This window comes from Streptomyces sp. P3, assembly GCF_003032475.1.
Taxonomy (GTDB): Bacteria; Actinomycetota; Actinomycetes; order Streptomycetales; family Streptomycetaceae; genus Streptomyces.
In genome coordinates this window covers 8,479,565-8,594,907 of sequence record NZ_CP028369.1, presented here as the reverse complement: position 1 = coordinate 8,594,907, position 115,343 = coordinate 8,479,565, and the positions used below count along the sequence as shown (strand labels likewise).

The following is a 115,343-nucleotide window of genomic DNA, read 5'->3' as shown; positions in this document are numbered from 1 at the left end:
GCCAGGCCGGCGTCGCGGTGCGCGGCGGCGCGCGACCCCGGTTCGAGCGCTGCCGGGTGCACCACACCGCGGGGGCGGGTCTGAGCGCGACCGGCGACCACACCGCCCTCGAGGCGGTGGGCTGCGAGGTGTACGAGGTCAGGGGCAGCGGCGTCCAGGTCAGCGCCCGGGCCACCGCCCACCTCACCGACTGCGATGTGCACCGCACCACCGCCGACGGCGTCACCCTCGACACCGACGCCGTGCTCACCCTGGCCGACTGCCGTATCCACGACATCCCGGAGAACGCGGTCGATCTGCGCTCCCGTTCCGTCCTGACGCTGACCCGCACGACGGTGCGTCAGTTCGGGCGCAACGGGCTGTCGGTGTGGGACCCGGGCACGCGTGTGGACGCCAACCAGTGCGAGATCTTCGACAGCACCGGCGACTACCCGGCCGTCTGGGTCAGCGACGGCGCGACGGCGGTGCTGGACTCCTGCCGGGTGCACGACGTGCCGGACGCCCTGTTCGTCCTGGACCGCGGCTCCCGTGCGGACGTCGTCGACAGCGACCTCTCCCAGGTGCGCAACACCGCGGTGTCGGTGAGCGACGGTGCGACGGCCCAGCTCGACGACTGCCGGATCCGGGACGCGGCGACCGGCGCCTGGTTCCGCGACCACGGCAGCGGCGGCACGCTCGACAACTGCACCATCGACGGCACGCAGACCGGCGTGATCGTCACCAAGGGCGCCGACCCGACCGTCGAGCGCTGCACGGTCGACTCCCCCGCCGAGGCCGGGTTCTACGTGTCGGCGGGCGGTCGCGGCAGCTTCCTGAACTGCCGGGTGACCAACAGCGGGGGCTACGGCTTCCACGTGATAGACGGCAGCCGTACGACGCTGCGCAGGTGCCGGACCGAACGCTGTGCGCGCGGCGGCTACGAGTTCGCCGACGCGGGGGCGGAGTCCGCGTCCGGCTCCGCGCCCGTGGTCGAGGACTGCAGCAGCGACGAGAGTGCCGGCGTGCGCATGCCGGGGGCCCCGGCGGTGCTGGAGACGGTCGTGCAGACGACGGTGCAGTCCCCCGGTGTGCTCGGCGTGCTGCCCGGACAGCGCGTCGCCGCGCCGGAACCGCAGCCGGCGGCTGCGGAGCCGCGGTCGTCGGCGCGGACCTCGCAGGACGTGCTCGGTGAGTTGGACACCCTGGTCGGTCTGGACAGCGTCAAGCGCGAGGTGCGGGCCCTCATCGACATGATCGAGGTGGGCCGGCGCCGGCAGCAGGCGGGGCTCAAGGCGGCGTCCGTCAAGCGCCACCTGGTCTTCACCGGCTCCCCGGGCACCGGCAAGACGACGGTCGCGCGCCTGTACGGCGAGATCCTCGCCGCGCTCGACGTGCTGGAGAAGGGCCATCTCGTCGAGGTGTCCCGGGTGGACCTGGTCGGCGAGCACATCGGTTCGACGGCGATCCGCACCCAGGAGGCGTTCCAGCGGGCGCACGGCGGGGTGCTGTTCATCGACGAGGCGTACGCGCTGTCGCCGGAGGACGCCGGCCGCGACTTCGGCAAGGAGGCCATCGACACCCTGGTGAAGCTGATGGAGGACCACCGCGACTCCGTCGTCGTGATCGTCGCGGGCTACACGGCGGAGATGGAGCGGTTCCTGTCGGTCAACCCCGGTGTGGCGTCCCGTTTCTCACGGACCATCACGTTCGGCGACTACGGCCCCGACGAGTTGCTGCGGATCGTCCGGCAGCAGGCCGAGGAGCACGAGTACCGGCTCGGCCCGGGCGCCGCGGAGGCGCTGCTGAAGTACTTCACGGAACTCCCGAAGGGCCCCGCCTTCGGCAACGGCCGCACCGCCCGCCAGACCTTCGAGGCGATGGTGGAGCGGCACGCGAGCCGCGTCGCGCAGGTGGCGGAGCCCAGCACGGACGACCTCACCCTGCTGTACGCGGAGGACCTGCCGGACCTGCCCTGACGGTTCACGACCGCTGCACCGGCACCTCCCCGGCGGGCGTCTGGGGTCGCAGCCGCCCGAGCAGCAGTTCGCGCTCCTCGGCGAACGCCGGGTCGGCCTGGTAGTCGGAGTGCCCGAGGACGGGCGTGGGCAGCGGGTGGTCCTCGCTGCGGCCGTACGCCAGGGGATCGGCGAGCGGCTCACGGTCCACCCGGGGTCCGCAGCCGTCGCCGGACAGCCGTACGGGGCCGCCGATGGGATCGGTCGGCCGGTACAGGTTGCGCCAGCAGTCGATGTCCTCGTGCAGGGCGGCCAGTGCGGCCGGTCCGAAGTGGGCGGGGAACCAGCGGCCGTAGAGGCGCTCGATCGGGGAGCCGTAGGTGAGCAGGGCGACGCGGGCGCGGTCGGAGGGTTTCAGCTGCCAGGCCGCCGCGGCCGCGAGGACGCTGCCCTGGGAGTGGCCGGAGATGACCAGGCGTCCGCCCGTGGCACGCGTCCAGGTGGCCATGCGCCAGGTCAGGTCGGGGACCGCGCGCTCCGCGTAGCAGGGCGGGGCGAAGGGGTGCGCGGCACGCGGCCAGAACGTGCCGACGTCCCAGAGAATGCCGATCGTGCGCCGCGCGGAGACGTCCTTGTAGGCCCGCCGGCCCCAGGTCACGAACAGGATGAAGCCGAGCCCGATCAGCCAGGAGCCCAGCGCCTGGGCGGTCTGGGCGAGGCCCTGCACGAAGGGCTGAGCGGTCTGCGCGGCCCGGGCCGGGGTCCGCCCGGTGCCGAAGGCGCCGACGAGCGCACCCGCGCCGAGAAGCAGGGTCGCGGTGGCGACGACGGCGACGAGGAGCGGGGCGCGGTCGGTGAGCGCGGCCAGCGCGCGGGCCCGGGCGATGAGCCGGGTGCGCGCCGCGTCGCCGGAGCGCACCCCGTACGTACGGACGACCTCTCTCTCCTCGGCCCGGATCAGCAGCAGGGTGCGCCGGGCGATCAGCGCGCACAGGGCCAGCACCACCACGAGCAGCACCGGGATGACGGCCGCCTGCCAGGTCAGCAGCACCGGCGGGCCGTCGAGGGAGGCCCCGGTGCCGTCGAGCCAGTCCGATACCCACTGCGACACTCCGCCGGACATGACGCCGCCCAGTGCGCAGGCCAGCATCGCGACGGCGGGACCGCCGAGGCCGTGCAGCGCGCAACGCTCCGGCGGCGCGCCGGGGCCGCGCTTGCGCGGGCAGTGGTGCAGGGTGCGGGCGACGACCGCCAGGGCGATCACCAGGGCGCCCTGGGCGAGGGCCAGGGCGCCGAAGGTCGTGTCGCCCGGGAGCCGGCCCTCGGAACTCCAGCCCGGGCGGTTCCATCCTGCGTACACGAGGGTGAGCGCGAGCAGCACGAGGGCGGCGAGCGGCAGCCCGCGTACGAGATGGGCGTCGAGGTGTCGGTCGAGGCGGCGCTCGCTGCGGCCCCGGCGGCACACCACCCAGACCGTGGCCAGCGCGCCCGCGGCCAGGGACGCCTGCAGGGCGTGGCCCAGCAGGTCGAGGAGGGCGGGGCCACCGGGCCTGTGGTCCTCGCGCACGGCCGCAGTGCCCACCGCCGCGGCGACCGTGAGCAGGCCGGCCGCGGTGTGCGCGGCCCGGAGCCGGGCGACGAGGCGGCGTCCGTACCAGAAGCCGGGCCGGCCGAGCGCGGTGTGCGCGGGGCCGGTCTCGGGCTCGGGCGCGCGGTCCAGGGGTTCCTGTGACTCGTACGCCCGCCAGGTGCGGTGGGACAGGTACCACAGGAGCGCGGTGAGCGCGGTCGGCAGCAGGGCGGCGAGGGCGAGGCGGCGGCCCGGCAGGCTCCACCAGCCGCCGTCCGAGACGGTCGGCGACAGGAAGCCCAGCCAGGTGTGGCGTTCGGCGCAGGCGGCCGTGCCCGCGCACTGCCAGGCCGTCAGGTCGAGGGCGACCTCGCAGGCCGCGGCCACCAGCAGCACCGTCAGGCTCAGCGCCGCGAGCCGCACCAGCAGGCCGTACACCCGCACCGCGCGGGTGCTCTCCGTTGCGGCGGGGCGCATCCAGTGGGCGAGGTTGACGACCATGAACGGCAACAACAGCAGCCACAGGGCACGGGTGCCGTTGCCGGACGTGAGGTTGGACCACACGTAGGCCTCGGGGACCGGCACGCCGCGGCTGCGGTCGTCGCCGGGGCCGGTGTCGGCGGCGACGTCGTCGGCGCGCCGGTAGACGGCCGCCGTCCCGTCGCCGGTGATCCGCACGGTGCGCGGATCGTTCAGCATCTTCTCGGGCGTGGCGCCGCCGACGCCGTGGACCAGTAGTTCCAGGGCGGCTCCGCCCGCAGAGGCAGGTTTCACGATGCGCACTTCCCCCATGACACGCCTTCGAATGTGTCCGTGCGGGCATAAGGATCGCCACTTCGGACGCGTGATACACCTCCGGTCACGGAATCTCCCCGTGGTGTGCGACGGACGCGCACCACCGGCGTGGCATGTGCGCGTCGGGGCGGTGGCACAGCTGTGCCCCGGCCGTGCGAGGATGGGACGCCCGCACACCGGCGTCGGGGGTGAACGTCGTCGTCGGACCAGGTGAGCGGGCCCGTCGGACGGCTGAGGGAAAGGAACCGGAGCGTACGTGAGTGAGAATCAGAACCTCCTCGCGGAGCAGCGCCGCTCCCTGATCCTGGACGAGGTGCGACGCCGTGGCGGCGTCCGTGTCAACGAGCTGACCCGCAAACTCGGCGTTTCGGACATGACGGTGCGGCGTGATCTGGACGCGCTGGCCCGGCAGGGCGTGCTGGAGAAGGTGCACGGCGGCGCGGTGCCGGTCGTGGAGGCGAGCACCCACGAGCCGGGCTTCGAGGCGAAGTCGGGTCTGGAGCTGACCGCCAAGGAGGACATCGCCAAGGCTGCGGCGGAACTGGTCGCCCCGGGCAGCGCGATCGCGTTGTCGGGCGGTACGACCACCTATGCGCTGGCCCATCACCTGGTGGACGTGCCCGACCTGACGGTGGTGACGAACTCGGTGCGCGTCGCGGACGTCTTCCATGTGGCGCAGCGCACCGCGGGCCCCCGGCAGGGCGCGGCCACCGTCGTGCTGACCGGTGGGGTGCGCACACCGTCGGACTCACTGGTGGGACCGGTCGCCGACCAGGCCATCGCGGCACTCCACTTCGACGTGCTGTTCCTCGGCGTGCACGGCATATCGGCCGAGGCCGGGCTGTCGACGCCGAATCTCGCGGAGGCCGAGACCAACCGGCGGCTGGTGCAGTCGGCGCGCCGGGTCGTGGTGGTCGCCGACCACACCAAGTGGGGTGTGGTGGGCCTGAGTTCGTTCGCCGCGCTGGAGCAGGTCGACACGCTGGTGACGGATGCCGGGCTGCCGAAGGCGGCGCGCGCGGAGATCTCCGAGCACCTGCGCCGGCTGACGGTCGCGGGCGAGCCCGACGAGGGTGCAGACATCTGAGCGGGCGGCGGCTAGGGTGGCGCACCCGTTTCCCCGCCATGCGGAGGTCGCGCGTATGCCTCGCCGGTTGCGTCCCGAAGGACTCGACTTCGTCCGGTCCGCTCCCGTGCGGCTGGTCTTCGCGGGGGAGCTGTCCGCTCCCCCCGAGCGGGTGTTCGGTGCGCTCGCCGAGGACGTGCCCGGGTGGGCGCGGTGGTTTCCGGGCGTGACGTCCGCGCAGCCGCTGGACGGCGGTGCGGCGCGCGAGGTGCGCCTGCGGGGCGGCACGCGTTTTCGTGAGACGGTCCTCGCGGCGAAGGCGGCGGAGGTGTACGCCTACCGCGTCGACGTCACCAACGCTCCGGGCGTCGGGGCGCTGGTCGAGGAGTGGCGGCTGGCGCCGGCCGGGGCGGGGACGCGCGTGCGGTGGACGTTCGCCGCCGACGGGAGCGGGGTGTTCCGGGCGGTGCTGCGGCTGGCCCGGCCGGGGCTCGGGCAGTCCTTCCGCAAGGCCGTGGCGGGGCTGGACCGCAGCCTGGCCGGCTGAGCGCTGCGAGGTCGACGGCCCGCGGGTCAGGCCTGCCACACGCCGGTGGCCAGCAGCGAGTCGATCGCCGCGGTGTAGGGCGCGATGTCCAGGCCCTGCTCGGCGAGCCAGTCGTCGGAGTAGTACTTGTCCAGGTAACGGTCGCCCGGGTCGCACAGCAGAGTGACCACACTGCCCCGGCGGCCGTCGGCCACCATCTCGGCGACGATCTTGAGCGCGCTCCACAGCCCGGTGCCCGTCGAGCCGCCCGCCTTTCGGCCGATGGCCCGCTCCAGGGCGCGCACCCCGGCGACGCTGGCGGCGTCGGGGACCTTCATCATGCGGTCGACGGCGCCGGGGACGAAGCTGGGCTCCATGCGCGGCCGGCCGATGCCCTCGATGCGTGAACCGCAGTCGCAGGTGACGCCCGGATCGCCGCTCGTCCATCCCTCGAAGAAGCACGAGTTCTCCGGGTCGGCGACGCAGATGCGGGTGTCGCGCTGGGTGTAGTGGACGAAGCGCGCGAGGGTCGCGGAGGTGCCGCCGGTGCCGGCCGTGGCGACGATCCAGGCGGGCTCCGGGAACCGCTCCAGCTCCAGCTGCCGGAAGATGGATTCGGCGATGTTGTTGTTCCCGCGCCAGTCCGTGGCCCGCTCCGCGTAGGTGAACTGGTCCATGTAGTGGCCTTCGAGCTCCCTCGCGAGGCGTGCCGACTCCTCGTACATCGTGCGCGAGTCGTCGACGAAGTGGCACCGGCCGCCGTGGAACTCGATCAGTCGGATCTTCTCGGCGCTCGTCGTACGCGGCATGACGGCGATGAAGGGCACGCCGATCAGCTTGGCGAAGTACGCCTCGGACACGGCCGTCGAGCCGCTGGACGCCTCGATCACCGGGCGGTCCGGCCTGATCCAGCCGTTGCACAGTCCGTAGAGGAAGAGCGAGCGGGCGAGCCGGTGTTTGAGACTGCCGGTGGGGTGGGTCGACTCGTCCTTGAGATACAGGTCGATGCCCCACTTCTCGGGGAGCGGGAAGCGCAGCAGGTGGGTGTCGGCCGAGCGGTTGGCGTCCGCCTGGACCTTGCGGACCGCTTCTTTCAGCCAGTCGCGGTATGCGGCGTCGCTGTGGTCGACGTCGAGGGTGGCGCCGGTCCTGGTGGGCGGGGAAGTGGTCACGGCGGGGCTCCTTCGGGCGTCGCGCCGACGGTGGTCCGCGCGGCCGGCACTCCGATCATAGACACCTTCAACACGCTTCTCACCTGCATAAACACACCTTTGGGGCCCCCAAAGCCGGCCCTGGGGGCGGACGCGGACGCCAGGGGGCGCATTCACACGAATGCTCCGGACGGCCCGTCGTGGACCTGCGGAGGCACTGGTGCTCGACGGCGGGCGCGGGCAGACTGCACCGGGTCGGGGCCGAGCCCCGGGCGGGGGCGCACACCGGATGACGGGACGAGTTCGAACGCGAGGGGGCGGGAAGGCATGGCGGAGCCGGAGTTCACGGCTACGGGCGTGCGTATCGGGAAGCGGCTGCGCTCGCTCACCCGAGCCGGGCAGGTCCGGATCAGCGACGGCAGGCTGGAGTTGCTGACCAGTTACGGCAGCGAGATCGACAGCGCGCCCGTGCAGGCGGTCCGCGCCTCGAAACCCTGGTTCGTCCCGGAGGACCGGGCGCTGGCCGACCTCAACGGCAACCGGTACCTGCTGACGCTCGGTGAGCACGACCCGGCGCCGGGCGAGCCCGGACCGCCCGCGGCGCGCCGCTTCATCGAAGCCGTGCGCAAGGCGGCGGGGCGCGGCGGCTGAGCCGCAGGGGCGCGAGACCGGCCCGGGTGGCCGAATCACCGCGAGTTGCGCTACCGCATCCGCTGCGTCACTCTGGTCTCACGTCACTCTGGGTTTACCGGCGATAACGCTGCGAACCAGCCCGCCGGCCAAGACAGCAGGCCGCCGCCTCGCGCAGACGCCCTGCTCGATCCGAACTCCGTGTTCTTCCGGACCTCAGTCGGGGAGTCGCAGCCGTGATCAGCAACCCAAGCAGGCACTGCATGGTGGAGCTTCAGGCCCTGCCGTCGCGGATCGGTCAGGTCCGCAGAATCGTATCGGCGCAGTTGCGCTACTGGCACATGGACCCGTTGATAGACCGGGCCGCGCTGGGTGTGACGGAGCTGTTGACCAACGTCCACCTGCATGCCCAGCCCGACAAGACCTGTGTCGTGGAGATGGAACTGCTGCTCGACCGGCTGACCGTGTCGGTGCGCGACCACGACCCGCGGCTGCCGGTCGCCAAGGCCGCCGAGACCCTCGCCACCTGCGGACGCGGGCTGGCCATGGTGGCCGCGGTCAGCGAGAGCTGGGGCGCCCGGCCGGACGGCGATTCCGGCAAGGTCGTGTGGTTCACGCTGCCGGCGCCGGTCGCCGCGCGGGAACTCGCGGCGCGGCCGCCCCGCCGCACGCCACGGGAACAGGCCGCAGCCCGGTTCCCGGAGGTCGTCTCCGTCGATGATCTGCGGCCCGCGCATGCTCCCGCCCGGTCGGCCGTCGTCGGTTGACCGGGCGGTGACGTCCGCCGCGGCGAGGCGCCCGCGCGCCCGGTGTGCCGGCCAGGGTCTGCTCCTACGAGTGCACGTTCCGCGTGCCGTGCGGGGAGGCCGTCGGGGACGTCTGCCCGAACTGCGGTGGCGAGCCGGTCCCCCGGTCACGCCGAGCCGCCGCCGGCTTACGGCTCGGCCGCGGCCGACGGCTCACGGGGACGCCTGGCCGCTGTCCTTCGGCGCGCCGCGGCCGCGCCGGCGTCGACCCCGATCCGGGCGCTCACGCGGTGCGGACCCGGTCGGGGTACCGGCCGACGGTGCGCCGACGGATGTCGTACATCGCGAAGTCGACGCCCGCCCCGTCCGCGACTACCGCCGTTCTCAGGTGGTGCCGTCGAAGCTGGCGAAGTAGGCGGCGGCCATGTCCTCGTCGCCGTGGCCCTGCGCGGCGGCCCGCTCCAGCCGCTCGGCGCTCGCGGCCGCCACGTCCAGGCGGACACCGTTCCCGCGCCCGGCCTCGACGATCAGCCGGGCGTCCTTCGCGGCCGTCGTGACCGCGAACTGGGCCGGCGTGAGCCGTTCGTCGAGGATCAGGGCCGCCTTCGCCTTCAGGTACCCCATGTCGAGCGGGCCGCCCTCGATCAGTTCGAAGAACGTGTTCGGGTCGACTCCAAGGGCCTGGGCCAGGGCCAGGACCTCACCGGTCGCGGCGGTGGCCGCGATCACCCAGCTGTTGGCCACGAGCTTGAGCCGGGTCGCGGTGCCCGCGCCGCCGTCCTCGCCGGTCCACACGATCCGTGCGCCCACGGCGTCCAGGACGGGAGTCACCGCGGCCCGGCCTGCGGGCGGCCCCGCCGCCAGGACGGTCAGCTGCCCGGTCTCGGCCGGCCGGCGGGTGCCCAGCACGGGGGCGTCGAAGAACGCGAGACCGTGTGCGTGGGCGAAGGCCGCCAGGTCGGCCACGGCCTCGATCCCGGCGGTCGTCGACTGCACCCAGGCCATCCCGGCGCGCAGGGCCGGAGCGGCCTCGCGCATCACCTCCAGGGTGGCGGGGCCGTCGTAGAGCATGGTCAGGACGACGTCCGCGCCCTCGACGGCCTCCGCGGGGGTGGCGGCGACGTGCACGCGGTCCGCGGCGAGCGGCTCGGCCTTGGCACGGGTGCGGTTCCAGGCGCGGACGGTGTGGCCGGTTCGGGCGATGCTGCGGGCCATCGCGGCCCCCATGATGCCGGTGCCCAGGACGCTGACGGTCAGGTGGTCTGTCATGGCGTCAACCTACGTCGGCGCGTCGGCGACCGGCGTCTTTCCCGGGGCACGGCGGGCAGCCGTGTGCGGCGTTCCGTCGGCCGACGGGCTGATGGGCCGTCATGGGCGTGTCGGCGCGGCCGCGTCGCACACCGGCGGCACCCGGCCGCCTGCGCAGGGGGCCGAGGAGTCCCGGTCGCTGCTGCGTCTCGCGGCTCCCAGGAGCGCGCCGCGCCTCATGCTGCGGTGAGCGCCCCCAGTGGGTCGTCCAGGACCGGCTGCCAGGCCAACTCGGCCGCGCCGACCAGGCTGTTGTGGTCGAGGGAGCAGGCGAGCACCGGCACTCCGCCGTGGTGACCCCAAAGGCTCCGGTCGGTGACGACCGCGCGGAGCCGGTCGGGGTCGGCGGCGAGAAGGGTGCGGTGCAGTCCGCCGAGAATGATGCGGTCGGGGTTGAGGATGTTCACCAGACCCGCCAGCCCCAGCCCCAGCCGGTCGATCAGGCCCTCGACGGCCATGCGGACGACCGGGTCGCCGTACTCGTCGCGGATCAGTCGGTCGGCCTGCTGCAGCAGGGACCCCTCGGGACCGGGGTGCCGGCCGGCGGTGTTCAGCAGGGCGAGCGGATCGGCCTCCACGTCGAGACAGCCGCGGCTGCCGCAGTAGCAGGCACGTCCCTCGGGGTTGACCGTGAGGTGCCCGACCTCCAGGGCCAGTCCCGAACTACCCGTGTGCAGACGGCCGTCCAGCACGAGCGCGCCGCCGACGCCCCGGTGGCCGGTGGCCACGCACAGCAGGTCACGGGCGCCGCGCCCGGCCCCGTGCCGGTGTTCGGCCAGGGCGGCGAGGTTGACGTCGTTGGCCGCGAACGCGGGTCCGGTGACACCGGCGGCGCGGATCCGCTCGGCGAAGATCTCCCGCACGGGCGCGCCCGCGGGCCAGGCCAGATGGAGGGGGTTGAGCGCCAGCCCGGCGGGTTCGGTGATCGCGGAGGGCACGGCGAGCCCGGCGCCCACACAGCGCCGGCCGGTCCGCCTCAGCAGTTCCGCGCCCGCGTCCACAGCCGCCCCGAGCACCTTCGCGGGGTCGGCTTCGACGGCCTCACAGCTGGGTGTGGTGGCGACGATCCGGCCGCCGAGACCGACCAGCGCGGCCCGGAAACCGTCGGCGTGGACCTGTGCGGCCAGAACGACCGGGCCGTCCTGCGCGACTTCGAGCCGGTGGGAGGGGCGGCCCTGCGAACCGGCGGCGGCGCCGGGCCGCGCGTCCACCCGGATCAGGCCCAGTGCGACGAGTTCGGCGGCGACCGCACCGGCCGTCGCGCGGGTGACGCCGAGTTCGGCCGTGAGCACCGCGCGGGTGGGCGCCCGACCGGTGTGCACGAGCTCCAGCGCGGGTCCGAGCACACCGCGCCCCCGGTCCAGCCGCGCCCTCGAGGTGGTCCCTTCCCCCGCCGGCCGGGGGTCCGCCTTGCCGCTCATGAGGGCGAGTCTCCCATGATCCGTTGCCCGGACGGCGTCGGGGAAGCCGCTCACCCGCCTGATGTTCAGCCGGCTCGCGTCGGCGGGCCGCGTCCGGCCGGTCGGCCAGGCACACCGCCCCCGGCACGACCTCCGCACGCCCACGGTGGGAACAGCTCCGGTCCATGAGCCCGTCCTCCCGCATCGCCGTGGTGCCGCGTCCGGCGGCGTCACCGCGCCTGAGCTGCGGCTCGGCTAGCCTGGCCCCGATGAACGACCGTATGACGACGCCGTGGGGCGAGGTCGAGCTGGCCCGCCACCCCGAGGACCCCCGAGATCAGCTGCGCGCCTGGGACGCCTCCGACGCCTACCTGCTCAGACACCTCGCGGCGCAGGCCGTCCCGCTGACCGGCACGGTGGTGGTGCTGGGCGACCGCTGGGGCGCGCTGGCCACGGCGTTGGCGGCGCACCGGCCGACGCAGATCACCGACTCCTGGCTGGGGCAGGAGGCGACCCGGGCCAATCTGGCACGGGCCGGCGTCGAGACCGGTTCGGTACGGCTGCTCACCACCCAGGACCCGGTGCCGGAGCGGATCGACGTGCTGCTGGTGCGCATCCCCAAGAGCCTGGCGCTGCTGGAGGACCAGTTGCTGCGGCTGGCGCCCGCCGTGCATCCGGGCACGGTGGTCGTCGGCACGGGCATGGTGAAGGAGATCCACACCTCGACGCTGAGGCTGTTCGAGCGGATCCTCGGGCCGACCCGGACCTCCCTCGCCGAGCAGAAGGCCCGGCTGGTCTTCTGCACCCCCGACCCTTCGCTGAAGCCGCCGGTCACCCCGTGGCCCTACGTGTACGACCTGCCGGGCGACCTCGGCTCCCCGCTCTCCGGCCGGCCGGTCGTCAATCACGCCGGGGTGTTCTGCGCCGACCGGCTCGACGTCGGCACCCGGTTCTTCCTCCGGCATCTGCCGAGCGCCGGGGGCGACCGCCGGGTCGTCGACCTGGGCTGCGGCAACGGGGTCGTCGGCACGGCGGTGGCGCTGGCCGACCCGCGGGCGGAGGTGCTGTTCACCGACGAGTCGTTCCAGGCGGTGGCGTCGGCGGAGGCGACCTACCGGGCGAACGGGGTGCCGGGGCACGCCGAGTTCCGGGTCGGGGACGGGCTGGCGGGCGTCGCGGACGGCAGTGTGGACGTCGTGCTCAACAACCCGCCGTTCCACTCCCACCAGGCCACCACCGACGCGACGGCGTGGCGCATGTTCACCGGGGCCCGGCGCGCGCTGCGGCCGGGAGGCGAGCTGTGGGTGGTGGGCAACCGGCATCTGGGCTACCACGTGAAGCTCAAGCGGCTGTTCGGCAACAGTGAACTGGTCGCCGGGGACCGGAAGTTCGTGGTGCTGAAGGCGGTCAGGCAGGGGTGACTCCCGCCCCGGCGTCCTTCGGCCCGACGGCGCGCGCCACGGCTTCGCGGCCGGCCCTCGGGCCGCGGCGCGCGTCGGCGGCCTCGGGGTGCGCGGTGAGGTGTTCCCGGATCGCTCCGGTCGGGGCGTGGTGGAGCGCGGTGCCGGCGTCGGCCTGCGCGATGCCGCCCGCGACGGCGGCCGACAGCTCGCACTCCGGCACTCCGGCACTCCGGCACTCCGGAGGAACCGTGCCGCACGAGCGGACGCCGAGAGCCACGCTGAGCCGCTCCCGTCGAGGTGAGATCTGTACGGCGGCCCGGGGCGGCCGACGTGGGGACGGCGGGGCGGTTCGCGGGGCCGGGGATCCGGGGGGGGGCCTGGCGTGAGCTGCCCGTCTCTCGTCGGCCGGGCTGTCCACGGGCCGGGATCCCCGGGAACGCCGCGCCTCGGAGAGGTCCGCGCCTCTCCGTGGAGATGCGGCGAACTAACCTTCCGTGTGGGCGAGTTCGATGTCGTGGTCGCCCACGTCGGCGCCGTCGAGGCTGAGGTGTCCGGCCCGGGGCGGGTAGCCGGCCGCGACGACCGTGTACGAGCCGTGGTCCAGGTCGGTGAAGGCGTACGCCCCGTCGCCGCCGGTCGTGGCGGTCGCCACGACGTTGCCCGCGGCGTCCATGAGGGTCACCCGGGCATTGGGCAGCGGAGCGCCCGCGCCGCGCACCGTGCCCCGTACCATTGCGCCGGGCCGCACCTCGAGGTCGACGCGGGTGAGACCGGTGACGCCGATCTCGACGGGCAGTGCCAGCGGCCGGTGCTTGGCAGAGCTGACCGCGAGGACGACCGCCCCCGGCACCAGGTCGGCGACGGTGAACCCGCCCTCGCCGTCGGTCCGCGCGGTGGCCAGCACATCGCCGCGGACGTCCGTGACGACGACCACCGCGCCCGCCACCGGCGCCCCGTCGTCCGTGGAGCGCACCGCGCCGATCAGGCCGCCGGCGACACCGAGCAGCACGTCGTGGTGGACGGTTCTCGCGTCGACCACGACGGTCGCGGCCTGCGGCTGATGGCCGTCGGCCGAGGCGATGAGCACGTAGGTGCCCTCCCCCGGCGTCTCGAGCTCGTAGGAGCCGTCGAGGCCGGTGACCGCACGGCCCAACTGCCGCCCGCCCAGCGAGATCAACGTGACAGCGGCGCCGCCGACCGGTACGCCCTCGGCGCCCCGCACCAGCCCGCGCACCGCTCGGCCGCCGCCGGCCGGACCGCCGTCGGTCAGTCCGGGAACGGTCGCGACGAGCTCCGCGACGGCACGGGCCAACGGCACGGCCACGGCCGCGCCCACCGCCCGGTCCCCGGGCACGCCGCCACCCGGCTGCTGCGCGTTCGGCACCGTCGACGCCGGTTCGATCGAGCCGTGCTCGCCGGAGGACGGCGGGGCCTGCGCCCCGACGACCGCACTCCGCCGCCCCGGCAGGAACGCGGCGAAGGCCAGGACGAGGACCGCCGCTCCGGCGCCCGCCGAGGTGACCACCTCGAAGCCGTTCCCCGAGGGCAGTGCGACGCCGCCGAAGTCGGTGGTCATGTGCGCCAGAATCATGCCGGCCACGGTGACGAAGGCCAGCATCGCCGCCACGCCGACGCCGGCCCGGGGCGCCGCGGCCCCCTCCTCGATCCGCACGGACCGGGTCTGCGCAGGGGACATGGGTCGGGCCTCCGTGGGGGGTGCGGTGCTGCACGACTGGGCAGCATCCTAGGCCTGCTTGATTGACTCAAGCAACTAGCATGTTCGGTGTGCGGCGTGTGAAGGTTCCGGGCAGGGAAACCCTGCCCGGAACCCCTTTCCCGCCCGTTACAGCGCGCGCTCCAGGCTGTCCGCCACCAGCTTCACGAACCGGCCGGGCTCCTTCGGACGCCCGCCCTCGGCGAGCACCGCCAGTCCGTGCAGCAGCTCCGCGGTCTCGGCGAGGCCGGAGCGGTCCTCGCGCTCCTGGTAGGCCTTGTTCAGACCCTTGACCAGCCGGTGCCCGGGGTTGAGCTCGAGGATCCGCCGGGCCCGCGGCACCTCCTGCCCCATCGCGCGGTACATGTTCTCCAGCGCCGGGGTGAGGTCGTTCGCGTCGGAGACGATGCAGGCCGGCGAGACCGTGAGCCGGGAGGACAGCCGCACCTCCTTGACCTCCTCGTCCAGGTGCTCGTTCATCCAGGCGAGCAGCCCGGCGTACTCCTCGCTCTGCTTCTCGCGCTCACCTTCGGCCTGCTCGCCGCCCTCCCCGTCGAGGTCGACCTCGCCCTTGGCGACCGACCGCAGCGGCTTGCCGTCGAACTCGCCCACCACGTCGGCCCACACCTCGTCGACCGGGTCGGTGAGCAGCAGGACCTCCACGCCCTTCGCGCGGAACGCCTCCATGTGCGGGGAGTTCTCGATGCTCTGCCGGGACTCGCCGGTCAGGTAGTAGACGGCTTCCTGGCCCTCCTTCATCCGCTCGACGTAGCCCCGCAGGGTGGTCGGCTCGTCCTCGCTGTGCGTGGTCGCGAAGGAGGAGACCGCGAGGAGCGCGTCGCGGTTGTCGGCGTCGGAGAGCAGGCCTTCCTTCAGGACGGCGCCGAACTCCCGCCAGAACGTGGCGTAGCGGTCGGGCGCCGCGGTCATCATGTCCTTGACCGTGGACACGACCTTCTTGGTCAGCCGGCGCTGCATCATCCGGATGTGCCGGTCCTGCTGGAGGATCTCGCGGGACACGTTCAGCGAGAGGTCTGCGGCGTCGACCACGCCCTTGACGAAGCGCAGGTACGGCGGCAGCAGCGCCTCGCAGTCGTCCATGATGAAGACGCGCTTCACATACAGCTGCACACCGCGCTTGTAGCCCTGGTTGTACAGGTCGTGCGGGGCGTGCGAGGGCACGAACAGCAGCGCCTGGTACTCGAAGGTGCCCTCGGCCTGCAGCCGGACGGTCTCCAGCGGTTCGCGCCAGTCGTGGCTGATGTGCTTGTACAGCTCGTGGTACTCGTCGTCGGACACCTCGTCGCGCGAGCGCGCCCACAGGGCCTTCATCGAGTTCAGCGTCTCGGCGGCGGGCGCGGCGTCGTCGCCCTCGCCCTTCTTCGGGGTCATCCTGATCGGCCAGGTGATGAAGTCCGAGTAGCGCTTGACGATCTCCCGGATCGTCCACTCCGAGGTGTAGTCGTGCAGCTTGTCCTCGTCGTCCGCCGGCTTGAGGTGCAGGGTGACGGAGGTGCCCTGGGGCGCGTCGTCGACGGCCTCCAGGGTGTACGTCCCCTCGCCGCGCGATGACCAGCGGGTGCCCTGCGCCTCCCCTGCGCGCCGGGTCACCAGGGTCATCTCGTCAGCCACCATGAAACCGGAGTAGAAGCCGACGCCGAACTGGCCGATCAATCCCTCGGCGCTGTCGCTGTCCTGCGCCTCGCGCAGTTCCCTGACGAACTGGGCCGTGCCCGAGTTGGCGATCGTGCCGATCAGCCGTCCGACCTCATCGTACGACATCCCGATCCCGTTGTCCCGAACGGTGAGGGTACGGGTCTCGGGGTCGGCCTTAATCTCGATGTGCAGGTCGGAGACGTCGGCGTCGGGCGCGTCGTCGCGCAGCGCGGCGAGGCGCAGCTTGTCCAGCGCGTCGGAGGCGTTGGAGACGAGCTCGCGCAGAAAGACGTCCTTGTTCGAGTAGACCGAGTGGATCATCAGTTGAAGCAACTGACGGGCCTCTACCTGGAACTCAAACGTTTCGGTCGACATGGTTGGCGTGTTCCTCACAGGTTCCGAGAGAGTCTCCTGAACTGGCGGAAGCCACTTTAGGACACGCACCAGGGCTGCGCGGGCCGCCGGTGCGGATGCCTACCGGGAAACCCGGTCACGGGTCGGCAGCGCGGCAGCGCGGTGACAGTGGTGACGGCCGTGACGGCGTGACGACAGACGCGCGCGGAAGCCTGGCGACCGCATCGCCCCGGCATCGGGCCGTGCGTTGATCAGCGCGGACTCTCCTGCGCCCCTCGTCGGTTCGGCACTCCGTCGGGCAGACTCCCCCACATGGAGACTGCCGAGTTCCTCGAGATCCTCGACCGCGAGGGCCGGGCCCTGGCCGACGCCGCGGCGGAGGCGGGCCCCGACGCCAAGGTCGTGACCTGCCCCGGCTGGCAGGTGCGGGACCTGCTGCGGCACACGGGCGCGGTGCACCGCTGGGCCACCTCGTTCGTCGCCGGGGGCCACACCGGGTTCCGCCCCGTCGAGGAGCCGCCGGAGCTCGACGACGAGGCGCTGCTGGACTGGTTCCGCGCAGGACACCGGCGGCTCGTCGACACCCTTTCCACCACGTCGCCGGATGTGCGGTGCTGGCACTTCCTGCCCGCGCCGACGCCGCTGGCGTTCTGGGCCAGGCGGCAGGCGCACGAGACGGCCGTGCACCGCGTGGACGCCGAGTCGGCCCGCGGCCGCGATCTCGAGGAGGTCGCGCGGGAGTTCACCGCCGGCTTCGCCGCGGACGGCGTGGACGAGTTGCTGCGCGGCTTCCACGCGCGCGACAGGAGCGGGGTGCGCAGCGAGGAGCCGCGGACGCTGCGGGTACGGGCGACGGACACGGCCGACGCGGTGTGGTCGGTGCGCGTGTCGTCGGAGCCGCCGGTGACACGGCGCGACGCCGACGGGCCCGCCGACTGCGAGGTGTCCGGACCGGCCGCCCTGCTCTACCTCTCGCTGTGGAACCGGTTGCCGCTGCCCGCCGCGACCGGCGACGCCGCGCTCGCGACACTGTGGCGGGAGAAGTCGGGGGTGGGCTGAGCGGCGGGCCCGGTCCGACGGCGGGCGGTCGTCAGTCCGTCAGCATTCTGGTGAGCACCGCACGCTGCACCGGCCGTACGTCGCCGTGCAGCGCGCGCCCCTTTCCGGTGAGCGCCACCCGGACGCCTCTGCGGTCCTCCGCGCACAGGCCCCGCTCGACGAGACCGTCCTTCTCCAGACGGGCGATGAGCCGCGACAGCGCGCTCTGGCTGAGATGGACCCGTTCGGCGATCTCCTGGACGCGGAAGCCGCACGAGAGTCGTGCGCGGCCGACTCGGCGAGGACGTCGAGCACCTCGAAGTCGCTGGCGCACAGGCCGTGTCGGTGCAGTGCCCGGTCGAGTTCGCACTGTGTCCGGGCGTGCAGGGCCAGCATGTCCCGCCACTGCTCCACGAGCGCCTGCTCGGCCTCGGACCCGCCCTGCTCCACCGCCATGGGGCGCACCGTAGCAGAGCAGGGATTTTATTGCACCCGAATTTAATGTATTTGCATTCAATGCATGTGCATGTACTGTCGTCGGCATGACCTCTCCGCTCACCTCCCCCGCGGTCACCCTTCCCGAGGGCCGCTGGACCTCCCGGCTCTGGGGCACGCTCCTGGTGCTGTGCGCCGCGATGTTCCTGGACGCACTCGACGTGTCCATGGTCGGTGTCGCCCTGCCGTCCATCGGCTCCGACCTCGGGCTCTCCACCTCGACGCTGCAGTGGATCGTCAGCGGCTACATCCTGGGCTACGGCGGGCTGCTCCTCCTCGGCGGCCGCGCGGCCGACCTGCTGGGCCGCCGCCAGGTGTTCCTGATCGCACTCGGCGTCTTCGCGCTGGCCTCGCTCCTCGGCGGACTCGTCGACTCGGGGCCGCTGCTGATCGCCAGCCGGTTCATCAAGGGTCTCAGCGCCGCCTTCACCGCCCCGGCCGGCCTGTCGATCATCACCACGACGTTCCCGGAGGGCCCGTTGCGCAACCGCGCGCTCTCCATCTACACCACCTGCGCCGCGACCGGCTTCTCGATGGGCCTGGTCCTCTCCGGCCTGCTCACCGAGGCCAGTTGGCGCCTGACCATGCTGCTCCCCGCCCCGATCGCCCTGGTCGCCCTGGTCGCCGGACTGAAGCTCCTGCCGCGCAGCGAGCGGGCGAGGAACCACAACGGCTACGACGTCCCGGGCGCCGTCCTCGGCACCGCGTCGATGCTGCTGCTGGTCTTCACCGTGGTCCAGGCTCCCGAGGCCGGCTGGACGTCCGTCCGGACACTGCTGTCCTTCCTGGCCGTGGCCGTCATGCTGACCGTCTTCGTCCAGGTCGAGCGGCGCTCCGCCGGCCCGCTGATCCGGCTCGGCGTGCTGCGCTCGGGCAGTCAGATCCGCGCCCAGCTCGGCGCGATGGCCTTCTTCGGCTCCTACGTCGGCTTCCAGTTCCTGGCCACCCTGTACATGCAGACGCTGCTCGGCTGGTCGGCGCTGCACACGGCGCTCGCCTTCCTGCCGGCCGGCGCGCTGGTGGCGGTGTCCTCGACCAGGGTGGGCTCGATCGTCGACCGGTTCGGCACCCCCCGGCTGATCGCGGCGGGCTTCGCCCTCATGGTCGCCGGGTACGCGCTCTTCCTCCGCATCGATCTCGACCCGGTCTACGCCGCCGTCATACTGCCGTCGATGCTGCTGATCGGCGCGGCCTGCGCGCTCGTCTTCCCCTCGCTCAACATCCAGGCCACAGGCGGCGTGGCGGACCACGAGCAGGGCATGGTGTCGGGTCTGCTCAACACCTCGGTGCAGGTGGGCGGCGCGATCTTCCTCGCCGTCGTGACGGCGGTGGTGACCGCGGGCGCCCCCGCCGACCCCACCCCACAGGCCGTCCTCGACAGCTACCGCCCCGGACTGACGGTGGTGACGCTCGTCGCCGCAGCGGGTCTGCTCATCACCCTGCCCGGCCTGCGCACCCGGCGCGCCCACAACTCGGTCGTCGTCGCCAAGTCCCCATCGGCGGAACCGGAGTTCGAGGCGGACACGGAGCCGGTGGGGGTCCGCGACTGAGCCGACGCCCGGAGCGCCGTCCGCAGCGGGCGGCCCGGCGGGGCCGATTGCCCCGCCGGGTCGCCCGCTGTGACACTGGCCCCATGGACGGTCACGGGGGACAGGGGCGGCGCACACAGGCCGAGCGGGACGCGATCACCGTCGAGATCGGGTACGCGCTCGTCAGCGCCGTGTTCGCGGCGGCCGTGGTCTTCGGCGCGGTCGCGGGCCCGGCGCTGCTGTTCGACCTTCCCGGCCCGGCGGAGACCTGGCTGGTACGGGCGGCCCTCGTGCTCGCTCCGGTGCTGTTCGCGGCCCGGGTGATCTCCGTGCTGGTCCGCTTCCAGCCGGGCGCTCGGCCCGACCGGACCGGCCCCGACTCGTAGGCGGGGAAGACCGGTTGCGCCCGGTACCGGACGCCCGGCTTCACCGTCGTACGGCCGACGTGCGTCGTGGCGGTGAGCGGGCTGACGACCAGCCGGCGGGCGATCTCCTCGTCGGACAGACCGATCTCCACCAGGGCCGCCACCTGTGATACGGGACGAGGAACAGAGCCTGCCTTCGAAAGAAGGCCTAACGCAGGCCGACTTCGCGGGCCAGCCGGGTCACCGCGTACCGGAAGAAGGGCTCGCGTTCCTCCACGACGCGGTGGAACTGCCCGAAGAGCTCGAACCCGACCAGCCCGTACAGCTGGGCCCAGGCCGCGACGAGGGCGGTGACCGCCCCCGGCGGGAGGTCAGGCGCGAGGTCCGCCGCCATCCGCACCGCCTCGGGGGCCAGGTCGTCGGTCAGGAGCGGTACGTCCAGCCGGTCGTCGCGGCGCGCGTCACGCACGATGCCGATGAGGAGGTGACCGACCCGCGCGGCGGAGGGGACCGTCGTCCGAGGGGCGCTGTAGCCGGGCACCGGCGACCCGTAGATCAGCGCGTACTCGTGCGGATGCGCCAGCGCCCAGGCGCGCACCGCCTCGCCGACCACGACCCAGCGTTCCAGGGGCGCGGCCCCGGCGACGGCCGTGTGCGCGGCCTCCGCGCTCTCGCCGAGTGAGTCGTAGGCGTCGATGATGAGCGCGGTGAGCAGATCGTCGCGGCTCGGGAAGTACCGGTAGAGCGCCGAGGAGACCATGCCGAGCTCACGGGCCACCGCGCGCAGCGAGAGCTTGGCGGCACCCTCGGACGCCAGCTGTGTGCGGGCCTCCTCCTTGATGGCCTCGGTGACTTCGGCCCTGGCCCGGGCCCGTGCGCCTCGAACGGTGTTGCTGCTCATGCCGGCAGTGTCCCACGGAACCGGATCGCCGCACACGATTGTGAGCGGCGCACACAAAAGAGAGCACCGCTCTTGCCATGGCGCACCGCCCTCGGGCACACTCGTCTCGACCGAGAGCAGTGCTCACACTTTCCGTCCCAGGAGGCAGCAGCCATGTCGACCCACGTGCAGAAGCCCGGCTGGTTCACCGTCAACGTCTTCAACCGTGCGGTGACCTGGCTGACCCGCCGCGGGCTCAGCGTGTGGGGGTCCAGGGTGCTGGCGGTCCGCGGCCGCAAGAGCGGCGCCTGGCGGACCACTCCGGTGAATCTGCTGACCGTGGATGGACAGCAGTACCTCGTCGCCCCGCGCGGCCACGTCCAGTGGACGCACAACATGCGCGCGGCGGGCGGCGGCGAACTCCACCTCGGCAGAGCCGTGGAGGCGTTCACGGCCACCGAGGTCGCCGACGACGACAAGGCCCCGCTGCTGCGCGCCTACCTCAAGCGCTGGAAGGCCGAGGTCGGCGTCTTCTTCAACGGGGTCGGCCCGGACTCCCCCGAGGCCGAACTGCGCCGTATCGCCCCGGACCACCCGGTGTTCCGGATCACGGTCACCGACCGCCGCTGATCGCGAGCCGTCAGGAACCGCTCTCCTCGGCCGCCTGCGCCGGCTCCGCCGTGGCCGCGATCCGCCGGTCCATCGCGGTCAGCGCCCGCTGGGCCATCGGATGGGACCGGACGAGTTCGCCCAGCGTCGTCCGGCCCCGCGTGATGTCGGTGAACGCCCGCCAGGCGGGCCGGAACCCGGTGAGCGCCGCGTGGAAGAGCCCGGGACGGCGCTCGAACGCGGCGAGCATCCGCTTGCCGACGCTCATCTCCACGCCGAGGCCCGCCTTGACCGCGAAGGCGTAGTTCAGCGCCTGGCGGCGGGCGTCGACCGCGTCGTGCGCCTCGGCGATCCGGACCGCCCACTCGCCCGCGAGCCGGCCTGAGCGCAGGGCGAAGGAGATGCCCTCGCGCGTCCACGGCTCGAGCAGTCCCGCCGCGTCCCCGCAGACCAGCACCCGCCCGCGTGAGAGCGGTGAGTCGTCCGCCCGGCAGCGCGTCAGATGACCGGAGGAGATGCTCGGCTCGAACCCGGCGAGGCCCAGCCGCCCCACGAAGTCCTCCAGATAGCGCTTGGTGGCCGCGCCTTCACCGCGCGCCGAGATCACGCCGACGGTCAGCGTGTCCCCCTTGGGGAACACCCAGCCGTAGCTGCCCGGCATCGGGCCCCAGTCGATGAGGACCCGGCCCTTCCAGTCCTCGGCGACCGTGTCCGGCACCGGGATCTCCGCCTCCAGGCCGAGGTCCACCTGGTCGAGCTTGACGCCGACGTGCGCTCCTATCCGGCTCGCGCTGCCGTCCGCCCCGACCACCGCGCGCGCCAGCAGCGTCTCCCCGCCCTGCAGGACGACGGCGACCGAGCGGCGGTCCGGCACCGCCGAACCGTGCTGCTCGACCCGCTGCACGGTCACGCCGGTGCGCAGCTCGGCGCCCGCCTTCTGGGCGTGCTCGACCAGCTGCTGGTCGAACTCGGGCCGGTTGATCAGCCCGAACAGCATCTGGCGCGAGCGGCGCGTACGGGTGAAGCGCCCGTTGTTCGAGAACGTCACCGCGTGGACGCGGTCGCGGAAGGGCAACTCGAACCCGGGCGGCAGTGCGTCCCGGGAGGGGCCGATGATGCCGCCGCCGCACGTCTTGTAGCGGGGCAGTTCCGCCTTCTCCAGCAACAGCACGCGCCGCCCCGTGACCGCTGCCGCGTAGGCCGCCGAGGCCCCCGCGGGCCCCGCGCCCACCACCACGACGTCCCACACCTGCCGGGCGTCGTCCGCCGAAGAGTTCTCGTCGTCCGCCGAAGAGTTCTGGCTGCTCACGATGGTCTACTGCTCCCGATCAAGCCGCTTGCCGCACCTGTCCCCCGCATCCTACGGCGGAGATCGTCACGGTCCGATGACGGTCCGCTGTGGCAGGATCGGCGGCGTGCGCGCCCCCTACCCGGCAGGCGCGTACGCTCGCACGGTCCCTCGAACGGACCAGTGTCACCCGTTACAACGTCGCACCCACAAGGAGCGTGCCCATGTCGTCGAATCCGGTCGCCGAGACCGTCGCCTCGCTGATGCCCAGGGCGCGGGCGGAGCTCACCGAGCTGGTGGCTTTCGCGTCGGTGGCGGACTTCGACCAGTTCCCGAGGAGCGAGAGCGAGGCCGCCGTCGACTGGATCTCGACGGCCCTGCGGGCCGAGGGCTTCGAGGACGTGGCCGTCCTCGACACTCCCGACGGCACCCAGTCGGTCTACGGCTGTCTGCCCGGCCCGGCCGGCGCCAGGACCGTTCTGCTCTACGCCCACTACGACGTGCAGCCGCCGCTGGACGAGGCCGCCTGGACCAGCCCGCCCTTCGAGCTGACCGAGCGGGACGGCCGCTGGTACGGCCGCGGCAGCGCCGACTGCAAGGGCGGCGTGATCATGCATCTGCTCGCGCTGCGCGCCCTTAAGGCGAACGGCGGCGTGCCGGTCACCGTCAAGGTGATCGTCGAGGGCTCCGAGGAGCAGGGCACCGGCGGACTGGAGCGGTACGCGGAGGAGCACCCCGACCTGCTGACGGCCGACGCCATCGTCATCGGCGACGCGGGCAACTTCCGCGTCGGCCTGCCGACGGTCACCTCCACCCTGCGAGGCATGACCATGCTGCGGGTGCGGATCGACACCCTCGAGGGCAATCTGCACTCCGGCCAGTTCGGCGGCGCGGCCCCCGACGCCCTGGGCGCTCTGATCCGGGTCCTGGACTCGCTGCGCGCCGAGGACGGCTCGACGACGGTCGACGGACTCACCGACGACTCGCGGTGGGAGGGCCTGCAGTACGACGAGGCGCGGTTCCGCCAGGACGCCAAGGTGCTGGACGGCGTCGGCCTGATCGGCTCCGGCACGGTCGCCGACCGCATCTGGGCCCGTCCGGCCGTGACGGTGCTCGGCATCGACTGCCCGCCGGTCGTCGGAGCCACCCCGTCCGTACAGGCGAGCGCCCGCGCGCTGATCAGCCTGCGCGTACCGCCGGGCGTGGACGCCGCCGAGGCCACGAAGCTGCTCCAGGCCCACCTGGAGGCGCACACCCCGTGGGGCGCGCGGGTGAGCACCGAACAGATCGGCCAGGGCCAGGCGTTCAGCGCCGACACCACCAGCCCGGCGTACGCGGCGATGGCCGAGGCGATGGCCGTCGCCTACCCGGGCCAGGAGATGCAGTACGCGGGCCAGGGCGGCTCCATTCCGCTGTGCAACACCCTCGCGGGCCTCTACCCGCGGGCGGAGATCCTGCTCATCGGCCTGAGTGAGCCCGAGGCGCAGATCCACGCGGTCGACGAAAGCGTGTCCCCGCAGGAGCTGGAGCGGCTGTCGGTGGCGGAGGCCCTGTTCCTGCGCCGCTACGCGGCGAGCTGAGCCGCGCCGGGTCCGTGTGCCCACGGGGGCGCGAGAAGCGCGCCCGCCGCCTGCGGACGGGTGCGGGTCGATGCCCGAGGGCTACGGCCCGAGAACCCCGTCGCCGGGACGCCCCACTGGTCAGCCGTCCCAAGGCGGGCCCCCGCGCCGGTCGGGCGAGGCGCTCCGGACGCCTACGGCACGGACGCTGCGAGCGGAGGGCGGCTTCGGCCGACCGGCCCACCTCGGGCAGCAGCCTGGCCGGAAGACCGCTTCGGGCGGAGGACCGCTTCGGGCGGAAGGCCGGAAGGCTGTTCCCGGCGGCGGCCGTGCGCGTCGTCGGCCCGACCGCCGTGCTCACCCCTGCGGAACGCCGGCTTCGAGGTAGAGCGCGGCCCCGCGCTCACGGGCCCGCAGCGCCCAGCGCAGCCGGTCGTAGCGGACCGGCGGCAGCAGGTCGGCGGCCTCTTCCTCCGTCACGAAGCGCCAGCCCCGCAGCTCGGGGCCGGGCAGCAGCAGCCCTTCGACGTCAGCGGCGTCGAGCCGGCCGCCGTCGAAGAGGAGGCGCAGGCCCCCGAAGCGGGGCGGTGCGGGCCGCTCCCAGTCGACGACGAGCAGCGGGGGAACGTCCGCCAGCCGGATCCCGGTCTCCTCCTCGACCTCGCGGATACCGGCGCGCGCGGGGGCCTCGCCGGGTTCCACCACACCGCCGGGGAACTCCCAGCCGGGCTTGTAGGTCGGGTCGACGAGCAGCACCCGGTCCTGTTCGTCGAAGAGGAGCACCCCGGCGGCCAGAGTCTCGGCGGTGGGCTCGGGTGTCTGCACGATGTCGCACGCGGACACGGCGCCGCTGCCGACCGCCTCGGCGATCCGGACGGCGGTCGCGTGCGGGGTGAGGGGGCCGTTGTCCACGAGGTGGGCGTCGGCGGTGAGCCAGGACGCGAGGGCGGCGCGGTAGGGCTCGATGTGGTCGTACGACCACTGGCGCACCCGTATCTCACCGTCGGGGAGGTCCGCAGGAATCTCCCGGCCTGATATCCGCTCGCGCAGGATCGTTTCCGCCGGTGCGAGGAGCACGTGCCGGACAGCGATGCGGCGGGCCGCGAGACCGCCGAAGATCTCGTCGCGGTACTCCTGCCGCAGCAGCGTCATGGGCACGACGAGGGTTCCGCCCAGTTCGGCGAGGAGCGCGGCCACCGTGTCGATCACGAGTCGCCGCCAGATCGGCAGGTCCTGATAGTCGCCGACCTCGGCGAGGCGCTTCGGCGGCAGCAGGTGCGGGAGCGCCGCGCCGACGACCTCGGGGTCGAAGAGCGTGCTGTTCGGGATCAGGTCGATCAGTTCCCGTGCGGTGGTCGTCTTTCCCGCACCGAACGCGCCGTTGATCCAGACGACGGTCACGGTTCCCCCTCTTCTGTTGGCCCCCTGTGGCTTGCCCGCTCCACCCTGCCACGGAAACCGGTTCGCGTTGAGAGCGCGCGGACGCGCCGACGCCGGCGACCCTCTCGGTGGGGCGCCGGCGTCGTGGCCTCGGGGGCGGTCCGTCAGTCGGTCCGGTCGAGGGCGTTGTCGTCCACGGCGAAGCTGTCGCTGGAGACGGTGTGGTCGAGCGTGCTGAGCGTGTCTCCGACGTTCAGCCCGTCGAGGTCGTCGGCGGCCACGCCGTGCGAGGGGCTGATCGCCGCGACGACGAAGCCGGTGGCGAGGGAGGCGATGGCGAGCATGCTGCGCTTCTTCATGCACGGATCAACGGCGCGAGCGGGTCCGGAGTCACGCCCGCCCCGGCAATCCGTTCGCGCGGCCCGCCGGCCGGCGGCGAGAATGCCGGGGTCGCCGACGTCACCGAGGAGTTGTGTCATGAGTGGTCCGCCCCACGCCCACGCCAGCCTGGACGGGCTCGTGACGGGAGACGCGTTCGGCGACGCCTGGTTCACCCGCTCCGACGAGCCCGCCGAGGAGCTGTGGGCGGCTCGCGAGCCGCGTCCCGCACCCTGGCTGTGGACGGACGACTCGGCGATGGCCTTCGTGCTGTTCGCGCATCTGACGGCGCACGGAGAGGTCCGGCCGGACGGCCTGGCGAGCGAGTTCGCCGCCGAGTACGGCCGTGACCCGGGCCGTAAGTACGGCCCGTCCATGCACGGCGTGCTACGGCGCGTCGCCGCGGGCGAGGACTGGCGCGCGGTGACCACCGGCCAGTTCGGCGGACAGGGTTCGCACGGCAACGGCGCCGCCATGCGGGTGGCTCCGCTCGGCGCCTGGTTCCGGGACGACCCGGGTACGGCCCGCGAGCAGGCCCGGCTGTCCGCGCTCGCGACCCACGCCCATCCGGAGGCGGTGGAGGGCGCGGTGGCCGTGGCGGTCGCCGCCGCGCTGGCCGCCGGCCTCGATGGCCGGGACGTTCCGCCGCGCGCCGCGTTCCTGCGGGAGGTGGCCGGCCGTCTGACGGACTGCGACGTCCGCTCCGGGCTGCTGGTGGCCGCCGGCCTGCCCGGGCACACCTCGGTGCGCCACGCGGCGTCAGTGCTGGGCTCGGGGCGGCTGATCTCCGCTCAGGACACCGTGCCGTTCGCCCTCTGGTGCGCCGCGGGCCGTCTGGACGACCTGCCCGAGGCCCTGTGGGAGACGGTCGGCGGATGGGGTGACCGCGACACCACCTGCGCCATCGTGGGAGGAGTCGTCGCGGCCCGCGTCGGCACCGCGGGTGTTCCGGCCCACTGGCGTGCGGCGCGCGAGGACATCCCCGCCCGGAGCGGCTGGGACCCGCTCGTCGCGGCAGGGGTTGGCGCGGCCTGAGGTCCACCCGCGTCGCGGCGACCGGCGGCGGGGGTGGGCATGGCCTGCCCGCCCCTGCCGCGGGGACGGGTGACGCCACACCGGAGGAAGGCTGTCCCGGGCCGCGCGAACGGACTTCCGCCTCTCGGCTCTGCCCACCGACCACACGCCACACGCCAGCAACAGCAGAAGTAGCAGCGCAGAGACCGTGCGCCGAAACGTTCCTTCTTCGTCCTGTCAGACCGCCGCCGCGGTGCCGGCAACCGCTCCGGTCGCCGCCAGGGCGGCCGCCGCCGCTCCCACCAGGCCCGCGTCGGTGCCCATCTGCGCGGCAGCCACCGTCAGGCGGCGGACGAAGGAGAGGGTGGCGTAGTCATGCAGGGCCCGGCGCAACGGAGCGAAGAGCACCTCGCCGGCCTTGCCGACACCGCCGCCGATCACCGCGATGTCGATCTCGACGAGGGTCGCGGTGGCCGCGATGCCGGCGGCCAGGGCCTGGGCGGCCCGTTCGAAGGAGGCCACGGCGACCGGGTCGCCCGCGCGGGCCGCGGCGGCCACCGAGGCCGCGGAGACGTCGCCGTCGGGGCCGGGCAGCCAGCCGTTCTCCAGCGCCCGGCGGGCGATGTTGGGGCCGCTGGCGATGCGTTCCACGCAGCCGCGCGCTCCGCACGGACACGCGTCGCCGTCGAGTTCGACGCTGATGTGGCCGATGTGTCCCGCGTTGCCGGTGGGTCCCGGGTGCAGCCGCCCGCCCAGGACCAGGCCGCCCCCGACGCCGGTGGAGACGACCATGCACAGTGCGTTGTCGTGGCCGCGCGCGGCGCCCTGCCAGTGCTCCGCCGCGGTGATCGCGACGCCGTCGCCGATCAGCTCGACCGAGAGCCCTCCGGTCGCCGCCCGGACCCGCTCGACCAGCGGGTAGTCCCGCCAGCCCGGCACGTTCACCGGGCTGACCGTGCCCGCCGAGGCGTCCACCGGCCCGGCGCTGCCGATGCCCACGGCATGGACGCGCTCCCACCGCGGCGACGCCGTCAGCTCACCCAGCACCTCCTCGACGGCCCGCATCACGGTGTCGCCGTTCTCCTGCGCCGGCGTGGGGCGCAGGCAGCGGTCCAGGATGGTTCCGTCGCCGTCCACCAGCGCACCGGCGATCTTGGTGCCGCCGATGTCCAGCGCGGCCACGAGGTCGGTCTGCATCAGTCTGGGTTCTCCCCGTCCACCATGGAAAAGAGCTGCCGGTCCAGCGGTTTGGGGGGCGCGGGCCGGAGTTTGCGACGGACAGTGTCCCCTGCGGCTGACAACGTTGTCCAGGCTCTATGCTCGACGCCACATCCTCATACAGACCCAGGGGCAACGCACCCCCCTGCGCAGCATTCTGTGGAAGGCGTGCGTGACCGCCCCCGTGGACGACAGGACAGGACACAGCATCGTGCCCGAGACGCAGCGCCGGCCAGAGAATCGTTACGGCAACCGTCCCACCATGAAGGACGTGGCGGCTCGGGCCGGAGTCGGGCTCAAGACCGTGTCCCGCGTGGTGAACAGCGAGCCGGGGGTCACACCCGAGACGGAACGGCGTGTCCAGGAGGCCATCGACGCGCTGGGCTTCCGCCGCAACGACAGTGCGCGGGTGCTGCGCAAGGGCCGCACGGCCAGCATCGGGCTGGTCCTGGAGGACCTCGCCGACCCGTTCTACGGACAGCTCAGCCGCGCGGTGGAGGAGGTGGCCCGGGCGCACGGGGCACTGCTCATCAACGGCTCCAGCGCCGAGGACCCGGACCGCGAGCAGGAACTGGCGCTCGCGCTCTGCGCGCGGCGGGTGGACGGACTGGTGGTGATCCCGGCCGGGGACGACCACCGCTATCTGGAGCCCGAGATCAAGGCGGGAGTGGCCACGGTGTTCGTCGACCGGCCGGCCGGCCGGATCGACGCCGACTGCGTCCTGTCGGACAACTTCGGAGGGGCCCGGGAGGGCGTTGCCCATCTGCTGGCGCACGGGCACCGCCGGATCGGCTTCATCGGCGACATGCCGCGCATCCACACCGCCGCCGAGCGTCTGCGCGGCTACCGCGCGGCGATGGAGGAAGCCGGGATACCGGTCGAGGACGCCTGGATGTCCCTGGGCGCGACCGAACCGCTGCGGGTGCGCCGGGCGGCCGAGGAGATGCTGGCCGGTCCCGCGCCGGTGACGGCGGTGTTCTCGGGCAACAACCGGGTGACGGTCACCGTGATCCGGGTGCTCGCCGAGCATCCCGGCCGGACCGCGCTGGTGGCTTTCGACGACCTGGAACTCGCCGACCTGCTGCAGCCCGGTGTCACCGTGATCGCCCAGGACGCGGCCACGCTCGGCCGCACCGCCGCGGAACGCCTGTTCCGGCAGTTGGACGGCACCCTGCTCGTGCCCGAGCGGATCGAACTGCCCACCCGGCTCGTCGCGCGCGGCTCGGGCGAGCTGCCGCCGGCGCACTGAGGCGGTCGTGGACGCCCGCGGCGCACGCCCCGCACCCTGGAGGCCCTGGGGCTGGCCGAGGTGCCGCGCGACCACCCGCTGAGCTATCCGGGAGTGTGGCCGGACCGGTCCGGACTGCTCGACGGCGACGAGTGGCTGCCGCTGGACCGGCTGGCGCATCCGGACCGGACTCCGGTGGTGGCCGTCGGCTCCAACGCCAGCCCCGCCCAACTACGGCACAAACTCGCCGCGTTCGACGTCTCCGCCGCCGTCCCTATGACGAGGGCGCGGGTGACGGGGGTGGAGGTGGGGGTGTCGGCGCACATCAGCCGGGCCGGATACGTGTCCGCGTCCCCCGTCCACGCCCCCGCCGTCACCCGGGAGCTGTTCGTCATCTGGCTGGACGCCGGGCAGCTCGACGTACTCGACGCGACCGAGCCCAACTACGACCGGGTCCTGCTGCCGGCGCCCGGGTTCCGGGTCGAGCTGGAAGACGGCGAGGCACTCCTCGACGCGTTCGCCTATGTGAATCGCCATGGCGTGCTGCACAACGGCTCGGGCGTTCCGCGCAGCCATCCCGGACAGCGCGCCCTGCTCACGGAACTCCTTGCGGAGTCAGCGGAGTTGCGACGGCTTTTCGGAGCCGCTCCGGAGGAGTTCTGCGCCCGGGCCCGGGCCGACACACGGCGCTGCGAGCAGGGCACGCGACTGTTCGCACAGGAGAAGAGAGTGACCACTTCCGGCCTGGAGCACCTGCGCGTCCGTTAGGGTGATCGAACGGCGTCGCGTGTCGGTCACCGGCCGGGTGAGGCATGGATACGCCCGTGAGTCTGCCTTACGGAGGCATTCACACATGCCAGTCGAGTTGAACCACACCATCGTCCGTTCCCGGGACAACCGGGAGTCCGCCGAGTTCCTGGCCGACATCCCGGGACTCGAAGTCGGGGTCGAGTGGGGCCCGTTCGTCCCGGCGGCCACCGGCAACGGGGTCACCCTGGACTTCGCCGCCGTCCCGCCGGAGTCGATCGTCATGCAGCACTACGCCTTCCTCGTCTCCGACGAGGAGTTCGACGCCGCCTTCGAGCGGATCGAGCGGGCGGGGATCACGTACTTCGCCGATCCGCACGGCAGGCGGCCCGGCGAGATCAACCATCACCACGGCGGCCGGGGCGTCTACTTCATGGATCCCGCGGGGCACGGCATGGAGATCATCACGCGCCCGTACGAGTTCCCGCAGCAGTAGTCACCGCCCGGCAGCGGCCGGCGGAGGCGGGGCCGGCGCCGCGTATTCGCCGTCGCGGCGCCGGTCCTCGCCCGAGGAGTACCCGCCCCACCGGCCGGCGCCTCCTCGTTCCCACGGACAGACCGCGGCCGGCCGCCCCGCGGCGGGTGTCAACGCACGGCGATGGTGAGGTCCCCGCGGCGGGGCGACGCGAACGCTTCCAGCGCGGGCCGGGTCAGCCCGGTCGCCTCGCCCACCTCGGCCGGGTCGAGCGCGCCGCAGTCCAGACCGCGCAGCAGATAGCCGCTGAGGGCCTTGGCGGTCGCCGGCTCGTCCATCACGTCCCCGCCGGCCCGGCCGGCGTAGCGGGACAGCCGCTCGGCGGCCTGGACGAAGCCCTCGCGGTAGAAGGCGAAGACGGCCGCGTAGCGGGTGGGCAGGTGGCCCGGGTGCATGTCCCAGCCCTGGTAGTAGGCGCGGGCCAGGGCGCGGCGGGTGAGGCCGTAGTGCAGCCGCCAGGCGTCGTGGACCTGCGCGGTCGGACCGACCGGCAGGACGTTCGTGGAGCCGTCCGAGACGCGTACGCCGGTGCCCGCGGCCGCGACCTGCATGACCGCCTTGGCGTGGTCGGCGGCGGGGTGGTCGCTCGCCTGGTGGGCGGCGGAGACGCCGAGACAGGCGCTGTAGTCGAAGGTGCCGTAGTGCAGGCCGGTGGCCCGACCCTCGGCCGCCTGGATCATGCGGGCGACCGCGGCGGTGCCGTCGGCGGCGAGGATGGACTGGCTGGTCTCGATCTGGATTTCGAAGCCGAGCCGCCCGGGGGTCAGACCGCGCGCCTCCTCGAAGGCCTCCAGAAGCCGGACCATGGCGGTGACCTGCTCCGGGTACGTCACCTTGGGCAGGGTGAGCACCAGGCCGTCGGGCAGGCCGCCGGCGTCCGCCAGGCCGGTGAGGAAGACGTCGAGGGTGCGGATGCCCCGGTCACGCACCGCGGCCTCCATGCACTTCATACGGATGCCCATGTAGGGGGCCGCGGCGCCCTCGGCGTACGCCCGCGCGATCAGCCGGGCCGCCCTGGCGGCCGCCTCGTCCTCCTCCGCGTCGGGGCGGGGTCCGTAGCCGTCCTCGAAGTCGACCCTCAGGTCCTCGACGGGCTCGCGTTCCAGCTTGGCCCGCACGCGCGCGTAGACGGGCTCGGCCAGCTCGTCGGACAGGCCGAGACAGGCGGCGAAGGAGGCCGCGTCGGGGGCGTGCGCGTCGAGGGCCGCGAGGGCCCGCTCACCCCAGGAGCGGATGGTGCCGCCGTCGAAGACGTCGCCGGGGACGTAGACCGTGTGGACGGGCTGGCGGGTGCCGGGGTCGCCGGGATAACGGCGGTCGAGTTCGACGTCGACCGGGGCCAGGGACGCGCTGATCTTCTCGCTGACGGCGCCCGCGAGGCTCGTCGCCACCGTCTCCTGCCGGCCCTGACCCATGCCACACCCTCCAGCTTTCCGCTTTACGGAATCAACAATCCGTAGAATGAAGTTATCCGGGCGTCTTCCGATGGGTCAACACCCTGTCCACGGCGTGGTCCCGCGCACCTCGCGCCGCACCCACGCCCTCTTCCGCAGGACGGTTCACCCCTTCATCCTGTCTCACGGGGCACGTGCGGGACCGGAGACCAGGGGGACGCATGACGAGGATCGGCAGGCCGACCCGGCGGGCGGGGCTGAGGACCGTGCTGGCCGCCATGGCCGCCGCCCCCCTGATCGGTACGTCAGGGGCGTCCGCAGCCCGGCAGGAGAGCCGGCACGGCGAACCACTCCGGTCCGCGCCCGTCCCGTCGCTCGAGGTCATGACGTTCAACCTCCGCTTCGCCTCCCCCAGGAAGCCCCACAGCTGGGCCGCCCGCCGTCCCGTGATGCGGGCGTTGCTGCACCGGGCGGCCCCGCACGTCATCGGCACCCAGGAGGGCCGCCCGCAGCAGTTGCGGGACATCGAGGCCGACCTCGGACCGCACTACGACTGGATCGGGACCAGTCGGGGCGTGGGCGCCGACGAGGCGGTGGCCGTCTTCTACGACAGGCGGCGGCTAGTCCCGGACGAGTACGAGCACTTCTGGCTCTCCGACACTCCGCGGGTGCGCGGCTCCAACACCTGGGGCGGCGGCCATCCCCGCATGGTCACCTGGGTCCGCTTCCGCGATCTGCTGGACTCGGGGCGGCAGTTCTGCGTGCTCAACACCCACCTCGACAACGCGAGCCAGTACGCGCGCGAACGTTCCGCCGCGCTCGTCGCCGCGCGGATCTCCCGGTTCGACCCCTCGCTGCCGCTGCTGCTGACCGGCGACTTCAACACCGTCGCGCACCAGAACCCGGTCTACGACAGGCTGCTCGCCGCCGGTCTGGTGGACACCTGGGACACGGCTCGCACGCGCGGCGACGCGTACGCCACCTACCACGGGTACAAGGCGCTGACGCCGAACGGGGGCCGTATCGACTGGATCCTCGCGACGCCCGGGATCCGCGTCCAGCGCGAGTGGACCGACACCTTCAGCGTGAACGGCCAGTATCCGAGCGACCATCTGCCGGTGCAGGCCTCGCTGACCCTGGGATGAGCGAAGGCCCCCGCGACCGGGAAGGTCACGGGGGCCCGGTGCGGTCCTGCGACCGCCGGGTGATCAGCCCTTGCGGGTCTTGATCTCCTCGGTGAGCTGCGGGACGACGTCGAACAGGTCGCCGACGACGCCGTAGTCGACCAGGTCGAAGATCGGGGCCTCGGCGTCCTTGTTGACGGCGACGATGGTCTTCGAGGTCTGCATGCCGGCGCGGTGCTGGATGGCGCCGGAGATGCCGTTGGCGATGTAGAGCTGCGGCGAGACCGACTTGCCGGTCTGGCCGACCTGGTTGGTGTGCGGGTACCAGCCGGCGTCCACCGCGGCGCGGGAGGCGCCGACGGCCGCGCCGAGCGAGTCGGCGAGGGACTCGATGAGTGCGAAGTTCTCCGCGCCGTTGACGCCGCGGCCGCCGGAGACGACGATCGCGGCCTCGGTCAGCTCCGGGCGGCCGGTCGACTCGCGCGGGGTGCGGCCGGTGACCTTCGTGCCGGTGGCCTGCGCCGAGAAGGAGACCGCGAGGGCCTCGACCGCGCCGGCGGCGGGAGCGGCCTCGACCGCGGCCGAGTTCGGCTTCACGGTGATGACCGGGGTGCCCTTGGAGACACGGGACTTGGTCGAGAAGGACGCGGCGAACACCGACTGGGTGGCCACCGGGCCCTCGTCGCCGGCCTCGAGGTCGACGGCGTCGGTGATGATGCCGGAGCCGATGCGCAGCGCCAGACGGGCGGCGATCTCCTTGCCCTCGGCGGAGGAGGGGACGAGGACGGCGGCCGGGGAGACGGCGGCGACGGCGGCCTGCAGCGCGTCCACCTTCGGTACGACGAGGTAGTCGGCGTACTCGGAGGCGTCGTGGGCGAGGACACGGGTGGCGCCGTGCTCGGCCAGCGCGGCGGCGGTGCTCTCGGCACCGGCGCCCAGCGCGACGGCGACGGGCTCGCCGATGCGGCGGGCCAGCGTCAGCAGCTCCAGGGTGGGCTTGCGGACGGCGCCGTCCACGTGGTCGACGTAGACGAGGACTTCAGCCATGGGATTTGCTCTCCTGCGAAACGAAGTTGAGGGGCGGTCGGCAAGGGGCCTTTAGATGAACTTCTGGCCCGCGAGGAACTCGGCGAGCTGCTTGCCGCCCTCGCCCTCGTCCTTGACGATCGTGCCCGCGGTGCGGGCGGGGCGCTGGGTCGCGGACTCGACCGCGGTCCACGCGCCCTCGAGACCGACTTCCTCGGCCTCCAGGTCCAGGTCCGACAGGTCCCAGGACTCCACCGGCTTCTTCTTCGCCGCCATGATGCCCTTGAAGGACGGGTAACGCGCTTCACCCGACTGGTCGGTGACCGACACGACGGCCGGCAGGGACGCCTCGAGCTGCTCGGAGGCGGCGTCGCCGTCGCGGCGGCCCTTGACCGTGCCGTCCTCGACCGAGACCTCGGAGAGCAGGGTGACCTGCGGGACGCCCAGGCGCTCGGCCAGCAGGGCCGGGACGACGCCCATGGTGCCGTCGGTGGAGGCCAGGCCGGAGATCACCAGGTCGTAGCCGGCCTTCTCGATCGCCTTGGCCAGCACCAGGGAGGTGCCGATGGCGTCGGTGCCGTGCAGGTCGTCGTCCTCGACGTGGATCGCCTTGTCGGCGCCCATCGACAGCGCCTTGCGCAGCGCGTCCTTGGCGTCCTCCGGGCCCACCGTCAACACGGTGATCTCCACGTCGTCGTCGGAGTTCTCGGAGATCTGCAGCGCCTGCTCGACCGCGTACTCGTCGAGCTCGGAGAGCAGACCGTCCACGTCGTCCCGGTCGACGGTCAGGTCATCGGCGAAGTGCCGGTCGCCAGTGGCGTCGGGCACGTACTTCACAGTGACAACGATCCTCAAGCTCACGCCGGCTCTCCTACTGCATCGTCAGTTACGGCTGCCTTCTTCCAGGCAGCATAGGCGTCACAAGCGGCCGATCCCGGTTGGGGCGGCCTGCGCTCCCGACCGAAATATTACTCGTCAGTACACCCAGTTCGTTCCCGCTAAGCAAGCGCTTTGAACTGTGACCTTCGCAACGCAGCGTAACCGGAAACCGACGCCTCCGCAGAGGACCACGGCCGTGATCAATCCCGCAGAGCCGTGAACCGTCCCTGGTGGTACAGCAGCGGACGGCCCGCTCCCTCCGGGTCCCCCAGCACCACCTCGGCCAGCACGATCCGATGGTCGCCGGCGGGCACACGCGTGACGACGCGGCACACCAGCCACGCGAGCACGCCGTCGAGGACGGGGACGCCCTCCGGTCCCTCGTGCCAGGCGGTCGGCGGGCCGAAACGGTCCGCGCCGCTGCGGGCGAAGGTGGCGGCGAGCTCCTGCTGGTGCTCGCCGAGTATGTGGACGCCGACATGCCGGGCGCGGGAGACCGCCGGCCAGCTGGAGGCGCCGGTGCCGATACCGAAGGACAGCATCGGGGGCTCGGCGGAGACCGAGCTGAGGGAGGTGGCGGTGAAGCCCACCGGACCGTTCGGCGCGGCCGCGGTGATCACGGCGACTCCGGCCGCGTGCCGCCGGAAGACGGAGCGCAGGAGATCGGGCGAGGCGAGCTGGGGGGCGCCGAGGCCGGGCACGGCCGTCATGGAGTTGTCCTTCTGCGGGGAGGGGTGTCGGGGTCCGTGGATGCTCAACGGGCCGGACAGCGCGCGCTCGCGGTACGACCCGGGTCGACGTGGGCCCGTCCGTGAAGAAGGGGTTCCTCGAACATGGGGCCAGGCTGACGAGGGGCAGCGGCCGCAGTCAAGTGCGTACCGGCATCTGGGAGATGCCTCACCGTTCCCCACGAGGCGCTCACACCGCTTCCCCCAGGGCCGCGACGACGTCGGCCTTGCGGGGCTGACCGGCGGCGCGCCGGACGATCCGGCCCTCGGCGTCGAGCACCAGGACCGTCGGCGTCCTGACGATGTCGAGTTCGCGCACGAGCCCGAGGTGCGCCTCCGCGTCGATCTCGATGTGGGCGACCCCGGGGACCACCGCGGCCACCTCGCCCAGGATCCGGCGGGTGGCCCGGCAGGGCGCGCAGAAGGCGCTGGAGAACTGTACGAGCGTGGCGCGTTCGCCGAGCTCCGCCCCGAGCCGGTCCGCTCCGATCCGCCTGCCGTCGTCGCGCCCGCGCACCCGCACCCTCCCGCTCCGCCGCCGCTGCAGCACTCCGAAGGCGCTCGCCGCCGCGAGCACCGCCACGCACACCACAAGTCCGGTCATCTGCCGCTCCAGCGTTCACGAGACTGCAAAGATTCCCGAGCCCAGGAATCGTCCGCGTTGCGGAATGCTTGATTCATGGACATCGACGCGAGGGGCCCCCGCTTCGGGGCCACCGTGACGACCGTAGTGCTCGCGGTCGTTCTGATCACCGGCAACGCCTGGCTGCTGGCCTGGCAGACGTTCGCGTTCGCGCTCGGCGCGGCGGGCGGACCGGGGCGTTCGCCCTACGGCTGGGTGTTCCGCAAGGCCGTTCGCCCCCGGATCGGGCCGCCCACGGAGTTCGAGGCGCCGCAGCCGCCGCGGTTCGCCCAGGCGGTGGGACTCGCGTTCGCCTGCGTCGGCCTGGCCGGATTCGCCCTGGGACCGCACTGGCTCGGTCTCGCCGCGACCGGCGCGGCTCTGGCGGCCGCGTTCCTCAATGCCGCTTTCGGGTATTGCCTGGGATGCGAGATGTACCTGCTCGTACGGCGGGTCGCGGTGCGAGCGCAGTAAAGACGATCTAAAAGCCCGAGGTGGACCAAGAGGTGGATCAAAGGGGTTGACGTGACGAGGATCTCGCCGTTCCCGGGCACCAGGGCTGGCTCCCCGGCCGTTCTTGGGGCACGATCTGCGAGATGCCGCAAACCTACGGCAGCGTAACTTTGCCGTCGGAAGTCTCCTCGGCAGAGAGAAAGAAGGGTCCGCCCCACCCATGGCAGAGCTTGTCTACCGCCCCGTCGTCGGCCTCGCTCAGACGTTGTTCAAGGTCTGGGACCTCAAGATCGACTGCAAGGGGTCGGAGAACATCCCGCGCTCGGGTGGAGCCGTGCTGGTGAGCAATCACATCAGCTACCTCGACTTCATCTTCGACGGCCTGGCCGCCCTCCCGCAGAAGCGTCTCGTGCGCTTCATGGCGAAGGAGTCCGTCTTCCGCCACCGGATCTCCGGCCCGCTGATGCGCGGAATGAAGCACATCCCGGTGGACCGCAACCAGGGCGAGACGGCCTACCAGCACGCGCTGGACTCGCTGCGCTCCGGCGAGATCGTCGGGGTCTTCCCCGAGGCGACCATCTCCCAGTCCTTCACGCTGAAGAGCTTCAAGTCCGGCGCTGCCCGGATGGCCCAGGAGGCGGGCGTCCCGCTGATCCCGGTGGCCCTGTGGGGTACGCAGCGCCTGTGGACCAAGGGCCAGCCGCGCAACTTCAAGCGCAGCCACACCCCCATCACCATCCGCGTCGGCGAGGCCGTCGAGGCCTCACGCGACAAGTACGCGGGCGCCCTCACCCGTCAGCTGCGTGAGCGCGTCCAGGAGTTGCTGGAGGCCGCTCAGCGTGCCTACCCGGTGCGCCCCAAGGACGCGAACGACACGTGGTGGATGCCGGCCCATCTGGGCGGCACCGCGCCCACCGCCGAGCAGGTGCGCGCGGCCGAGGCCGGCTGAGCCCGCCCCTCCTGCGACGTAGGCCCTCTCCGCGGAGAGGGCCTACGCGTTTTCCGGGGCCGGACGGAGCGCGCCGGGCGAGCGCGAGGGGGCTCACAGCGCGGTGGGGAGGTTCTTCCACAGCCGCGGCCGGTCGGAAGCGGTGCGCAGCGCTTCGAGGACGCCCGGATGCGGCGCGGCGTAGAGGCCCGGGTAGTCCCTCTCGCCCGCCCCGGCGTCGGTACGGAAGGCGAGCCGTTCGCCGTCCAGCGAGAACCGCGCGTCCACACCCGGTTTGTTGCCCCGCGGGTCCTGGCGGTGCCACGCCCCGCGAAAGCGCACCGCGACGAGTCCGTGCAGGACGTGCCCGTCCCCCTCGTCGCGGGCGAACCGCTGGTAGCACAGGGCGGTCGGGATGTCCTCGGCCCGCAGCAGCGCGGCCAGCGCGTGGGCCTTGGCGTAGCAGATGCCCGTCCGCTGCTCCAGGACGTCCGAGGCGCGCCAGGTCACCCGCGGGTCGTCGGCGTCCTGGGAATGGGTAATGGCGTCGCGTACGAACTCGAAGGCCAGTCGCGCATAGACATACGAGTTCTCGGCGTCCCACGCGAGGCGTTCGGCGGTGGCCCGCACCACCGGGTGAGCGTGGTCGATGACCTCGTCGGCAGCCAAATAGGCGGACAGGTCGGGGTTCTCCTGGATCAGCTCCATGGCTGGAGAGCATAGGAAAACGATCACCCAGTAGTCAATGACTTTCCAGATGATCGCATACCTATGCAATAACTGTCGGTGCCGTGCCGCAAGGCGGGAGGCTCTACCGGGCCATCTCCTCCTTCAGGGCGGCTACGAACGCGTCCACGTCCTCCTCGGTCGTGTCGAACGCGCACATCCACCGCACGTCGCCCGCCGCCTCGTCCCAGAAGTAGAACCGGAACTTCTTCTGCAGCCGCTCGCTCACGTCGTGCGGGAGCCGCGCGAAGACGCCGTTGGCCTGCACCGGGTAGAGGATCTCCACGCCGTGCACGGCCCGCACGCCCTCCGCGAGGCGCTGCGCCATCTCGTTGGCGTGGCGCGCGTTGCGCAGCCACAGATCCTTGGCGAGCAGGGCCTCCAGCTGCACCGACACGAAGCGCATCTTGGAGGCGAGCTGCATGGACAGCTTGCGCAGGTGCTTCATACGGCGCACGGCGTCCTGGTCGATGACCACGACGGCCTCGCCGAACAGCGCGCCGTTCTTGGTCCCGCCCAGGGACAGGATGTCGACGCCGACCGCGTTGGTGAACGTCCGCATCGGGACGTCCAGGGAGGCGGCCGCGTTGGCTATCCGGGAGCCGTCGAGGTGGACCTTCATGCCGTGCTCGTGGGCGTGGTCGCAGATCGCGCGGATCTCCTCGGGCGTGTAGAGCGTGCCGAGTTCCGTGCTCTGGGTGATCGAGACGACCTGCGGCATCGCGCGGTGCTCGTCCTCCCATCCCCAGGCCTGCCGGTCGATCAGCTCGGGCGTGAGCTTGCCGTCGGGCGTGGGGACGGTGAGCAGCTTGAGGCCGCCCATGCGCTCGGGCGCGCCGCCCTCGTCCACGTTGATGTGGGCGCTCTCCGCACAGATCACCGCGCCCCAGCGGTCGGTGACCGCCTGGAGCGCCACGACGTTGGCCCCGGTGCCGTTGAAGACCGGGAACGCCTCGGCCGTAGGACCGAAGTGGCTGCGGATGATCCCCTGGAGGTTCCCCGTGTAGTCGTCCTCGCCGTACGCCACCTGATGGCCGCCGTTGGCCAGGGCCAGGGCGGCCATCACCTCCGGGTGGGCCCCGGCGTAGTTGTCGCTGGCGAAACCGCGGACCTCGGGGTCATGGCGGCGACGGGCGTCGGTCTTCGCGGGGTTCACGGCTTCTCGGTGAGCCACAGACGCTGTCCGTTCACTTCCTGGGCGGACTTCTCCCAGACGCCGGTGATGGCCTCGGCCAGGTCCTTGACGTCCGTGAAGCCCGCGAACTTCGCGTTGGGGCGGTCGGCGCGCATCGCGTCGTGCACCAACGCCTTCACCACCAGGATCACAGCCGCGGAGGTCGGCCCCTCGGCGCCCCCGGCCTTGCGGAAGGCGTCGGCGAGCGCGAGCGTCCAGGCCTCGGCGGCGGCCTTGGCGGCGGCGTACGCGGCGTTGCCCGCGCTGGGCTTCGTGGCCCCGGAGGCGCTGATCAGCACGTACCGGCCGAGCGCACTGCGCTGGAGGGCCTCGAAGAAGGCGAGCGAGGTGTGCTGCACGGTCTTGACGAGCAGCAGTTCCAGGAAGTCCCAGTCGTCCAGGCTGGTCTTGATGAACGTCTCGCTCCCCCGCCAGCCGCCGACGAGGTGGACCACGCCGTCGATCCGGCCGAAGTCCTTCTCGACGCGCTGCGCCCAGTCCCGGGTGGAGTCCAGGTCGAGCAGATCCACCGGCTCGCCGGTGACCATGGCGCCACCGGCCCCGTAGCGGGCCGCGTCGACGGCCTCCGCCAGGCGCTCGGGATCGTTGTCCGCGCCGACGACGGTCGCGCCGGCTTCGGCGAGCCTGAGCAGCGCCGCCCGGCCGGCGGGTCCGCCCGCGCCTGCCACCACGACCACCGCACCGCTGAGAGCCCCGTTCCCCATGGTCTTCGCCTCCTGAGCAGTGTTCTGCCCCGCAGTGCCCCGCGGAGCAGTGTTCTCGGTTCGCAGGTCGCTCACGCGGCGATCCGCTCGGCGCCGTCCGCCGTGATGCCCTTGGTGGAGGCGATCACGTTCTTCAGCTTCTTGGACAGTGCCTCATAGAACATGCTCAGCGGAAACTCGTCGGGAAGCACGTCATCGACGAGCCTGCGCGGCGGCTGGGTCAGGTCGAGGGCGTCGGGACCCTTGGCCCACTTGGAACCCGGGTGCGGGGCGAGGTAGGCCGAGACCAGCTCGTAGCCGGCGAACCAGTGCACGAGCTTGGGACGGTCGATGCCTTCGCGGTACAGCGTCTCGATGTCGGCGCACAGCTGGTTGGTGACCTGCGGGGCGCGCTCCCAGTCGATGTGCAGCCGGTTGTCGGTCCAGCGCACGACCCCGTGCTTGTGCAGGTAGGCGAAGAGCAGCTGGCCGCCGAGGCCGTCGTAGTTGCGCACGCGCTCGCCGGTGACGGGGAAGCGGAACATCCGGTCGAAGAGGACCGCGTACTGCACGTCACGGGCCTGCGAGACGCCGTCGGCCTGCAGCTTCACGGCCTCCTTGAAGGCGGTGAGGTCGCAGCGCAGCTCCTCGAGGCCGTACATCCAGAAGGGCTGGCGCTGCTTGATCATGAACGGGTCGAAGGGCAGGTCGCCGTGGCTGTGGGTGCGGTCGTGGACCATGTCCCACAGCACGAAGGCCTCTTCGCAGCGCTTCTGGTCGTGCACCATGTCGGCGACGTCCTCGGGCAGCTCCAGGCCCAGGATGTCGACGGCGGCGTCGGTCACGCGGCGGAAGCGGGCGGCCTCGCGGTCACAGAAGATGCCACCCCAGGAGAAACGTTCCGGCGCTTCCCGGACGGCGATGGTCTCCGGGAAGAGGACGGCCGAGTTGGTGTCATAGCCGGACGTGAAGTCCTCGAAGGTGATACCGCAGAACAGCGGGTTGTCGTAGCGGGTGCGCTCCAGCTCCGCCAGCCACTCGGGCCAGACCATCCGGAGCACGACCGCCTCCAGGTTGCGGTCCGGGTTGCCGTTCTGCGTGTACATCGCGAAGACGACCAGGTGCTGAAGTCCGTCCGCGCGGCTCGCGGCGGGCTGGAAGGCCAGCAGCGAGTCGAGGAAGTCCGGTACCTCGAAACCGCCCTCGGCCCACATCCGCAGGTCCTTGACCAGGGCGTGGTGGTAGTCGGCGTCGTGCGGGAGCAGCGGGGACAGCTCCTCGACGGCCTCGATCACCCGTCGCACGGCCTCTTCGGCCTCGCCCCGCGCCGGAGCGCCCTCGGCCGAGAAGTCGATCGACCCGTCCTTCGCCTGCCAGGGCCGAACCTGCTCCACGGCATCCTTGAGCACGCGCCACGCCGGGTGCTCCACCACCCTGGACGCCGGAGGAACCTGCTCCCCCGATGCTGCCTGCACAAGAATTTCCGTCATGTCCCATCCTCCGCTGAAGAACCTCGCGTCACCACACCGTAGACATATGAGGTTTCCTTCAGCAAGTGACCTCTCGGGAAATTATCCTGCTCAGCCGCTCCTTCACCGCACTTTTTCCTGTCGGGCATCGGAGGAGTGTCGGCTTCCGGCGGGGCAGGGCGGGTAGGGAACACGTCGGTGCGCGCACGCCCGCACGCACCTGTCCCCACCCCGTCCGGGGCCGCCACGCGGCCCGCCCCTCAAGCCCCCGTCGCCGGAAGCGAGTCGCGTCTTGAACTTCCTCACCATCGGCCACCGTGGCGTCATGGGCGTCGAGCCCGAGAACACCCTGCGTTCCTTCGTCGCCGCCGAGCAGGCGGGCCTCGACGCCATCGAACTCGACCTGCACCTGAGCAAGGACGGCGCCCTCGTGGTCATGCACGACCCCGAGGTGGACCGCACGACCGACGGCACCGGTCCCATCGCCGACCAGACGCTCACGGAACTGCGCACCCTCGACGCCGGACGCGGGGAACGCGTCCCGCGGTTCGAGGAGGTGCTGGACGTCGTACAGGCGCCGCTGCAGGCCGAGATCAAGGACGTGCAGGCGGCACGGGCACTGGCCGAGGTGATGCTCGCACGGGACCTCGTGCGTCGGGTGGAGGTGTCCTCCTTCCACGACGAGGCCGTCGCGGAGGTCGCACGGCTGGTGCCGGGGGTGCGCACCGCGCTCATCGGCAGCCGCTACGGCCTCGACATCGTGGACCGGGCCGTCGCGGCCGGCGCCGCGACGGTCTGCCTCAATCTGCGGCGCCTCACCCTGGAGATCGTCGAGGAGGCGCGCAAGCGTGACCTGCGGATCATCGGCTGGGTGGTCAACACACAGGAACAGTTGCGGCTGGTGCGAGCCCTGGAGCTGGACGGCGCGACCACCGACTATCCCGACATCAGGCGCACCGGCCGGTTCACCGCCTGAGAGCCGAGCCCCACGGGCCTGCGGGGCTCGGCGGTTCGGGTTCGGCGGTTCGGCGGGGATCCGACGGTCCTGCGGGTCCGGCGGGGCCCTGGGGCCTGCCGGTTCGGCGGAGGCTCGGGCCTCCCGGGGCCTCCCGGGTTCAGCCGGACCCGGGAGGTCCGGGGAGCCCGGGTGCGCTCAGGCCGGCTGCACGGCCAGCGGCTTGACCAGCAGCTCGAACTGGAGGTCGTCGCGCCGCGGAATGCCGAAACGCTCGTCGCCGTACGGGAACGGGGTCATGCGTCCCGTACGGCGGTAGCCGCGCCGCTCGTACCAGGCGATGAGGTCCTCGCGTACGGAGATCACCGTCATCCGCATCTCACCGACGCCCCAGTCCTCGCGGGCCTGCCGCTCGGCCTCCGCCATGACCGTCCTGCCGAGACCGGCGCCCTGCACCGTGGGGCTCACCGCGAACATGCCGAAGTAGGCGTGGTCGCCGCGGTGGGCCAGCTGGCAGCAGGCGACCACACGGCCGTCCTGTTCGACGGTGATCAGTCGGCTGTCCGCCGCCTTGATGACCGCGCGCACACCGTCGGGATCGGTGCGCTGCCCCTCGAGGATGTCCGCCTCCGTCGTCCACCCCGCACGGCTGGAGTCCCCGCGGTAGGCGGACTCGATGAGTGCGACCAGCTCGTCCACGTCGGCGTCGGTGGCGGTACGGAAGACGAGGTCGGTGGCTGCGGTGTCCATGGGGGCGGTCTCCGGTCTCTGACACGGGCTGGGGTCCGTCCGAGCCTAACCTCGTCCCGTTAGGCTGCCGCCGCATGGTGCACGTACTGAGCAGCAGGACCCTGCTTCGACCGACCGATCCCGAGCGTTCCCGGGTCTTCTACGGGGAGCGGCTGGGCCTGGCCGTCTCCCGTGAGTTCGGCACGGGCCCGGACCGCGGGACCGTCTACTTCCTCGGCGGCGGCCATCTGGAACTCTCGGGCCGCGCCGAGGATCCGCCGACGGCGGCCGAGCGTGCGGGCGCTCCCGTGCGTCTGTGGCTGCAGGTGCCGGACGCCGCGGCGGCACACGACGAGTTGCGGGCGAAGGGCGTCGAGATCACGCGTCCGCCGGTGCAGGAGCCCTGGGGTCTGATCGAGATGTGGATTGCCGACCCGGACGGCATCCCGATCGTGCTCGTGGAGGTACCGGCTGATCACCCGATGCGGTACCGGCCGGGCATCTGAGAGTCCCCGCCCGGGTGGGCGGGGCAGGCTTCCCCGGACACCGCGGGCCGCGCCCTGCGCGACGGCGGCCGGCCCGGCCGGGCGCCCGGCGGTCCGAAGCCCGGCCGGGCGCCCGGCGGTCCGGCGGGTGCGCGGGGGCTCAGAGGTCAGCGGATGCCGTGCGGCCGGGCGGGGCATAGCGTGCTGAGGGGGTGACCTTTCGGAGGAACGCCATGAAGCTCGACGCGCCGGTGCCGGGCGGGCCCTGCTGGGCCGAGCTGGGGACCGGTGATCTGGAAGCGGCGAAGCGGTTCTACGCGGGGCTGTTCGGCTGGCGCGCGGAGACGGATCCGCGTCAGGAGGCCGGCGGCTACTCGGTCGCGCACCTCGGTGACGCGGCCGTCGCCGCGCTCACTCCCCGACACCGGGAGGTGCAGCCCTGCGCCTGGAGCGTGTCGTTCGCCGCGACCGACGCGGACGTCAGCGCCCGGCTGGCCACGGAGGCCGGCGGCAGGGTGCTCGTCGGACCGATGGACGTCTTCGAAGTGGGCCGGTTCGTGGTCGTCCTCGACCCTGACGGGGCCGCGTTCCAGTTGTGGCAGGCGCGGTCCTTCTCCGGCGCCGGCCTGTTCAACGCGCCCGGCTCGCTCGGCTGGGTCGAGTTGCTGACCCGTGATCCCGACCGGGCGGAGACCTTCTACACCACGGTCTTCGGCTGGACCGTCCACTCGTCGGAGAACTACCTGCAGTGGGGCGTCGGCGGCGCGGACTTCGGCGGCATGATCAGGATGGACGACAAGTTCCCGCCCGAGGTGCCCCCACACTGGCTGCCGTACTTCGCGGTGGCCGACGTGGACGCCACCACGAGGACCGCCCTCGGGGCCGGCGGTGCCGCGCTCATGGAGCCGACGACGGTGCAGGGCGGCCCGCGGATCGCCGTGCTGCGCGATCCCCAGGGCGCGGCGTTCGGGGTGTGCGTCGCCGGACACGACAGATAACGCCTGCGGGCCGCTGTCCGAACATCTGCGGGCCGCTGTCCAGGCCGGGTTTGCCGAGCTCCGGCGCCGAAACCGTGGAGACCATCGCCCGGTGGTCCCGCGACCCCGCGAGCGCCGGAGGGCGTCGCGGAGCGCCCCGTCGGCGTATCTCCAGCGCCTCGGTCAGACGCCCAGCGACCGCATCTGTCCCTCCAGTCGGCTGAGCAACTCCCCGAGCAGGTCGGCCAGTTCACCCTGCCGCCCGTCGTCCATGGCGGACAGTGCGGCGCTCTCGTAGGCGAGTTGCTCGGGCATGATGCCGTCGACGAGGTCCCGGCCGGCGTCGGTGAGCCGGAGGTGCGCGACACGACGGTCGCGGCTGTCGCCCCGGCGTTCCACCAGACCGCGTGCGGTGAGCTGCTTGAGGCGCTTGGTGACGGCCGCACCGGACGAGTAGGTCTCGCGGGCCAGTTCGCCGGGGGTCAGCTCGTGGCCCTTGCGGCGCAGCGCGCCGAGCACGTCGAACTCGGGGCGGCTCAGTCCGGCCCGCCGCAGTGGCGCGTCCTCGGCCTGCTGCAGGAGGGCGGCGCAGCGGTTCACGCGGCCGATGATCTCCATGGGACCGGTGTCCAGGTCCGGCCGGACGGCCTGCCACTGCCGGACGACGGCCGACACCGTGTCGTTCCGCGCCGGGCCGCCGTTCCCGTTTCCGTTCCCGTTTCCGTCCCCGTTTCCGGACCGCCCGTCGTCCCCGGCCCCGTCCCTGTTCCCGTTTCCGCTCCGGGACCGCCCGTCGTCCATGTCCCGGTTCCCGTCCGCGCTCCGGGACGCCCCGTCGTCGGCGTTCCCGGCTCCCCCGTCGCCGACCGGCCGACTGGACCGGTCACCACTCGACCGGTCGCCGCCGCCCGGTCGCTCCTCGGGCGTGTCCGGGGCGCCGGCTGCGGGGGTCCGCCGCGGCGCTTCCCCGGTCGCGGGCTGTTCCGGTGTTCCGTCCCCGGCCGCTGTACGCCCCTGCTTCCCCGTCATCCCCGTACGTCCTCCACTCTCGCCTTCGCGTCCCGGTCCAGGAGCAGCCCTGGCGCCGTACCGTCGCCGCGAGCGTACGGTGTCCCGACCACTCGGCCGCCACGACCCGCTCCTCGGGCGTCGCGCCCTGCCACCACTGGCCGGACGCGACGTCGGCGGTGGTCGCAGGGCGACCGTGTGCCGCAAGGGTCTCCGGCCGGGCTGGTGGCCGTCTTCGGGAAGGACTTCGGTCTCGCTCTCGCCCTGCTGCCGGAGCGTGCCGGACCGGACTCGGCTCGGCCCCGGACCGGACTCGGCGGAGACCGCGATGGGGGCATATTGCGCATTTCGGCTTCTTTAGCCTGTTTTTTCTCATGGACGATTCACCGCGCTCCGCCCGGCGCTCCCCATGTACCTCCTTGCGCCCGCGTGCGCGCTGCGTGTCGCGGGCATCGCATTCGGTGATTGCGGCATTCGGTGACCGGCGACGTCGAGCGGGGAGGTACGCGTGCACGGACCGGCTTCGTCCGGCTGGCTGCTGGTGGCGTTGTGTGCGGCGACCGGGGCGTACTGCCTGCTGCGCATGCGCAGCAGGGTCGAGGAACAGCGTCGGGCCGCGGGCGGCGAGGCGCTGATGGGATTCGGGATGGCCGTGATGGCCGTGCCCCCGGCCGTGTTCACCCCTCCGGCCTGGGCCTGGCCCGCGTACGCCGCTGTCTTCGGCACAGCCGCGCTGCGGGCGCTGTGGGCGGCCCGGGCGAGCGCATGCCATCTGCATCACCTGGTCGGCGCCGGGGCCATGGTCTACATGGCCGCCGCGATGGCCGTCTCCCCCGCCCCGGCCCACGCGCACGAGCACGGCGGCGCAGGGGTGCCGCTGTTGACGGGCGTGCTGCTGCTGTACTTCGCCGGCTACGTCCTCGTCTCGGGGGTCCGGCTGGTGCCGGCTGCCGGGGCGGGCACGTCCGCCGCGCCCTGGAGCGACCGGCCGGAAGTCGTCCGGGCGTGCCGTCTGTCCATGGGAATCGGCATGCTGGCGATGCTTCTGACGATGTGATCCGCGCGACGGCCTGCGTCACTTCGCCGCGGACAGCCGCACTCCGGGTGGCGGCACGCTCATAGGGTGCTGTTCATGACGGTCACCGCGGTCCTGCTGCTGCTCGGGGCTCTGACCGCAGTGGTCGCCCCCCGACTGCTCGCCCGGGCCGACTGGCCCGACCGTGAACCGGTGGTCGCCCTGTGGGCGTGGCAGTGCGTGGTGGCCGCGATCCTGTTGTGCTGCGCGCTGTCCATGACACTGAGTGCGGAGGCCGCCTGGCAGGGGGTGCGCCGACAGGTCTTCGCGCCGGCTCCGCAGGAGGTCGTGGAGGCGTACACGGCGGGTGGGGCCGGCCCCTGGGCCCCGGCGACCGCGATGGCGCTGGCCTGCGGCGGGATGTGGAGCGGAACGATGCTCGTGCGGGAGATCCTGCGCAGCCGGGCCGGACACCGGTCCCGCCAGGCCGAACTGCGGTTGCGGGCACCGCTGTTGCCGGGCGAGGCGGCCTCCTCCGGCGGGCTGCTCGTGGTGGAGGGTGAGCGCCCCGACGCCTGGTGGCTGTCGGGCGCACGGCCCCGACTGGTCGTCACCACGGCCGCGTTGCGGCGCCTGAAGGGGCGTCAGCTCGATGCCGTACTCGCACACGAGCAGGGACACGCCCGGGCGCGGCACGACTGGCTGTTGCGCTGCTCGGCAGCGCTGGCCACCGGGTTCCCGCGGGTTCCGGTGTTCGCCGCGTTCCGCGGCGAGATGCACCGGCTGGTCGAGCTCGCCGCCGACGACACCGCGTCGCGCCGCTTCGGCCGGCGGACGACCGCGCTGGCGCTGGTCGAACTCAACGAGGACCGGGGGGTGTTCGGCCCCGCTCCCGCCTCGCAGGCCCATGTCCCGCCGCGGGTGGGCCGGTTGCTCGCACCGCCCGACCGCCTCACCGCGACCCGTCGGCTCGCACTGACGGTCGCGGCCGCGCTGCTGCCGGTGATCCCGGTTCTGGTGACCCTGGTACCGGGTCTGCGGGCGCTGGACTGAGCGTCCAGAAGCGCGGGCAGCGCTGGGTGAGCGTCCTCAGACGCACGGGCAGCCTGGGTGAGCGTCCTCCGGCACACCACGGCGCCGGGGTCCGCCGACGCGTGCACCGTGTCAGGGTGAGCGTCCACCGCCGGGCGAGCGGCGCCGGCCGTACCCGGGTCGGGCGGCCGGGCCGGACCCCCGCTCCCGCCTCGGGGATCTCCTCCCCCGAGGCGGGAGCACTTCCCGGATCGGGCCCTCCGAATCCCGTGTCGGCAGCCCCGCACGGGTTTCCGGTACCACGGGTCGGCGAGGATCTGGTTATGCACCATGCGCCCCTCGACTCCCCGCCCCGTCCCGCGGCCCTGCACATGTTCCTCCGCACCGCGGCGGTACTGGGGCTGTGTTCCGTGCTGCTGCTCGTGCTGGTAGCGGTCGAGTGGCGTCCCCTGATCTCCGCCGACGACGACGTCTCCCGCACCACGCATCGCTGGGCCCTCGCCGACCCCGACGTCACGCAGGCCTGCCGCATCCTCACCGACTGGGTCTGGGACCCGGTGACGATGCGACTGCTGGGGGCTGCGGTGGCCGTGTGGCTGGTGTGGCGCCATGCGGACTGGTGGACGGCCGGATGGCTGGTCGTCACGGCCGCCCTGGGCACGCTTCTCCAGCAGGGGCTCAAGGCCGCGGTGGGCCGGGCCCGGCCGTCCTGGCCCGACCCCGTCGACTCCGCCCACTATGCGGCCTACCCCTCGGGGCACGCCCTGACCGCCACCGTCGTCCTAGGGCTCCTGCTGTGGCTGCTGCACCGGCAGGGTGTCGGCCGCGCGCTGTGGCGGGGGGCACTGTCCGTGGCGGCGCTGTCCGTGGCGGGCGTGGGGCTCACCCGGGTCTGGCTGGGCGTGCACTGGCCCTCGGACGTCCTGGGCGGCTGGCTGCTCGGGGCGATGCTGGTGGCCCTGGCGATCGCGGTGAAGCTGCGATGGCGGCCGTGACGGCGCCTGGACGGCGCCTGGACGGCGGTACGCCTACGTGGGGCCGCCGGAGCTGCGTCGGACGGTCGTCGACGGGGCAGGCGGCCGGGTGATCCGCAGCGCCGCGGACCTGGAAGGCGAGCCGGAACGGGACGGCGGCACGGCCGCGGACGACGGCGGGAAGCCGTTCACCCACGTCGCCGGCCGCGACGGGCTGCTGCGGCTCGCGCCCCGCCGCAGCGAGCACGTGGCCTGCGCCGAGGGTCAGGACGTCCTCGGTGCGGGCGAGATCTCCTTCCGCCGCACCCCGGGCGGGCCCCAGGTGCACGAGGTCAGCAACCAGTCCACCGGTTACCGCCCCGATCCCGACTCCTGGCCGACCGTCGCCGCCGCGCTGGACCGGGCAGGCATCGCCCGGCCCGACGGTTTCACGCACGCCCTGGTGTTCCGGCGCTGCGAGGGACGCGGGGAGCACAACGTGGTGCGCGAGGCGGTCTGCGTCTTCCGCGACGACGATCTTCCGCCGGACTGGAACATGGCCGCTTCTCGGCAGCCGCAGCCGCACGGGGTTCCTAGGATTTCCGCATGACCACCGTGCTGTTCGACTTCTCCGGGACCCTCTTCCGCATCGAGTCCACCCGGCGGTGGCTCAGCGCGGTGCTCGACGCCGCGGGCATCGCGCTCGCCGAACCGGAGCTCGCCGAGAAGGCGCGGGCGCTGGAGGCGGCGGGCGCCCTGCCGGGCGGGGCGGCTCCGGCCCGTCTGCCCGAGGAGATGGCCGGGGTGTGGGGAGTCCGGGATCAGAGCGCCGAGCTGCACCGGGCCGCGTACACGGGCCTGTCCCGTCAGGTGCCGCTGCCGGATCCGGCGCTGCACGAGGCCCTCTACGACCGGCACCGGACGCCGGCGGCCTGGACGCCGTATCCCGACGCCCGCGAGGTGCTGAGCGGGTTGCGCGAGCGTGGGTCCCGGATCGGCGTCGTCAGCAACATCGGCTGGGATCTGCGCCCGGTGTTCCGCGCGCACGGTCTCGACCGGTACGTCGACGCGTACGTGCTGTCGTACGAGCACGGTGTGCAGAAGCCCGACCGGCGGCTGTTCACGGTCGCGTGCGAGGCGCTGGACGCCGATCCCCGCGACACGCTGATGGTGGGCGACGACCGCAGGGCGGACGGCGGCGCCGCGGCGCTGGGCTGCGCGGTGCACTTCGTGGATCATCTGCCTGCGGCCGAGCGTCCGGACGGGCTGCGCCCGGTGCTGGACCTCGTGGGCTGACCGGCGTACGGCGGTGTCGGAACGTCGGCATCAGTAGCCCGAGGACACCATCAGACGAACAGTGCGCCCACTCTGGACGATCCCCCGCGTCGCCCAGAGCAGGCGCCGGCCCGGTGCGCTCCGCCGGAGCGGCCGGGACGTCCTGAGTATAGTTGGCTGGCAGCCAGTCAACGCAGGAGTTACAGGATGTCCCCGCGCAGCGCCTCGGTCAATGAAGAATTGCGGCGTCGTTCCCGGGAGCGGCTCCTGCAGGCGGCCGTGGAGCTGGTGGGCGAGCGCGGTTACGAGGCGACCACGCTCGGCGACATCGCGGACCGGGCCGGCTCGGCACGCGGTCTCGTGTCGTACTACTTTCCCGGGAAGCGGCAGCTGGTGCAGTCGGCGGTGCACCGGCTGATGCACCGCACCCTGGAGGAGGCGCTGGAGCGCGAGCCGCACACCGAGGACGGCCGGGAACGGATGGCGCGGGCCATCGACGCGATCATGGGGCTGGCCCGGGACCGTACCGTGCTGATGCGCCAGCACATGGCGGGCATGCTGCAGGCCGAGGGCTTCGTGCAGTGCCCGGAGCAGCAGCGACTGGCAGAGCTGCTGCGGGAGACCGCGGCCCGGCACGGGGCGCAGGACCTCGACCACGACTATCCGATACTGCGCTCCCAGTTGATGGGCGCCGTCTACGCGATGGTCCTGCCCAACGTGCCCCTGCCGCTGACGACGCTGCGCGCCGAGCTCTTCGCGCGCTACCGGCTCGACTGGGAGCTGGGGGTCCCGCCGGACGCCGAGGCGCCCGGCGGGGGGTGCGGCGCCGACCTGTCGCGGTTCTTCGCGACCGGCCCGACGCCCGGTGATCAGTCGAAGTAGTCCGGCTGGGTCTGGACGTTGAGCTCGCCCAGATGGATCCGACCGGCCGGATCCGTGCGCCGGTCGCTGAGCTTGAGCACGTCGAAGCCCTTGGCGATGTCGTTCGAGTAGATGTAGCCGTTGTAGTAGTACGCCGACCACGCGCCACCGGTCTGCAGGGTCGTGGTGCTCAGCGGACCGCGCTCGAAGTAGGCGATCTCCCTCGGCTTCGCCGAGTCGGTGAAGTCCCAGACGGAGACGCCGCCCTGGTACCAGGCCTGGACCATGAGGTCCTTGCCCTTGACCGGGATCAGCGAGCCGTTGTGGGCGACGCAGTTCTCGGTGGCCGCCTGGTAGCGCGGGATCTTGTAGTAGCTGCGGAAGACGAGCTTGCGCTTGTCGCCCTTGCCGGTGATGTCGTAGATGCCGTCGGCGCCACGGGTGGGGCCGGTCGCCGCGTCACAGGTGGCCGCGCCGCCGCCGCCCAGCTCATCGGTGAAGACGACCTTGTTCGCCTTCTGGTTGAAGGTGGCCGAGTGCCAGAAGGCGAAGTTGACGTTGTCCTGCACCCGGTCGATGACCTTCGGGTGCTCCGGGTCCCTGATGGAGAACAGGATGCCGTCGCCCATGCAGGCGCCGGCCGCCAGGCCCTTCCCGGGCAGCACGGTGATGTCGTGGCAGCCGGTCGTCTTGGACACGCCGGGATTGGTCGGACCGCCCGGGTTGCCGCCGCCGTCCGGGCCCTCGCCGGGGAACAGCACGGGGAAGCCGACGACCGCCGCCTTCTCGGGCGCGTTGCGCGGCACCTTGATGACGGAGATGCCGTCGTGCGGGGGCTGACAGTCGGGGTAGGCGGCGTTGGGCGAGTACGAGGAGACGTAGATGTAGACGTTCTTGCGCTCGGGCACCAGGGTGTGTGTGTGCGAACCGCACGCGGTCTCGACGGCGGCGACGTATCTCGGGTTCCTCTTGTCGCTGATGTCGAAGACCTTCATGCCCTCCCACGAGGACTTCTCGGTGACCGGCTGCGTGGTGCTGTTGCAACTGCTGTCGCTGCGCGAGGAGTCGGTCGACAGGAAGAGCAGGTTGCCGGAGACGGAGACGTCGTTCTGCGAGCCGGGACAGAGCACCTGGGCCACGGTCTTCGGTGCCTTCGGGTTGCCGATGTCGAAGATGCGGAAGCCGTCGTAGTTGCCGGCGAAGGCGTACCGCCCCTGGAAGGCCAGGTCCGAATTGATGCCCGGCAGGACGTCCTTGGGGATGTTCGTGAGGTGCTGGATGTTGTCGGAGTGGACGATCTCGTCCTGCCCGGGTATCTCGCCGGCGGCGATCGCGGCGCTCGCCCGGGTCCGGGCGTCGCTGGTCACCTGCCGCTCGGCGGCGGGGCCGTCCCCCGGGTCGGGGGTCGCGGCCGCCGGGACCGCCGTGAGCAGCGCGGCCAGGAGCCCGGTGCAGGCGGCGGCGGCTTTCCACCGTCTGCGTCGTGTTCGAGGATCGTTCGACAGTGTCACTGCATCCTCCCTAGTCACCGTTCACGCGGGAACGGTTCGCGGTGCTCCGAGTATCGTCTTCATCATGCACATATCAAGGGTCGGCAAGGCACTCGTCATGAACTGATTCGGTTCGGCGGCGCTGTCGGCGGTGCATGAATTCGGACGAGGGCGGGCCCGCCCTCGACTCGCCTGCTCCAGGAGGTCGTTGTGCTCGTCCGCCGCGTACCCCTCGTGTCAGCCTCGCTGCTCCTCGCCCTGGCCCTCGCCGGCTGCGACTCGGGGACGGATGCCGGGTCGGGCGCGGTGAGCGGCCCTTCGGTGATCGCTCCGGGCAAGCCGGGCGAGGCGAACCGCACCCTCTCGGCACAGGACGCGGCCGAGCAGCGCGCCGACGACGACACACCCAACTCCGCCGACGTGACCTACACGCGGAAGATGATCGAACACCACGCCCAGGCTCTGGAGATGACCGCACTTGTGCCGGACCGCGCCGCATCGGGGGACGTCAAACGCCTCGCGCTGCGCATCTCCGCGGCGCAGGGGCCGGAGATCAAGGCCATGGAGGGCTGGCTCACCACTCATGGCCGAAAGACGACGGGCGGCGGGCACACGCACACGGCGATGCCCGGCATGGCGACCGCGGCCCAGCTGACCGCGCTGCGGGCGGCCCGCGGGAAGGCGTTCGACACGCTCTTCCTCACCCTGATGATCACTCACCACGAAGGTGCGCTCACGATGGCCGCGGACGTCAAGGCGCAGGGCAACAACGAACGGGTCGAGGAGATGGCGGACGACGTGATCGCGCAGCAGACGAGCGAGATCACACGGATGAACGGGATGCGCTGACGTTTCCCGACGCCCCGTGAGGGATCGCCACCGAACCGGGGAAGGAGCGGAACTCCCGGCGCCGTGCGCGATGTTCGGCGCCGGGCGGAACGTCAGCGGCGGGCGTGACGCGGCGTCAGGTATCCGGCGTCGCGCGCCCTCCCGATCAGCCGCAGCGACCGTCGCCTGCTGCGCCCCGTCGCGTACATCACCGCGAGGACGGGATCCATCCCCTCGCCCTGGGCCGCGCGGTACTCCTGCGCCGCCAGCCACAGCCCCTCGACGGCGCGCGGCCACAACCGGCGGGCCCGCCGGGCCCCGAAGAGTTCCCCGGCGCAGTGCCCGGCCTCCACCACCGCCGGGCGGCCCGCACCCCCCACACCCTTCGTGCGGTCCGCGATCCCCATCCCTTCCGCGGCTCCCGAAGGGCCCGCCGTCCCCGTGCGGTCTGCGGCCCTCGCGTCCCGCCCGTCCGGCGTCGCGTCCGGCACGGGTTCGTCGCCGCCTTCGTCGCCTTCGTAGCCTTCGGACCCGTCGAGGAGGGGTCCCTCGATCCAGTCCGCGAGCAGGGTCAGGTCGACGAGCGAGAGGGCGGGCCGGGCCCGGATGTCCTCGACGCAGACCCGGCCCTCACCGACGACGGCGAGCAGGTCGACACGCGCCCCGTCGGTGAACGACAGCCGGACATAGGACCAGGAAGTGGCGCTCCCCTCCTCCCGGACCTCCCACGCCGGCCGCACTGACACCGCGCAGTCCTCGGCGGAACGATCAGAAAGATTAAGAAACGACGCTCCCAGCACATCCGCAACGTAACCACGTGATCACTTTGCGCACGAACGGACACGCGTACGGCGCGACCGTACGGCGCCCTGTCAGCGGAGCCGTGACGGTGCCATGCTGGAGACACCAGCGAATCTCCTCCGACCTTCGGGGTAAGGAGTTCCGCCGTGCTCCGTGTCGCCGTCGTCGGCTCCGGGCCGAGTGGTGTCTACACCGCCCAGAGTCTGGTCCAGCTTGACCCGGACGTCCTCGTCGACGTCCTGGACCGCCTGCCCTGCCCGTACGGGCTGGTGCGGTACGGCGTCGCCCCGGACCACGAGAAGATCAAGTCCCTGCAGCAGAACCTGCGCGCCGTGCTCGAGCACGAACGGGTCCGTTTCCTCGGCGGCGTACGGGTGGGCGCGGACGGCGTGCCTGCGGCACATCTGCGCGAGCTCTACCACGCGGTCGTGTACTGCGTCGGCGCCGCGACCGACCGGCACCTCGGCATCCCCGGTGAAGAGCTGCCCGGCAGCTGGTCGGCGACGGAGTTCGTCTCCTGGTACAGCGCCCACCCGGACGCCGTACCCGCACGGTTCCTGCACGGCGTCGACTCGGCGGTGGTGGTGGGGATCGGGAACGTAGCGGTGGACGTCACCCGGATCCTGGCGCGGGGCGCCGCCGAACTGAGCCCCACCGACATGCCTCAGGCGGCGCTGGCCGCGCTCGCGGCGAGCGAGGTGAGCGAGATCCACATGGTGGGACGGCGCGGCCCGTCGCAGGCCCGGTTCACCACCAAGGAACTGCGGGAGCTGGGCACTCTGCCGGACGCCGAGGTCGTCGTCGACGAGGCGGAGCTGGCGCTCGATCCGGCGTACACGGATCCTTCCGGGCTTGCGGCGGCGCAGCGCCGCAACGTGGAGGTGCTGCGCGGCTGGGCGGCGTCGCCGGCGCGCGGCGCCCGGCGGCGCATCCGGCTGCGGTTCTTCCTGCGGCCCGTCGAACTGCGCGCCGTCGAAGGCCGGTTGGGCGTGGCGCGGTTCGAGCGGACAGCGCCTGACGGGCGCGGCGGGGTGACCGGCACCGGCCGGTACGAGGACGTCCCGGCGCAGTTGGCCCTGCGGTCGGTGGGCTACCGGGGCACCCCGCTGGAGGGCCTGCCGTTCGACGTCGGGCAGGGCACCGTGCCGCATCTGGCGGGACGGGTGGTGCGTGGCGGTGAGGTGGCGCCGGGCGAGTACGTGGCGGGCTGGATCAAGCGTGGCCCGACCGGTGTCATCGGCACCAACCGGCCGTGCGCGAAGGAGACAGCGACGTCCCTGCTGGCGGATGCTCCCGCCCTCGTGCGCCGGGAGCTGCCCGGCGACCCGCTCGCGCTGCTGCGGGCCGCCGGGACCGAGCCCGTCGGGTGGGCCGGCTGGCTGGCGATCGAACGGGCCGAGGCCGAGCTCGGCGCCTCGCTGGGCCGCGGGGCGGTCAAACTACCGGACTGGCCCTCACTGCGGGCGGCGGCGGGCCCGGCCTCCGTCGGCCTCCAGGACCCGCCGCCCCTCCGGTGACACCGCGGGTGCTCACCGCCGATCACGCCTTCTCGGTGTGCACCGCCGGTCGCGCCCCTCCGGAGAACACTGCCGGTCGCGGCCCTCCGGCGGACACCTCCGTCACGGCCCGCTCGTGATCGTGTGCGGCAGCCTGTCGTGTCAGGAGCTCGTGAGGACGACCAGGCGCTGGGTGGCCCGGGTCATCGCGACATAGCGGTCGACCGCTCCCTCGACGCCCGTCCCGAAGGTCTCCGGGTCGATCAGGACGACCAGGTCGAACTCGAGCCCCTTGGACAGTTCCGGCGTCAGCGACCGCACGCGCGAGGTCGGCCGGAACGCGGGGTCGCCGATGACGCAGGCGATCCCGTCGTCGTGCTCGGCGAGCCAGGCCTGGAGGACCGGCTCCAGCTCCGACACGTCCCCGTGCACGACCGGGACGCCGCTGCTGCGGATGGAGGTCGGGACGTTGGCGTCCGCAAGCGCGGCCCGGATGACCGGTTCGGCCTCCGCCATGACCTCCTCAGGGGTCCGGTAGTTGACGGTCAGGGACGCCACGCTGATCCGGTCGAGCCCGATCCGCTCGAGCCGTTCCTGCCAGGACTCGGTGAACCCGTGCCGGGCCTGGGCACGGTCCCCGACGATGGTGAAACTCCGGGACGGGCAGCGCAGCAGCAGCATCTGCCACTCCGCGTCGGTCAGCTCCTGCGCCTCGTCCACCACGATGTGGGCGAACGGGCCGGCCAGCAGGTCCGGGTCGGCGATGGACAGTTCGCTCTCGTCGACCAGGCTGACCTGGGCGTCCTCGCCGCGCAGCATGGTGACCAGGCCTTCGCCGTCGTCACCGTCGGCCCCGGAGTCGGCCACGGCCGCGATCAGGTTGTCGACGACCTGCGTCATGCGCTCGCGCTGGGCCGCGAGGACGGCCTTGTGCCGGACCTTGCGCCGGGCCTCCCTCGGGTCGCCGAGCCGCTGGCGTGCCGCGTCCAGGAGCGGCAGGTCGCAGACCGTCCAGGCCTGGGGGTCCGCCCGTTGCAGCGCGCGCACCTCGTCCGGGGTGAGCCAGGGGGCGCACATCCGCAGATACGCGGGCACCGACCACAGGTCGCCCACCAGGTCGGCCGCTTCCAGCAGCGGCCATGCCCGGTTGAGGGCGTCGACCAGTTCGCGGTCGTGCCGCAGCGCCTTGCGGAACAGCTCCGGTGCGACGTCTCCGCCGTGCTTGTCCAGCAGGATCGTGACCAGTTCCTCCCAGACGACGTCGCGCGCCTCGTTGTGCGGAGTGCCCGGCGACGGCGCGTCGAACGCCTCGGCCCAGTCATCGGCGTCGAGCCGGACGTCGGCGTCCGAGACGGTGACCGTCATCGCCTCGGTCGGGGGCGACTCGTAGAAGCGGACGGCCGTCTCGATCGCCTTCACCATGTCGGCGGACGACTTCAGCCGGGCCGCCGTCGGGTCTGCCTCGACCGCCGCGTCGGCCCCCTCGGTGACGAGGTCGCGCAGGACGCAGGTCTGCACGCCCTCCTCGCCGAGGCTCGGCAGGACGTCGGCCACATAGGCCAGGTAGGGCCGGTGCGGGCCGACGAACAGCACACCGCCCCGGCGGTGCCCGAGGCGGGGGTCGGAGTAGAGGAGATAGGCCGACCGGTGCAGGGCCACGACGGTCTTCCCGGTGCCCGGGCCTCCGTCGACGACGAGCGCGCCCCGCGAACCGGCGCGGATGACGGCGTCCTGGTCGGCCTGGATGGTGGCGAGCACGTCGCGCATCCGGCCCGACCGCCGGCCGCCCAGACTGGCGATGAAGGCCGACTGGTCGTCGAGCGCGGCATGCCCTTCGAGGCCGTCGGCGGTGAACACCTCGTCCCAGTAGTCGCTGATCCGGCCGCGCGTCCAGCGGTAGCGGCGGCGGCTCACCAGGCCCATCGGGTCGGCATGGGTGGCCGCGAAGAACGGCTCGGCCGCCGGGGAACGCCAGTCGATCAGCAGTCGGTGGCCCGTGCTGTCGGTGAGGCCGATGCGTCCGACGTACAGGGGCTCGGGGTCGTCGGCGCCGACCATGTGCCCGAGGCACAGGTCCAGGCCGAAGCGGTTCAGTGAGCGCAGCCGGCCCGTCAGCCGGTGGATCTCCTGGTCGCGGTCCATCGCCTCCCGGCCGAGGCCGCCGGGGGCCCGGCGCTCGGCGTCGAGGCGGGCGGAGAGTTCGGCGATCGTCTGCTCGAGGCTCTCCGCGATCGCCGCGAAGTGCTGCTCGTCGCGGGCGATCAGCTTCGGGTCGGCTTTGGCGGACAGCCGGTCGGGAAGGTCGAACGCGCCGGCGGTCGAGGGGGCCATGTGGTCGACATGCACTTCGTAGATCACTCATTTCCGCAGGTTCGGGCCTCGGCCTGCGATTCTGCGGTACGACGGGGGTCTTGCCGCAAGCCCCCGGGTGCGCTATACGTTGAAAGTGGCAAGGAGTGTGGTCTTCCTCCGTTGCCCTTTCCTTTCGTCCGCCGCGGTCGGGCGGTTCCTCCGGACTCCCGAGATCGTACGCGTGCCCCAGGAGCGGCCGGGGTCGCCGGCCGCTCCTCGAACGTCAACTCCGCGTGCAGGAAGCACCGTTGAGCGTGAAAGTACCTGGCGCCGCGCTGTTTCCGGTGTGGTTGGCCTGGTAGCCGATGGTGACGCTCGCACCGGCTGCGAGTGTGCCGTTGTAGGTCGCGTTCGTGGCCGTGACCGCTCCGGAGGCCGGCGCGTACGTGGCGCCCCAGCCGTTGGTGATGGTCTGGCCGGAGGGCAGCGTGAAGCCGAGCCGCCAGCCGTCGATCGCGCTCGACCCGGTGTTGGTGAGGGTCACGGAGGCGGTCAGACCGGTGCTCCAGGCGCTGGTCGTCGCGGTCACCTTGCAGCCGGTGGGCTGCGGTTGCGGGGTGGGTCCGGCGGAGTCCAGGCCGAAGAAGGTCAGGACGCGGGCGGCCATGCCCCAGGCGTACAGGTTGTGCCCGACGCCCCCCAGACTGACGGCCTCGACCGGGGCCTGGTCACCGGTGCCGCCGTAGCGGGTGCGGGTCCAGCCGGAGGCGGGCGAGTCGGTGGCGGCCGGGGTCTGGCTCACGCCCCGGACATTGGTCCACTGCTTGATCTCCTCGCCGAAGTTGGGGTAGCGCAGCACGTCGTCCTCGGTGCCGTGCCACACCTGCATGCGCGGCCGGGTCCCGGTGTAGCCCGGATAGGCCCCCCGCACGAGGTCGCCCCACTCCTGCGCGGTGTGGACGACGCCGCCGCCGGAGCAGGCGCTGTTCCACTCGGAGCCGTCGGACGTGGCGAAGCAGCCGAAGGGGACGCCGGAGAAGGCGGAGCCGGCCGCGAACACGTCGGGGTAGTCACCGAGCAGGACGTTGGTCATCATCGCCCCGGAGGAGATGCCGGTGGCGTAGACGCGGGCGGTGTCGGCGGCGTACGCGGCGGTCACCCAGTCGATCATCGACTTGACGCCGACGGGGTCACTGCCGCCGCCGCGCCTGAGCGCCTGGGGCGACGAGACGTCGAAACACTTGCTGCTGCGGGTGACGGACGGGTACACGATCACGAACCCGTACCGGTCGGCCAGTTGGGCGTACTCGGTGCCGGAGTGCATCGCGGGTCCGGATCCTCCGCACCAGTGCACCGCGACGAGTACGGCCGGGTGCGCGGTGACGTTCGCCGGCGCGTAGACGTACATCTGGAGGTTGCTGGGGTTGGTGCCGAAGCCGGTGACCTCGGTCAGTGTGGCGGCGGGCACCGGCGCGGCGGCCCTCGGCGCCGCGGAGGCGGCGGGAGCGGTGAGAAGGGCGGCCGTGAGCAGGAGCAGGAGGGCGCCTAACAGGGGGCGCAGCGCCCTGCCGAGGGAGTTGACCCGATCGATCATGTGGCTGTCCCTTTCCGGTAGAGGCTCGGGAGACGTCGTACGAGGTCCGCGGGCGGCCGACCGGCGAAGCGGAGGCAGCGGCAGGCTCGGTAGGACGGGTCCGCCGGGGTGGACGGGGCCGGCGGCCGACAGGGGCGTCAGGGCCACGTCCGCCTCGCATGGTGGCATGCACATGCCCGTCATGGAAGCGCTCCCACGCCAACTCCCGCCCGACTTCCCGACTTGACCGGAGGGAGCCCTGACGGCCGGAACACGTTCTGCGCGAAGCGTTGACTAGAAAGCGCTTGCCCCCTACGTTCCGTTCAGCAGTGTGACCGAGCCGCTCAGCCGAACCCCACACAGGGCGCACTGCTTGATCAAGCCGTTCAGATTCGCGTAAGTCATTCACATACTTGATCCTCCTCACCGCTTGGAAGAAGGCATCGGGACATGACTTCACCGGCAGCTTCCGCACCTCTTCACACCCGCGGGCGCGCCCTCACCGGAGGGCTGGCCGCCATCGGCCTCACGGTTGGCATGATCATGACTAGCGGGGCGCTCACCCCCGCGGCCGCCGCCACCTGGCCCACCCCCACCAGCAGCAAACCGGTGACCGCCACCATCACGGTCTCCGGCACCAAGGACTACGGGATGCAGCGCCTCTACGGCAGCGGCGACCTCGGCAGCGGCGGCCAGAACGAGGACCAGGACCCGATCCTGGAGCTCAAGCCCGGCGCCGTCCTGAAGAACGTCATCATCGGCGCGCCCGCCGCCGACGGCATCCACTGCCTCGGCAGCTGCACCCTGCAGAACGTGTGGTGGGAGGACGTCGGCGAGGACGCGGCGACCTTCCTCGGCTCCTCGTCGTCCAACGTCTACACCGTCTCCGGCGGCGGGGCGAAGGAGGCCAGCGACAAGGTGTTCCAGTTCAACGGCGGCGGCACGCTGAACGTCTCCAACTTCGCCGTGAAGAACTTCGGGACCTTCGTGCGCAGTTGCGGCAACTGCAAGAGCGGCCAGTACAAGCGCACGATCAATCTCAACACCATCGAGGCGACGTACAAGGGCAACAAGCTCGTCGGCATCAACACCAACTACGGCGACAGCGCCACACTCAGGAAGATCACCATCGTCGGGGACAGCAGCAAGAAGATCACTCCCTGCCAGAAGTACATCGGCAACAACACCGGCAAGGAGCCGACCACCAACGGCAGCAACGCGGACGGGACGTACTGCAAGTACTCGTCCTCCGACATCACCTACCGGTGATCCGCCGGGCCCGCCGGTTCCCCCACCACCCCCCACGGTGAGACGGCGGCCGTACGAAGCGTCCCCGCACGACGCTTCGCACGGCCGCCCGGCCTACCGGCCCGGCCCGGCCGCCGTGGCGGCGATCTCGCGCCGGTAACGCTCGTAGGCGCTGCGCAGGACCGGACCCGGCCAGTCGGCGGGCAGGAGCGCGGCGGGCAGCACCGGATCGGCCAGCAGATGCCGTACCACCGCCGCGAGCGCCGTGAACCGGTCGGCGGACCCTCGCGCCCGCTCGACGTGGGCCAGCAGAGCCCGCGCCGTCCGCGCCCACGCGTCGAGCGGCCACAGGCTCGCGGCCAGCTCGCGGGCGGGCGTCGCGGGCCGAGTGACGAAGTACTGCAGAACCGCGTCCGGCTCCACGGGCCAGGACCGGCTCAGGTTCGCCGGCCGCAGCCAGACGCCCTCGCGGAGCTCGGCGAGCCGCAGGGCGCTCAGCCTGGTGCGCAGTTCGGCCCGTTCCGTCGGGCCGCGACCGGTCGCGGTGATCACGGCCATCTCCCAGTCGCCGTCCCACGCGCGCGTGTCCGGGTGAAGGGCGTCGTCCTGGCGTCGTCGGCGCTCCAGCAGCCGGTCGCTCAGACGGTAGACGCCGTCGGTCCGGCGCAGATCGCCCGCGGCGACCATCCGACTCAGCGCCGCCCGCACCGTCGATCCGCCGACACCGAACGGCTCCACCCCGCGCACCAGATCCCTCGCGGCCAGTTCGGGCGGGTGCGAGCCCAGCAGCAGGCTCAGGACCACCGACCGTGCGGACAGCGGGGGCAGGTCGACCTCGACCTCACCGGACTGCGCCGACACGTTGCTCCGCATAGGACCGTACTGTACGTGCGCCTGCGCGTATTGCACTATTGCTGCGACTGTCGGCAAAGTGCAACATGGTCGCATGTCCCAGACACCCGCCCAGAGCCAGCGCAACCAGAGCCAGGACCAAGACCGCGAACAGAACCGGGAACAGGACCGGCAGGAGTCGCGGTCGACGTCGCAGTCGCAGTCGGCGCCCCTGCCGCCCGTCCCGTCGCAGGTGACGCACGACGTCACCAATCAGCCGCCGCCGCTCGCTCCGTACGACGCCTCCGAGGACGCCGCCCTGCTGGAGGGACTCCGCCGCGAGGGCGCGGGGTGGGCGGAGGCGGACGTGCGCCGGATCGGTCTCCTGGCCGGCGGCGTCGAGGCGCAGGAGTGGGGCGAGCTGGCCAACCGGCACGAGCCCGTGCTGCGCACGCACGACCGGTACGGCCATCGCGTCGACGAGGTCGACTTCCATCCCAGCTGGCACGAGCTGATGCGGGTCGCCGTCGCCGAAGGGCTGGCCGGGGCGCCCTGGGCCGACGACCGGCCCGGCGCCCACGTGGCACGCACGGCGGGTGGGCTGGCGTGGGGGCACACGGACGCCGGGCACGGCTGCCCCACCTCGATGACGTACGCGGCCGTCCCCGCACTGCGACGCCGGCCGGAGCTGGCCGCGGTCTACGAACCGCTGCTCACCAGCCGCACGTACGACCCGGGGCTGCGACCGCCGGCCGAGAAGCGCGGGCTGCTCGCCGGCATGGGGATGACCGAGAAGCAGGGCGGCTCCGACGTCCGCACGAACACGACCGCGGCCACGCCTACGGCGGAGCCCGGGCTGTACACCCTGCGCGGGCACAAGTGGTTCACGTCCGCGCCGATGTGCGACCTGTTCCTGGTGCTGGCCCAGGCGCCCGGCGGCCTGTCCTGCTTCCTCGTCCCGCGCGTGCTGCCGGACGGCACGCGCAACACCTTCCGCGTCCAGCGGCTGAAGGAGAAACTCGGCAACCGCTCCAACGCGTCCTCCGAGCCCGAGTTCGACGGGACCGTGGCGTGGCTGGTCGGGCCGGAGGGGCAGGGCGTCAAGACCATCATCGAGATGGTCAACTGCACACGGCTGGACTGCGTGATGATGTCGGCGACGCTGATGCGCAAGACGCTCGTCGAGGCGGGGCATCATGCGCGCCACCGCAGCGCGTTCGGGGCGCGGCTGTTCGACCAGCCGTTGATGCGCAACGTGCTGGCCGATCTGGCGCTGGAATCGGAGGCCGCCACCACGCTCACGCTGCGGCTGGCGGGCGCGGCCGACCGAGCGGCGCGCGGCGACGCCGGTGAGCAGGCCTTCCGTCGGATCGCGACCGCCGTCGGCAAGTACTGGGTGACCAAGCGGGGGCCGGCCTTCACCGCCGAGGCCCTGGAGTGTCTCGGCGGCAACGGCTACGTGGAGGACTCGGGCATGCCCCGGCACTACCGCGAAGCGCCCCTGCTGTCCGTCTGGGAGGGCTCGGGCAACGTCAACGCCCTTGATGTGCTGCGGGCGTTGACTCGCGAGCCGGCGACCGCGGAAGCCCTGTTCGGTGAACTCGCCCTGGCGCGGGGGGCGGACGCCCGTCTCGACGCGGCCGTCGCACGGCTGCGCACCGGGCTGGGCGAGGCTACGCCGGCCGGCGCCCGCCGGCTGGTCGAGCAGATGGCCCTCACCCTGCAGGGCTCCCTCCTAGTCCGGTACGCCCCGCCTGCCGTCGCCGACGCCTTCTGCGCGACCCGACTGGGCGGCGACTGGGGACACGCCTTCGGCACCCTTCCGGACGGCGCCGATCTCGGCGGAATCCTCGAGCGGAGCCATCCGGACGGTTCCTCCCTCCTGTGAGTCATCGCTCGATTCCGCTTCGTCATCGGTGAAGTGGTGCAGACTCATGAGTAGTTGGCACTTCTGGCACCTCGTCCGGGGGAGGACAACGTGTTCACGGGGATCGACGAGGTCGACTGGGCCTCACTGCGGCACGCGCACGGCAGCGCCCGGGACGTGCCGGAACTGCTCCGAGGCCTCACCTCCGCGGAGCCGCTCGCCCGGGCCGCCGCGCTGGACGGCATGTACGGCGCGGTGCACCAGGAGGGGCGGGTGTACGACTCGACGCTCGCCTGCGTTCCGTTTCTGCTCGTGCTGGCCGCGGACGAACGGGTGCCGGAACGGGGCGTGCTGCTCGACCTGTTGGTGAGCATCGGGGAGGGCACGCCCGTCGAGGGGGCCGAGGGGGCGGCGGTCGCGGGGGCTGATCCGGCGGCCCGGGCAGCAGTGGGCGCGGGACCGGCGGGCGTGGAAGCGGCAGGCCCGCCAGGCGTGGGTGCGCAGGCTGTGGTCCGGGCGGATGCGGAGGCTGTGGTCCGGGCGGATGCGGAGACTGCGGTCCGGGCGGCGGCGGAGACTGCGGTCCGGGCGGGGGCGGAGGTCTTCGTCCGGCTGACCGCGGACGTCGACCCGGCGGTCCGCCGGGCGGCGGCCACGGCCGTGGTGCGGTTCCTCGACGAACCGCCGCGCGTCCTGGGGCTGTTGCGCGAGCGCCTCGCGCTCGAGCGGGACGAGCGGCTGGTGGTCGCCCTCGTCGAGTGCCTGGGTCACTTCGCGCGACGGCATCCGGGTCGGGCGGCCGAGGCCGTGGACCTCCTCGTCGCGCGGAGCGGGCCGGCTCACGGGCCGGGACCGCGGCTCGCCGCGCTGGGCCAGCTCGCCGTCTGCGCACCCGAGCGGCTCCCGGGCGATCTGGTGCCCGTGGTCCTGCGCCTGCTCGATGAGCGTTCCGCCGACCGCCCCTGCCGCCCGGGAGCGGCGGGTGCGGCCGCCGTGCACTCCCTCGTCGACCGGATACGGCGGCTGCGCCCCTCCGACGAGGAGGGGAACCGCCTGCTGCGCACCCTGCACTCGGCGCTCGACGACCGGCCGGCCGACCGGATCGCCCTGCTGCACGGCCAGTTGGCGGGCGCGGGACCCGTCGACCGGTGCAACGCCGTACTGCTGGCCGCCGCGCTGGTGCGTGAACGGCGCGGCGACCACAGCCGCACGATCGCCCTGCTCGGGGAGCAACTGCGGGACCGGGAAGCCGAGGAGGAGGGCCGGCTGCGCGACATCACCGTGGCCGTCCTCGCCGAACTGTTCGCGCTGGCCGCCCCGGCCGCCGACCGGCTCCACGCGCTGGCCGTCGCGCGCCCCGACCGGTGGGTCCAGCGGTGGCCCTGTGAGGCTCCCCTGCTCGGCGGAGCGCTCCGGGCCCTGGCCCGGACCGGAGACCCGCGGGCCGTGCCCCTGCTGGCCCGGGTGGTGGCGGGCCCGGTCGTTCCCCGGGACCTCGGAGCGGCGGTCTCCGCACTCGGCGCCCGGGCGGCGCCGCTCACGCCGGTGGTGCGGCGGGCGCTCGCCGCCGTGCCCCTGGACGCGCCCGACACTGCGACGCCCCTGGTGTCCGCGCTGCGGGCCCTGCGCGACGCCCAGTCCCTGCCCGTGGTGCTGCGCCTGCTGGACGGCGCCCGTCCCGCCGCCGGGGGACGGCTCGTGCCTGCCCTCCTCTCCGCCCTGGCCGCCTTGGGCGGGGCCGCGCGTGAGGCGGCGCCCTCGCTGCGGGCCCTGCTGGACGGTGAGCACGCGCTCGCGGCGGCGGACACCCTGTGGGCCGTCGAGGGCGACCCGGCCGTCGTCCTGCCCGTGTTGCTGCGGGAGTTGGGGCGCAGGGAGGCATCGCGCCAGGTGCTCGCCGCGCGCTCGCTGTCCCGGCTCGGCCCGGCTGCCCGCACGGCGCTGCACGCACTGCGCCACACCGTCGAGGCGGACGGCGGCGCGGTGAGCACGGCCGCCGCGTGCGCCGTCTGCGAGATCACCGGCGAGGCGGACCCGACGGTCGTCGCGGCGCTGCGCTCCGCCTGGACGGAGCATCCCCGTTCCCGCCCGGCCGTCGCCGCCTGCCTCACGTCCCTGGGCTCCCGCGCCGCCCCCCTGCGGGACCTGGCCGCCTCAGAACTCACCGCTCCCCGCCGCCACACCGCCCGGCCCGGCGGACACGGCAGCCACGACGTCCCCGTGGACGAGGAACTGCTGCGACTGTGCCGCAGGGTGGTGGAAACGACGTAGGGAAGTGGGGACGTAGGGCATAGGAAGGACAGCGGAGCGGCCCGTGCCGAAACCCTGCGAGGGCGAGGGCCGGGTGAGCCGGCCCGCCGGGCGGGTCGACCCGCGGTCAACCCGCCGGACGTCCCCGCAGGGCGTCGAAGCGGGCCCAGTCGATGTCCCACTGGGCGACTCGGCGGCGTTCCAGACGACCGCGCAGGACGCGGCCGCCCGCGAAAGGCAGCGTCGCCACTCCGAGGCCCGCCACACCGCCGACGAGCGCCGCCCGAAGTCTGGCCTGGTCTGCGCCGACGGGTTCGGTCACCATGCGGCCCCGGGTGTCCGTCCAGACCGTGACGGGCGTGCCGGCGGCGCTCCCCGGCCCGACCCTGACCTGACCGGTGTGCGCGGAGCCGTCCGGCCCCGTCCAGCCCACCCTCGCCCACACGCGGTCGCCGCTCGCGGACCCGCTCGCGGCGGGCGTGCCGGGAGCCCGGTCGGTCAGACGGCCCATCAGCGGCCGCCACTCGACGCGCTCGCGCGCGAGACCGTCCTCGACTGACCCCGCCGTCGCCCATCCCCCCAGAACCCCGGCGAGTACGGTCAGCGCCCACACGCCGAGCACGACCCAGGACTCCACCACGTCGGCGCGGCGCTTGAGCGGGTTGCGCCGCCACCGCCACAGCCACACCTTCCGACCACGGAACGCCATCGAAGGCATCCTCCTCGTGAGCACATGTACATCCCAGCCGCCCTCCCATACGGGGCGGGCGGGCTTGATGCTCAGGGCGAGTCCGCGTGCCGGCCGTCCCACGGCGTGCACTCGGTCCACGGGCGTCGAGGCGGAGGTGGCCGAAGTCATCCGGTCGAGGGCCGCCAGGGCCGTTGTGACCTGCGACGACCGCGTCTGCGGAGGTGACTGTCAGTGGCTGGGTGCAGACTGGCCGGTGTCTGGGACGAAGGCGTCGAAGACGCAGCGGAGGTGATCGGCATGACCGAGGTACTGCTCGCCGTGGGCACGCGCAAAGGCCTCTTCGTCGGGCGTCGGCGGGGCGGCGTGTGGGAGTTCGACGAAGCCCCCTACTTCAACGCACAGGCGATCTACTCGGTCGCCCTCGACACCCGCGGCGACCGCCCTCGGCTGCTCGCCGGCGGCGACAGCGCGCACTGGGGGCCGTCGGTGTTCCACTCCGACGACCTCGGCCGGACGTGGACCGAACCGGCCGCGCCGGCCGTCCGGTTCCCCCAGGACACCGGTGCCTCGCTGGAGCGGGTGTGGCAGCTGCACCCGGCCGTGGCCGAGCCGGACGTGGTCTACGCGGGCACCGAGCCTGCGGCGCTCTACCGCTCGGAGGACCGCGGCGAGAGCTTCGAGCTGGTCCGCCCCCTGTGGGAACATCCGACACGTTCCCGGTGGGTGCCGGGTGGCGGCGGGGAAGGCCTGCACACGATCCTCACCGACCGGCGCGACCCTCGATCGGTGACCGTGGCCGTCTCGACGGCCGGCGTGTTCCGCACGGCCGACGGCGGGGCGAACTGGGCGCCCGCCAACTCGGGCGTCTCCGCGGTGTTCCTGCCCGACCCGAACCCGGAGTTCGGCCAGTGCGTGCACAAGGTGGCGCGGGACGCGGCGAACCCGGACCGTCTCTACCTCCAGAACCACTGGGGGGTGTACCGGAGCGACGACGCGGGCGGGCAGTGGACCGATATCGGCCCGGGCCTGCCCTCCACCTTCGGCTTCGCCGTCGCAGCGCACCCGACCCGTGGGGACACGGCGTACGTGTTCCCGATCAACGCCGACGCGGACCGGGTGCCGGCGGACCGCCGATGCCGGGTCTTCCGCACCGCGGACGCGGGCAGGAGCTGGGAGCCCCTCTCCGCGGGCCTGCCGCAGGAGGACCACTACGGCACGGTCCTGCGGGACGCGCTGTGCACCGACGACGTCGCGGAACAGGCCGGCGTGTACTTCGGCAACCGCAACGGCGAGGTGTTCGCGTCGGCGGACGACGGGGACAGCTGGGAGCAGGTGGCCTCGCACCTGCCGGACGTGCTGTGCGTACGAGCCGCGGTGATCGGGTGAGACGGACCGGACGCACAGGGGGCGCGGGCCGGCCCCCGCGTCCGGCCACCGTGACGGGCCCGCTGGACATGTACGTCGCCCAGCGCCGGCTGCGCGGTGACCGGGAGGCTCTGGCGCCGGCCGGCCTGAACAGCGCGCCTTCCCTGGTCGCCGAGAGCGGCTTCACGCAGGACAGCGGGCGTCGCGCCATGGCCCCCCTGCTCGAGCAGCACCCGGAGATCGACGGTGTCCTCGCCGCGTCGGACACCACGGCCGCCGGGGCACTACAAGCACTGCGAGCGGCGGAACGGCGCGTGCCGGAGGACGTCGGGTAGCACTCCCGATCGTCCTTCACCCCGGTGGGCGGTGGCCTACGGCAGTCGCCAGTCCACGGGCTGGGCGCCCTGCCGCAGCAGCAGGTCGTTGGCCCTGCTGAACGGTCGCGAGCCGAAGAAGCCGCGGTCCGCGGACATCGGGGACGGATGGGCGGACTCGATCGCCGGAAGGTCGCCCAGCAGCGGTCGCAGGTTACGGGCGTCACGCCCCCACAGGATGGACACCAGCGGCTTGCCGCGCCCGGCCAACGCCCTGATCGCCTGCTCGGTGACCTCTTCCCAGCCCTTGCCGCGGTGCGCCGCCGGTTTGCGGGGAGCCGTGGTCAACGCCCGGTTGAGCAGCAGCACACCCTGCTCGGTCCAGGGCGTCAGATCGCCGTTCGACGGCCTGGGCAGGTCGAGGTCGGAGTGCAGTTCCCGGAAGATGTTCTCCAGACTCCCCGGCAACGACCGCACCTCCGGCGAGACCGCGAAACTCAACCCGATCGCCATTCCCGGCGTCGGGTAGGGATCCTGGCCGACGATCAGGACGCGGACGTCGTCGAAAGGCTGCTGGAAGGCCCGCAGGACATTCGCCCCGGACGGCAGATAGGTCCGGCCGGCCGCTATCTCCGCCCGTAGGAAGTCCCCCATGGCCGCGATGCGTTCGGCCGCCGGTTCAAGAGCCTCAGCCCAGCCCGCTTCAACAAGTTCATGCAAAGGTCGTCGTGCCACAGAGCGTCACCTTACTGGCACATAACCTGTCCCCGGCACCGGCACGTAGCCCGCCCCCGCACAGCCACAGACCGCCTCGCCCGCGGACGTCGTCCCCGGCGCCGGTCCTCCTGCTGCCGCATGCCGTGCGGGCGCCCGCCGAGGGCGGTCCGCCGGACGGCGCCGTACGCATCGTCGCCGATCTGGCCGCGGGCGCCCCGGGGTTGCCGCGTGAGGAGACGCTGCTGCCGGTGTCGCAGTCCGGGTAATGCATCGTGCGTAGGGAACGTGCGTCATGTCCCAAAAGGGGGATTACCCCCTTCGAGGGCAAGTCGCCTGGAAAACACGCTGATCACTTCTGATCCGTACGTAACTCATCAGACAAAACCGGACGGATACCGCTCACGTGCACCCTCCCCGAACAGGGGAGCCCAGGAAGCCAGTAACATGCGTCGCCATGAGCTCCCCCACTGGGCCCGCGTCCGGCCTGCCAGTACGAATGCCGCGACCTCGCCAGCCCGGGCGGCACCGCCGACCCGAGCCGCTGGCGGCTCCCGAGGGCGCGCCCGCGCTCGTCCTCGCGGTGCCGGGCTCGCCGAGCGTCGCCGTCCGCGGTCTCGCCGAGGAGGTCGTGAGCATCGCCCGCTCCGAGCTCCCCGGCCTGGACGCGCGCATCGGCTACCTCGACGGGGACGACACCGAGTTCCCCACCCTGCAGTCCGTGCTGACGTACACCGCCGAGGAGCGCACCGCCCGCTTCGAGCAGGCCCGCGCCGCCGGTCTGGACGTCAAGGAGCCCGACGGCCCGGTCGCCGTGGTCGTGCCGCTGCTGGCCGGTCCGGACAGCGCGCTGCTGCGCCAGGTCCGCCAGGCCGTCATGGAGAGCCGGATCGCGGCCGAGCTGACCGATGTGCTCGGCCCGCACCCGCTGCTCGCCGAGGCGCTGCACGTGCGGCTGTCCGAGGCCGGTCTGGCCCGCGCGGACCGCGCCCGGCTGTTCACCGTGGCGACGGCCGCGGACGGCATCATCCTCGCCTCTGTGGGCGGCGAGGAGGCCGTGCAGGCCGCCGGCATCACCGGCATGCTGCTCGCCGCGCGTCTGGCCGTTCCGGTGATGGCCGCCGCTCTCGACCAGGAGGGTTCCATCGCCTCCGTCGCCGAGCAGCTGCGCTCCTCCGGCTCCCAGCAGCTGGCGTTGGCGCCCTACCTGATCGGCCCGGAGATCGATGCCACCCTGATCGAGGAGGCGGCCAAGGAGGCGGGCTGCCCCGCCGCCGACGCGCTCGGCCCCTACCCGGCCATCGGCAAGCTCGCCCTGGCCAAGTACACGACGGCTCTCGGCATCGCGCCGCCGCAGCAGCAGGGCGCGCCGGTCCGCTGAGCCGACCGGCACCACCTCAGGACGCCGACGAAGGGCCCCCTCCCGGCCGGGAGGGGGCCCTTCGCGTCACGCTCCGCGCGGGCGGACCGGACGACCGGTCCCGCGCGGACGGGACATAGCAGACCCGGTGCAGGAAGCCCGAGGCGGTTCGCCGACTCCCCTGCCGACACGGCCACGGCGGCACGCGGGCCGCGACGGGGACGGCCGAGGACCGGGACGGCCCAGCACCGGATCGGCCGAGGGCCGGGGCACGGACGATCGGATCAGTCGAGGACCACGCAGGAGGCGGCGGGGACCGCGACCGAACCCGCGCGGCGGGGCAGTCCGGTCGTCGGGTCCAGGGTGAACCAGGTGACGTCGCCGGAGCGCTCGTTGGCGACGTAGAGGAAGTCTCCGGAGTCGGTGAGGGCGACCGCCCGCGGCCACCGCCCGTGGCAGGGCACGGTCCCTACGAGGCGCAGCACCTCGCCCCCGGCTTCGACGGCGAACACCGAGAGCACGTCCTCGCCGCGGGTGGCGGCCCACACGAAACGGCCGTCCGGCGAGACGACGAGGCCCGAGGGATAGGCGTCGCCGGCCGGCGCGCCCGGCAGCACGGCGGCCTCGGCCAGCGGCTTGAGGGAACCGTCCACCGCGTCCCAGCGGCAGACGGTGACCGTCGGCGTGAGTTCGTTGACGACGTAGGCGTGCCGGCCCGCCGGGTGGAAGGCGAGGTGGCGCGGCCCGGACCCCGGGCGCAGGGCGTGCTCCCGGTGCAGGACGGGCGCGCCGTCGCGCAGCGCGCAGACCCGCACCGAGTCCGTGCCGAGGTCCACGCTGACCGCCCACCGGCCGCTCGGATCGGGCTGCACATGATGGACGTGCGGGCTCTGCTGGCGCCGCGCGTGCGGGCCCGAGCCGCTGTGCCGCAGGATGCCGGAGGCGACGCGGGCGAGGGTGCCGTCGGCCCGGACCGGGACGGCCGTCACGCTTCCCGAGCCGTAGTTGGCGGTCAGGACGTGCCCGTCGAACACACTGAGGTGGGTGGGTCCGCTGCCGCCGACCGGCACCGGCGGCCCGGTCTGTTCGGGCACGTCGCCCGTGACCCGGTACGCGGCCACCGCGCCGTCCGTCGTGTCGCTGACCGCGTACAGCGTCTCCCCGGTGGGCGACAGGGCCAGGTAGGAGGGGTCCGGGACGCCGTTCAAGCTGCCCAGAAGGGTCAGGGCGCCGCTGGTCCGGTCCACGTCGGCGATCACGACGCCGGGCCCTCCCGCCGCCGTGAACGAGCCGATGAACGCCCGCCGTCGTCTTCCGCCGAGGTCTGCCACCGCTGTCGCCTCCCGGGTCGCCGCTGCCGCTGCTGACGCTGCTGCTCGGAGGTGACGGTAGCAGTCGATCACCAGCGGTCTAGACCAGACATGCTCCGCACGGCCCGCCGACCGGCATCGCACGGCCCGCGCCCGCAGCCCGCAGCCTGAGGCCTGAGGCCTGAGGCCTGAGGCCCCCGGAAGCCTCAGTGCCGCACGGCGCGACCGCCTGCGGCCGAGAGCGCTCGCATGTCAGGCGTCGGCCGGGATGTGGTCGGCGCGGCGCAGGGGGACGGCGAGTTCGAGGAGCGCGCGTTCCAGGGCGTGCAGGTGGGCCAGCCCCGGCGCGACGGGCAGGGCGGGCGAGGCTGGCAGTGCTGGTGCGACGGGCGGGGCCGACAGGGCGGGTGCGACTGGCGGGGCGGCGTCGGCAGCGCCGGGGTGACGGCCGGCGGCCATCGGGGCCGTGAGCGCCTCGACCGCGGCCTCCACCCGCCAGCACGCGGCGACGAGACGGGCGTCGTGCGAGGCCTCCGGGTCCGCGGCGACCGCGGCGAGCCCGCGCACCTCGTGGGCGCAGTCGTCGAGGAGCGCGAGCACGTGGCGGGCCCGGTCCCCGCGGGCGCGCAGGGGACTGAGCGGATGCACCAGCGGCGCCAGCGACATCCGGACGCGGGCCAGGATCTGTTCGAGTTCGGCCACCCGCCGGGACGGGTCCGCGGTGGCCGCGCCCGCGAGCCGCGCGGCCGCCTCGGCGGTGCAGGCGTGCACGCAGCGCAGCGCGCGCTCCACCCAGGCGTCGGTGACGGAGTGCGTGGTCACCGGGAGGACCAGCAGCACGGCCAGGACGGCCCCCGACGCGCCCACCGCCGTCTCGGCCGCCCGCAGGGCGAGCAGCGCCGGGTCGAGCAGGCCCAGCAGCCCGTACAGCGCGCTGGCCATGACCGTGACGGACAGCATCATCCACGTGTAGGAGACGGCGGCCGTGTAGAAGATCCCGAAGACCCCGGCGCCGACGACCAGGGCGGACGCCACGGGCTCCCCGTGCAACGGCACGGCCACCACGAGTCCCAGCGCGATCCCGAGGACGGTCCCGAGGAACCGCCGGAACCCGCGCACCAGGGTCTCGCCGCGCGAGGCGGTGTTCACGAACACCCACCAGGTCGCGCCCACGGCCCAGTACCACCGCTGGTCGGAGAGCGCCTGGCCGACGAACAGGGCGATCGCGGCGCCCACGGTCGCCTGGACGGCCTGCCGGGTCGTGACGCGCGCGAGCCCGCGGCCGCCGGTCGGCACGGCGACGGCCGACGGCGCGGGCGAGCGCCGCTCGTAGCACCAAGCCCCGAACCGGACCGCGGACGACGTCGCCAACGACAGCAGCACGGCCGCGCAGAGCTCCGGCAGCCGGGCGGGGACCGTGTGGAGGAACTGCGCGGCGAAGTAGGTCATGAAGGCGAACACGCCGAGCGCGTGCCCGCGCGGGCCCCACCGGCGCGCATAGGCCCCGGCGCCCACGACGGCGAGGAAGGCCAGGTCGCGGGCGACGGGTAGGTCGTGCAGGAACGCCGCGAGGGTGAGCACCGGCAGTCCGACGGCGGGCAGCAGTGCCGTCGTCACGGCCTGGCCGCGCACGGTCGGGTCGGTCACCGTGAACAGGGCCAGCAGCGCGGCCAGCCCTCCTGTGACGGCCGCCGTCAGCGTGTGCCCGGCGGCTCCGCACAGGGTGACCGCGAGCCCGATGCCGAGTACGGCCCGCGAGGCGAACCTCAGCCGTACCCGCCCCGGATCCGGCGCCACGAAAGCCCTCTTCAGCAAGCTGCCCCGCCCTTTCCCCACCCCGATGCGCCGTCGACACGGAAAAGGCGCCGCGGAGTCCGCAGCGCCATCGACGAGGTCATCTCAGCATCAGGGGAGCGAATGGTTCAACCGGCCACGAAACCACTGCGCCAATGGCACAGTCGAGCCGGGTCCGCCCGGGCCGCGGACCGGCCAACGGCCCACCCGTCCGGCCGCCCGGTTCAACCCCCCGTTCCGTCCCGGCCACCGGGTCCGCCGCCGTCGGAAGTCTCCGAGTCGCGCTCCGCCGGGCCGTTGGTACTGTCGTCGCTGAGCGGTGCGCGCACGAAGGGACCGGGCGACCACATGGCCGTGGACGAGCTGGACACCCGCATACTGCGGCTGCTCATCGAACAGCCGCGGACCAGCGTGCGGGAGTACGCCCGTCTGCTCGGAGTCGCCCGCGGCACGCTGCAGGCACGCCTCGACCGGCTGGAGCGGGACGGGGTGATCACCGGCACGGGACCCACGCTCTCCGCCGCCGCACTGGGCCACCCGGTTCTCGCGTTCGTGCACATCGAGGTCACCCAGGGCCACCTCGACGACGTGGGCGACGCGCTGGCCGCCGTCCCGGAGATCGTCGAGGCCTTCTCCATCACCGGCGGCGGTGATCTCATCACCCGGGTCGTGGCCCGGGACAACGCGCACCTCGAGGACGTCATCCAGAAGCTGATCAGCCTGCCCGGGGTGGTCCGCACCCGCACAGAGGTGGCGCTGCGCGAACGCGTGCCGCACCGGCTTCTGCCGCTGGTGCGGTCGATCGGGCGGACGGCCGCGCGGTAGCCCTCTCTCCCGTGCCCACGGGGTCACCCTCGCGTCCGCGGCCTTCCTGCCCGGCCGGGCAGACGCGACGATCCCGTCGGCGCGTCGTGCGACCCCGGTGTGCCGGCCGGCCTCGGCTCGGGCACTCTGGAAGACCGATGAAGATCTCCCTCCGGCCCGATCGATTCGCCCCGGATCGCCGGTAAATGTCAATCACCATGAGCCGGTGCAGACCGGGCATGGTTTCAAGATCTTCAGGACACTTCTAGGACCGCCGGCGGGGTTTGCCGCCGCCGGTGCCGCGCCGTCCGGCGCCGCCCTTCGTGCCGCCGCCGCTCCTGCCGCCGCCTGTGGCCTTCGCTCCGCCGCTGCGGCCACGCGCCCCGCCCGCTCCCCCGCCGGCCTTGCGGGGCGCGCCGCCCGGCTGCGGCCTGCGCGGCTGCGGCTCCTTCGCCGGGGTCGGCTGGGTGCGCCCTCGCGTGCTGTTGACCGTGCGGCCGCGGACGATCCCGATGAAGTCCTCGACCAGGTCGGTGGTCGCCTCCTCGGGCCAGGAGAGCGCGACCTGAGACCCGGGGGCGTCGACGACCGTGCGGTACGTCAGGTCGCGGCGGTGGTGCAGGCGGGCCAGGGACTGCGGCACGACCAGGACGCCGATGTTCGCCGCGACCAGCTCGATCGCGTCCTCGGTGGTCGCGGGGCGTTCGAACGCCGCCTCGCCGGGCGGCCGGTCCCAGCCGAGGACGTCGTCGAGGGGGTGCAGGACCACCTCGTCGGCGAGGTCGTCCAGGGTGATCTCCTCGGCGGCGGTGATCACGTGGTCCTTGGGGACCACGACGACGGTCGTCTCCGTGTAGAGCGGGATCGCGCTGAGCACCGTCCGGTCGACGGGAAGGCGCACCAGGGCCGCGTCGGCGCCCCCGTCACGCAGGGCGTCGCAGGCCTCGGCGGGGGCGAGCTGGAGGAGGGTGAGGGGGATGTCGGGCAGGCGCTCCTGCCAGATCCGCACCCACTTGGCGGGCGTCACTCCGGGGACGTACGCGAGCCGGAACGAGGGGGAGTCCGCCGAGTCGGTCATCCCGCCAGGCTACCGGCTGTGGTCACCGGCCGTGGTCGGCGGTCTCCTCGACGGCCGATACCCTGGGCCGCATGAAGTCGCAGCAGAGCACCCAGACGATGAAGGCCGCCACCGCGGCGAAGAAGCTGGGTGTGTACCTCCCCGCCACGCCCGCCGAGTTCCAGGAGGGCGACGTCTCGCGCGCCGAGCTGAACGAGCTGCAGGCGAACCCGCCCGAGTGGCTGGTGAAGCTGCGCGAGAGCGGTCCGCACCCCCGTCCGGTGGTCGCGGCCAAGCTGGGCGTGTCCATCGCGGGTCTGGCCCGCGGCGGGGTGACGGAGGCGCTGACCTCCGAGCAGATCGACGCGCTGAAGGAAGCGAAGCCGGAGTGGCTGGAGAAGGAGCGCGCCACCCAGGCCGAGGTCCGCAAGGAGACCGCCCGCCTCAAGAAGCGGGACGCCGAGCGGGCCGAGGACTGACGCTCTGCTTCTGCGCACCGAGCCTCGCCCCCGCGCCATCGTTTTGACTACCATCTGGGCAGGTTCACCGACGTGGGTGTTTCAAGGTTGCTGGGGGTTGGGATGGTTGCTGGTCGTGTGGTGCGCTTCGACAGCCAGCGGGGTTACGGGTTCATCGCTCCCGACGACGGCGGGGAGGATGTCTTCCTGCACGTCAACGACATGCTGATGCCCGAGTCCCAGGTGCGCCGGGGCATCGTGGTGGAGTTCGAGATCGAGGACGGCGAGCGCGGCCCCAAGGCGTCCGGGGTACGGCTCGCGCGGGGCGAGGACGGCAAGCCCCTCGCCGCCGACGACGACGTCCTGTGCGACGTCCTCAGCACGGAGGAGTTCGTCCGGGACGTGACCGAGGCGCTGCTGACGGCGGCGCCCACGCTCACCGGCGAGCAGATCGTGCAGGTGCGGGCCGGGCTGGCGCAGTTCGCCAAGAACCACGGCTGGGTCGAGGGCTGACCCGACCGCCCGCAAGCCCCTTCACCGGGCTCTTTCCCCAGGTCGACGCCCGTACGGGCCCGTTGTCAGTGGCCTCCTCTACAGTTCCCGTCACTTGATCACTGCGGGTGCGGGAGGCACGCATGGGGTGGGTGTCGGCCGGCGACTACGAAGTCGCCCTCGAGGACGGCAAGGTGGTGTGCCGCAACGCGGCCGGACGGCGCCTGAAGTCCGTGCCGCCGAAGATCGCCGACGATCCGGCGGTGGTGGGGCTGCGCCAGCTCACCGAGTGGCTGGAACGCCACGAACGCCGGTGCCTGGCCGACGTCGAGCGGTGGATGGTGCGTTCGCTTCCGGTGCCGTTCGAGGTCGTCGCGCGGGTGTGGCCCGACCCCGCGTGGCAGGCCGCCCTGCGCGACCTGGTGGTCACCGGGGCCGACGGCGAGGTCGCGGGGTTCCTGCGGGACGCCGACGTGGAGCGCGGACTCGGCCTGGTCGACCTCGACGGGGACACCGTGCGCATCGTCCCCGACCTGGTCCGTCTCCCGCACCCCGTGCTCCTCGAGGACCTCGAGGAGCTGCGGGAGTTCGCCGTCGATCTCGGCGTCGAGCAGCGCGCCCAGCAGCTCTTCCGCGAAGTGTGGAAGCGGCCCGCCGCGCTCGACGCGCAGGACACGGCCGTCGAGGAGTACGCGGGCGGCGCCTTCAAGGAGCAGCGGTTCCTGCACGGCCGGGTCACCCAGCTCGGCTACCGCGTGCGCGGCGGTCACGCCGTCTGTTCGGTGCTGGAGGACGGCCGGACCGTCGAGGCCCGGGTGTGGGTCGGCGACTACGAGGGCTACGAGGAGGCGGAGACCGGCCCCCTGGTGTTCACCGACTCCGCGGGCCGGGTGCTGAAACTCGGTCAGGTCGGGCCGGTGGCCTGGTCGGAGGGCATGCGGATGGCGGCCGCACTGTACGCGGGCCGCGACGTCGAGGACGAGGAGCGGGCGGCATGACGACCTACGACGAGGCCACCGCGGCCACGCTGCTCGACGCCGGCGCCGTCCTGCCTCCGGGCAGCACGGTCCGCGAGGACGCCGACACTCTCACGGTCCGCTCGTACACCCATCCCGTTCTGGGCGACCGGACGGTCGTGCGGCTCGTGCCGGACACCCTCGGCGACGCCGAGGACCTCGCTCTGGACTTCCTCGGGCTGACCCGCCGGACGGAGACACCCGAGGTCGGTCAGGTGCGCCGGGAGACGCTCGGCTTCCCCGCCTGGGCGCTGGTCAACGACCCGGCCAACGGGCACCACGCGCTGGCGCTGGTCAAGGACGTCGAGCGGCTCGCACGGCAGGCCAAGTCCCGTCCCGGCACCGCCAAGGACGGCTTCGAGGAGCTCGGCGCCCGGCTCGGCCGGGCCGTGCCGCACTTCCTGCCCACCTTCTACGAGCAGGCGGCCCGCGTCTTCCTGCAGTACGAGAACACGACGTACGCCTCCGCGTTCTTCGGCAAGGCCCGCGAGGCGGAGCGGGTCCACGCGCTGGCGGTCGACGAGGAGCGGCAGCGGGCCGTGTTCCTGGAGTTCGCCTTCGCGGGGGCGCTGACCGTCAAGGCGCTCAAGGAGCACGTCAAGGCGCTCGCCGCGCGGCTCGATCCGGCCGCGGCCTGGGCGCAGTTCCGGCAGTTGACCGTGGAGCGCTGCGCGGCCGGCATGCCGCCCTACGCCTCGCTGCCGCAGGACGCGCGCGGGCTGATCAAGGCCGCCGGTCTCGACCGGGTCGCCGAGGAGTGCGCCCTGGTCGCCGACCTGCTCGCCTCGCCGGCGGCGGTCCGGGCCCCCGCGTCCTTCTGGAACGCCTACCGGCCGACACTCGCCGTCCTCGCCGGGCAGCGGCCCGAGGTGCGCGGGCGTCTGCTGGAGATCATGCCGGTCGGCCTGGGCCGCTCGGTCGAGGACGACGAGTTCTGGCTGGCGCTGCTCGCGGAGTGCGGCGCCGACCTGCTCCTCACCGGCGAGACGGCGGCCGAGGTGGACGCGGCGGACTGGCTCGGCCGCTGGGCGCTGCACCGCAAGCACGGCGGGAACGTCAGCGGCCGCTCCCCGGCGACCCTCGCCCTCGTCGAGCGGATGGCGCCGCACCTGCGCGGGCGGGGCCGTCCCGTGGACCTGTGCACGGGCCGCTGGCGGTCCGGCGCCGAGGTGGACCTGCTGGACCTGTGCGTGGCGCAGGGCGTGCCGCTGACGCTGCCCGGCCCCAACGAGGTGGTCTTCCTCTCCCTGGACGACTGGATCGGCAGGCCCGGTCCCGAACGGCGCGACCTGGCGGCGATGGCGGCCGATCCGCGCATGCGGCGTCTGCTGTACACCGACATCGGCACCCTCAAGGACCACCGGATCGCCGACGGGGTGCTGGACGGCCTGGCCGCGCACCCCGTGCTCGGCGACGTCCTGCGCGAGTGGCTGGAGGACGCGGCCGCGGAACTGACGGCGGCGGTCGGCCTGCCCGCCGCACGGGCCGCGCTGGAACGGCTGCGTCCCTTCCGCGCGGTGGCCGCCCGGGTGAGCCCGGCGGCGGTGGCCGCGGTCGCCGCCCACGAGGTCGCCCCCCTGCTCGGACACACGCTGCGGGCAGGCATCCTCGACGAACTGGGCTGGCCCGCGCTCGACGAGGCACTGCGCCGACTCGACGCCGAGACCCGGCCGGGCCGCGACCACGACAACCCGATGACCGTCCACGAGGCGTGGCCCGCGCTGATCGTCTCGCGCGAGCACAAGGTGTTCGTCGTCGGCCCGCAGGAGATCCTGCTGGAGCACGACCTGCGGCTGCCCGTGGAGCCGGACCGGTGGCAGCGTCCGGCGTTCCGCTACACGGACGGCGAACTGCTGGTGATGTGGCGGCAGGACGGCAAGCAGTTCGGGTACTGGTCCGCCCGCCCGGCCGACGTGTTCCCGCTCGGCGGCGAGCAGATCCCCCACTACTGGTACGGCGGCTCCGACGCCGGCGCCCCGTCGATCCCGCTGCCCGGCGGCGGCCGGGCCACCGGCGGGCGCACCCTGCATGCCGGCGACACCGTCCTGCCGGCCGGGCGGCGCGTCCTCGGCGACGGTGTCTCCCTGTGGCGCCAGGGCAGGCAGGGCCGGCAGCAGGTGTGGCTCGAGTACGACCCGGCCACCGGCACGCACGGGCGTGCCTCGCTGCCCGCGTTCCTGCAGTCCGGCATCCGGGAGGACGCGACCCTGCGCCAGGACCTGTGCCAGGTGCTGCCGCTGCAACCGGGCCTGGAACAGAGTCCGTTCGGCACGGACGGCACGGTTCTCGGGCGCTGGGTGCGCACCGAGGGCGAGGGCGCCGAGGCACGCACGGTCGCCGGGACGCCGGACGGACGGACCGTCGCCCTTCCCTGGGCCGACGGGCGGGCGCCGGGTGATCTGCTCGGCGCGCTGCGCCTGCCGGGCGGCGCCGAGCCGGTGGCCGTCGGCCTGCACCGGCAGGTCGCCCTGTACGCGGGCGACGGCCCGGCCGCGGCCGGTGAGCTCGGCCGGGTGACGCCGATGGAGCGCGGCAGCGAGTTCGCCGCCGGCACCCGGTTCGTCCCGCCGGTCGACTTCTGGCACGCGCTGCGCCCGCGCGACGAGGCCGCGTCGGCCGTGCTGCGCGCGCTGACCGACGAGCAGGCGGCCGGCCTGGTGCGGGCCGGGGCCGAGGCGCTGGCGCAACGGCGGGAGGCGCTGGCGGCGGCCGGCGCGGTCGACGGGACCACGGACGCACAGGCCGCCGTCCCGTCCGCCGACGAAGTCCTTCAGCAGGTCGTGGTCGCTTGTCTGCCGTCGCTGGAGGCCCCCGGAATCGCCACGGGCGTCGCCGCGCTGCTGCGCGCGGTCCTGCGGCTCGCGGGGTCGACCGCCTCGTTCGTGGCGCCGCCGGTGGACCGGCCGAAGGCGCAGAGCCGACGCGTCCTCGGCATGTACGCCGACCTGGAGCCCGAGCACGGTGACGACCAGACGCTGCGCGAGGCCACGGCGGGGCTCGCCCACACGCACGGGTGGTGGGGCAGCGAGTTGCGCTGGAGCGCACTGCGTCAGATCCGCTCGGTCAACCACGTGCTGTCCGGGAAGCCCGCCGACGGCACACCGCTGCGCGAGGCCGCCCGGTCCGCCGGCGCCGCCGACGGATGGCGCAGCGACGAGTTCACCGTTCCCGGCATCGGCCTGATGTGGACGCCGCTGCTGGACGTGCTGCGACCGCTCGCCTACCGCGCCGCCTCGCCGACGGTGACCGAGGCGCACCGCGAGGCGCTGCTCCTGCTGTGCGAGGCGGTCGCGGACGGGCCGCTCGCCGCGGCCGACGGCGTCCTGCGCGAAGTCGTGCTGAGCGAACCGCACGAGAAGCAGGAGCGGGTCGGACAGGTCCTGCGCCGGGACGGCCGGACCGTCGTGGTGCTCGGCTGCCAGAACGTCGACCGGCAGTCCGGACAGGTGCGCTGGCTCGCCCTGGACCACGACCCGGGCGGCACCTTCGGCGCGATCGCCCACTTCACCCTGACGCAGGAGACCGCGCACCCTGCGGTGTTCCCCGCCGAGGCGCTGAGCGCGGTCACCGCACTCGTCCGGGACAAGGGCCCTGCGCCCTGGCAGCCGGGGGCTCCCGCCGCACTCGCCGACGCGACGGGCGGGGGGCTGGGACCGATGCAGGCTGCCCTGGTGATCGCCGGCGGACCGGTCCCGCTCACGGCGGAGGTGATCGCCGCGACCGGACTGAAGCCGCGTCAGAAGGAGCTGGGCGACGCCCTGCTGTCCTCGGTGGGCACCGCCGACCGGATGGCGCTGGTCGGCGCGCTGCTGCCGGGGAATCCCGGCGACCTGTGGACGGCCGGACCGGACATCGGGGCGGCCGGCCGGGAGTGGGCCGAGCGGCTGGGCGGAGTCGTCCGGCTGCCCGAGGACCTCGCCGGGGAGCTCTCGCTCGCCGGGCTGCCCACCGGCTCGGTGGAGGAGGTCCTCAACCCGGGGCGCACCCCCTGGATCAGCCGCACCACCGTCCAGCGGCCGGACAAGGACGGCAACCTCGTCGCGGAGGACCCGGCGGCGCTGCCCGGCCGCAGCGAGCTGACCCGGGCCGTGGCCGCGCTGGCCGGCCTCGCCTACTCGTTGCCGTACGCGCACCCGCTGCGGGCGCTCCTGCCGGGGGCTCTCGCCGCACTGCGGCGCCGCTTCGCCGATCCGCAGCTGCTGCTGGACCTGGACGTCGCATGGACGGACACGGGGTCCTCGACCGCCGTCGAACTGCGCAAGGCGTACGGGCTGCCGGCCGTGGGCGGCGCCGACGCGCACGGTCTGACGCACGTGGGCGAGGCGCTGGTGCTGCGCCCCTGGTACGGCGAACGGGAGACCGTGCTGGTCCGGCCGGGCGCGCTGCGCACCCCCGACGACCCGGTGTTCGGCCTGGTGGAGGGGCTCGTCGGCGAGGGCCGGGGGCACGGCATGCGGGCGCTGCGGACCCTCCTCGACGAGGATCTCACCCGCGCGGTCACGGCCGGCGCCGACCCCGCGGGGACTCCCGGGTACGCCCAGGACCCGACCGTCGGCGCACCCGAGCTGGTCGCCGAGGTCGCGGCGCACCACGGGCTGGGCGAGGACGCGGCGGCTTTCTACCTCCAGCTGCTGGCACTGCCGGACCCCACGGACCGCAACTGCGTCCGCTGGACCGGCTGGAAGCCGGCCCGGACGAAACGGGCCCGCGCCGAACTGGCGGCGAGCGGTCTGGTCGTCGAGGCCAAGCGGGCGCGCGCCGGGCGCACGTTGTTCCTGCCCTGCGGCTGGCTCGACCTCAGGTCCCCGGCGCTGCCGGTGGAGCTCTGGAAGAAGGGGCTCTACCCGATTCCCGCCTACGGGCGCGCCGTGCCGCCGGCGCCGGTGCCCGAGCTGTTCACGCGGGCGTGGGAACGCGTCCGCGCCGGCGACGCCCCGGCCTACGAGGAGCTCACCACCCGCGCCACCCGCAAGGGCCGTCGCCGATGACCACCGTCCCGTCCCCCTGGAAGAGCGCGAGCCGATGACCGTCACCGCCCCGTCCTCCCCCGCCCCGCCCGCCGACCCGGTCCGCCAGATCGTCCCGCCCGAGGACCGGTACGCCGCCGAGCTGGCCTTCCTCGCCGCGTACGACGACGGGCCGCGGCCGCCCGCCTGGCGGCTCACCCCACGTGCGGTGGTCACGTTCGTCATGGGCAGCGCGGGCCGTGCCCTGAAGCTCCCCGACGACGCGGAGACGCCCGAAGGGGTGTCGCGCCGGATGACGGTGGAGGGCAAGTTCGTCGGCGACCGTGCGCTGGTCGAACGGTGTGTGGTGACGCTCGCCGGCGAGCGCGGGCTGCTGCTCGTCGGCGAGCCCGGCACCGCCAAGTCGATGCTGTCCGAGCTGCTGTCCACCGCTGTGTGCGGCACCAGCGGCCTGGTCGTGCAGGGCACCGCGGGCACGACGGAGGACCAGCTCAAGTACGGCTGGAACTACGCCCTGTTGCTGGCGCAGGGACCGAGCAGGCAGGCGCTGGTGCCGTCGCCGGTGCTGACCGCCATGTCCCGGGGCGCCATCGCGCGCGTCGAGGAGGTCACGCGGTGCCTGCCGGAGGTGCAGGACTCGCTGGTCTCCCTGTTGTCCGAGCGGCGCATGGCCGTTCCCGAACTGGCCGGCACCGGCGACGCGTTGGCTCATGCCGCACCCGGCTTCAACCTCATCGCCACGGCCAACCTGCGGGACAAGGGCGTGTCGGAGATGTCGGCGGCCCTCAAGCGTCGCTTCAATTTCGAGACGGTCGGCCCGATCCCGGACCTCGACGCGGAGACCGCGCTGGTGCGCAGCCAGGCGCGGGCCTCGGTGGAGCGGGCGGGCGCGCCCTTCCAGGTCGACGACGCGGTGCTGGAGGCCTTGGTCACCGCCTTCCGCGACCTGCGGGAGGGCCGGTCGGCGGAGGGCTGGGAGGTGGAGCGGCCGTCCACCGTGATGAGCACCGCGGAGGCGGTGTCCGTCGCGGGCGCGCTGGCCCTCGCCGCGGCCTACTTCCCCGGGGACCGGGACGTGCTGGGCCTGCTGCCGGGCCATCTGCTGGGTGTGGTCCGCAAGGACGACCCCGCCGACGCGGCCCGGCTGCGCGGCTACTGGGACGGGCCCGTCCGACGCCGGGCCGAGCAGGGGTCGGCCACCTGGCGCACCCTGTGGGACCTGCGCACGGCCCTGGAGGGGTGACGACCGTGTCCCTCCACCCCACCGCAGACGGCCTGGACGCCGCGGGCCTTCCGGACTCCGCGGGCATTCCGGACCTGCCCGGCTCCGCCGGCTCCCGCGCTCCCCTCGGTTCCGTCAACAACATCGGCTCCCCCGGCGAGGCTCTCGCCGTCCTCACCGACTCCGCCGCGCCCTTTCTCATCGGCGTACGGCACCACGCGCCCTCGCTGGCCGCCGCCGTGCCCGCGCTGCTGGACGCGGCGCGGCCGGACGTGGTGCTCGTGGAACTGCCTGCGGAGATGCAGGAGTGGCTGGGCTGGCTCGGACACGAGGAGACCCGGGCCCCCGTCGCGCTCGCCGCCGCACCCGGCGACGGACGGGGAGGCGCCGGCCCGGCGTTCTACCCGTTCGCCGACTTCTCGCCGGAGCTGGCCGCCGTGCGCTGGGCCGCCGGGCGCGGCGTCCCGCTGATCGCCTGCGATCTGCCGCTCACGGACCGGGCGTGGGGCGAGGGGCGCGGCGGCACGGCGCAGGGCGAGGCACTCGGGCTGACCGGCGCGCTGCGGGCCGGGCTCACCGGCCGCCCCGGGGACGATCTGTGGGACCGGCTCGTCGAGGCCGCCGCGCCGGGCTCACAGCCCGAGGCGCTGCGCCGGGCGGCCCTGCTGACCGGGTGGGCGCTGCGCGAGGAGGCGGCCGCCGGGGGCGGGGTTGCGGAGCTGGACCTGCGGCGGGAGCGGTGGATGCGGTCGCGGATCGCCGAGGCCACCGCGCACGGCGAGCGGGCCGCCGTGGTCGTCGGCGCCTTCCACGCGCCGGCACTGACCGGAGCGGCCCTCGCCGAAGGAGGCGGGGACACCGAAGGGCGGGCGGAGGAACGGCGGGCCGGGACCGAGCGGTGCGACGGCACTTCGTCGACGGACGGCGGCCGGGACGGTGACACGGCCGGCCGCGGTGCCGCCTGGATCACCTCGCTCGTCCCGTACACCTACGCCCTCCTCGACGAACGGTCCGGGTACCCGGCGGGAATCCGGGATCCGCAGTGGCAGGAGACGGTGCTGCGGGCGGCGGGCGATCCGGCGGCGCTGGAGGAGGCGCTGGTCCGGGCCGCGGTGCGGATCTGCGCGGAGCTGCGCGGGCTCGGACATCCGTCGGGTCCGGCGGACGCGCGCGAGATCAGCCGGCTGGCGTCGGACCTCGCCCGGCTGCGCGGGCTGCCCGCGCCGGGCCGGGGCGAGCTGGTCGAGGCGGTGCAGACGGTCCTCGCGCAGGGCGAGCCGTACGGACGGGGGCGGGCCGTCGCTCGGGCGATGGAACGGGTGCTCGTCGGGTCGCGCACCGGCCGGCCCGCACCGGACGCGCCGCGCTGCGGACTGGCCCCGGCGGTCGAGGCCGAGACGGCCGCGCTGGGCCTGCCGGGCCCGCAGGACGGCGCCGGCGCGGCCCGGGACCTGCGGCTCGACCCGCTGCGGTCCGACCTCGACCGGCGCCGGGAACTGCTGTTGCGCCGGCTGACGGTGTGCGGGGTGCCGTACGGGGAGGCGAAGGAGGTGGTCGGCGCGGGCGGCGCGCAGGCCCTCACCTCGCGCTGGGAGGTGCGCTGGACACCGGCGACGGCGGCCATGCTGACGGCGGCCGGCGTACGGGGCGTCACCGCGGCCCAGGCCGCCGAGGGCGTGCTCCGGGAGCGCCTGCGCACGGAACGGGAGGAGGGCGGGTCGACCGCCGCCCAGGTCCTTCGGGGGCTCGCAGAGGCCGCGGAGTGCGGGTTGCCGGTGCTCGCGGACGAGCGGCTGGACGACATCGCCGAGGTGCTGCCGCAGGTCGGCACGCTTCCCGGGCTTCTCGCCGGTCTCGCCCTGTCGGATCGCCTGCGCGCGGGCCATGTGCCGGGTCTCGGCGCCGACGAGGCGCGGACGGCGCGGGCGGCCGCCGTGGCCGAGCTGCTCACCTCGGCGGCGGTGCGTCAGGTCGACGGGCTGACCGGGTCCGAGGACCCGGCCGACGCCCACGCGCTGCTGGAACTCGCCCACCGGGCCGACCTGTTGGGCGGGGTCCGGCTCACCGACGCCCTGGCCCGGCTGGCCGCCGGCGGCTCGCCCCTGATGCGCGGCGCCGCGGGAGCCGTCCGGGTGCTGCTCGGACAGGAGGACGCGCGCGCCTTCGGCGACCGCGTCGCGTCCTGGGTGGACGGGGCCGTCGATCCCGACTCCCGCTCGGCCCTGACCGCCCGGCTGAGCGGTCTGCTGACCGCCGCGGGCCCCCTGCTGGAGGCCGCGGAACCCGCTCTGACGCCGTTGCTCGACCGTGTCGCCGCGTTGCCCGACCGGGAGTTCCTGGACCGGCTGCCGGCGCTGCGGGGCGGTTTCGAGACGCTGAGCCCGGCGGCCCGCGACCGGCTCCTCGCCTCCGTCGAGGAACGCCTCGGCGTCCGGCACATCGGGGACACGCAGGGCGTCGACCCGGTCGCGCTCGCCGTCTGGGCCGAGGCGGACCTCGTCGCGCGCGATGCCCTGCGCACGCTGGGCCTGCTGCCGGCGATCGACGTCGACGGCGGCGCACCGCCCGCTGCGGAGGCCGCCCCCGCTCCTGCGGCCGTCGCTCCCGACCACGCCGCCGGGAGCGTCCCCCACCCGGCCGGGGGCGAGGAGGCCGCGTCCCGCGAGGAGGGCCGCCGCCTCGCCGCCGACGACCGGTGGCGGCTCGTGCTGGGGCGGCGCGCCGACCGACTGCCCGCGTCCGCCCGCTCGTTGGCGACGGCCCTGGACGAGCTGTACGGCAGCGGACGCGGCGAGGGCAGCAGGGGCGACCTGACGGGCCCGGGGACCGGCGGCGGGCGGGAGGCGCCGTATCCCGGGGCGCGGGAGTGGTCGCAGGAGCTGGCCGCGCTGTTCGGGCCGGGCATCCGGGAGGAGGTGCTGGCGGCGGCCGCGGCGGCGGGGCGCAAGGACGTCCTCGCGGAGCTGGACGCGGACGGCGTACGCCCCTCGGTGGAACTCCTGCAGACCGTGCTGCGGCATGCGGGCGGGCTTCCCGAAGCCCGGCTCGCCGCGCTGCGCCCGCTCGTACGACGGCTCGTCGAGGAGCTGACCCGGGAGCTGGCGACCCGGCTGCGTCCCGCCCTGCACGGTACGGCCCTGCCGCGGCCGAGCCGAAGGCCCGGCGGCGGCCTCGACCTGCCGCGCACCCTGCGCGCCAACCTGACGACCGCGCGGCGCGGCCCGGACGGCGTCGTGCGGGTCGTCCCCGAGCGGCCGGTGTTCCGCAGCCGGGCGCGGCGGGCCGCGGACTGGCGGCTGATCCTGGTCACCGACGTGTCGGGGTCCATGGAGGCGTCCACGGTGTGGGCCGCGCTGACGGCGTCGGTGCTGGCCGGCGTGCCGACCCTGTCGACGCACTTCCTGGCCTTCTCCACGGAGGTCATCGACCTCACCGGCCACGTCGCGGACCCACTGTCGCTGCTGCTGGAGGTCAGTGTGGGCGGGGGCACGCACATCGCGGCGGGTCTGCGGCAGGCCCGCGAGCTCGTCACGGTGCCGTCCCGGACCCTGGTCGTGGTCGTCAGCGACTTCGAGGAGGGCTATCCGCTCGGCGGGCTGCTCGCCGAGGTGCGGGCGCTCGTCGGGTCGGGCTGCCACGTGCTGGGCTGCGCGAGTCTGGACGACACGGGCCGGCCGCGCTATTCCACGGGCGTCGCCGGGCAGCTCGTCGCCGCGGGCATGCCCGTCGCCGCCCTCAGTCCGCTCGAACTCGCCCGCTGGGTAGGGGAGAAGATCGCATGAGCCCGGACCTGTTGCCGCCGGTCGCCCCGTCGGTCACCGCCGACCTGGTCGAGGCGCTGTCGCCGAGGCTGCGCAAGCGTCTCGACGCGGGCGTCGCCAAACTGGCGGCCCGCCCGCTCGTCCGCGACGGGGACACCGTACGGATCGCCGTCGACGACGACACCGACCTCGAACTGCACGCCCCGGACGGCGTGGTGACCACCGCGGAGGCGATCCGCTGCGGTTGTCTGCTGGCGCCCGACTGTCTGCACCGCGCGGCGGCGGCCTCCGCCGCGCCGGTGGCGCAGGACACCCCGACGCCCGCGACGCCGGCCCCGGCCGGGCAGGAGCCCGGGCCGGGCCGGGAGGGCGGCCCCGGACGAGGACGGTCACCGCGGTCGGGCCCGTCCGCCGGGACCACCACTGTCGACGCGCCCACCGCCCCCGACGCGCCCGCCGCCGATCTCCCCGCGCCCGCTCAGATCGCCGCCGCACAAGCCGTGTTCGACGCCGCGGCCGCCGTGCTCGACGCCGGGACGGACGGTTCCGGCGCGGTGCTCCAGGCGGCGCTGCTGCGCACCGCGCACTCCGCACGGCTCGCGGGACTGCCCCGGGCCGCCGCAGCGGCGGTCTCCGTGGTCACCGGGGTGCGCGCGGCCCGCTGCGCAGACCCTGCCTACCGGCTGCCCGAACTGGCGGACGCGCTGAGGGACGTCCTCGCCGTGGCCCACCGTCTGCCCTCCGCGAGCGGCCCGGAGCTGGCCGGACTGCGGGGAACGGTACGGCAGCCGTACACCCCGGACGGTTCGCTGCGCCTGTACGGGGTCTTCTCCGAACCCGTTCTCACGGCGACCGGCCACGCGGGCGCGGTCACCTGGACCGCCGACGCCGAAGGCCGCCTGTACACGGTCTCCGACGTGGCTCCCGGCGGGCCCGGCCGGGCGACCGGTGCCGCCGACCGGACCGTGCGGATCGGCGACACCGCTCTGACCCATCGCGAGCTGGCGCGCGCCGGCCTCGCGGTGTCCGGCGCGACCGTCTCCCCGACCGGGCGGCTCGGCGCGGGGGCCCGGGTGCGGGCAGTGCGCGCCTCGGGCGCCGACTGGAGCGCGGAACCGCTCGACCGGCTGTGGCGGGTCCCCGTCGGCGAGCAGGTCGCCGGCGCCCTGGGCGGTGGTCGTGACCTGCTGTTCCTCACCGTGACCCTGGCGGGCGCGGTCCGGGAGGCGACGGGCGACTGTCTGCTGGCCGACTGCGAGGGGCATGCCCTGCGGCTCGTCGCGGCGCACGACCATCCGGCCCTGCCCTGCCGCGACAACCTCCGGCTGCTGGCCGCCGCCCGCGGCAGCCGGCTGCGGATCGTCGCCCGGCTCGCCCCGGGGCCGCTTCCCCGCGCGCTGCTGCTCGCCGCCGAACACCCGAGCAGGTCCGACGCCCGGGTGGACGTGGGCCTGGACCGGCTCCGCCACGCCGACCTGCCCGCCGTGACGGCCGTCCCCGCACCCGCCGTCGCACCCGTGGCGGACGAGGCACCGCTGCACCTGCTGCGCCGGCGCGTGCACCAGACCGTGTCCGGGGGCCGCCGGGTGCTGGCCTTCCCCGGCGGCGGGACGGGTGACGGGACGCGGCTGCGGGGTGCGGGCCTCGGTACCGCGGGCGACCTCCTGGCCGAGATGGGGGCCGCCGCCGCGGACCGCTCCCGCGACGCCTTCGGCCGGCTGCTCCCCGCCGACACGGGCCGCTTCGCCCGCGCGTGGCTGGCCTCGGCCCTCTACACGGGCGAGGTCGAACGGGCGCTGTGCGCGGCGGCGTGGGGTACCGGCAGGGATGTCACCGCCCCGGCGTTTTAGGTCAGGATCTGACCTCAATCGCTCCTACTGTGGTCCTCGACCGCGGAACAGGATCGACCGAGGACAGAACTATGAGCGACTCCCCCACCCGCACCCCGTCCCTCACCGGCGAGCGCGCCGATCTGCTGGCAGCGCTGACCAAGAGCCGGCACTTCCTGCGCTTCACCACCCGTGACCTCACCGACGAGCAGGTCGGGCAGCGGACCACGGTGAGCGAGCTGTGTCTCGGGGGCCTGATCAAACACGTCACCTCCGTCGAGCGGAACTGGGTCGGCTTCATCCTCGAGGGCCCGTCGGCGATGCCCGACTTCACCAAGATGACGCAGGACGACTGGGCCGCGCGAGCCGCCGAGTTCCGGATGCTGCCCGGCGAGACGCTGACCGGCGTGCTGAAGGAGTACGCCGAGGCGGCCTACCGCACGGACGAACTGCTCGCCACGCTGCCCGACCTGGACGCGGAGCAGCCGCTGCCGCCGGCCCCCTGGTTCGAGCCGGGGGCGCGGCAGACGGCCCGCCGGGTCCTGCTGCACATCGTCGCCGAGACCGCCCAGCACGCCGGGCACGCGGACATCATCCGCGAGGCCATCGACGGGGCGAAGAGCATGGGCTGAGGCCGGCCGGCCTCGTCGGCGTGCGCCCTGCGGGCCGCCGGGTCGAAGGGCGGGGCGGCTCTCCGCGCGGGCGGGGCGGCTGACGCGCCGCCCCGCGGGTGGCGGCCCCGCCACCCGCCGCCGGCCCCCGCCGCCGGCTCAGCGGCCCACGCCGATGAGGCCCGTCAGGTAGCGCCAGAGGGAGGAGCGCTGCCGGATCGCCGGGTCGGCCGGCGTCAGGTCCGGCAGCGCCGCGTCCGCAGCCTGCTCGGCCGTTTCCGGGACCGGGCTCGACTGCGGCCCGGGCGTCGCGGCGAGTTCGTACCGTACCGGCAGCGAGCGAAGGCCCCGCATGAACGGGGAGGAGCGCCACGGCAGTTGGTCGACGGGCAGGGCGAGCTCCAGGTGGGAGAACCGCTCGAACAGCCGGCCCACGCCGACCGCCGCGACCGTCGAGGCGAGTTCGCGCGCCGGGCACTGGCGGCGGCCCGCGCCCCAGGCGAGATGCGCCCGTGTGCTGACCGTGGTGCCGGCCTCCACATGACCTGCGAACAGCGGGTCGGCGTGCGCCGCCGCGGAGGAGACCCACACCGGGTCGCCCGCCCGGATGACGTGGTTGCCCAGCGGAGTGTCCTCGGCCGCGAACCGCGGCACGAAGTTGACCAGTGGCGGCTTACGCATCACCACCCGGTTCATGCTCTCCCGGACCATTCCCGCGGACAGGCTGGCCCGTGCGCCGCCGCCCTCGCCGGAGATGACCTCGACCACGGTGTTGGAGATGAGGATGCCGACGTGGTCGGAGGTCATGCCCAGCAGCATGAACAACTCACGGGCCAACTCGTCGAGCGACAGGTCGGGATGGGCCGCCAGCAGGTACGAGGGGAAGTCCTCCCCCGGCGTCCGCAGCTTCACCGCCGCCAGTTCCGCGAGCGCCGCCAACAGGCGGTCCAGCGCCGGCTCGGCGTCCGGTCCCGCGTCGAGCACCCGCCACATGTCCATCAGCGCGTCGTCGCCCTGGGACCCGGGGAATCCGAGCAGACGACTGGCGACCATCAACGGCAGCGGACGGGCGAACTGGGCTGACAGATCCGCCAGACCGGTGCCGCCGGCCTGGCCCACCAGACCGATCAGCTCGTCGGCGTAGGCGGTGACAGCCGTCTTCAGACGCTTGGCCTGGGGGTGCCGCGGATCCTGGAACGGCTTGAGCGCCGCGTCCCACGCCGTGCGCAGCGCCGGGTAGCCGGGACCGCCCTGGATCAGCACGTGGTTGACCTCGAGGGACGGTCCGAGCGGCCAGTCGGCCGGCACCCTGCCCTCCGAGCGGGCCCGCCAGTTCTCCAGCCCCTTCGGCCACGCGGCGTCGTCCTGGAGCACCTCGAGCGACTCGCGGTAGCCGAGGACCAGCCAGGCGGGCACGCCCAGCAGGTCGACCGGCGCGACCGGGCCGTGGCGTTGGCGCAGCCGCTCGTACACGAGGGAGGGACGCGTCTCGTAGTCCCGGGTCAGCAGCGGTTCGAGAGTCATCGACTCCAACCGCGCGCCGTCGAGGTCCACGGATCCGCCGTCGTCCACCTGCGATTCCACTGCTCTGCCGCCCCCTTGGCACTCCCCATACCGGCGCGTCGTCGATCCGCGGCCGGAACCGGGGGGACCCTATCCCAGGCCCGGGTCCCGGGGAACGACCGGGGCGCGACCTGAACGCACGAAGAAGCACCCGGCGGGCGGGCGACGGAAGGGGCCCGGTCGGCGATTGCTTGTCACGACAGGACGAAGCCGCGCCCGCCGGGACTCATCTCACGCAAACGCGAAGGCGATCACCGGGGGCCTCAGCGGCATCGCTGCCATATTCGAGAACCACTTTCGGAGGTGGCTGTGACGCGAGAGGCGACAACGCCCCAGGCGACCATGACCGGTTCGGCGGACGGCACCGCCGCACGCATCGCCGGCCTGGCGCGCCGTCAGGAACAGGCCGCGGTGACGGTACCGCCGCGCAGACGCGGAGCGCTCGGCGCGCGGGAGCGGATCGAACGGCTCGTGGACCAGGGCTCCTTCACCGAGACCGGCCTGTTCGTCCGGGCCCGGCCGACGGGGGACGGCGCCCGCCGGCCCGACGGCGACGGGGTGGTCACCGGGTACGGCACGGTCGACGGACGTCCCGTCTGTGTGTTCGCGCAGGACTCCACCGTCTTCGGCGGCAGCATGGGCGAGGCCTTCGGCGAGAAGACGGTGGCCCTGATGGACCTCGCGCTGAAGACCGGTTGTCCGGTCGTCGGGCTCAACGACTCCGGCGGCGCCCGCATCCAGGAGGGTGTCGCCTCGCTCGCCCTCTACGCCGAGCTGGTGCGCCGCAACGTGAAGGCGTCGGGGGTCATCCCGCAGATCTCGGTCCTCCTCGGGCCCTGCGCGGGCGGGGCCGCGTACTCGCCGGCCATCACCGACTTCACGGTGATGGTGGACGGTGTCTCGCACATGTTCGTCACCGGGCCCGACGTCATCGAGGCGGTCACCGGCGAGCGCGCCACCGCGGAGGAGCTGGGCGGCGCCCGGGCCAGCAACTCCGTCAACGGCAACGCCCACTTCCTCGCCGCCGACGACGAGGACGCCCTCGACATCGTCCGCGACCTGCTGTCGTACCTGCCGGCCAACAACCTCGCGCGGCCCCCGGAGTACGCGACCGCGCCCGCCCCCGGCGGGGCCGGGCTCGACGAGGTGGTGCCCGACCGGACCGATCAGGCCTACGACATGCGCGACATCCTGCGGGCCGTCGTCGACGACGGTGAACTGCTCGAGGTGCAGGAGCTGTTCGCACCGAACATCGTCTGCGCGCTGGCGCGGCTCGAGGGCGCGAGTGTCGGCGTGGTCGCCAACCAGCCGCTGCACGCCGCCGGCGTCCTCGACATCGACGCCTCCGAGAAGGCCGCCCGGTTCGTGCGGTTCTGCGACGCGTTCGGCATCCCGCTGGTGACCTTCGCCGACGTCCCCGGCTATCTCTCCGGCGTCCACCAGGAGCGGGCCGGCATCATCCGGCGCGGCGCCAAACTGCTGTACGCGTACGCCGAGGCGACGGTGCCGAAGGTCACGGTGGTGGTGCGCAAGGCGTACGGCGGCGGGTACGCGGTGATGGGCTCCAAGCACCTGGGCGCCGATCTCAACCTGGCCTGGCCCACGGCGCGGATCGCCGTCATGGGCGCGGAGGGCGCCGTCGGCGTGCTGCACCGGCGTGAGCTGGCCGCCGCCGCCGACCCCGAGGCGCTGCGGGCCCGTCTCGTCGCCGCGTACGAGTCCGTCCACGGCACCCCGTACCCCGCCGCCGAGCGCGGATACGTCGACGCCGTCATCGCCCCCCGGGACACCCGTGCGCAGCTGTGCCGCGCGCTGCGTGCGCTGCGCGGCAAGCGCGCCCCGATGCCGGAGCGCCGGCACGGCAACATCCCGCTCTGATCCGCCCGACCCGCCGGCCGCACCGTGATGTGAGGAGCCACGCCCGATGGACAGCCGCCCCCCGCTCGTACCCGCGTACCGGACTCTGCCCGAGTACGTGCGCCACTGGGCCGAAACCACTCCCGCCCGCCGGGCGTTCACCTTCGTCGACCATCCCGCCGCGAGCTCGCGCGGCGTGCACCGCACCCTGACCTGGCAGGGCCTGGACCGGCGGGTGCGCGCGCTCGCGGACCGGCTCGCCGGCCAGGCCGGGCCGGGGGCCCGGGTCGCGCTGCTGTGCCCGCAGGGAACGGACTACGTCACCGCCTTTCTCGCGGCGCTGAGCGCGGGGATGGTCGCCGTGCCGCTGTACCCGCCGGGCCTGGCCGGACACGCGGACCGGCTCGCCGGCGTCCTGGCCGACGCGCGCCCCGAGGTCGTGGTGACCTCGGGCCACGTCCTGGAGGAGGTGGAGGCCTTCTGCCGGCGGTGGCCGGTGTCGGTGATCGCCGCGGACCCGGGGTCCGGCGCGGCTGCCGGGACTGCGCCGCCCGCGGCGTCGGACGCCGGGGCGACCGCCTATCTGCAGTACACCTCCGGTTCCACCCGCGCGCCGGCGGGGGTCGAGATCACCCACGCCAACGTGGTCGCCAACGCCCGTCAGGCGCTCACCGCCTACGGCGCCGACACGCGTCCGGTGACGTGCGTGGGCTGGCTGCCGCTCTACCACGACATGGGGCTCGTGCTGAGCGTCGCGGCTCCGGTCGTCGGAGGTCATCTGTCGGTCCTCATGGACCCGGCCGCGTTCCTGCACGAACCGGCCCGCTGGCTGCGACTGCTCGCCGCGCATCCGCGCACGGTGAGCGCGGCGCCGAACTTCGCCTACGAGTACTGCGCGACCGCCGTCACGGACGCGCAGAAGGCGGACCTCCGGCTGGACGGCGTCGTCGCGTTGGTCAACGGCAGCGAACCGGTGCGGCCCGGCACCGCCGACCGCTTCCACGCCGCGTTCGCCGCCCAGGGGCTCGCGGCCGACGTGCACTGTCCGTCGTACGGGCTCGCCGAGGCCACCGTCTTCGTCAGCGCGTCCGCTCCCGGCGAGCCGCTGCGCCGGTTCACCCTGGACCGGGACGCCCTCGCCGCCGGAAAGGCCCTGCCGGCCGGGCCGGACGACGCCGACGCCGTGCTGCTGACGGGCTGCGGCGCTCCGGTGGACCAGCAGGTCCGCATCGTCGATCCCGTCTCCCGCACGGCCCTTTCCGAGGGAGAGGTCGGGGAGATATGGGTGCAGGGCCCCAACGTGGGCCGGGGCTACTGGAACAACGGGCCGCAGAGCCGACGGGTGTTCGGCGCCGAACTCGCCGGCGTCCCGGGCGGCTGGCTGCGCACCGGCGACCTGGGGACACTGCTGGAAGGGGAGTTGACGGTCACCGGACGGCTGAAGGACCTCATCGTCGTCGACGGCCGCAACCACTACCCGCAGGACGTGGAGGGCACCGCCCAGGACGCGCATCCGGCCGTGCGACGCGACCGGCTCGCCGCCTTCGGCGTTCCGGGCGTCCGACGCGGCGAGGGCGAGGGCGAGCGGGTGGTGCTCGTCGCCGAGCACGCGCGGACCGCGCGCCTCGACGAGATCGACGTGCCTGCTCTGGCGCGGGCCGTGCGCGCGGCCGTCTCCGCCCGGCACGGGCTGCGGCTCGCCGACGTCGTCCTCGTCCCCCCGGGCGCGGTGCCCCGCACGTCCAGTGGCAAGGTGTCGCGGGCGCTGACCCGCACCCGGTATCTGGAGGGCGTCTACGGGGCGCGGAGCGCGGGATGAGGGCCGTCGACGAGGAGGCGCTGCGCCGGCTGATCACGGACCGGGTGACCGCCTGGCAGGGCGGGCTCGCGGACGCCGCGCCTGCGGACGGGCCGGCCGACGGGCCGGCGGACCTGCCCATGGACGTGCCGCTGGCCGACCTCGGGATGTCCTCGCGGGACGCCGTCGTGCTGGCCGGGGAGCTGTCCCGGCTGACGGGCCGTGAGCTGCCCGCGACGCTGCTCTGGGAGGCGCCCACCGTGGAGGCGCTGGTGGCGCACCTGTGCGCGGCGGCGGCGCAGCCCACCACCGTGCGGGACACCTCCGCGGAGCATGCTCCCTCGGCGGTCGCGGCCGGTGTCCCGGCGGGGCTCGGCGAGCCCGTCGCGGTCATCGGGGTGGGGTGCCGGCTGCCGGGCGGGGTGCGCGGGCCGGCCGGCTACTGGCGGCTGCTGTGCGACGGCGTCGACGCGATCGGGCGGGTCCCGGCGGACCGCTGGCGTGACTTCGCCGCGTTCCCGCCGGACGACGCACCGACGCACGGCGGCTACCTCGACGACGTGGCCGGATTCGACGCCGACTTCTTCCGGGTCACCCCGCGTGAGGCCGCGGTGATGGACCCGCAGCAGCGGATCCTCCTGGAGGTGGTCCGCGAGACGCTCGACCACGCCGCGGTGCCGGCCGCCGCGCTCGCCGGCACGGCCACCGGCGTCTTCGTCGGCGTCAGTGCCGCGGAGTACGGACAGCTCACCGGTGCCGACGCGGCGGCCGTCGACCCCTGGGCGCCGGCCGGCGCGGCGCTCAGTGTGACGGCTGGACGGCTCGCCTACGCGCTCGACACCCGAGGGCCGAGCATGGCCGTCGACACCGCCTGCTCGTCCTCCCTGGTCGCCCTGCACCACGCCTGCGTCAGTCTGCGCACCGGCGAGAGCGACACGGCGGTCGTCGCCGGGGTCAACCTGCTCCTGTCACCCGTCGTCGGCGTCGCGTTCGGACAGGCGGGCGCCCTCGCGCCGGACGGGCGCTGCAAGCCGTTCTCCGCTGCGGCCGACGGCATCGGCCGCGGCGAGGGCTGCGCGGCCGTGCTCCTGAAGCGGCTCTCCGACGCCGAGCGCGACGGCGACCGTGTCCTCGCCGTCGTACGGGCCACCGCCGTCAACTCCGACGGCCGCTCCAACGGGCTGCTGGCCCCCAACCCCGCGGCGCAGCAGGCCCTGCTGACGACCGCGTACGGGCGGGCCGGGATGATCGCGGCGCAGGTCGACTACGTCGAGGCGCACGGCACGGGCACCCCGCTCGGCGACCCGATCGAGGCGGGCGCGCTGGACGCGGTGCTGGGGGCGGGCCGCGACCCCGAACAACCCCTGCTGCTCGGCTCGGTCAAGGGCAACCTCGGCCATCTGGAGGCCGCGGCGGGCCTCGCCGGGCTGGTGAAGACGGTCCTCGCACTCCACCACGACCTGATCCCGCCGTCCCTGCACTGCACGCACGCGAGCGCCGTGGGCGAGGCGCGGCTGCGGGTGGTGACCGAGCCCGAGCCGTGGCCCCGCTACGGCGGCACGGCCACCGCCGGCGTCTCGGGTTTCGGCTTCAGCGGCTCCAACGCCCACGCGGTGCTGGAGGAATGGCGGCCCGACGTCCTCCCGTGGCCGGTCGAGGAGCCGGCCGCCCGGCTGCATCTGCTGTCCGACGTCGACGCCGAGCGGGTCCGGGACACCGCGGGCCGGCTGGCCGCGTGGCTCCGCACGCCGGAGGGCAGGGCGGTCCGCCCGGCTGACGTGGCGCGTACGCTCGCCGGACGCACCGGACGCGGCCCCGTGCGGGCCGCGGTGGCCGCCCACGACGGGGAGGAACTCGCCGACGCCCTGGTTGCGTTGGCGCAGGGCCGCCCGCACCCGCGCACGGTGACCGGTGACCGTGATCTCGTCGGGCGCGGCCCGGTGTGGGTGTTCTCCGGATACGGCGGCCAGTGGCCCGGCATGGGACGCCGGCTGCTGGCCGAGGAACCGGTGTTCGCCGCCGCGGTGGAGAAGCTCGACGCGCAGCTCGCCGGGGAGTGCGGGTTCTCCCTGCACGACCGGCTGACCTCCGAAGACCCCCTGGACTGCCTGGAGATCGCCCAGCCCGTGCTGTTCGGGGTGCAGGTCGCGCTCGCCGAGGCGTGGCGCGCGTACGGGGTGGAACCGGCTGCGGTGATCGGCCACTCGATGGGCGAGGTGGCCGCCGCCGTCTGCGCGGGCGTGCTGGAAGTGCCCGAGGCCGCCCGGGTCATCGCCGTACGGGCCCGGCTGCTGAGCGGGCTGCGGGGCGGCGCGATGGCCGTGGTCGAGGTGGACGACGCCGAACTCGCCGCCCTGCAGGGGGACTTCCCCGGCGTTCAGATCGCCGTCCACTCCTCGCCGAGGCAGAAGGTGGTTACCGGGGAGGGGTCGGCGGTCGGCGGGCTCGTGCGCCGGCTCGAGGCGGAGGGACGCGTCGCGCGGGTGATGCGGGTGACCGGCGCCGGGCACTCGTCCCAGGTCGATCCGCTGCTGCCGGAGCTGACCGCGGCGCTGGCCGAGGTCCGGGGGCGGCGTCCGCAGGTGCCGGTCTACTCCACCGTCCTCGACGACCCGCGCGGCGACTGCGCGTTCGACGCCGCCCACTGGGCCGCCAACCTGCGTCGCCCGGTGCGGCTGGACCGGGCACTCGCGGCAGCGGCGGCGGACGGCCACACCGCGTTCGTGGAGATCTCACCGCATCCGGTCCTGAGGGGGCCCATCGCCGAGACCGTGCCCGGCGCCCTCGCCGTGGGCTCCCTGCGTCGCGACGCGGACGGCGCCGCCGCGTTCCTCACGCAGGTGGGCTCCCTGTACGCGGCGGGGCTGCCCCTGGCGCCGCCGGCGGGCCGCGTCGTCGACGTGCCCGCGCCGCGCTGGCGGCACACCCGGCACTGGTGGACGGACGGCCGGCCCCGCGCCCCGTGGCCCGCGACGAACCGCCCGGCGGGGCACGCCGGACCGGCCCGCCTGCCCGCAGCCGCCGGCCGAGCCGCTCCCGTCGCATGGGCCGACCCCGCGGCGCGGGTTCCCGCCCCTGCCGTTGGCGCTGCCACTGCCACTGCCACTGCCACTGCCCGGGAGGCTGACCCGGCCGTGCGCGCGGACACCGTCGGGGAGCCTGCTCCCGTCGGGGAGGCCGACGGCGCCACCTCGGTCGCCGCCCGTCTCGGCCGTCACATCGCGGACGTCACCGGTCATCCGACGGCCCGGATCACGCCCGCCACCGCGCTGGCCGACCTCGGTCTCGACTCACTGATGGCGGTCCGCATCCGCACCGCCGTGGAGCGCGAGTTCGCCATCGAGCTGCCGCTGCGCGACCTCCTCGGCGCCGCCAACGTCGCCGAAGCGGCCGAACGCATCCGGCAGGCCCTGCCCGCGCCGCAGGACGGCCCTTCGCCGCAGCCCCTCCTGCGCCGCCTGCGCCCCGGCGGCGCGCACCCGCCGCTGTTCCTCTTCCACGCGGCCGGGGGCACCTCCGACGTCTACCGCACCCTCGCGGAACGGCTGGGCGACGCCCGCCCCGTGCTGGGCGTGGAACGGCTCGAGGAGGCCGGCACCGTGCCGGAGAAGGCGCGCCGCTACGCCGAGGCGATCACCGCCGCCCACCCCGCCGGGCCCCTGCTGCTGGGCGGCTGGTCCTTCGGCGGCTTCCTGGCCCAGGAGACGGCACGGCTGCTCACGGCCGCCGGGCGGACCGTACCGCTGGTCGTGCTCATCGACTCGGTGCGCCCGCTGCTCCCGGCGCCCGGTCCCGCTCGGGCCGACCGCCTCCGCGCGCACTTCGAGGGGTTCACCCGGCATGTCGCAGACGTGTACGGGGTCCGTCTTCGGCTGCCCTACGACGAGCTCGCGGCGACGGACGACGACCACGAGCGCATCGACCTGGTCCTGCGGGCCCTGCGCGCCGCGGCCGACGTGCCGTCCGCCGCGCTGGAGCACCAGCGGGCCTCCTACCTGGACCTGCGGATCGGCGAGGCCCACCGTCCGAGCCGCTACGACGGTCCCGTGGTCCTGTACCGGGCCACCGAGCCGGCACCGCACACGGTGCGCGACCCGGCCTACGAACGCGACGACGAGGCCCTCGGCTGGGACGCCGTGTGCCCGGATCTGACAGTGGTGCCGGTCCCGGGGCACCACCTGTCACTGCTCGACCCCCCGCACGTCGACGAGATCGCCGCCCACCTGCGGCAGCTGCTCGCCGCGCCGGGCGGAACCGCCCAACCGCACTGAGGAGCCGCCATGCCGCACCGCACCGCCGGACCATCCCGACGCGCCGCCGCCAAAGCCGCCGCGGCCGCAGGGCTGGCCGCCCTGTTCGGCGCCCGTGCCACGACGACGGCCCATGCCACGGCGACGGACCGTGCCGCGACCCGGCTCGGACCGCGCACCGTCGACGTCTCCGTCGCCTCCCCCGCACTGGGCCGCAGAGCGCCGCTGCGGCTGATCCTGCCCACCGGCTTCGACACCCGGCCCGAGCGGACCTACCCCGTGCTGTATCTGCTGCACGGCGCCCACGACGACTACACGTCCTGGACCCGGGAGACGGACATCGAGGCCTTCACCGAGGGCCGCGACCTGATCGTGGCCATGCCCGACGCGGGCCCCACCGGCATCCCGTCCGCGTGGCGCGGCGGCCCCGACTACGAGACCTTCCAGATGCGGGAGGTCCCGGCGCTCCTCGCCCGCGACTACCGGGCCTCCGGCGTGCGGGCCGTCGCCGGGGTCTCCACCGGCGGCTACGGGGCGATGGCGCACGCGGCACGGCACCCGGGCGCGTTCGCCGCCGCAGCCTCCTACAGCGGCATCCTCGACACCACCGCCCCCGGGGTGCAGCCCCTCGTGGACGCCATCGTGGCCCGCGAGAACCTGCTTCCTCCGTCGCTGTGGGGCAACCCGATCCTTAACGCCCCGACCTGGCGCGACTTCAACCCGCGGGCCCGGGCGGCCGGACTGCGGGGCACTCCCCTGTACGTGTCGAGCGGCAGCGGGGTGGTCGGCGGCACCGGCGACTGGCTGCCGGAGGCGCTGGAGAGCGCGCTGTGGCCCTCGGCGCACGGTTTCACCGGCGCGCTGGCGCTCCTCGGCGTCGCGGTCACCACCCACTTCTACCCGGGAGGAGGACACAGCTGGACCTACTGGCGACGGGAGTTCACCGCCTCCTGGCCGATGATCGCCCGTGCGCTGGGGGTGCCGGAGTGATGTCGGTGCCGCCGGGGCACGGAACGGAGCGCAGGGGTCGCCCGTCCAACACAGGACGGCCCCCTCGTCCCACGGGCACCGGTGCGTGGGCGAGCCGTCTCCGGGTGAAAGGAGTGTCCGTCGTGGCTGTCCCCGCTCCACGCGGCGAACCCGTCGACCCCCGAACCGCTCCGGTTCCGCCGGACCTGGCCGAGCTGCTGCGCTCCGATCTCGAAGGCGTGGCCGACGAAGTGGAGGAAGAGGTCCGCAGACAGGTCCCCGAGTACGGGGGGCCTGCCGCCGCGGTCCAGGGCCGCCACATCAGGTCCGGCGTGGTCCAGGCCCTCACCCTGTTCGTCGACCACATCGCCGACCCGCGGGGCCAGGACGCCGCCATCGCCGCGACGTACTACGAACTCGGCCGCGGTGAGGCCCTCGAGGGGCGCAGCCTGGACGCGCTGCAGTCGGCGTTGCGTGTGGGCGGGCTGCACGCCTGGCGGCGGCTGAGCCGCACGGCCGAGGAGGTCGGGCTGGACTCGACGGCCGTGGCCGCCCTCGGTGAGCTGGCGTTCAGGACGGTGCACGAGGTCGCGGAGGCGGCCGCCGCCGGATACGCCGAGGCCCGGTCCCGCAGCGCCGACGAGCTGGAGCGGCGTCGCCTGCGCCTGCTCGGCCTGCTGCTGGGCGAGCGGCCGGTGTCCCCCGAGGCGGTGCAGGAGCTGGCGCACGCCGCACGCTGGCGGGTGCCCTCGCAGGTCGCGGTCGTCGTGCTCGCGGCCAGCGCCGATCCGAACGCACAGGACCCGCCGCCGGCGACGCCCGGGGCGCTGGTGGACATGGAGTCACGGCCGCCGCGGGTGCTGGTCCCGGACCCGGAGGGCGCGGGCCGGTTCGGCGGCCGGTCCTTCGTCCTCGGCCTGCAGGGACGCCCGGCGGCGGTCGGCCCGACGGTCCCGGTCGCCGAGGCCGCGCACTCACTGCACTGGGCGACGCGCGCGCTGGGGCTGATGGGCCGCGGGGTGCTGCCCCGACAGGGCGTGGTGCGCTGCGCCGACCATCTGTCGACGCTGCTCCTGCACAGCGACGAGCCGCTCCTCGGCCACCTCGCGGCGCGCGCCCTGGCCCCCCTCGACGCCGTCTCCGAGGGGCAGCGGGCCAGACTTGCCGAAACGCTGCTGGCCTGGCTGCTGAGCGGCAGCAACGTGCCCGACGTGGCCGCCCGGCTGCACATTCACCCGCAGACGGTCCGCTACCGGCTGCGTCAACTGGAGAAGCTGTTCGGCGACGCCCTGCACGACCCCGACGCCCGGCTGGACCTGATCCTCGCCCTGCGCTCCGCGGCGAACCACGGCGGCACCGGATGGACACTAAATTCGGAACAATAAGGCGCGGGATTTTCGAGTTCCCGTCCATAACAACCCTCCGGGAAACGCGAATACCTTCGGGACTGTCCTTTTCCGTAGGCGCGCAACGCGCCGCACCCTCAAAGGATCCCCATGCGTATTCGCCTGTGCCTCGCCGCGCTCTCCCTCGTCGGCGGGGTCGGACTGACCACCCTCTCGGCCCCCACGGCATCCGCTGCCGCCTGCTCGGACATCGACGTCGTGGCAGCTCGCGGCACCTTCGAGCCGGGCACGCTCGGCCTGATCGTCGGCGACCCGGTGTATTCCGCTCTGCAGAGGAAACTGACAGGAAAGAAACTCTCCGGCTATGCGGTGAGCTATCCCGCCGATCTTTCCCTGACGTCCGCCGCACAGGGAAACGCCGATCTCGTGAACCACGTCAAGGCGCAGGCCGCGGCCTGTCCCGCTCAGCGGTTCCTGCTGGTCGGTTATTCGCAGGGCGCGAACGTCGTCGACAACTCCCTCGGCATCAGCAGCGCCGGTGCGGTGGTGGGCAGCCCCATCGTGGCGACCCTCCCCGCCGCCGTCGAGCCGAAGGTCGCCGCGGTCCTGCTGTTCGGCAACCCGATCCGGGCGCTCGGCAAGAGCGTCACCGGCGTCTACCGGAGCCGCACCATGGACTTATGCGCCGACGGCGACCCCATCTGCGAGAACGGCGGGGACGACGTGCTGGCGCACCTCGGCTACACCTCCGACGCCGGCGCGGCGGCCACGTTCGCCGCGAGCAGGGTCTGACGCTCACGCGGGCCCGGGAGGTCCTCCTCCCGGGCCCGTCGTGGCGCGGAGGATGCCTGTATGTCGCTCGTCAAGGCACCCGAGTTGGTCTGGGGGTGGTTTGACCTGCTGGGGTCACGCGGCGCATTCGACGCCTTTGGGGCGCGGTTCGCAGAAGGGATTCGCCTACCACACCAACGATCTCCGGAAGGAGAAGCGACACCTTGATTCCCTGCAAGCTCTCAAGGCTGTCCCGTAAAAGATCGTCGGGGGTCGTCGGTGGGCCGTCCGTGGCCGCTCGGGCAGCGTCGAGGAGCGCCAGTCGGTTGTCTTCCCTGTCCCGCGTACTCGGCGTCGGGCGGAGCCGTCCCGCATGGGCCAGTTGAGGTCCATCAAGTCGGCGCGTGCCGTGTCATGCACGGGTAACTCGGAGCGGCCGCACGTTACGAGGCGACCGTCCTGACCGCTGCCATCAACGAGTGGCTGTGATCGACCCATGTCGCTAGAGCTCGTAGTCCTGGGCCAGTTCCTCCCAGCGAATGCTGCGCAGCCCAAGGTCGGCGTCCTTGCCCGACGGGACATCCAAGCCGGTCTGGAACCACATCACGGTGAGAGCGGAACGGTGCAGCACCGGGTCGAGTCCAGGGGCGACCACTGTCGAGCGGAAGGAGCCGATGCAGGCCACGGAAGGCAGCACCTCAACGGGGCCGAAGGCGCCAGCAGTCCGGTCCGGGTACTCGCGGGAGGGAGGAAGCAGATGGACCGGCGTGGAGGGAAACGCACCTTCAGCCTGCCGCTGAAGGCTCCTGACCTTCAGGTCGTTGATGGGCTTGCACGGGTAGCCCTCCAGCATCCCTCCATAGGTCGAAGACATTCGCAGCTCGGTGAGCTCGATCGAACGTCCGGACGAAAGGGCTATGCGACTCAGCGACATGCCGACACCTTATGCGCAAGATCCACTTTCAATACACGCCCTACCCGGACCTCGGGACGGGGCCCCCGTCGCGGCCGGCGCCGTGGACGGTGGCGCCCGGAATTCGGGGCAGACCGCAAGGTAGTCGACCTCACCGATCCGGGCGCGTTCCAACTGCTCGGCGACGCCGGCCAGGTGATGGTCCGAGCCTGCCCACCCGCACGACGCCAGGTCCGCATGGACCAGGTCACGGGCTGACAGCTTCAACACAAAACAGGGCGTCGGAGCCCTCCTGGACAGCCCCGTCTACTGGGCTGAGCCCGCGTCAGTTCGGCAAGCTGATCGACGCGCTGCGGCGTGAGAGCGAAGCAAGGCGAAGGTCCGTGCCACGACCTAGCGGACTTGCCCATGCCCTGGATGTTCGGGGCGGCTTTGCGGGAGATGACGGGCGGGATCCGGCGTTTGCGGAGTTCCTCGCGGTTGGGGTTGGAGTCGCAGCCCGAACGCTGGGCACTTCACCCTGTCTGCGGAGGTGAACGCGCCAGGGAGAGTCACTTGGCGGCAAGTTCGTCCAGTGGCACGTCGGGGCGGTTGGCCAGCCCTGCCGAGTCGATCCGATTGCCGGAGTGGGTCAGGTGTCGGATCTGCTCGTTGACGTCCCAGATGTTGACGTTCACACCAGCCAGAATACGGCCTTGGGCCGTCCAGAAGGCGATGAAATGCCCGCTCGTCAGGTTGCCGCGGACGACGACATTGTCGTAGCCGTCCGGCTCGGTGCAGCCGGCGTACTCCCTACCCAGGCCGTACTGGTCGGTGAAGAATGAGCGACGCTGTCACAGGAGGCGTCTGGCCCAGCATCGTCAGTGCTGCGGTATCGGGCTGGTGGAGGGCGTTGGCATAGCGTTCCACCCGATGCCGGGTGCTCGGGACCGGCGCCGATGCCGACCGCGTCGGCGTCGGCGCCGATCTGAGTGCCATCGGCCGGCCGGCCGGACGCAGCGGTCCGCCACACCCGAGCGCTGCCCCCCTCGGGCGCACCAGATCACGGCGCCCCGGGGCATCACCTTCGCCTTCCTCGTGCGGAGGTTCCCCACCCATTGCACGCATCCGGACTCACCCCGGAACAGCTCAATGCACTACTGGAGCTGGGACTTGAGCGGGCGGGACGCACACCCAGTTCGTCACAGTCCTTCACGCCGTACACACAGAGCCGGCCGCCGCCCTACCCTTTGACGGCTTGATGAGGACATGATGGGAGGGGGTGGCCAGGTGATCGAGACCGTGTTGCGCAGTGAGGATCTACCGGTAGCCGACCGCTTCGCGTGGTGGCGGGAGATGACGTCGCAGACGCTCACGCCCACGGAGATCACCAGCGACCACTCCGACGACTTCCGCGCCTGCTTCCGGCTGCTGGACCTTGGGGCCGCTCAGGTGTCGGTGCTGTCCTATCCGTCATTGCGCTCGCGTCGCACGCCGGCGCTGGTGCGTCGATCCGACCCCGAGCTGTACCACCTGGCCCTGACACTGAGAGGCCGGCAGAGCATCTCGCGTTGCCGGCGTGACGCGTCGGTCGGGGTCGGGGATCTGTTGCTGTACGACAGCTCGCACCCGAGCGACGCCTCGGCCTTCCCCGACGACGGCAGCGCGGTCGAGGGAATCGTCGTGAACGTGCCCCGGACAGCGATTCCTCTGCCGGCAGCGAAGGTGGACCGCCTCCTCGGGTCGCCGCTGCCGGGCGACAGCGGCATGGGGGCCCTCCTGTCACAGTTCCTGATCCGCCTGGCACCTGAGTCCGACGCATACCGGCCGCAGGACGCCATACGTCTGGGCGGGCTCACCGTGGACCTGATCACCGCGTTCCTCGCGCACCACACGGACACCGAAGACAGCGCTCCACCCGAGAGCCGCCAGCAGGCCCTGCTGGCCGGCATCCACTCCTTCATCGAATGCAACCTGACCGACCCCCAGTTGTCGCCCGCCATCGTCGCCGCCTCGCACCACATCTCCGTGCGGTACCTGCACAAGCTGTTCCAGGGGCAAAGCTTCACGGTGAGCGCGTGGATCCGGCAGCGGCGCCTGGAGGGCTGCCGCCGGGACCTCGCCGATCTGCAACTGTCCGACAAACCCATCGGCTTCCTGGCCGCACGCTGGGGCTATGTCCACGCTTCCGAATTCACCCGCGCATTTCGCAGGGCCTACGGGGTCCCACCGAGCACGTATCGGCACGAGGCACTCCACGGCGGACAGCTCACCGACCGTCGGCTCCGGGCATCCAGGAGATCAGACGATCTGATGCCCGGATAGCAGAAAATTACCGCTACATGCAGGCCTGCGTGCATCCGACTGTCTGATCCTGCATTTGGCGGTCGGTTGATCTGGGTCAATCAGGGCGTCGGCCGGGCGTCCCCGAACGGGTCTGCGAAAACTGGGGCCCTCAGGAGAGAGGACTGGGGGACAATGATCTGGACGGCGTTTTCGACGGAACACCTGTCGGGAACTGAACGATTCAACCACTGGGAAGCAATGATCTCCCAGGCACACTTTCGCACCGTTATGGCCAGCGATCACCTGAATGACTTCCTTGCCAGCTCGCAGGCCTTGCAACTGGGCGACATCCAGACCTTCGCGCAGAGCTATCCGCCCATGCATGCGCGCCGGACTCCGGCGATGATCCGGCAAGGTGATCCGGAGGTGTTCCAGCTGTGGCTCACCGTCCGCGGGAAGGTCGGGCTCAGCCAGTCGGGCCGGAACGTCGAAGTGGGCGAGGGCGATCTGGTGCTCTACGACTCCTCCCGTCCCTGCCAGGCCCAAACCGCCGCCCTTGACCGCCCCGACGTCTCCTCACTGATCGTGCAGATACCCCGGGCCGGACTGCCCCTGCACTCCAACACCCTCGACCGGCTCACCCTGACCCGCATTCAGGGACGGACAGGTATCGGCGCACTGTTCCGCCACTACCTCACCGACCTGATGAACCACGCACCCCAGTACGAGGAATGCGACGCGCCCCGCCTGGCAGGCGTCACCCTGGACCTGCTCAGCGCCATGCTCGCCCAGGCCGCCCGGACCGAGGACCTCCTACCGTCCGAAACGCAGCAGACCGTCCTGCGCACCCGGATCAACGCGTTCATCCGGCAACACCTCGCGGACCCCGGCCTCACGCCGGCTGCCATCGCCGCCGCCCACCAGATCTCCGTCCGCTACCTCCACCGGCTCTACCAGGGCCAAGGGGCGACGATCGCCGACGGCATACGCCGCAGCAGACTGGAAAACATCCACCGCGACCTGGCCGACTCCCGCCTCGACGCCCGGTCCATCAGCGCGATCGCCGCACGCTGGGGCTTCCCCGAGCCCACATCTTTCAGCCGCGCCTTCAAAACGCTGTACGGCATCACCCCACGCGACCACCGCCGCCGAACCCAGCACCACGGGGGGTAGGCCGTGCGCTGGGCGCCAACAGCCCTGCACGCAATGCCAACAACACGGTGGACTTTTCAGGCATGCTCACGACCAGAAGAAAAACCGGTGGACAGCGAGACGAACGCACAATGTCATCGCGAACCGGCCGCGACCGAGAAGCAGGAACCTTTACTTCTGCTCCTCCACCCTCTTCAGAGAATGGAAGTCAACGCACTCATGAAATTCATCAGAAGGACGGCCATGGTGGCGTGCGCAACCGCGACGGCAGTCATGGCATTCTCCACGCCGGCGAGCGCCACCACGCTGAATTTCTATGCCAACGGACCGGCCGACTGGGGCCGCAACTGTGACATGACGACCAAGGCGTGGGGCACCTACACCTACTACGAGAACGGCGGCGTCAAAGGCGGCCACCAGGCATACGCAGGTGGTTTCGACGCATCGGAGCGCGATACCTGCTCGGATGGTTACGGTGCGGTGCTGCACCTGACCTACTACAAGTGGAACGGCAGTTCATGGGTTCCCGCGACTGCCGACCCGATCAAGGTGGACACCGGGGCATACGACACCGTGTCGCGCAGTTGGACCTTCAAAGACGTTCGTGATGTGAAGGTCTTCACCTGCAGGATCAACACCGCTGGTGCCCTCTCGTCGTGCACCTCGGCAAGCTTCTCCTGACCTCGCCGGTTCGCACGGGGCTGGCGGCCTGCGAGGCGAAGAGACGAAAGTGCCTGGGCGTCGGCGTCGTGCGCGCATCCACGTCATGCAGACCTGCCGCCCATGTACGGCCGGGCATTGCGCTCGGTCGGGCGGCAGCCGGACCTCCCATCAGCGTCTCCGACGGCGCCTCTCGGGCCCGGTGGCACCCCCCAGGTCATCGGTTCTGCAGACGGGATCAGCCATGCCGGGCCCGGAGGCCGGCGGCCCTCTGGCAGGACCGCGGAAAACATGACGCGGGGCTGCCACCCGGGCCCCCTGTGTGCGGTGCAGGTGGCTGCCACCCGGGCCCGACCGGGGCCGGGTGGCAGCCACCTGCACCGCACCGCCCGCTATCGCGGAGCGCGGGCGAACGCGGCGAGGGCGGTGGACACCGGCTCGGGGCGGCCGTCGTTCTGCACCGGCGCCGCGGTCAGCACGTCGAGATGCTGGTAGCCGGCCGCCACCACGGGATGCAGGTCGGCGGGGATGCGGCCGGCGAGCAGCCCGTCGCCCGCGAGCACGGTGAGCGTCGGGTTGGCCTTCAGCCCGCCCGGATGGACGACGAGCCTCTTCACCTGGGGCGAGGTGGCCGACTGGATGTCGGAGACGAGCTTGGTCGGGAAGTACTGCTCGGTGAAGTCCAGCGGCTGCTCCGCCAGGCTCCGGGCCAGTTCCCGGATGTCGGTGACCTCCTTGCCGGCCGCGGTGAACGGCGTGCCGTCGGCCGACCGGTACCCGGGGTCGTCGGCGTCGCCGACGCGGTCGTAGTTCCGCCAGGTGTACAGCGGCCCGTGCGGCCTCGCGGGGATGGCCTTGTACTCGACGCCGAACAGCTGCGTCGGCTGCGCACTGCCGTTGACGGCGGGGAAGTCCTTGTCCACGACCGGCCCACCGTCGAAGAAGCCCACGCTGGACTGCAGGAACGCCAGCGGCACGGACTGGTCGTCCATCAGCGCTCCGAGCACGGCGGCGTTGGTGAGCCGGAAGTCCTTCACGGCCGGGGATCCGGTGAGGAAGGCCGCGGCGTCCTTCGAGAACAGGAACCGGTTGGTGGCTTCGACGTTGAGGCCGGAGGGCAGGTAGGTGGGCAGGTCAGCCTCGGCGTCGGGGTCGTGCACGGCTCCGAGGCCGGCGATGGCGAGCAGGGTCATGGTCTGCGGGTTGAGCAGGACCGGCGCGGACAGCGAGCGCGGGAGCGCCCCGGTGTCGAGCCCCGCCTGCACCGCCGCGTAGCCGAGCCCGACGTCCGGCAGGCCGGTGTCGTCGGGGATGCTGCCGCTCAGGTCGTCAAGGGAGGTGGAGACCGTCGTGTCCAGGGCGAAGTAGCCGGCGCACTGGTTCTGCCCGGCGTCCGCCGTGGTGGTGGGGTCGCCGTCGAAGTCTGCGGCGGCGAAGTACCCGGTGATCACGCCGCCCAGCGAGTGGCCGCCGCACAGCAGCTTGCCCCTGCGCAGACCGGGGTCGGGCAACTCGGCGACGAGCAGGTCGTACTGGTCCCGCACGGTCTGCTCGATGCCGAGCTTCGCCAGCCACCCGAGCCGGGCGTTGCCGGCGAACCCGTCGAAGGTCCGGCCGCCGACCTGCCGGCCGCGGTAGTAGTAGTCGACGGCCGCGTGCTGGTCGCCGGAGGCGACGCCGGTGCGGTCCTCCAGACAGTTGGAGCGCCTGTCGAGCGCCCAGAACTCGATGTGCCGCCCTTGCCCCGCGGCCTTGGCGACGGTGCCGCGGGCGACACTGTCGAATGCTCCGGCACCCTCCAGGATGCCGGGCTGTGCCACGAGGATCCGGTCGGCGTCGGCCGACGCGGCGGGCCCGTCCGCGGAGCGGTAGCGCAGATACGACAGCCAGTCGCACGCCGCCGGACGACTGCCGAACGCCGACGGCAACGGCGCCTTCACCCGCACCACCGACTCGGTCACACCGTCGGCCGGGTGCGTCGACGACACGGGCGTCTCGGTGCGCGTGGGGGCTCCCTGCGCGTTCGGGACGGCTCCGGTGAGGGCCCCGGCGGTCAGCAGCGCCGCCAGCGCGGCACCTCGCCATGTCCTGCCTCTGCCGGGACTCGTCTTCGCCGTCTTCAGCGACGTCATGGACGTCATGGGCTTCAGGGACGTCATGGACTTCATGGGCGGACCGTAGGGCGGCGGGAAGTGCCCTGTCGGGGAGTGCTCACAAGAACGCAGCGCCCGACGGCGTCCTTGTCACCGGCCCGCAGTCACCGGCCCGCGGTCGCCGACCGTCACCCGGCCGCCGGAACGGCAGCCGCACCCCGCCGTGGCCGGTGACGCCGACCGGTGATTGGCTGGTCCCGTTCCGGCAGCCAGTCCATCCGCAGGAAGGCCCCAGGCATGAGCAACCCGCACGCACTCGAGTACAAGGTCGTCACCTTCCGGGAGTCGCTGATCGGCGACGCACTGGACAGCGACAAGCTGGAGAAGGTCCTCAACAAGCACGCCGAGGACGGCTGGGCCCTGAAGGCGATCACCTCCGCCGACGTCAAGGGCCGCATCGGTCCCGGCGCGGTCGAGGGCCTGCTCCTCACCCTGGAGCGTCCGCGCCGCTGACGACCGCGGACCGGCCCGGCGTCCGCACGGCGGGCCGGCCTCTCCCGTCGGTCAAGAGCCGAGCGCGGCCGGTCCCGGCCGCGCTCGTGCCGGTCTGCGCGTCCTATGCGCCGCGACGGATCCGGGCCGCCTTGCGCGCCTCGGCGATCTGGCGTGCCTCGGCGGACCGGCGGGAGTCGCCGCCTGCCCTCCCGGGCCGGGCGCCCATGCCGCGGAAGGGGGCCCCGCCCCGCTTCGGTCGCTCGGTGGCCGATCCGCTGCCGGGGAGCGGGACGCCGGAGGGGGCCTGGGCGCCGGTGATGCGGCTCAGCTCGGCCTCGCCCGAACGGACCTGCGTGATCTGCGGCCTGACGCCCGCGTCGGACAGGAGGCGGGCCATGTCCCGGCGCTGGTTGGGCAGCACCAGTGTGACCACGCTGCCCGACTCGCCGGCGCGGGCGGTACGTCCGCCGCGGTGCAGATAGTCCTTGTGGTCGCCGGGCGGGTCCACGTTGACGACGAGGTCGAGGTCGTCGATGTGGATGCCCCGGGCCGCGACGTTGGTTGCCACCAGCACCGTCACATGACCGGTCTTGAACTGGGCCAGGGTGCGGGTGCGCTGGGGCTGTGACTTGCCGCCGTGCAGTGCCGCGGCCTTCACGCCGCTGCCCAGCAGGTGTTTGGTGAACTGGTCCACCGCGTGCTTGGTGTCCAGGAACATGAGCACGCGTCCGTCGCGCGCGGCGATCTCGGTGGCGGCGGCGTACTTGTCGGCGCCGTGGACGTGCAGCACGTGGTGCTCCATCGTGGTGACCGTGCCCGCCGAGGGGTCGACCGAGTGCACGACCGGGTCATGGAGGTACTGGCGGACCAGGAGGTCGATGTTGCGGTCCAGCGTGGCCGAGAACAGCATGCGCTGGCCGTCGGGGCGTACCTGGTCCAGGAGTTCGGTGACCTGGGGCATGAAGCCCATGTCGGCCATCTGGTCGGCCTCGTCGAGGACGGTGATCTTCACCCGGTCCAGGCGGCAGTCCTTGCGCTCGACGAGGTCCGCGAGGCGGCCCGGCGTCGCGACGACGACCTCGGCCCCGGCGCGCAGTGCACCGGCCTGCCGGCCGATCGACATGCCGCCGACCACCGTGGCGAGCCGCAGCTTCAGCAACCGGGCGTACGGGGTGAGCGCGTCGGTGACCTGCTGGGCCAGTTCGCGCGTCGGGACGAGGACCAGGGCCAGCGGCTTGCGCGCCTCGGCGCGCTGTCCCGCCGTGCGCACCAGAAGCGCCAGGCCGAAGGCGAGCGTCTTGCCCGATCCGGTCCGTCCACGGCCCAGGACGTCGCGCCCCGCCAGGGAGTTGGGCAGGGTGGCGGCCTGGATCGGGAACGGCTCGTGCACACCGAGCTCGGTGAGCGTGGTCAGCAGTTCGGCGGGCAGGTCCAGTTCACCGAAGGTCGCGACGGCGGGAAGTGCCGGGGTGATGGTGTCCGGCGGCGCGAACTCCCCCTGTGGTGCGGCGGGACGGCGTCCGCCGCCCCCCGGAGCGGCACCGGGGCGACCCCGGCCCTGCGGCCGGAAACGGTCGTTCGTGCGAGCTGAACGGCTCACGGAGAACCTTCCTCGAGGGGCACGCATCGAGGAATTCCCGACCGGTATGAGCCGGATGAATTGCAAGTACGAGCCGAATACAAGAATGACAGCGTTCCAGCGGGAACGCAGAAAGCAGGAAGCTGGGGCCCCACCGAACGGTGGGGCCCCAGCTATCGCGCGCGCTTCGGCATCAGGCGGGAGTGATGTTCTCCGCCTGCGGGCCCTTCTGGCCCTGCGTGACGTCGAAGTTCACCTTCTGGCCTTCCTGGAGCTCACGGAAGCCCTGGGTGGCGATGTTCGAGTAGTGGGCGAAGACGTCGGGGCCGCCGCCGTCCTGCTCGATGAAGCCGAAGCCCTTTTCCGAGTTGAACCACTTGACGGTGCCAGTAGCCATGTCACATCTCCTTCGGGGCAGTGCCCAGAGGTTCACACCGTGCGAACCTCTTGTGTTGCCACAAATGAACCCCGTCCGGATAAGCACCGGAGATACAAAAAACGCCCCACGGCTACGGCCGTAGAGGCACTTGAAGATTCGGGAACCACAACTGCAACTAGGTCCAGACTACCACGGCATGCACAAACGCACTACCTTCCACCGCGCGCGCCACGCATGCCTCGCGTGCCCCCCTGGCCACGAGGACTGCCCGGACCGCGGGGACCGCGCGCCACACAGGGGCTGCGGGGATCACGGACGGCGCGGATCAGCGCGGACCACAGGGGCGGTACGAACCCCCGGGCGTTTGGGCCGCCGATCGCCTCGGGTGCCACTCCGCCCGGGAGGCCGTCCGCGGCGACTCAGTGGCCCTGGAAGCTCAGACGCACCCGGCGGTCCGCGTTGTCGCGGTTCGTGTCCGCCGAACTCCGTGAAGACAACCGCCAGGGTACCCGAGCGCGGAATCTCCACCTGATACGTCAGCGGCAGCACGCCACATGACACGGAAGCGTGAAAAATACCAGGTCAGCAAGCTTTTCGAGGTCCTTTCGGGTGGGTGCCGAAGCCGTCAGAATCCGCCTGCATCGCGCGAGCGGTGGCGGGCGGCTTCTCCGGCAGGTCGATCCCGATCGGGTGGACCCCTGCTCTGGCTGGCCAAGCGGAAACGCAGACGCTTGCCGCTCGGTCCGTGGGTGCTGGCGGACTTTCCCGGCCCGGCACCTGTCCCCGGGGAGCTAAGGACTGTCCAAAAATGGAACGAGTTGTCCACCGGCGATCGAGGGCAACCCGTCGGCCAGCGGTGTGGCATCGAACTTGTACCCGTTCGGCGCCGTAAGTGTCGGCGAAGCGCCCGAGCGCGACGACGCGCTGGTCAGTGCCGTCGTCGGTGCCGCGGAGCTGACCGGAGCGCATACCGGAAGCGTGTTTCTGCTCTCCGGCGACCACCGCTCGCTCGTAGTGGCCGCGTCGTGCGGGTCGCCGCCCTCCCTGCTCAGCGGGTGGCGTCGGATCCCGGTGAACAGCGGTCTGCCAGTGGCGGAGGCGTACCACTCCGGGCGCATGGTCCATCTGGCCGGCGCGGAGGAGACGATGCGGCGCTTCCCGCAACTCTCGGTCGCCCTGCCCTCCCCGTTCGGCTCTGCATCGGTCCCTGTACGGGCGGGCGAGCGGACCTTCGGCACCATGGCCGTGGCGTGGACGGCCAGGCCGGACGGGACAGGGTTGTCGGCGGCGACTGGTACGACGTCATCCCCACCGGCGACGAGGTCGCGCTGATCGTCGGGGACGTCGAGGGCACAACGTCGCCGCCGCGGCCGCCATGGGCCAGCTGCGCAGCGCGGTGCGGGCCTACGCCACCGCCGGCCACCGGCCGACCGACGTCGTCGCCAACACCAACCGGCTCCACATGGACCTCGACCCGGCGCTCCTCGCAAGCTGCTGCTGCGCCCGCCCGACGGACAGGCCGAGATCCTGGATGTGCCCGGCGGCCCTCTACCCGGCATCGACACAGCGGCACACTTTCCGGAGTCGGAGCTGCGCCTCGTACCCGGGTCGATCCGGGTCCTGTACACGGACGGACTGGTCGAGAGGCGTGCATCGGACATCGGTTCCGACGTCCACCGACTCCGGGCGTCGCCGGCCCGCGGAACGGGGACCGCCTGGAGGATCTGGCCGACGCACTGCTGCGGGACGCCTGCCGGTCCGCCGACAGGGTGGACGACATCGCCCGCCTGCTCACCGAGTACGCCCCGGCACCGCGGACGGCGACATTGAGCGTCTCGTCCGCGTCCGCCTTCCCGGCGGTCCGGGCGGGGCGACGGGTTCTGCCGGACATCGGCAGCAGCGAGAACCGTCGCGAGGGCCGGTAACCCGAGCGTGTGACATGCCCGGTCGGATACGGCAGTGAGGCGTGCTGTTCTGTCCCGCCCGACTCCCAGGATGCTTTGGTCGGAACGGCGGGCATGCGACGGCTCATACGTCTGGCCGGTTCCCTCCTCTGTCCGTTCCGGCCGAGCCAGCCCGCTCCCGGCGTGCGTGCCGTCCGAATACGTCGCAGGAGAGATCGTGATGGCAGGCGACACCGCCGTACCGGCCAAGAACTGAAAAGTGGGGGAGGGAACAACTCGGTGGTTCCTGGGCAGGCCGCAGGGAAATGCTCTGTGCCGGTCCGTGGGAGCCACAGACGACGCGTCATCCGTTCCTGACCTGCCCGCGAGCGCAACCCTTGCCGCTGACATGGGCCGTTGGGAACACGAGATCGCCGATGACGGCCATGGACGAGATCAATACCGCTGCCGAGGTTCTGACGTCAGCCGCCGAAGTACAGCCCCGGGTCACGGAGTTGCGGGGAAGGGGCAATGGACCGTCCTACGCCCCGCCGTCGTCCGTCATCCCATGGAACCGCTCGCGATAAGCCCGCGGCGGTGTCCCGTACTGGCGCTTGAAGGCGCGGGAGAAGTAAAGGCGATCGCGGACGCCGACCTCGTGGGCGACCTGACCCACTGCCAGATCGGTGAAGCGCAGGAGGCGGGCGGCCTCCAGCATCACGCGCTCGATGATCAGAGTGCGGGTGGAACTTCCGGTCACGCTGGACACGGCACGCCACAGGACGCTTTCGGAGACACCCAGTGCGCGGGCGTAGTGGCGGACATCGTGGTGGCGGGCGAAGTCGTGTTCCAGAAGGGCGTTGAAGCGCTGATACAGATGCACGTCGGCGTCGGCGTTGCCGCCGGGGACGTCCGACTCGTCGTGGTCATACCAGCGGCCGATCCAACCCAACAACGACAGCAGCAGGTGCCGTTGGACATCGTCGCCGCGGCTGGCCAACGGGCGCCGGGTCTCTGCGGCAAGTGCCCCGATCACGGCGTCGAGGTGCACGGTGTCGCCCGGCGGAACGTTCACCACGGGCCGGTCCTGGGCACCGAGCAGGCGGCCGGGGTACGAGCGAGTGGGCAGTCCGTCATGCAGCAACTCGGCGCCGAAGCGGACCACCGCGCCGGTCAGTTCCCTCGCCTGCTCCAGGAAGTGCACCGGCCCCCGGCCGAGCACCAGCACCGTCCCGGGACCAACGACCGTGCGCTCACCGTCCACCACATGCACACCAGTGCCGGTTCGGCTCCAGAAGAGTTCGTGGTAAGCGTGCCGGTGCGGGCCACGGACAGGGCAGGTCTGGGCGGCCACGGTCACGTCGTCCAGCAGCGTTACGTGAAGCGTGAGGTGCGGCGCAGGCAGCCGGTCGATCAGGAGCTCATGCCCGCCCGGCGGCAGGACGATGACGGGGTCGGTGCGCAACGTGGGGCCCCCTGTGGACGGCGGCGGTCGGTGACTTGAGGCGACGCGTGCGACGCGGGGGTGGCGCGTGCGACCTGCGAGCCGCCTGATCCCGGCCATGATTTCATCCGGTGCACGAAGAATCCATACGTCCGCGATCTGTGTCCATAGGCCTGGGCGGTGAGCGTGACGAATCCTTGGCAGTGCCCGGCCGGCCTGTCCGTTCCCCCCTCCCCCGGAGATTCCAATGATTGGTCGTCGTTCCTTGATCAGCCGTGGTGGTGCCGCCGCGGGCGCACTCGCCCTGGGAGCTGGAGCCGCGACGGGGCTGCTCAGCGCGGCCCCCGCGGTCGCCGCCCCGGCCGCATCCGGCACCACGGATTTTCTGCCCCTACCGGACCACGTGAAGCCGCTGCCCAATACCGGAGACGGCTACCGGTTGGAGCGCGTCG

94 protein-coding genes and 7 pseudogenes (2 of these 101 running past the window's edge) are annotated in these 115,343 nt (G+C 73.1%); 59 read left to right on the top strand and 42 right to left on the bottom strand.

The window, feature by feature from the left end; translation table 11 throughout:
* Positions 1–1,955, top strand: partial view of a right-handed parallel beta-helix repeat-containing protein gene (locus C6376_RS38050; RefSeq protein ID WP_107447552.1) — the 3' portion only. Its footprint begins 493 nt before the window's first position; 1,955 of the gene's 2,448 nt are visible here — the last part of the coding sequence; the start codon falls outside the window, past its left edge; it ends in the stop codon at positions 1,953–1,955.
* Between the two features lie 4 nt (positions 1,956–1,959).
* Here the strand turns inward: C6376_RS38050 and C6376_RS38045 are convergent, their stop codons facing one another.
* Positions 1,960–4,296 (bottom strand): hypothetical protein, encoded by a 2,337-nt coding sequence (locus tag C6376_RS38045; RefSeq protein WP_107447551.1) that lies wholly within the window; start codon positions 4,294–4,296, stop codon positions 1,960–1,962.
* A gap of 259 nt (positions 4,297–4,555) precedes the next feature.
* Here C6376_RS38045 and C6376_RS38040 point away from each other — a divergent pair, with 259 nt between their 5' ends.
* Positions 4,556–5,386, top strand: a complete 831-nt coding sequence (locus C6376_RS38040; RefSeq protein ID WP_107447550.1) for a DeoR/GlpR family DNA-binding transcription regulator — start codon at positions 4,556–4,558, stop codon at positions 5,384–5,386.
* Between the two features lie 55 nt (positions 5,387–5,441).
* Positions 5,442–5,912 (top strand): SRPBCC family protein, encoded by a 471-nt coding sequence (locus C6376_RS38035; RefSeq protein ID WP_107447549.1) that lies wholly within the window; start codon positions 5,442–5,444, stop codon positions 5,910–5,912.
* A gap of 26 nt (positions 5,913–5,938) precedes the next feature.
* Here the strand turns inward: C6376_RS38035 and C6376_RS38030 are convergent, their stop codons facing one another.
* Positions 5,939–7,063 carry a PLP-dependent cysteine synthase family protein gene (locus C6376_RS38030; RefSeq protein ID WP_107447548.1) on the bottom strand — a complete coding sequence of 375 codons (1,125 nt, stop codon included), beginning with the start codon at positions 7,061–7,063 and terminating at the stop codon, positions 5,939–5,941.
* A 306-nt stretch (positions 7,064–7,369) separates the two neighbouring features.
* Here C6376_RS38030 and C6376_RS38025 point away from each other — a divergent pair, with 306 nt between their 5' ends.
* The 3 genes and pseudogenes from C6376_RS38025 to C6376_RS38015 form a co-directional block, all read left to right on the top strand.
* Entirely contained in the window at positions 7,370–7,693 is a 324-nt protein-coding gene (locus C6376_RS38025) for a hypothetical protein (protein ID WP_107447547.1), read from the top strand.
* Between the two features lie 245 nt (positions 7,694–7,938).
* Positions 7,939–8,439 (top strand): ATP-binding protein, encoded by a 501-nt coding sequence (locus C6376_RS38020; protein WP_107449421.1) that lies wholly within the window; start codon positions 7,939–7,941, stop codon positions 8,437–8,439.
* 44 nt (positions 8,440–8,483) lie between these two features.
* Positions 8,484–8,600: pseudogene (locus tag C6376_RS38015) on the top strand (DUF1272 domain-containing protein); the annotation flags it as partial.
* Positions 8,601–8,802: 202 nt separating this feature from the next.
* Here the strand turns inward: C6376_RS38015 and C6376_RS38010 are convergent.
* Entirely contained in the window at positions 8,803–9,687 is an 885-nt protein-coding gene (locus C6376_RS38010) for an NAD(P)-dependent oxidoreductase (RefSeq protein WP_107447546.1), read from the bottom strand.
* On the opposite strand from C6376_RS38010, the gene C6376_RS44130 reads away from it, so the two are divergent.
* The gene (locus C6376_RS44130; protein WP_159083381.1) at positions 9,686–9,916 is read left to right on the top strand and encodes a hypothetical protein; all 231 of its coding nucleotides are present in this window, start codon (positions 9,686–9,688) and stop codon (positions 9,914–9,916) included. The genes C6376_RS38010 and C6376_RS44130 overlap by 2 nt on opposite strands.
* Here C6376_RS44130 and C6376_RS38005 read toward each other — a convergent pair.
* Positions 9,903–11,147: an ROK family protein gene (locus C6376_RS38005; RefSeq protein ID WP_107447545.1), complete on the bottom strand. Its 1,245-nt coding sequence runs from the start codon at positions 11,145–11,147 to the stop codon at positions 9,903–9,905. The two genes, C6376_RS44130 and C6376_RS38005, sit on opposite strands and share 14 nt — an antisense overlap.
* Positions 11,148–11,407: 260 nt before the next feature.
* On the opposite strand from C6376_RS38005, the gene C6376_RS38000 reads away from it, so the two are divergent.
* Entirely contained in the window at positions 11,408–12,547 is a 1,140-nt protein-coding gene (locus tag C6376_RS38000) for a methyltransferase (protein WP_107447544.1), read from the top strand.
* On the opposite strand, the gene C6376_RS37995 is transcribed toward C6376_RS38000, so the two are convergent.
* The 3 genes and pseudogenes from C6376_RS37995 to htpG form a co-directional block, all read right to left on the bottom strand.
* Positions 12,534–12,749, bottom strand: coding sequence for a hypothetical protein (locus C6376_RS37995; protein WP_107447543.1), 216 nt, complete (start codon positions 12,747–12,749; stop codon positions 12,534–12,536). The two genes, C6376_RS38000 and C6376_RS37995, sit on opposite strands and share 14 nt — an antisense overlap.
* Positions 12,750–13,013: 264 nt before the next feature.
* Positions 13,014–13,781: pseudogene (locus C6376_RS45940) on the bottom strand (collagen binding domain-containing protein); the annotation flags it as partial.
* A gap of 591 nt (positions 13,782–14,372) precedes the next feature.
* Positions 14,373–16,274 carry a molecular chaperone HtpG gene (htpG, locus tag C6376_RS37985; RefSeq protein WP_107447541.1) on the bottom strand — a complete coding sequence of 634 codons (1,902 nt, stop codon included), beginning with the start codon at positions 16,272–16,274 and terminating at the stop codon, positions 14,373–14,375.
* Between the two features lie 291 nt (positions 16,275–16,565).
* On the opposite strand from htpG, the gene C6376_RS37980 reads away from it, so the two are divergent.
* Positions 16,566–17,312: a maleylpyruvate isomerase family mycothiol-dependent enzyme gene (locus C6376_RS37980; RefSeq protein ID WP_107447540.1), complete on the top strand. Its 747-nt coding sequence runs from the start codon at positions 16,566–16,568 to the stop codon at positions 17,310–17,312.
* Positions 17,313–17,343: 31 nt separating this feature from the next.
* On the opposite strand, the pseudogene C6376_RS37975 reads toward C6376_RS37980, so the two are convergent.
* Positions 17,344–17,747: pseudogene (locus tag C6376_RS37975) on the bottom strand (MarR family winged helix-turn-helix transcriptional regulator).
* An 86-nt stretch (positions 17,748–17,833) separates the two neighbouring features.
* Between C6376_RS37975 and C6376_RS37970 the strand changes: the two are divergent.
* Both C6376_RS37970 and C6376_RS37965 read left to right on the top strand, forming a co-directional pair.
* Positions 17,834–19,336 (top strand): MFS transporter, encoded by a 1,503-nt coding sequence (locus C6376_RS37970; RefSeq protein WP_107447539.1) that lies wholly within the window; start codon positions 17,834–17,836, stop codon positions 19,334–19,336.
* 83 nt (positions 19,337–19,419) lie between these two features.
* Positions 19,420–19,701 (top strand): DUF6332 family protein, encoded by a 282-nt coding sequence (locus C6376_RS37965; RefSeq protein WP_107447538.1) that lies wholly within the window; start codon positions 19,420–19,422, stop codon positions 19,699–19,701.
* On the opposite strand, the pseudogene C6376_RS37960 reads toward C6376_RS37965, so the two are convergent.
* Both C6376_RS37960 and C6376_RS37955 read right to left on the bottom strand, forming a co-directional pair.
* A pseudogene (locus C6376_RS37960) lies at positions 19,680–19,847 on the bottom strand (DNA-binding response regulator); the annotation flags it as partial. The gene C6376_RS37965 and the pseudogene C6376_RS37960 sit on opposite strands and share 22 nt — an antisense overlap.
* Positions 19,848–19,888: 41 nt before the next feature.
* Positions 19,889–20,581 carry a TetR/AcrR family transcriptional regulator gene (locus C6376_RS37955; RefSeq protein WP_107447537.1) on the bottom strand — a complete coding sequence of 231 codons (693 nt, stop codon included), beginning with the start codon at positions 20,579–20,581 and terminating at the stop codon, positions 19,889–19,891.
* A gap of 153 nt (positions 20,582–20,734) precedes the next feature.
* On the opposite strand from C6376_RS37955, the gene C6376_RS37950 reads away from it, so the two are divergent.
* Positions 20,735–21,190 carry a nitroreductase family deazaflavin-dependent oxidoreductase gene (locus tag C6376_RS37950; RefSeq protein ID WP_107447536.1) on the top strand — a complete coding sequence of 152 codons (456 nt, stop codon included), beginning with the start codon at positions 20,735–20,737 and terminating at the stop codon, positions 21,188–21,190.
* A 10-nt stretch (positions 21,191–21,200) separates the two neighbouring features.
* On the opposite strand, the gene C6376_RS37945 is transcribed toward C6376_RS37950, so the two are convergent.
* Positions 21,201–22,478, bottom strand: a complete 1,278-nt coding sequence (locus C6376_RS37945) for a geranylgeranyl reductase family protein (protein ID WP_107447535.1) — start codon at positions 22,476–22,478, stop codon at positions 21,201–21,203.
* 203 nt (positions 22,479–22,681) lie between these two features.
* Between C6376_RS37945 and C6376_RS37940 the strand changes: the two genes are divergently transcribed.
* A complete protein-coding gene (locus tag C6376_RS37940) occupies positions 22,682–24,037 on the top strand; it encodes a dipeptidase (RefSeq protein ID WP_107447534.1) in 1,356 nt (451 codons plus the stop codon).
* Between the two features lie 336 nt (positions 24,038–24,373).
* Here C6376_RS37940 and C6376_RS37935 read toward each other — a convergent pair whose 3' ends face one another.
* Both C6376_RS37935 and C6376_RS37930 read right to left on the bottom strand, forming a co-directional pair.
* Positions 24,374–25,417, bottom strand: a complete 1,044-nt coding sequence (locus C6376_RS37935; protein ID WP_107447533.1) for an NUDIX hydrolase — start codon at positions 25,415–25,417, stop codon at positions 24,374–24,376.
* Between the two features lie 143 nt (positions 25,418–25,560).
* Positions 25,561–25,755 (bottom strand): hypothetical protein, encoded by a 195-nt coding sequence (locus C6376_RS37930; RefSeq protein ID WP_107447532.1) that lies wholly within the window; start codon positions 25,753–25,755, stop codon positions 25,561–25,563.
* A gap of 118 nt (positions 25,756–25,873) precedes the next feature.
* On the opposite strand from C6376_RS37930, the gene C6376_RS37925 reads away from it, so the two are divergent.
* On the top strand, positions 25,874–26,809 hold the full coding sequence (locus C6376_RS37925; RefSeq protein WP_107447531.1) for an ADP-ribosylglycohydrolase family protein: 936 nt from the start codon (positions 25,874–25,876) through the stop codon (positions 26,807–26,809).
* 216 nt (positions 26,810–27,025) lie between these two features.
* Here C6376_RS37925 and C6376_RS37920 read toward each other — a convergent pair whose 3' ends face one another.
* The gene (locus C6376_RS37920) at positions 27,026–27,985 is read right to left on the bottom strand and encodes an ROK family protein (protein ID WP_107447530.1); all 960 of its coding nucleotides are present in this window, start codon (positions 27,983–27,985) and stop codon (positions 27,026–27,028) included.
* 232 nt (positions 27,986–28,217) lie between these two features.
* On the opposite strand from C6376_RS37920, the gene C6376_RS37915 reads away from it, so the two are divergent.
* From C6376_RS37915 to C6376_RS37905, 3 genes are all read left to right on the top strand, one after another.
* Positions 28,218–29,255 carry a LacI family DNA-binding transcriptional regulator gene (locus C6376_RS37915; protein WP_107449420.1) on the top strand — a complete coding sequence of 346 codons (1,038 nt, stop codon included), beginning with the start codon at positions 28,218–28,220 and terminating at the stop codon, positions 29,253–29,255.
* 60 nt (positions 29,256–29,315) lie between these two features.
* A complete protein-coding gene (locus C6376_RS37910; protein WP_367881074.1) occupies positions 29,316–30,002 on the top strand; it encodes a hypothetical protein in 687 nt (228 codons plus the stop codon).
* A gap of 85 nt (positions 30,003–30,087) precedes the next feature.
* Entirely contained in the window at positions 30,088–30,477 is a 390-nt protein-coding gene (locus C6376_RS37905; protein ID WP_107447528.1) for a VOC family protein, read from the top strand.
* Positions 30,478–30,626: 149 nt separating this feature from the next.
* Here the strand turns inward: C6376_RS37905 and C6376_RS37900 are convergent, their stop codons facing one another.
* The gene (locus C6376_RS37900) at positions 30,627–31,931 is read right to left on the bottom strand and encodes an aldolase/citrate lyase family protein (RefSeq protein WP_107447527.1); all 1,305 of its coding nucleotides are present in this window, start codon (positions 31,929–31,931) and stop codon (positions 30,627–30,629) included.
* A gap of 200 nt (positions 31,932–32,131) precedes the next feature.
* Here C6376_RS37900 and C6376_RS37895 point away from each other — a divergent pair, with 200 nt between their 5' ends.
* Positions 32,132–33,055 carry an endonuclease/exonuclease/phosphatase family protein gene (locus tag C6376_RS37895; RefSeq protein ID WP_107447526.1) on the top strand — a complete coding sequence of 308 codons (924 nt, stop codon included), beginning with the start codon at positions 32,132–32,134 and terminating at the stop codon, positions 33,053–33,055.
* Between the two features lie 63 nt (positions 33,056–33,118).
* On the opposite strand, the gene C6376_RS37890 is transcribed toward C6376_RS37895, so the two are convergent.
* The 4 genes from C6376_RS37890 to C6376_RS37875 all read right to left on the bottom strand — a co-directional run bounded on the left by C6376_RS37890 (position 33,119) and on the right by C6376_RS37875 (position 36,271).
* A complete protein-coding gene (locus C6376_RS37890) occupies positions 33,119–34,081 on the bottom strand; it encodes an electron transfer flavoprotein subunit alpha/FixB family protein (protein ID WP_107447525.1) in 963 nt (320 codons plus the stop codon).
* Positions 34,082–34,132: 51 nt separating this feature from the next.
* The gene (locus C6376_RS37885) at positions 34,133–34,921 is read right to left on the bottom strand and encodes an electron transfer flavoprotein subunit beta/FixA family protein (protein WP_107447524.1); all 789 of its coding nucleotides are present in this window, start codon (positions 34,919–34,921) and stop codon (positions 34,133–34,135) included.
* 218 nt (positions 34,922–35,139) lie between these two features.
* Positions 35,140–35,649: a flavin reductase family protein gene (locus tag C6376_RS37880; RefSeq protein WP_107447523.1), complete on the bottom strand. Its 510-nt coding sequence runs from the start codon at positions 35,647–35,649 to the stop codon at positions 35,140–35,142.
* A 208-nt stretch (positions 35,650–35,857) separates the two neighbouring features.
* Positions 35,858–36,271 (bottom strand): thioredoxin family protein, encoded by a 414-nt coding sequence (locus C6376_RS37875; protein WP_107447522.1) that lies wholly within the window; start codon positions 36,269–36,271, stop codon positions 35,858–35,860.
* Between the two features lie 75 nt (positions 36,272–36,346).
* Here C6376_RS37875 and C6376_RS37870 point away from each other — a divergent pair, with 75 nt between their 5' ends.
* Both C6376_RS37870 and C6376_RS37865 read left to right on the top strand, forming a co-directional pair.
* Positions 36,347–36,763 carry a DUF4395 domain-containing protein gene (locus C6376_RS37870; RefSeq protein WP_107447521.1) on the top strand — a complete coding sequence of 139 codons (417 nt, stop codon included), beginning with the start codon at positions 36,347–36,349 and terminating at the stop codon, positions 36,761–36,763.
* Between the two features lie 199 nt (positions 36,764–36,962).
* A complete protein-coding gene (locus C6376_RS37865; RefSeq protein ID WP_107447520.1) occupies positions 36,963–37,691 on the top strand; it encodes a 1-acyl-sn-glycerol-3-phosphate acyltransferase in 729 nt (242 codons plus the stop codon).
* A 93-nt stretch (positions 37,692–37,784) separates the two neighbouring features.
* On the opposite strand, the gene C6376_RS37860 is transcribed toward C6376_RS37865, so the two are convergent.
* From C6376_RS37860 to C6376_RS37845, 4 genes are all read right to left on the bottom strand, one after another.
* The gene (locus C6376_RS37860; protein WP_173985811.1) at positions 37,785–38,378 is read right to left on the bottom strand and encodes a transglutaminase domain-containing protein; all 594 of its coding nucleotides are present in this window, start codon (positions 38,376–38,378) and stop codon (positions 37,785–37,787) included.
* A gap of 103 nt (positions 38,379–38,481) precedes the next feature.
* The gene (locus C6376_RS37855; RefSeq protein WP_107447518.1) at positions 38,482–39,552 is read right to left on the bottom strand and encodes a low specificity L-threonine aldolase; all 1,071 of its coding nucleotides are present in this window, start codon (positions 39,550–39,552) and stop codon (positions 38,482–38,484) included.
* Positions 39,549–40,295: an SDR family oxidoreductase gene (locus C6376_RS37850; RefSeq protein WP_107447517.1), complete on the bottom strand. Its 747-nt coding sequence runs from the start codon at positions 40,293–40,295 to the stop codon at positions 39,549–39,551. The genes C6376_RS37855 and C6376_RS37850 overlap by 4 nt, the downstream gene beginning before the upstream one ends.
* Positions 40,296–40,366: 71 nt before the next feature.
* On the bottom strand, positions 40,367–41,764 hold the full coding sequence (locus C6376_RS37845; protein WP_107447516.1) for a DUF6421 family protein: 1,398 nt from the start codon (positions 41,762–41,764) through the stop codon (positions 40,367–40,369).
* Between the two features lie 271 nt (positions 41,765–42,035).
* Between C6376_RS37845 and C6376_RS37840 the strand changes: the two genes are divergently transcribed.
* Positions 42,036–42,719, top strand: coding sequence for a glycerophosphodiester phosphodiesterase family protein (locus C6376_RS37840; protein ID WP_107447515.1), 684 nt, complete (start codon positions 42,036–42,038; stop codon positions 42,717–42,719).
* Positions 42,720–42,896: 177 nt separating this feature from the next.
* Here C6376_RS37840 and C6376_RS37835 read toward each other — a convergent pair whose 3' ends face one another.
* Entirely contained in the window at positions 42,897–43,448 is a 552-nt protein-coding gene (locus C6376_RS37835; RefSeq protein WP_107447514.1) for a GNAT family N-acetyltransferase, read from the bottom strand.
* Between the two features lie 74 nt (positions 43,449–43,522).
* Between C6376_RS37835 and C6376_RS37830 the strand changes: the two genes are divergently transcribed.
* Positions 43,523–43,933: a VOC family protein gene (locus C6376_RS37830; RefSeq protein ID WP_107447513.1), complete on the top strand. Its 411-nt coding sequence runs from the start codon at positions 43,523–43,525 to the stop codon at positions 43,931–43,933.
* Between the two features lie 212 nt (positions 43,934–44,145).
* Complete coding sequence (locus C6376_RS37825; RefSeq protein WP_107447512.1) at positions 44,146–44,910, top strand: VOC family protein; 765 nt, start codon at positions 44,146–44,148, stop codon at positions 44,908–44,910.
* Between the two features lie 162 nt (positions 44,911–45,072).
* On the opposite strand, the gene C6376_RS37820 is transcribed toward C6376_RS37825, so the two are convergent.
* Entirely contained in the window at positions 45,073–45,564 is a 492-nt protein-coding gene (locus C6376_RS37820) for a MarR family winged helix-turn-helix transcriptional regulator (RefSeq protein WP_107449419.1), read from the bottom strand.
* Between the two features lie 841 nt (positions 45,565–46,405).
* Between C6376_RS37820 and C6376_RS37815 the strand changes: the two genes are divergently transcribed.
* From C6376_RS37815 to C6376_RS37790, 6 genes are all read left to right on the top strand, one after another.
* Positions 46,406–46,954 (top strand): DUF5134 domain-containing protein, encoded by a 549-nt coding sequence (locus tag C6376_RS37815; protein WP_107447511.1) that lies wholly within the window; start codon positions 46,406–46,408, stop codon positions 46,952–46,954.
* Between the two features lie 75 nt (positions 46,955–47,029).
* On the top strand, positions 47,030–47,965 hold the full coding sequence (locus C6376_RS37810; protein ID WP_107449418.1) for a M56 family metallopeptidase: 936 nt from the start codon (positions 47,030–47,032) through the stop codon (positions 47,963–47,965).
* A gap of 302 nt (positions 47,966–48,267) precedes the next feature.
* Complete coding sequence (locus tag C6376_RS37805; protein WP_107447510.1) at positions 48,268–48,939, top strand: phosphatase PAP2 family protein; 672 nt, start codon at positions 48,268–48,270, stop codon at positions 48,937–48,939.
* Between the two features lie 37 nt (positions 48,940–48,976).
* Complete coding sequence (locus C6376_RS37800; protein ID WP_107447509.1) at positions 48,977–49,507, top strand: hypothetical protein; 531 nt, start codon at positions 48,977–48,979, stop codon at positions 49,505–49,507.
* The gene (locus tag C6376_RS37795; protein ID WP_107447508.1) at positions 49,504–50,193 is read left to right on the top strand and encodes an HAD family hydrolase; all 690 of its coding nucleotides are present in this window, start codon (positions 49,504–49,506) and stop codon (positions 50,191–50,193) included. Before C6376_RS37800 ends, C6376_RS37795 begins: the two co-directional genes overlap by 4 nt.
* Before the next feature lie 186 nt (positions 50,194–50,379).
* Positions 50,380–51,054, top strand: coding sequence for a TetR/AcrR family transcriptional regulator (locus C6376_RS37790; RefSeq protein ID WP_107447507.1), 675 nt, complete (start codon positions 50,380–50,382; stop codon positions 51,052–51,054).
* Here the strand turns inward: C6376_RS37790 and C6376_RS37785 are convergent.
* Positions 51,042–52,544, bottom strand: a complete 1,503-nt coding sequence (locus tag C6376_RS37785; protein ID WP_107447506.1) for an LVIVD repeat-containing protein — start codon at positions 52,542–52,544, stop codon at positions 51,042–51,044. The genes C6376_RS37790 and C6376_RS37785 overlap by 13 nt on opposite strands.
* Before the next feature lie 189 nt (positions 52,545–52,733).
* Here C6376_RS37785 and C6376_RS37780 point away from each other — a divergent pair, with 189 nt between their 5' ends.
* Positions 52,734–53,372: a DUF305 domain-containing protein gene (locus C6376_RS37780; protein WP_107447505.1), complete on the top strand. Its 639-nt coding sequence runs from the start codon at positions 52,734–52,736 to the stop codon at positions 53,370–53,372.
* 92 nt (positions 53,373–53,464) lie between these two features.
* On the opposite strand, the gene C6376_RS37775 is transcribed toward C6376_RS37780, so the two are convergent.
* On the bottom strand, positions 53,465–54,097 hold the full coding sequence (locus C6376_RS37775) for a DUF6214 family protein (RefSeq protein WP_107447504.1): 633 nt from the start codon (positions 54,095–54,097) through the stop codon (positions 53,465–53,467).
* A gap of 201 nt (positions 54,098–54,298) precedes the next feature.
* Between C6376_RS37775 and C6376_RS37770 the strand changes: the two genes are divergently transcribed.
* Positions 54,299–55,669, top strand: coding sequence for an FAD-dependent oxidoreductase (locus C6376_RS37770; protein WP_107447503.1), 1,371 nt, complete (start codon positions 54,299–54,301; stop codon positions 55,667–55,669).
* 141 nt (positions 55,670–55,810) lie between these two features.
* On the opposite strand, the gene helR is transcribed toward C6376_RS37770, so the two are convergent.
* Positions 55,811–57,979 carry an RNA polymerase recycling motor ATPase HelR gene (gene helR / locus C6376_RS37765; RefSeq protein ID WP_107449417.1) on the bottom strand — a complete coding sequence of 723 codons (2,169 nt, stop codon included), beginning with the start codon at positions 57,977–57,979 and terminating at the stop codon, positions 55,811–55,813.
* 244 nt (positions 57,980–58,223) lie between these two features.
* Entirely contained in the window at positions 58,224–59,534 is a 1,311-nt protein-coding gene (locus C6376_RS37755) for a PHB depolymerase family esterase (RefSeq protein ID WP_107447501.1), read from the bottom strand.
* A 429-nt stretch (positions 59,535–59,963) separates the two neighbouring features.
* Here C6376_RS37755 and C6376_RS37750 point away from each other — a divergent pair, with 429 nt between their 5' ends.
* The gene (locus C6376_RS37750) at positions 59,964–60,782 is read left to right on the top strand and encodes a pectate lyase (RefSeq protein WP_107447500.1); all 819 of its coding nucleotides are present in this window, start codon (positions 59,964–59,966) and stop codon (positions 60,780–60,782) included.
* A gap of 93 nt (positions 60,783–60,875) precedes the next feature.
* On the opposite strand, the gene C6376_RS37745 is transcribed toward C6376_RS37750, so the two are convergent.
* Entirely contained in the window at positions 60,876–61,634 is a 759-nt protein-coding gene (locus C6376_RS37745) for a PaaX family transcriptional regulator C-terminal domain-containing protein (protein WP_107447499.1), read from the bottom strand.
* Between the two features lie 73 nt (positions 61,635–61,707).
* Here C6376_RS37745 and C6376_RS37740 point away from each other — a divergent pair, with 73 nt between their 5' ends.
* The gene (locus C6376_RS37740; protein WP_254076240.1) at positions 61,708–63,480 is read left to right on the top strand and encodes an acyl-CoA dehydrogenase family protein; all 1,773 of its coding nucleotides are present in this window, start codon (positions 61,708–61,710) and stop codon (positions 63,478–63,480) included.
* Positions 63,481–63,570: 90 nt separating this feature from the next.
* Positions 63,571–65,730 carry a HEAT repeat domain-containing protein gene (locus C6376_RS44125; RefSeq protein WP_159083380.1) on the top strand — a complete coding sequence of 720 codons (2,160 nt, stop codon included), beginning with the start codon at positions 63,571–63,573 and terminating at the stop codon, positions 65,728–65,730.
* 106 nt (positions 65,731–65,836) lie between these two features.
* Here the strand turns inward: C6376_RS44125 and C6376_RS37730 are convergent, their stop codons facing one another.
* Entirely contained in the window at positions 65,837–66,418 is a 582-nt protein-coding gene (locus C6376_RS37730) for a hypothetical protein (RefSeq protein WP_107447498.1), read from the bottom strand.
* A gap of 213 nt (positions 66,419–66,631) precedes the next feature.
* Here C6376_RS37730 and C6376_RS37725 point away from each other — a divergent pair, with 213 nt between their 5' ends.
* Both C6376_RS37725 and C6376_RS37720 read left to right on the top strand, forming a co-directional pair.
* Entirely contained in the window at positions 66,632–67,786 is a 1,155-nt protein-coding gene (locus C6376_RS37725) for a sialidase family protein (protein ID WP_107447497.1), read from the top strand.
* 44 nt (positions 67,787–67,830) lie between these two features.
* Positions 67,831–68,094: pseudogene (locus C6376_RS37720) on the top strand (substrate-binding domain-containing protein); the annotation flags it as partial.
* A gap of 42 nt (positions 68,095–68,136) precedes the next feature.
* On the opposite strand, the gene C6376_RS37715 reads toward C6376_RS37720, so the two are convergent.
* Positions 68,137–68,814, bottom strand: a complete 678-nt coding sequence (locus C6376_RS37715) for a uracil-DNA glycosylase (protein WP_107447495.1) — start codon at positions 68,812–68,814, stop codon at positions 68,137–68,139.
* Positions 68,815–69,250: 436 nt separating this feature from the next.
* Here C6376_RS37715 and C6376_RS37710 point away from each other — a divergent pair, with 436 nt between their 5' ends.
* Positions 69,251–70,174: a sirohydrochlorin chelatase gene (locus tag C6376_RS37710; RefSeq protein ID WP_107447494.1), complete on the top strand. Its 924-nt coding sequence runs from the start codon at positions 69,251–69,253 to the stop codon at positions 70,172–70,174.
* Positions 70,175–70,437: 263 nt separating this feature from the next.
* Here the strand turns inward: C6376_RS37710 and C6376_RS37705 are convergent, their stop codons facing one another.
* Complete coding sequence (locus C6376_RS37705) at positions 70,438–71,484, bottom strand: lactonase family protein (protein ID WP_107447493.1); 1,047 nt, start codon at positions 71,482–71,484, stop codon at positions 70,438–70,440.
* 231 nt (positions 71,485–71,715) lie between these two features.
* Entirely contained in the window at positions 71,716–73,278 is a 1,563-nt protein-coding gene (locus C6376_RS37700) for an FUSC family protein (RefSeq protein ID WP_107447492.1), read from the bottom strand.
* A gap of 327 nt (positions 73,279–73,605) precedes the next feature.
* On the opposite strand from C6376_RS37700, the gene C6376_RS37695 reads away from it, so the two are divergent.
* Complete coding sequence (locus C6376_RS37695) at positions 73,606–74,082, top strand: Lrp/AsnC family transcriptional regulator (RefSeq protein WP_107447491.1); 477 nt, start codon at positions 73,606–73,608, stop codon at positions 74,080–74,082.
* A gap of 244 nt (positions 74,083–74,326) precedes the next feature.
* Here the strand turns inward: C6376_RS37695 and C6376_RS37690 are convergent, their stop codons facing one another.
* Entirely contained in the window at positions 74,327–75,139 is an 813-nt protein-coding gene (locus C6376_RS37690; RefSeq protein WP_107447490.1) for a LysR family substrate-binding domain-containing protein, read from the bottom strand.
* Between the two features lie 71 nt (positions 75,140–75,210).
* Here C6376_RS37690 and C6376_RS37685 point away from each other — a divergent pair, with 71 nt between their 5' ends.
* The 8 genes from C6376_RS37685 (at position 75,211) to C6376_RS37650 (ending at position 89,495) form a co-directional block, all read left to right on the top strand.
* Complete coding sequence (locus C6376_RS37685) at positions 75,211–75,597, top strand: DUF5997 family protein (protein ID WP_107447489.1); 387 nt, start codon at positions 75,211–75,213, stop codon at positions 75,595–75,597.
* 102 nt (positions 75,598–75,699) lie between these two features.
* Positions 75,700–76,089: a cold-shock protein gene (locus C6376_RS37680; RefSeq protein WP_107447488.1), complete on the top strand. Its 390-nt coding sequence runs from the start codon at positions 75,700–75,702 to the stop codon at positions 76,087–76,089.
* A 122-nt stretch (positions 76,090–76,211) separates the two neighbouring features.
* Positions 76,212–77,066 (top strand): DUF4132 domain-containing protein, encoded by an 855-nt coding sequence (locus C6376_RS37675; protein ID WP_107447487.1) that lies wholly within the window; start codon positions 76,212–76,214, stop codon positions 77,064–77,066.
* Positions 77,063–82,072: a hypothetical protein gene (locus C6376_RS37670; RefSeq protein ID WP_107447486.1), complete on the top strand. Its 5,010-nt coding sequence runs from the start codon at positions 77,063–77,065 to the stop codon at positions 82,070–82,072. The genes C6376_RS37675 and C6376_RS37670 overlap by 4 nt, the downstream gene beginning before the upstream one ends.
* A 34-nt stretch (positions 82,073–82,106) precedes the next feature.
* Entirely contained in the window at positions 82,107–83,294 is a 1,188-nt protein-coding gene (locus C6376_RS37665) for an AAA family ATPase (RefSeq protein ID WP_107447485.1), read from the top strand.
* 122 nt (positions 83,295–83,416) lie between these two features.
* The gene (locus tag C6376_RS37660) at positions 83,417–87,055 is read left to right on the top strand and encodes a DUF5682 family protein (RefSeq protein ID WP_254076448.1); all 3,639 of its coding nucleotides are present in this window, start codon (positions 83,417–83,419) and stop codon (positions 87,053–87,055) included.
* Positions 87,052–88,884: a hypothetical protein gene (locus tag C6376_RS37655; protein ID WP_107447484.1), complete on the top strand. Its 1,833-nt coding sequence runs from the start codon at positions 87,052–87,054 to the stop codon at positions 88,882–88,884. Before C6376_RS37660 ends, C6376_RS37655 begins: the two co-directional genes overlap by 4 nt.
* A 71-nt stretch (positions 88,885–88,955) precedes the next feature.
* Entirely contained in the window at positions 88,956–89,495 is a 540-nt protein-coding gene (locus tag C6376_RS37650; protein WP_107447483.1) for a DinB family protein, read from the top strand.
* Between the two features lie 138 nt (positions 89,496–89,633).
* On the opposite strand, the gene C6376_RS37645 is transcribed toward C6376_RS37650, so the two are convergent.
* Positions 89,634–91,058 (bottom strand): cytochrome P450, encoded by a 1,425-nt coding sequence (locus C6376_RS37645; protein ID WP_107447482.1) that lies wholly within the window; start codon positions 91,056–91,058, stop codon positions 89,634–89,636.
* 321 nt (positions 91,059–91,379) lie between these two features.
* Between C6376_RS37645 and C6376_RS37640 the strand changes: the two genes are divergently transcribed.
* From C6376_RS37640 to C6376_RS37615, 6 genes are all read left to right on the top strand, one after another.
* Entirely contained in the window at positions 91,380–92,915 is a 1,536-nt protein-coding gene (locus C6376_RS37640; protein WP_107447481.1) for an acyl-CoA carboxylase subunit beta, read from the top strand.
* Between the two features lie 46 nt (positions 92,916–92,961).
* Positions 92,962–94,713, top strand: a complete 1,752-nt coding sequence (locus C6376_RS37635; protein WP_107447480.1) for a fatty acyl-AMP ligase — start codon at positions 92,962–92,964, stop codon at positions 94,711–94,713.
* Positions 94,710–98,963, top strand: coding sequence for a type I polyketide synthase (locus C6376_RS37630; protein ID WP_107447479.1), 4,254 nt, complete (start codon positions 94,710–94,712; stop codon positions 98,961–98,963). The genes C6376_RS37635 and C6376_RS37630 overlap by 4 nt, the downstream gene beginning before the upstream one ends.
* Positions 98,964–98,972: 9 nt before the next feature.
* Positions 98,973–99,932, top strand: coding sequence for an alpha/beta hydrolase family protein (locus C6376_RS37625; RefSeq protein WP_107447478.1), 960 nt, complete (start codon positions 98,973–98,975; stop codon positions 99,930–99,932).
* A gap of 122 nt (positions 99,933–100,054) precedes the next feature.
* Complete coding sequence (locus C6376_RS37620; RefSeq protein ID WP_107447477.1) at positions 100,055–101,296, top strand: CdaR family transcriptional regulator; 1,242 nt, start codon at positions 100,055–100,057, stop codon at positions 101,294–101,296.
* A gap of 111 nt (positions 101,297–101,407) precedes the next feature.
* A complete protein-coding gene (locus tag C6376_RS37615; RefSeq protein ID WP_107447476.1) occupies positions 101,408–102,049 on the top strand; it encodes a cutinase family protein in 642 nt (213 codons plus the stop codon).
* A gap of 481 nt (positions 102,050–102,530) precedes the next feature.
* On the opposite strand, the gene C6376_RS37610 is transcribed toward C6376_RS37615, so the two are convergent.
* On the bottom strand, positions 102,531–102,962 hold the full coding sequence (locus tag C6376_RS37610; RefSeq protein ID WP_107447475.1) for a hypothetical protein: 432 nt from the start codon (positions 102,960–102,962) through the stop codon (positions 102,531–102,533).
* A 530-nt stretch (positions 102,963–103,492) separates the two neighbouring features.
* A pseudogene (locus C6376_RS37595) lies at positions 103,493–103,750 on the bottom strand (oxidoreductase C-terminal domain-containing protein); the annotation flags it as partial.
* A 460-nt stretch (positions 103,751–104,210) separates the two neighbouring features.
* On the opposite strand from C6376_RS37595, the gene C6376_RS37590 reads away from it, so the two are divergent.
* The 3 genes from C6376_RS37590 to C6376_RS37580 all read left to right on the top strand — a co-directional run bounded on the left by C6376_RS37590 (position 104,211) and on the right by C6376_RS37580 (position 107,039).
* Positions 104,211–105,245 (top strand): helix-turn-helix domain-containing protein, encoded by a 1,035-nt coding sequence (locus tag C6376_RS37590; RefSeq protein WP_107449414.1) that lies wholly within the window; start codon positions 104,211–104,213, stop codon positions 105,243–105,245.
* A 153-nt stretch (positions 105,246–105,398) separates the two neighbouring features.
* A complete protein-coding gene (locus C6376_RS37585; protein WP_107447473.1) occupies positions 105,399–106,379 on the top strand; it encodes a helix-turn-helix domain-containing protein in 981 nt (326 codons plus the stop codon).
* Positions 106,380–106,466: 87 nt separating this feature from the next.
* Entirely contained in the window at positions 106,467–107,039 is a 573-nt protein-coding gene (locus C6376_RS37580) for a hypothetical protein (RefSeq protein ID WP_159083378.1), read from the top strand.
* A 371-nt stretch (positions 107,040–107,410) separates the two neighbouring features.
* On the opposite strand, the gene C6376_RS37575 is transcribed toward C6376_RS37580, so the two are convergent.
* The gene (locus C6376_RS37575) at positions 107,411–109,186 is read right to left on the bottom strand and encodes a hypothetical protein (protein ID WP_254076239.1); all 1,776 of its coding nucleotides are present in this window, start codon (positions 109,184–109,186) and stop codon (positions 107,411–107,413) included.
* A 222-nt stretch (positions 109,187–109,408) separates the two neighbouring features.
* Between C6376_RS37575 and C6376_RS37570 the strand changes: the two genes are divergently transcribed.
* Positions 109,409–109,624 carry a DUF4177 domain-containing protein gene (locus C6376_RS37570; RefSeq protein ID WP_057582602.1) on the top strand — a complete coding sequence of 72 codons (216 nt, stop codon included), beginning with the start codon at positions 109,409–109,411 and terminating at the stop codon, positions 109,622–109,624.
* 103 nt (positions 109,625–109,727) lie between these two features.
* Here C6376_RS37570 and C6376_RS37565 read toward each other — a convergent pair whose 3' ends face one another.
* Together C6376_RS37565 and C6376_RS37560 are read right to left on the bottom strand one after the other, a co-directional pair.
* A complete protein-coding gene (locus C6376_RS37565) occupies positions 109,728–111,233 on the bottom strand; it encodes a DEAD/DEAH box helicase (RefSeq protein ID WP_254076238.1) in 1,506 nt (501 codons plus the stop codon).
* A 145-nt stretch (positions 111,234–111,378) separates the two neighbouring features.
* Complete coding sequence (locus C6376_RS37560) at positions 111,379–111,582, bottom strand: cold-shock protein (RefSeq protein WP_020125862.1); 204 nt, start codon at positions 111,580–111,582, stop codon at positions 111,379–111,381.
* Between the two features lie 840 nt (positions 111,583–112,422).
* Here C6376_RS37560 and C6376_RS45935 point away from each other — a divergent pair.
* Together C6376_RS45935 and C6376_RS45930 are read left to right on the top strand one after the other, a co-directional pair.
* Positions 112,423–112,896 (top strand): GAF domain-containing protein, encoded by a 474-nt coding sequence (locus C6376_RS45935; RefSeq protein WP_254076237.1) that lies wholly within the window; start codon positions 112,423–112,425, stop codon positions 112,894–112,896.
* Between the two features lie 43 nt (positions 112,897–112,939).
* Positions 112,940–113,394 (top strand): annotated as a pseudogene (locus tag C6376_RS45930) (PP2C family protein-serine/threonine phosphatase).
* Positions 113,395–113,988: 594 nt separating this feature from the next.
* Here C6376_RS45930 and C6376_RS37545 read toward each other — a convergent pair.
* Positions 113,989–114,912, bottom strand: a complete 924-nt coding sequence (locus tag C6376_RS37545; RefSeq protein ID WP_159083377.1) for an AraC family transcriptional regulator — start codon at positions 114,910–114,912, stop codon at positions 113,989–113,991.
* Between the two features lie 226 nt (positions 114,913–115,138).
* On the opposite strand from C6376_RS37545, the gene C6376_RS37540 reads away from it, so the two are divergent.
* Positions 115,139–115,343: the start of an MBL fold metallo-hydrolase gene (locus C6376_RS37540; RefSeq protein ID WP_107447469.1), read on the top strand. The gene runs 839 nt beyond the window's last position; only the first 205 of its 1,044 coding nucleotides appear in the window; it begins with the start codon at positions 115,139–115,141; its stop codon lies off the right edge, out of view.

Coding starts and splice junctions, on each gene's coding strand:
- C6376_RS38045 (WP_107447551.1), bottom strand. CDS start 4,296: ATGGGGGAAGTGCGCATCGTGAAACCTGCCTCTGCGGGCGGAGCCGCC.
- C6376_RS38035 (WP_107447549.1), top strand. CDS start 5,442: ATGCCTCGCCGGTTGCGTCCCGAAGGACTCGACTTCGTCCGGTCCGCT.
- C6376_RS38025 (WP_107447547.1), top strand. CDS start 7,370: ATGGCGGAGCCGGAGTTCACGGCTACGGGCGTGCGTATCGGGAAGCGG.
- C6376_RS44130 (WP_159083381.1), top strand. CDS start 9,686: ATGGCGTCAACCTACGTCGGCGCGTCGGCGACCGGCGTCTTTCCCGGG.
- C6376_RS38010 (WP_107447546.1), bottom strand. CDS start 9,687: ATGACAGACCACCTGACCGTCAGCGTCCTGGGCACCGGCATCATGGGG.
- C6376_RS38005 (WP_107447545.1), bottom strand. CDS start 11,147: ATGAGCGGCAAGGCGGACCCCCGGCCGGCGGGGGAAGGGACCACCTCG.
- C6376_RS38000 (WP_107447544.1), top strand. CDS start 11,408: ATGACGACGCCGTGGGGCGAGGTCGAGCTGGCCCGCCACCCCGAGGAC.
- htpG (WP_107447541.1), bottom strand. CDS start 16,274: ATGTCGACCGAAACGTTTGAGTTCCAGGTAGAGGCCCGTCAGTTGCTT.
- C6376_RS37980 (WP_107447540.1), top strand. CDS start 16,566: ATGGAGACTGCCGAGTTCCTCGAGATCCTCGACCGCGAGGGCCGGGCC.
- C6376_RS37970 (WP_107447539.1), top strand. CDS start 17,834: ATGACCTCTCCGCTCACCTCCCCCGCGGTCACCCTTCCCGAGGGCCGC.
- C6376_RS37965 (WP_107447538.1), top strand. CDS start 19,420: ATGGACGGTCACGGGGGACAGGGGCGGCGCACACAGGCCGAGCGGGAC.
- C6376_RS37955 (WP_107447537.1), bottom strand. CDS start 20,581: ATGAGCAGCAACACCGTTCGAGGCGCACGGGCCCGGGCCAGGGCCGAA.
- C6376_RS37950 (WP_107447536.1), top strand. CDS start 20,735: ATGTCGACCCACGTGCAGAAGCCCGGCTGGTTCACCGTCAACGTCTTC.
- C6376_RS37940 (WP_107447534.1), top strand. CDS start 22,682: ATGTCGTCGAATCCGGTCGCCGAGACCGTCGCCTCGCTGATGCCCAGG.
- C6376_RS37930 (WP_107447532.1), bottom strand. CDS start 25,755: ATGAAGAAGCGCAGCATGCTCGCCATCGCCTCCCTCGCCACCGGCTTC.
- C6376_RS37925 (WP_107447531.1), top strand. CDS start 25,874: ATGAGTGGTCCGCCCCACGCCCACGCCAGCCTGGACGGGCTCGTGACG.
- C6376_RS37920 (WP_107447530.1), bottom strand. CDS start 27,985: ATGCAGACCGACCTCGTGGCCGCGCTGGACATCGGCGGCACCAAGATC.
- C6376_RS37905 (WP_107447528.1), top strand. CDS start 30,088: ATGCCAGTCGAGTTGAACCACACCATCGTCCGTTCCCGGGACAACCGG.
- C6376_RS37900 (WP_107447527.1), bottom strand. CDS start 31,931: ATGGGTCAGGGCCGGCAGGAGACGGTGGCGACGAGCCTCGCGGGCGCC.
- C6376_RS37895 (WP_107447526.1), top strand. CDS start 32,132: ATGACGAGGATCGGCAGGCCGACCCGGCGGGCGGGGCTGAGGACCGTG.
- C6376_RS37890 (WP_107447525.1), bottom strand. CDS start 34,081: ATGGCTGAAGTCCTCGTCTACGTCGACCACGTGGACGGCGCCGTCCGC.
- C6376_RS37880 (WP_107447523.1), bottom strand. CDS start 35,649: ATGACGGCCGTGCCCGGCCTCGGCGCCCCCCAGCTCGCCTCGCCCGAT.
- C6376_RS37875 (WP_107447522.1), bottom strand. CDS start 36,271: ATGACCGGACTTGTGGTGTGCGTGGCGGTGCTCGCGGCGGCGAGCGCC.
- C6376_RS37870 (WP_107447521.1), top strand. CDS start 36,347: ATGGACATCGACGCGAGGGGCCCCCGCTTCGGGGCCACCGTGACGACC.
- C6376_RS37865 (WP_107447520.1), top strand. CDS start 36,963: ATGGCAGAGCTTGTCTACCGCCCCGTCGTCGGCCTCGCTCAGACGTTG.
- C6376_RS37860 (WP_173985811.1), bottom strand. CDS start 38,378: ATGGAGCTGATCCAGGAGAACCCCGACCTGTCCGCCTATTTGGCTGCC.
- C6376_RS37850 (WP_107447517.1), bottom strand. CDS start 40,295: ATGGGGAACGGGGCTCTCAGCGGTGCGGTGGTCGTGGTGGCAGGCGCG.
- C6376_RS37845 (WP_107447516.1), bottom strand. CDS start 41,764: ATGACGGAAATTCTTGTGCAGGCAGCATCGGGGGAGCAGGTTCCTCCG.
- C6376_RS37835 (WP_107447514.1), bottom strand. CDS start 43,448: ATGGACACCGCAGCCACCGACCTCGTCTTCCGTACCGCCACCGACGCC.
- C6376_RS37830 (WP_107447513.1), top strand. CDS start 43,523: ATGGTGCACGTACTGAGCAGCAGGACCCTGCTTCGACCGACCGATCCC.
- C6376_RS37825 (WP_107447512.1), top strand. CDS start 44,146: ATGAAGCTCGACGCGCCGGTGCCGGGCGGGCCCTGCTGGGCCGAGCTG.
- C6376_RS37810 (WP_107449418.1), top strand. CDS start 47,030: ATGACGGTCACCGCGGTCCTGCTGCTGCTCGGGGCTCTGACCGCAGTG.
- C6376_RS37805 (WP_107447510.1), top strand. CDS start 48,268: ATGCACCATGCGCCCCTCGACTCCCCGCCCCGTCCCGCGGCCCTGCAC.
- C6376_RS37795 (WP_107447508.1), top strand. CDS start 49,504: ATGACCACCGTGCTGTTCGACTTCTCCGGGACCCTCTTCCGCATCGAG.
- C6376_RS37790 (WP_107447507.1), top strand. CDS start 50,380: ATGTCCCCGCGCAGCGCCTCGGTCAATGAAGAATTGCGGCGTCGTTCC.
- helR (WP_107449417.1), bottom strand. CDS start 57,979: ATGGCCCCCTCGACCGCCGGCGCGTTCGACCTTCCCGACCGGCTGTCC.
- C6376_RS37755 (WP_107447501.1), bottom strand. CDS start 59,534: ATGATCGATCGGGTCAACTCCCTCGGCAGGGCGCTGCGCCCCCTGTTA.
- C6376_RS37750 (WP_107447500.1), top strand. CDS start 59,964: ATGACTTCACCGGCAGCTTCCGCACCTCTTCACACCCGCGGGCGCGCC.
- C6376_RS37745 (WP_107447499.1), bottom strand. CDS start 61,634: ATGCGGAGCAACGTGTCGGCGCAGTCCGGTGAGGTCGAGGTCGACCTG.
- C6376_RS37740 (WP_254076240.1), top strand. CDS start 61,708: ATGTCCCAGACACCCGCCCAGAGCCAGCGCAACCAGAGCCAGGACCAA.
- C6376_RS37730 (WP_107447498.1), bottom strand. CDS start 66,418: ATGGCGTTCCGTGGTCGGAAGGTGTGGCTGTGGCGGTGGCGGCGCAAC.
- C6376_RS37710 (WP_107447494.1), top strand. CDS start 69,251: ATGAGCTCCCCCACTGGGCCCGCGTCCGGCCTGCCAGTACGAATGCCG.
- C6376_RS37695 (WP_107447491.1), top strand. CDS start 73,606: ATGGCCGTGGACGAGCTGGACACCCGCATACTGCGGCTGCTCATCGAA.
- C6376_RS37690 (WP_107447490.1), bottom strand. CDS start 75,139: ATGACCGACTCGGCGGACTCCCCCTCGTTCCGGCTCGCGTACGTCCCC.
- C6376_RS37685 (WP_107447489.1), top strand. CDS start 75,211: ATGAAGTCGCAGCAGAGCACCCAGACGATGAAGGCCGCCACCGCGGCG.
- C6376_RS37680 (WP_107447488.1), top strand. CDS start 75,700: ATGGTTGCTGGTCGTGTGGTGCGCTTCGACAGCCAGCGGGGTTACGGG.
- C6376_RS37675 (WP_107447487.1), top strand. CDS start 76,212: ATGGGGTGGGTGTCGGCCGGCGACTACGAAGTCGCCCTCGAGGACGGC.
- C6376_RS37670 (WP_107447486.1), top strand. CDS start 77,063: ATGACGACCTACGACGAGGCCACCGCGGCCACGCTGCTCGACGCCGGC.
- C6376_RS37665 (WP_107447485.1), top strand. CDS start 82,107: ATGACCGTCACCGCCCCGTCCTCCCCCGCCCCGCCCGCCGACCCGGTC.
- C6376_RS37655 (WP_107447484.1), top strand. CDS start 87,052: ATGAGCCCGGACCTGTTGCCGCCGGTCGCCCCGTCGGTCACCGCCGAC.
- C6376_RS37650 (WP_107447483.1), top strand. CDS start 88,956: ATGAGCGACTCCCCCACCCGCACCCCGTCCCTCACCGGCGAGCGCGCC.
- C6376_RS37640 (WP_107447481.1), top strand. CDS start 91,380: ATGACCGGTTCGGCGGACGGCACCGCCGCACGCATCGCCGGCCTGGCG.
- C6376_RS37635 (WP_107447480.1), top strand. CDS start 92,962: ATGGACAGCCGCCCCCCGCTCGTACCCGCGTACCGGACTCTGCCCGAG.
- C6376_RS37630 (WP_107447479.1), top strand. CDS start 94,710: ATGAGGGCCGTCGACGAGGAGGCGCTGCGCCGGCTGATCACGGACCGG.
- C6376_RS37625 (WP_107447478.1), top strand. CDS start 98,973: ATGCCGCACCGCACCGCCGGACCATCCCGACGCGCCGCCGCCAAAGCC.
- C6376_RS37615 (WP_107447476.1), top strand. CDS start 101,408: ATGCGTATTCGCCTGTGCCTCGCCGCGCTCTCCCTCGTCGGCGGGGTC.
- C6376_RS37610 (WP_107447475.1), bottom strand. CDS start 102,962: ATGTCGCTGAGTCGCATAGCCCTTTCGTCCGGACGTTCGATCGAGCTC.
- C6376_RS37585 (WP_107447473.1), top strand. CDS start 105,399: ATGATCTGGACGGCGTTTTCGACGGAACACCTGTCGGGAACTGAACGA.
- C6376_RS37575 (WP_254076239.1), bottom strand. CDS start 109,186: ATGAAGTCCATGACGTCCCTGAAGCCCATGACGTCCATGACGTCGCTG.
- C6376_RS37570 (WP_057582602.1), top strand. CDS start 109,409: ATGAGCAACCCGCACGCACTCGAGTACAAGGTCGTCACCTTCCGGGAG.
- C6376_RS37565 (WP_254076238.1), bottom strand. CDS start 111,233: ATGCGTGCCCCTCGAGGAAGGTTCTCCGTGAGCCGTTCAGCTCGCACG.
- C6376_RS37560 (WP_020125862.1), bottom strand. CDS start 111,582: ATGGCTACTGGCACCGTCAAGTGGTTCAACTCGGAAAAGGGCTTCGGC.